Source organism: Comamonas sp. FUJ_7 (assembly GCF_057369555.1).
The window spans coordinates 1-115,343 of sequence record NZ_JBXXZI010000008.1 but is presented as its reverse complement, the minus strand read 5'-3'; the positions used below and the strand labels follow the sequence as shown (position 1 = coordinate 115,343).

The 115,343-nt window shown below is 59.4% G+C and carries 97 protein-coding genes (1 of these 97 running past the window's edge); 40 read left to right on the top strand and 57 right to left on the bottom strand.

Annotated features, from left to right (window positions below; genetic code table 11):
* From AC2I9W_RS13220 to AC2I9W_RS13195, 6 genes are all read right to left on the bottom strand, one after another.
* Nucleotides 1-104, bottom strand: the start of a protein-coding gene (locus AC2I9W_RS13220) for a lysophospholipase (RefSeq protein ID WP_486410513.1). The gene continues 742 nt to the left of window position 1, outside the view; 104 of the gene's 846 nt are visible here — the first part of the coding sequence; it begins with the start codon at nt 102-104; its stop codon lies beyond the left edge, outside the window.
* 229 nt (nt 105-333) lie between these two features.
* On the bottom strand, nt 334-1,839 hold the full coding sequence (locus AC2I9W_RS13215; protein WP_486410409.1) for a M20 family metallopeptidase: 1,506 nt from the start codon (nt 1,837-1,839) through the stop codon (nt 334-336).
* Between the two features lie 110 nt (nt 1,840-1,949).
* Nucleotides 1,950-3,491, bottom strand: a complete 1,542-nt coding sequence (locus tag AC2I9W_RS13210; protein WP_486410408.1) for a methyl-accepting chemotaxis protein — start codon at nt 3,489-3,491, stop codon at nt 1,950-1,952.
* Between the two features lie 243 nt (nt 3,492-3,734).
* Complete coding sequence (gene metW, locus AC2I9W_RS13205) at nt 3,735-4,319, bottom strand: methionine biosynthesis protein MetW (protein WP_158394069.1); 585 nt, start codon at nt 4,317-4,319, stop codon at nt 3,735-3,737.
* Nucleotides 4,316-5,482: a homoserine O-succinyltransferase MetX gene (metX, locus tag AC2I9W_RS13200; RefSeq protein WP_486410407.1), complete on the bottom strand. Its 1,167-nt coding sequence runs from the start codon at nt 5,480-5,482 to the stop codon at nt 4,316-4,318. The genes metW and metX overlap by 4 nt, the downstream gene beginning before the upstream one ends.
* 203 nt (nt 5,483-5,685) lie before the next feature.
* Complete coding sequence (locus AC2I9W_RS13195; RefSeq protein WP_486410406.1) at nt 5,686-6,255, bottom strand: TMEM165/GDT1 family protein; 570 nt, start codon at nt 6,253-6,255, stop codon at nt 5,686-5,688.
* A 495-nt stretch (nt 6,256-6,750) separates the two neighbouring features.
* Between AC2I9W_RS13195 and AC2I9W_RS13190 the strand changes: the two genes are divergently transcribed.
* Entirely contained in the window at nt 6,751-7,137 is a 387-nt protein-coding gene (locus AC2I9W_RS13190; protein ID WP_486410405.1) for an RNA recognition motif domain-containing protein, read from the top strand.
* 239 nt (nt 7,138-7,376) lie between these two features.
* Entirely contained in the window at nt 7,377-7,832 is a 456-nt protein-coding gene (locus AC2I9W_RS13185; protein WP_486410404.1) for an RNA recognition motif domain-containing protein, read from the top strand.
* An 894-nt stretch (nt 7,833-8,726) separates the two neighbouring features.
* Here AC2I9W_RS13185 and lptC read toward each other — a convergent pair.
* The 3 genes from lptC to AC2I9W_RS13170 are packed head-to-tail and all read right to left on the bottom strand — an operon-like array spanning nt 8,727 to nt 10,905.
* Nucleotides 8,727-9,347 (bottom strand): LPS export ABC transporter periplasmic protein LptC, encoded by a 621-nt coding sequence (gene lptC / locus AC2I9W_RS13180; RefSeq protein WP_486410403.1) that lies wholly within the window; start codon nt 9,345-9,347, stop codon nt 8,727-8,729.
* Nucleotides 9,344-9,904 carry a KdsC family phosphatase gene (locus tag AC2I9W_RS13175; protein ID WP_486410402.1) on the bottom strand — a complete coding sequence of 187 codons (561 nt, stop codon included), beginning with the start codon at nt 9,902-9,904 and terminating at the stop codon, nt 9,344-9,346. The genes lptC and AC2I9W_RS13175 overlap by 4 nt, the downstream gene beginning before the upstream one ends.
* Nucleotides 9,904-10,905, bottom strand: a complete 1,002-nt coding sequence (locus AC2I9W_RS13170) for a KpsF/GutQ family sugar-phosphate isomerase (protein ID WP_486410401.1) — start codon at nt 10,903-10,905, stop codon at nt 9,904-9,906. Before AC2I9W_RS13170 ends, AC2I9W_RS13175 begins: the two co-directional genes overlap by 1 nt.
* 112 nt (nt 10,906-11,017) lie before the next feature.
* On the opposite strand from AC2I9W_RS13170, the gene AC2I9W_RS13165 reads away from it, so the two are divergent.
* Entirely contained in the window at nt 11,018-11,575 is a 558-nt protein-coding gene (locus tag AC2I9W_RS13165; protein ID WP_158394078.1) for an adenine phosphoribosyltransferase, read from the top strand.
* 39 nt (nt 11,576-11,614) lie between these two features.
* Here the strand turns inward: AC2I9W_RS13165 and AC2I9W_RS13160 are convergent, their stop codons facing one another.
* The 8 genes from AC2I9W_RS13160 to def all read right to left on the bottom strand — a co-directional run bounded on the left by AC2I9W_RS13160 (nt 11,615) and on the right by def (nt 17,714).
* On the bottom strand, nt 11,615-12,280 hold the full coding sequence (locus AC2I9W_RS13160) for a hypothetical protein (protein ID WP_486410400.1): 666 nt from the start codon (nt 12,278-12,280) through the stop codon (nt 11,615-11,617).
* A gap of 142 nt (nt 12,281-12,422) precedes the next feature.
* Nucleotides 12,423-12,902: a Crp/Fnr family transcriptional regulator gene (locus AC2I9W_RS13155; protein ID WP_486410399.1), complete on the bottom strand. Its 480-nt coding sequence runs from the start codon at nt 12,900-12,902 to the stop codon at nt 12,423-12,425.
* A 267-nt stretch (nt 12,903-13,169) separates the two neighbouring features.
* Nucleotides 13,170-14,363: a phosphoglycerate kinase gene (locus tag AC2I9W_RS13150; RefSeq protein WP_486410398.1), complete on the bottom strand. Its 1,194-nt coding sequence runs from the start codon at nt 14,361-14,363 to the stop codon at nt 13,170-13,172.
* Nucleotides 14,364-14,585: 222 nt separating this feature from the next.
* Nucleotides 14,586-14,918, bottom strand: coding sequence for an AzlD domain-containing protein (locus AC2I9W_RS13145; protein ID WP_486410397.1), 333 nt, complete (start codon nt 14,916-14,918; stop codon nt 14,586-14,588).
* Nucleotides 14,915-15,676: an AzlC family ABC transporter permease gene (locus AC2I9W_RS13140; RefSeq protein ID WP_486410512.1), complete on the bottom strand. Its 762-nt coding sequence runs from the start codon at nt 15,674-15,676 to the stop codon at nt 14,915-14,917. Before AC2I9W_RS13140 ends, AC2I9W_RS13145 begins: the two co-directional genes overlap by 4 nt.
* A 2-nt stretch (nt 15,677-15,678) precedes the next feature.
* Nucleotides 15,679-16,638: a methionyl-tRNA formyltransferase gene (gene fmt / locus AC2I9W_RS13135; protein ID WP_486410396.1), complete on the bottom strand. Its 960-nt coding sequence runs from the start codon at nt 16,636-16,638 to the stop codon at nt 15,679-15,681.
* A gap of 42 nt (nt 16,639-16,680) precedes the next feature.
* Nucleotides 16,681-17,181: an outer membrane protein assembly factor BamE domain-containing protein gene (bamE, locus tag AC2I9W_RS13130; RefSeq protein ID WP_486410395.1), complete on the bottom strand. Its 501-nt coding sequence runs from the start codon at nt 17,179-17,181 to the stop codon at nt 16,681-16,683.
* Nucleotides 17,182-17,201: 20 nt separating this feature from the next.
* On the bottom strand, nt 17,202-17,714 hold the full coding sequence (def, locus tag AC2I9W_RS13125; RefSeq protein ID WP_486410394.1) for a peptide deformylase: 513 nt from the start codon (nt 17,712-17,714) through the stop codon (nt 17,202-17,204).
* 203 nt (nt 17,715-17,917) lie between these two features.
* Between def and AC2I9W_RS13120 the strand changes: the two genes are divergently transcribed.
* Nucleotides 17,918-19,108: a LysM peptidoglycan-binding domain-containing protein gene (locus AC2I9W_RS13120; protein WP_486410393.1), complete on the top strand. Its 1,191-nt coding sequence runs from the start codon at nt 17,918-17,920 to the stop codon at nt 19,106-19,108.
* Between the two features lie 12 nt (nt 19,109-19,120).
* Complete coding sequence (gene dprA, locus AC2I9W_RS13115) at nt 19,121-20,314, top strand: DNA-processing protein DprA (RefSeq protein WP_486410392.1); 1,194 nt, start codon at nt 19,121-19,123, stop codon at nt 20,312-20,314.
* Nucleotides 20,315-20,433: 119 nt separating this feature from the next.
* Here the strand turns inward: dprA and AC2I9W_RS13110 are convergent, their stop codons facing one another.
* The 5 genes from AC2I9W_RS13110 to AC2I9W_RS13090 all read right to left on the bottom strand — a co-directional run bounded on the left by AC2I9W_RS13110 (nt 20,434) and on the right by AC2I9W_RS13090 (nt 30,087).
* Nucleotides 20,434-22,806, bottom strand: a complete 2,373-nt coding sequence (locus tag AC2I9W_RS13110) for a DUF1631 domain-containing protein (RefSeq protein ID WP_486410391.1) — start codon at nt 22,804-22,806, stop codon at nt 20,434-20,436.
* A 57-nt stretch (nt 22,807-22,863) separates the two neighbouring features.
* A complete protein-coding gene (gene secF / locus AC2I9W_RS13105; RefSeq protein WP_486410390.1) occupies nt 22,864-23,820 on the bottom strand; it encodes a protein translocase subunit SecF in 957 nt (318 codons plus the stop codon).
* Between the two features lie 11 nt (nt 23,821-23,831).
* On the bottom strand, nt 23,832-25,733 hold the full coding sequence (secD, locus tag AC2I9W_RS13100; RefSeq protein WP_486410389.1) for a protein translocase subunit SecD: 1,902 nt from the start codon (nt 25,731-25,733) through the stop codon (nt 23,832-23,834).
* An 88-nt stretch (nt 25,734-25,821) separates the two neighbouring features.
* Nucleotides 25,822-26,154, bottom strand: coding sequence for a preprotein translocase subunit YajC (gene yajC / locus AC2I9W_RS13095; protein ID WP_486410388.1), 333 nt, complete (start codon nt 26,152-26,154; stop codon nt 25,822-25,824).
* A gap of 354 nt (nt 26,155-26,508) precedes the next feature.
* Nucleotides 26,509-30,087 (bottom strand): indolepyruvate ferredoxin oxidoreductase family protein, encoded by a 3,579-nt coding sequence (locus AC2I9W_RS13090; protein WP_486410387.1) that lies wholly within the window; start codon nt 30,085-30,087, stop codon nt 26,509-26,511.
* 197 nt (nt 30,088-30,284) lie between these two features.
* Between AC2I9W_RS13090 and AC2I9W_RS13085 the strand changes: the two genes are divergently transcribed.
* The 3 genes from AC2I9W_RS13085 to AC2I9W_RS13075 all read left to right on the top strand — a co-directional run bounded on the left by AC2I9W_RS13085 (nt 30,285) and on the right by AC2I9W_RS13075 (nt 33,099).
* Nucleotides 30,285-30,779 (top strand): Lrp/AsnC family transcriptional regulator, encoded by a 495-nt coding sequence (locus AC2I9W_RS13085; RefSeq protein WP_486410386.1) that lies wholly within the window; start codon nt 30,285-30,287, stop codon nt 30,777-30,779.
* A 35-nt stretch (nt 30,780-30,814) separates the two neighbouring features.
* Complete coding sequence (locus AC2I9W_RS13080) at nt 30,815-31,279, top strand: DUF4124 domain-containing protein (RefSeq protein WP_486410385.1); 465 nt, start codon at nt 30,815-30,817, stop codon at nt 31,277-31,279.
* A 263-nt stretch (nt 31,280-31,542) separates the two neighbouring features.
* Nucleotides 31,543-33,099: an MFS transporter gene (locus tag AC2I9W_RS13075; RefSeq protein WP_486410511.1), complete on the top strand. Its 1,557-nt coding sequence runs from the start codon at nt 31,543-31,545 to the stop codon at nt 33,097-33,099.
* Nucleotides 33,100-33,204: 105 nt separating this feature from the next.
* On the opposite strand, the gene mltA is transcribed toward AC2I9W_RS13075, so the two are convergent.
* Nucleotides 33,205-34,380, bottom strand: coding sequence for a murein transglycosylase A (gene mltA / locus AC2I9W_RS13070; protein ID WP_486410384.1), 1,176 nt, complete (start codon nt 34,378-34,380; stop codon nt 33,205-33,207).
* On the opposite strand from mltA, the gene AC2I9W_RS13065 reads away from it, so the two are divergent.
* Nucleotides 34,379-34,549: a hypothetical protein gene (locus AC2I9W_RS13065; RefSeq protein ID WP_486410383.1), complete on the top strand. Its 171-nt coding sequence runs from the start codon at nt 34,379-34,381 to the stop codon at nt 34,547-34,549. The genes mltA and AC2I9W_RS13065 overlap by 2 nt on opposite strands.
* Before the next feature lie 171 nt (nt 34,550-34,720).
* Entirely contained in the window at nt 34,721-35,380 is a 660-nt protein-coding gene (locus tag AC2I9W_RS13060; protein ID WP_486410382.1) for a YiaD family glycine zipper/OmpA-like lipoprotein, read from the top strand.
* Nucleotides 35,381-35,452: 72 nt separating this feature from the next.
* On the opposite strand, the gene AC2I9W_RS13055 is transcribed toward AC2I9W_RS13060, so the two are convergent.
* From AC2I9W_RS13055 to AC2I9W_RS13040, 4 genes are read right to left on the bottom strand one after another with little or no spacing between them, the layout of a single operon-like run.
* Nucleotides 35,453-36,082: a response regulator transcription factor gene (locus tag AC2I9W_RS13055; RefSeq protein ID WP_486410381.1), complete on the bottom strand. Its 630-nt coding sequence runs from the start codon at nt 36,080-36,082 to the stop codon at nt 35,453-35,455.
* 5 nt (nt 36,083-36,087) lie between these two features.
* Nucleotides 36,088-38,163 (bottom strand): sensor histidine kinase, encoded by a 2,076-nt coding sequence (locus AC2I9W_RS13050; protein ID WP_486410380.1) that lies wholly within the window; start codon nt 38,161-38,163, stop codon nt 36,088-36,090.
* The gene (locus AC2I9W_RS13045; RefSeq protein ID WP_486410379.1) at nt 38,160-38,975 is read right to left on the bottom strand and encodes a carbon-nitrogen hydrolase family protein; all 816 of its coding nucleotides are present in this window, start codon (nt 38,973-38,975) and stop codon (nt 38,160-38,162) included. The genes AC2I9W_RS13050 and AC2I9W_RS13045 overlap by 4 nt, the downstream gene beginning before the upstream one ends.
* A complete protein-coding gene (locus tag AC2I9W_RS13040) occupies nt 38,972-43,102 on the bottom strand; it encodes a YhdP family protein (protein ID WP_486410378.1) in 4,131 nt (1,376 codons plus the stop codon). Before AC2I9W_RS13040 ends, AC2I9W_RS13045 begins: the two co-directional genes overlap by 4 nt.
* Nucleotides 43,103-43,234: 132 nt before the next feature.
* Between AC2I9W_RS13040 and glnE the strand changes: the two genes are divergently transcribed.
* The gene (glnE, locus tag AC2I9W_RS13035; RefSeq protein WP_486410377.1) at nt 43,235-46,018 is read left to right on the top strand and encodes a bifunctional [glutamate--ammonia ligase]-adenylyl-L-tyrosine phosphorylase/[glutamate--ammonia-ligase] adenylyltransferase; all 2,784 of its coding nucleotides are present in this window, start codon (nt 43,235-43,237) and stop codon (nt 46,016-46,018) included.
* A 349-nt stretch (nt 46,019-46,367) separates the two neighbouring features.
* On the opposite strand, the gene AC2I9W_RS13030 is transcribed toward glnE, so the two are convergent.
* Complete coding sequence (locus AC2I9W_RS13030; protein ID WP_486410376.1) at nt 46,368-46,985, bottom strand: glutathione S-transferase family protein; 618 nt, start codon at nt 46,983-46,985, stop codon at nt 46,368-46,370.
* A 170-nt stretch (nt 46,986-47,155) separates the two neighbouring features.
* Here AC2I9W_RS13030 and purB point away from each other — a divergent pair, with 170 nt between their 5' ends.
* The 3 genes from purB to AC2I9W_RS13015 all read left to right on the top strand — a co-directional run bounded on the left by purB (nt 47,156) and on the right by AC2I9W_RS13015 (nt 52,610).
* Complete coding sequence (gene purB, locus AC2I9W_RS13025) at nt 47,156-48,535, top strand: adenylosuccinate lyase (protein WP_486410375.1); 1,380 nt, start codon at nt 47,156-47,158, stop codon at nt 48,533-48,535.
* Between the two features lie 150 nt (nt 48,536-48,685).
* Complete coding sequence (locus AC2I9W_RS13020) at nt 48,686-49,246, top strand: YaeQ family protein (RefSeq protein ID WP_486410374.1); 561 nt, start codon at nt 48,686-48,688, stop codon at nt 49,244-49,246.
* A 97-nt stretch (nt 49,247-49,343) separates the two neighbouring features.
* Nucleotides 49,344-52,610 (top strand): hypothetical protein, encoded by a 3,267-nt coding sequence (locus AC2I9W_RS13015; protein ID WP_486410373.1) that lies wholly within the window; start codon nt 49,344-49,346, stop codon nt 52,608-52,610.
* A 40-nt stretch (nt 52,611-52,650) separates the two neighbouring features.
* Here AC2I9W_RS13015 and AC2I9W_RS13010 read toward each other — a convergent pair whose 3' ends face one another.
* Nucleotides 52,651-53,073: a DUF3717 domain-containing protein gene (locus AC2I9W_RS13010; RefSeq protein WP_486410372.1), complete on the bottom strand. Its 423-nt coding sequence runs from the start codon at nt 53,071-53,073 to the stop codon at nt 52,651-52,653.
* Nucleotides 53,074-53,534: 461 nt separating this feature from the next.
* Between AC2I9W_RS13010 and AC2I9W_RS13005 the strand changes: the two genes are divergently transcribed.
* The 3 genes from AC2I9W_RS13005 to AC2I9W_RS12995 all read left to right on the top strand — a co-directional run bounded on the left by AC2I9W_RS13005 (nt 53,535) and on the right by AC2I9W_RS12995 (nt 55,362).
* Nucleotides 53,535-54,290, top strand: a complete 756-nt coding sequence (locus AC2I9W_RS13005; protein WP_486410371.1) for a TerC family protein — start codon at nt 53,535-53,537, stop codon at nt 54,288-54,290.
* Between the two features lie 136 nt (nt 54,291-54,426).
* Nucleotides 54,427-54,900: a hypothetical protein gene (locus AC2I9W_RS13000; protein WP_486410370.1), complete on the top strand. Its 474-nt coding sequence runs from the start codon at nt 54,427-54,429 to the stop codon at nt 54,898-54,900.
* A gap of 111 nt (nt 54,901-55,011) precedes the next feature.
* The gene (locus AC2I9W_RS12995) at nt 55,012-55,362 is read left to right on the top strand and encodes a phage holin family protein (protein ID WP_486410510.1); all 351 of its coding nucleotides are present in this window, start codon (nt 55,012-55,014) and stop codon (nt 55,360-55,362) included.
* Here the strand turns inward: AC2I9W_RS12995 and AC2I9W_RS12990 are convergent.
* A complete protein-coding gene (locus AC2I9W_RS12990; protein ID WP_486410369.1) occupies nt 55,321-56,952 on the bottom strand; it encodes a M48 family metalloprotease in 1,632 nt (543 codons plus the stop codon). The genes AC2I9W_RS12995 and AC2I9W_RS12990 overlap by 42 nt on opposite strands.
* A gap of 203 nt (nt 56,953-57,155) precedes the next feature.
* Between AC2I9W_RS12990 and moaC the strand changes: the two genes are divergently transcribed.
* From moaC to AC2I9W_RS12960, 6 genes are all read left to right on the top strand, one after another.
* The gene (moaC, locus tag AC2I9W_RS12985) at nt 57,156-57,656 is read left to right on the top strand and encodes a cyclic pyranopterin monophosphate synthase MoaC (protein WP_486410368.1); all 501 of its coding nucleotides are present in this window, start codon (nt 57,156-57,158) and stop codon (nt 57,654-57,656) included.
* Between the two features lie 184 nt (nt 57,657-57,840).
* Nucleotides 57,841-59,115: a nucleotide sugar dehydrogenase gene (locus tag AC2I9W_RS12980; RefSeq protein WP_486410367.1), complete on the top strand. Its 1,275-nt coding sequence runs from the start codon at nt 57,841-57,843 to the stop codon at nt 59,113-59,115.
* 10 nt (nt 59,116-59,125) lie between these two features.
* On the top strand, nt 59,126-60,298 hold the full coding sequence (locus tag AC2I9W_RS12975) for a glycosyltransferase family 4 protein (protein WP_486410366.1): 1,173 nt from the start codon (nt 59,126-59,128) through the stop codon (nt 60,296-60,298).
* Between the two features lie 6 nt (nt 60,299-60,304).
* Nucleotides 60,305-61,045 (top strand): class I SAM-dependent methyltransferase, encoded by a 741-nt coding sequence (locus AC2I9W_RS12970; protein ID WP_486410365.1) that lies wholly within the window; start codon nt 60,305-60,307, stop codon nt 61,043-61,045.
* A 161-nt stretch (nt 61,046-61,206) separates the two neighbouring features.
* A complete protein-coding gene (locus tag AC2I9W_RS12965; protein ID WP_486410364.1) occupies nt 61,207-62,094 on the top strand; it encodes a glycosyltransferase family 4 protein in 888 nt (295 codons plus the stop codon).
* On the top strand, nt 62,091-62,915 hold the full coding sequence (locus AC2I9W_RS12960) for a glycosyltransferase family protein (protein ID WP_486410363.1): 825 nt from the start codon (nt 62,091-62,093) through the stop codon (nt 62,913-62,915). The genes AC2I9W_RS12965 and AC2I9W_RS12960 overlap by 4 nt, the downstream gene beginning before the upstream one ends.
* A 17-nt stretch (nt 62,916-62,932) precedes the next feature.
* On the opposite strand, the gene AC2I9W_RS12955 is transcribed toward AC2I9W_RS12960, so the two are convergent.
* The 11 genes from AC2I9W_RS12955 to AC2I9W_RS12905 form a co-directional block, all read right to left on the bottom strand.
* Entirely contained in the window at nt 62,933-63,934 is a 1,002-nt protein-coding gene (locus AC2I9W_RS12955; protein ID WP_486410362.1) for a glycosyltransferase family 2 protein, read from the bottom strand.
* Nucleotides 63,931-64,812: an FkbM family methyltransferase gene (locus tag AC2I9W_RS12950; RefSeq protein WP_486410361.1), complete on the bottom strand. Its 882-nt coding sequence runs from the start codon at nt 64,810-64,812 to the stop codon at nt 63,931-63,933. Before AC2I9W_RS12950 ends, AC2I9W_RS12955 begins: the two co-directional genes overlap by 4 nt.
* Nucleotides 64,813-64,836: 24 nt before the next feature.
* On the bottom strand, nt 64,837-66,060 hold the full coding sequence (locus AC2I9W_RS12945; protein WP_486410360.1) for a lipopolysaccharide biosynthesis protein: 1,224 nt from the start codon (nt 66,058-66,060) through the stop codon (nt 64,837-64,839).
* Nucleotides 66,061-66,106: 46 nt separating this feature from the next.
* The gene (locus tag AC2I9W_RS12940) at nt 66,107-66,958 is read right to left on the bottom strand and encodes a glycosyltransferase family 2 protein (RefSeq protein ID WP_486410359.1); all 852 of its coding nucleotides are present in this window, start codon (nt 66,956-66,958) and stop codon (nt 66,107-66,109) included.
* 51 nt (nt 66,959-67,009) lie between these two features.
* Nucleotides 67,010-67,648, bottom strand: a complete 639-nt coding sequence (locus tag AC2I9W_RS12935) for a hypothetical protein (protein ID WP_486410358.1) — start codon at nt 67,646-67,648, stop codon at nt 67,010-67,012.
* Between the two features lie 241 nt (nt 67,649-67,889).
* Nucleotides 67,890-69,797 (bottom strand): hypothetical protein, encoded by a 1,908-nt coding sequence (locus AC2I9W_RS12930; protein WP_486410357.1) that lies wholly within the window; start codon nt 69,795-69,797, stop codon nt 67,890-67,892.
* Between the two features lie 81 nt (nt 69,798-69,878).
* Entirely contained in the window at nt 69,879-70,295 is a 417-nt protein-coding gene (locus tag AC2I9W_RS12925) for a pilin (protein WP_486410356.1), read from the bottom strand.
* A gap of 81 nt (nt 70,296-70,376) precedes the next feature.
* Nucleotides 70,377-70,811, bottom strand: coding sequence for a pilin (locus tag AC2I9W_RS12920; protein ID WP_486410355.1), 435 nt, complete (start codon nt 70,809-70,811; stop codon nt 70,377-70,379).
* Between the two features lie 191 nt (nt 70,812-71,002).
* Complete coding sequence (locus tag AC2I9W_RS12915) at nt 71,003-71,725, bottom strand: FHA domain-containing protein (RefSeq protein WP_486410354.1); 723 nt, start codon at nt 71,723-71,725, stop codon at nt 71,003-71,005.
* A gap of 276 nt (nt 71,726-72,001) precedes the next feature.
* On the bottom strand, nt 72,002-72,553 hold the full coding sequence (gene ssb / locus AC2I9W_RS12910; protein ID WP_486410353.1) for a single-stranded DNA-binding protein: 552 nt from the start codon (nt 72,551-72,553) through the stop codon (nt 72,002-72,004).
* Between the two features lie 127 nt (nt 72,554-72,680).
* Complete coding sequence (locus tag AC2I9W_RS12905) at nt 72,681-73,928, bottom strand: MFS transporter (protein WP_486410352.1); 1,248 nt, start codon at nt 73,926-73,928, stop codon at nt 72,681-72,683.
* A gap of 163 nt (nt 73,929-74,091) precedes the next feature.
* Between AC2I9W_RS12905 and uvrA the strand changes: the two genes are divergently transcribed.
* Nucleotides 74,092-77,160, top strand: a complete 3,069-nt coding sequence (gene uvrA / locus AC2I9W_RS12900) for an excinuclease ABC subunit UvrA (RefSeq protein ID WP_486410351.1) — start codon at nt 74,092-74,094, stop codon at nt 77,158-77,160.
* A 53-nt stretch (nt 77,161-77,213) separates the two neighbouring features.
* Complete coding sequence (locus tag AC2I9W_RS12895) at nt 77,214-78,377, top strand: NAD(P)/FAD-dependent oxidoreductase (RefSeq protein WP_486410350.1); 1,164 nt, start codon at nt 77,214-77,216, stop codon at nt 78,375-78,377.
* A gap of 177 nt (nt 78,378-78,554) precedes the next feature.
* Here AC2I9W_RS12895 and AC2I9W_RS12890 read toward each other — a convergent pair whose 3' ends face one another.
* The 3 genes from AC2I9W_RS12890 to pyrF form a co-directional block, all read right to left on the bottom strand.
* Nucleotides 78,555-79,538, bottom strand: coding sequence for a Bug family tripartite tricarboxylate transporter substrate binding protein (locus tag AC2I9W_RS12890; protein ID WP_486410349.1), 984 nt, complete (start codon nt 79,536-79,538; stop codon nt 78,555-78,557).
* A 207-nt stretch (nt 79,539-79,745) separates the two neighbouring features.
* Nucleotides 79,746-80,654 carry a LysR family transcriptional regulator gene (locus AC2I9W_RS12885; RefSeq protein WP_486410348.1) on the bottom strand — a complete coding sequence of 303 codons (909 nt, stop codon included), beginning with the start codon at nt 80,652-80,654 and terminating at the stop codon, nt 79,746-79,748.
* 18 nt (nt 80,655-80,672) lie between these two features.
* The gene (pyrF, locus tag AC2I9W_RS12880; protein WP_486410347.1) at nt 80,673-81,500 is read right to left on the bottom strand and encodes an orotidine-5'-phosphate decarboxylase; all 828 of its coding nucleotides are present in this window, start codon (nt 81,498-81,500) and stop codon (nt 80,673-80,675) included.
* A gap of 211 nt (nt 81,501-81,711) precedes the next feature.
* On the opposite strand from pyrF, the gene AC2I9W_RS12875 reads away from it, so the two are divergent.
* Nucleotides 81,712-82,593: a DMT family transporter gene (locus tag AC2I9W_RS12875; RefSeq protein ID WP_486410346.1), complete on the top strand. Its 882-nt coding sequence runs from the start codon at nt 81,712-81,714 to the stop codon at nt 82,591-82,593.
* A gap of 176 nt (nt 82,594-82,769) precedes the next feature.
* On the opposite strand, the gene AC2I9W_RS12870 is transcribed toward AC2I9W_RS12875, so the two are convergent.
* From AC2I9W_RS12870 to sucC, 3 genes are all read right to left on the bottom strand, one after another.
* Nucleotides 82,770-83,459, bottom strand: coding sequence for a TerC family protein (locus tag AC2I9W_RS12870; protein ID WP_486410345.1), 690 nt, complete (start codon nt 83,457-83,459; stop codon nt 82,770-82,772).
* Nucleotides 83,460-83,585: 126 nt separating this feature from the next.
* Nucleotides 83,586-84,485, bottom strand: a complete 900-nt coding sequence (gene sucD, locus AC2I9W_RS12865; protein ID WP_486410344.1) for a succinate--CoA ligase subunit alpha — start codon at nt 84,483-84,485, stop codon at nt 83,586-83,588.
* A gap of 21 nt (nt 84,486-84,506) precedes the next feature.
* Nucleotides 84,507-85,667: an ADP-forming succinate--CoA ligase subunit beta gene (gene sucC / locus AC2I9W_RS12860; RefSeq protein ID WP_486410343.1), complete on the bottom strand. Its 1,161-nt coding sequence runs from the start codon at nt 85,665-85,667 to the stop codon at nt 84,507-84,509.
* A 505-nt stretch (nt 85,668-86,172) separates the two neighbouring features.
* Between sucC and argC the strand changes: the two genes are divergently transcribed.
* The 3 genes from argC to AC2I9W_RS12845 all read left to right on the top strand — a co-directional run bounded on the left by argC (nt 86,173) and on the right by AC2I9W_RS12845 (nt 89,484).
* Entirely contained in the window at nt 86,173-87,105 is a 933-nt protein-coding gene (gene argC / locus AC2I9W_RS12855; protein WP_486410342.1) for an N-acetyl-gamma-glutamyl-phosphate reductase, read from the top strand.
* Nucleotides 87,106-87,311: 206 nt separating this feature from the next.
* On the top strand, nt 87,312-88,232 hold the full coding sequence (gene yddG, locus AC2I9W_RS12850) for an aromatic amino acid DMT transporter YddG (protein WP_486410341.1): 921 nt from the start codon (nt 87,312-87,314) through the stop codon (nt 88,230-88,232).
* A gap of 22 nt (nt 88,233-88,254) precedes the next feature.
* Nucleotides 88,255-89,484 carry an MgtC/SapB family protein gene (locus AC2I9W_RS12845; protein WP_486410340.1) on the top strand — a complete coding sequence of 410 codons (1,230 nt, stop codon included), beginning with the start codon at nt 88,255-88,257 and terminating at the stop codon, nt 89,482-89,484.
* A 3-nt stretch (nt 89,485-89,487) separates the two neighbouring features.
* Here AC2I9W_RS12845 and recX read toward each other — a convergent pair whose 3' ends face one another.
* Together recX and recA are read right to left on the bottom strand one after the other, a co-directional pair.
* Nucleotides 89,488-89,949, bottom strand: coding sequence for a recombination regulator RecX (recX, locus tag AC2I9W_RS12840; protein WP_486410339.1), 462 nt, complete (start codon nt 89,947-89,949; stop codon nt 89,488-89,490).
* Between the two features lie 219 nt (nt 89,950-90,168).
* Nucleotides 90,169-91,284, bottom strand: coding sequence for a recombinase RecA (recA, locus tag AC2I9W_RS12835; RefSeq protein WP_486410338.1), 1,116 nt, complete (start codon nt 91,282-91,284; stop codon nt 90,169-90,171).
* Nucleotides 91,285-91,421: 137 nt separating this feature from the next.
* Between recA and AC2I9W_RS12830 the strand changes: the two genes are divergently transcribed.
* The 4 genes from AC2I9W_RS12830 to AC2I9W_RS12815 all read left to right on the top strand — a co-directional run bounded on the left by AC2I9W_RS12830 (nt 91,422) and on the right by AC2I9W_RS12815 (nt 95,468).
* On the top strand, nt 91,422-91,913 hold the full coding sequence (locus AC2I9W_RS12830; protein WP_486410337.1) for a MarR family winged helix-turn-helix transcriptional regulator: 492 nt from the start codon (nt 91,422-91,424) through the stop codon (nt 91,911-91,913).
* Between the two features lie 137 nt (nt 91,914-92,050).
* Nucleotides 92,051-92,728 carry a response regulator gene (locus AC2I9W_RS12825; protein ID WP_003064757.1) on the top strand — a complete coding sequence of 226 codons (678 nt, stop codon included), beginning with the start codon at nt 92,051-92,053 and terminating at the stop codon, nt 92,726-92,728.
* Nucleotides 92,729-92,826: 98 nt separating this feature from the next.
* The gene (locus AC2I9W_RS12820; protein ID WP_486410336.1) at nt 92,827-94,278 is read left to right on the top strand and encodes a sensor histidine kinase N-terminal domain-containing protein; all 1,452 of its coding nucleotides are present in this window, start codon (nt 92,827-92,829) and stop codon (nt 94,276-94,278) included.
* A gap of 212 nt (nt 94,279-94,490) precedes the next feature.
* Complete coding sequence (locus AC2I9W_RS12815; RefSeq protein WP_486410335.1) at nt 94,491-95,468, top strand: tripartite tricarboxylate transporter substrate binding protein BugE; 978 nt, start codon at nt 94,491-94,493, stop codon at nt 95,466-95,468.
* 89 nt (nt 95,469-95,557) lie between these two features.
* Here the strand turns inward: AC2I9W_RS12815 and AC2I9W_RS12810 are convergent, their stop codons facing one another.
* The 3 genes from AC2I9W_RS12810 to AC2I9W_RS12800 form a co-directional block, all read right to left on the bottom strand.
* Nucleotides 95,558-96,358, bottom strand: coding sequence for an SPOR domain-containing protein (locus AC2I9W_RS12810; protein ID WP_486410334.1), 801 nt, complete (start codon nt 96,356-96,358; stop codon nt 95,558-95,560).
* A gap of 148 nt (nt 96,359-96,506) precedes the next feature.
* Nucleotides 96,507-97,346 carry a biotin--[acetyl-CoA-carboxylase] ligase gene (locus tag AC2I9W_RS12805; RefSeq protein ID WP_486410333.1) on the bottom strand — a complete coding sequence of 280 codons (840 nt, stop codon included), beginning with the start codon at nt 97,344-97,346 and terminating at the stop codon, nt 96,507-96,509.
* Nucleotides 97,347-97,480: 134 nt separating this feature from the next.
* Entirely contained in the window at nt 97,481-97,987 is a 507-nt protein-coding gene (locus AC2I9W_RS12800) for an SET domain-containing protein (RefSeq protein ID WP_486410332.1), read from the bottom strand.
* Between the two features lie 117 nt (nt 97,988-98,104).
* Between AC2I9W_RS12800 and AC2I9W_RS12795 the strand changes: the two genes are divergently transcribed.
* From AC2I9W_RS12795 to AC2I9W_RS12785, 3 genes are all read left to right on the top strand, one after another.
* Entirely contained in the window at nt 98,105-101,020 is a 2,916-nt protein-coding gene (locus AC2I9W_RS12795) for a DNA topoisomerase III (protein ID WP_486410331.1), read from the top strand.
* Nucleotides 101,021-101,165: 145 nt separating this feature from the next.
* Nucleotides 101,166-101,960 (top strand): tyrosine-protein phosphatase, encoded by a 795-nt coding sequence (locus AC2I9W_RS12790; RefSeq protein ID WP_486410330.1) that lies wholly within the window; start codon nt 101,166-101,168, stop codon nt 101,958-101,960.
* Between the two features lie 139 nt (nt 101,961-102,099).
* A complete protein-coding gene (locus AC2I9W_RS12785) occupies nt 102,100-102,249 on the top strand; it encodes a hypothetical protein (RefSeq protein ID WP_486410329.1) in 150 nt (49 codons plus the stop codon).
* A gap of 75 nt (nt 102,250-102,324) precedes the next feature.
* On the opposite strand, the gene AC2I9W_RS12780 is transcribed toward AC2I9W_RS12785, so the two are convergent.
* Nucleotides 102,325-104,634 carry an NADP-dependent malic enzyme gene (locus AC2I9W_RS12780; RefSeq protein ID WP_486410328.1) on the bottom strand — a complete coding sequence of 770 codons (2,310 nt, stop codon included), beginning with the start codon at nt 104,632-104,634 and terminating at the stop codon, nt 102,325-102,327.
* Between the two features lie 270 nt (nt 104,635-104,904).
* On the opposite strand from AC2I9W_RS12780, the gene mnmE reads away from it, so the two are divergent.
* Nucleotides 104,905-106,314, top strand: coding sequence for a tRNA uridine-5-carboxymethylaminomethyl(34) synthesis GTPase MnmE (gene mnmE / locus AC2I9W_RS12775; RefSeq protein ID WP_486410327.1), 1,410 nt, complete (start codon nt 104,905-104,907; stop codon nt 106,312-106,314).
* 77 nt (nt 106,315-106,391) lie between these two features.
* Here the strand turns inward: mnmE and yidC are convergent, their stop codons facing one another.
* From yidC to rpmH, 4 genes are all read right to left on the bottom strand, one after another.
* Nucleotides 106,392-108,098: a membrane protein insertase YidC gene (gene yidC / locus AC2I9W_RS12770; RefSeq protein ID WP_486410326.1), complete on the bottom strand. Its 1,707-nt coding sequence runs from the start codon at nt 108,096-108,098 to the stop codon at nt 106,392-106,394.
* Nucleotides 108,095-108,394 (bottom strand): membrane protein insertion efficiency factor YidD, encoded by a 300-nt coding sequence (gene yidD / locus AC2I9W_RS12765; protein WP_486410325.1) that lies wholly within the window; start codon nt 108,392-108,394, stop codon nt 108,095-108,097. Before yidD ends, yidC begins: the two co-directional genes overlap by 4 nt.
* Nucleotides 108,391-108,948 (bottom strand): ribonuclease P protein component, encoded by a 558-nt coding sequence (locus AC2I9W_RS12760; protein WP_486410324.1) that lies wholly within the window; start codon nt 108,946-108,948, stop codon nt 108,391-108,393. The genes yidD and AC2I9W_RS12760 overlap by 4 nt, the downstream gene beginning before the upstream one ends.
* A 64-nt stretch (nt 108,949-109,012) precedes the next feature.
* Nucleotides 109,013-109,147 carry a 50S ribosomal protein L34 gene (gene rpmH, locus AC2I9W_RS12755; RefSeq protein ID WP_003060014.1) on the bottom strand — a complete coding sequence of 45 codons (135 nt, stop codon included), beginning with the start codon at nt 109,145-109,147 and terminating at the stop codon, nt 109,013-109,015.
* Nucleotides 109,148-109,641: 494 nt separating this feature from the next.
* Between rpmH and dnaA the strand changes: the two genes are divergently transcribed.
* The 3 genes from dnaA to gyrB all read left to right on the top strand — a co-directional run bounded on the left by dnaA (nt 109,642) and on the right by gyrB (nt 115,018).
* Nucleotides 109,642-111,048: a chromosomal replication initiator protein DnaA gene (gene dnaA / locus AC2I9W_RS12750; RefSeq protein ID WP_486410323.1), complete on the top strand. Its 1,407-nt coding sequence runs from the start codon at nt 109,642-109,644 to the stop codon at nt 111,046-111,048.
* Between the two features lie 131 nt (nt 111,049-111,179).
* Nucleotides 111,180-112,301 (top strand): DNA polymerase III subunit beta, encoded by a 1,122-nt coding sequence (gene dnaN, locus AC2I9W_RS12745; protein WP_486410322.1) that lies wholly within the window; start codon nt 111,180-111,182, stop codon nt 112,299-112,301.
* A 146-nt stretch (nt 112,302-112,447) separates the two neighbouring features.
* Complete coding sequence (gene gyrB / locus AC2I9W_RS12740; RefSeq protein ID WP_486410321.1) at nt 112,448-115,018, top strand: DNA topoisomerase (ATP-hydrolyzing) subunit B; 2,571 nt, start codon at nt 112,448-112,450, stop codon at nt 115,016-115,018.
* Nucleotides 115,019-115,343: the final 325 nt, after the last annotated feature.

Below are 115,343 nucleotides of genomic sequence, written 5' to 3'. Positions count from 1 at the left end.
TGGACGATAAGCACCGTGGCTCGGGCTTTAACGCCACCAGCCAGCGGCCAGTCACGCACTGTCAGCGGCACTCCATCAGGAGCATTGAGATGGCTGATACGCATCTCGGCATGACAAGATTTGTGGTCGTTCATGATTCACGTCCCCCACCCATGCTGCGGGCATGGCCCGGAATCTTGAGAATGGCCGCGCCAGACTGAGACGTCAACCAGGAACTCTGAAGAGGCGTGCGAGCAAGCCTCTTCACACGCTTGATCGTACGATATCAAAAAAATAGCTGCCAGCCCTTTCAGCAATTGGGCTAGCAGCTATTTTTATGAAAATTCAGAGGTTTTAGCCCTGCAGAGTGGCCTCTTGCTCACGTGACATCTCACGCGCCATGGCGGCAATCACCTCGGCCACCGATGCGGTCAGCTTCTTGGCATAAGGCACATGCAGAAACTCATTGGGACCGTGGGCATTGCTTTTGGGACCGAGCACGCCGCAGACCATCATCTGAGCGTTGGGAAAGCCCTGGCTGAGCTGGTTCATCAGCGGAATCGTGCCACCCTGGCCGATATAGCCACAGTCCGCGCCAAAGTGGGCGCGGCTGGCGCTGTTCAGAGCCTTCTCAAACCAGTTGTCCATGCCCGGCGCATTCCAGCCGCTGGAGCTGGACATGCCTTCCCAGGTCACCTTGGCTTCGTAGGGCGCGTTATCTTCCAGCAGCGCCTTCATTTCCTGCACGCAGGCCGCAGCGTCTACCAGCGGCGGCAGGCGCAGGCTGAGTTTGAAGGCCGTGTAGGGGCGCAGCACATTGCCGGCGTTTTGCAGATTGGGAATGCCGTCCACACCGGTCACGCTCAGCGTGGGCTCCCAGGTGCGGCGCACCAGAGCCTCAACAGGATCCGTGGTGGTGGGCAGGGACACACGGGCCGAGCCGCCGCAGTCGTAGTGCGCCCAAGGAAAGCGCGCATAGGCGTCCTCGCCCAGAATTTCCGCCGTGGCACGAATCTGGGCCATGCGGTCCGCAGGCACCTCGCAGTGAAAGCTCTCGGGCAGCACGCGGCCGTTCTTGCTGTCTTCCAGGCGGTCCAGCACCTGACGCATGATGCGAAACGACGAAGGCACGACGCCAGATGCGTCGCCAGAGTGCACGCCTTCGGTCAGAATTTGCACCTTCAGCGTGCCGCTGGCCATGCCGCGCAGGCTGGTGGTAAGCCACAGCTGGTCGTAGTTGCCCGCCCCGCTATCAAGACAGATCACCAGCCCCACATCACCCAGTCGTGGGCGCAGCAGCTCGATATAGGGCAGCAGGTCGGCCGAGCCGCTTTCCTCGCAGGTTTCGATGATGCCCACGATGCGCGGGTGGGGCACGTTCTGGCGCTTGAGTTCCTGAATGGCGGCAATGCTGGCGTAAACCGCATAACCGTCATCGGCGCCGCCGCGGCCATAGAGCTTGCCGTCTTCGTACTTGGGCGTCCAGGGGCCCAGATCGCTGCGCCAGCCATCAAACTCGGGCTGCTTATCCAGGTGGCCGTACATCAGCACCGTGGGGCTGGTCGACGACTTCTCGGCCGTGCCCTCGACTTCGAAAAAGATCAGCGGTGTGCGGCCAGGCTGCTGAATGACTTCCAGCTTCAGGCCTGCTACTTTCTGCGCCTCCACCCAGGCTGCGGCATTGCGCACCACGGTGGAGATAAAGCCCTGCTGCTCCCAGTCGGGTGCAAACATGGGCGACTTGGCCGGAATGGCAATGTAGTTCGTCAGCTCGGGGACGATGCTCTGGTCCCACTGCTGCGTGATGCGCTGCAGCGCTTCCTGGGGCTGCAGCAGATTGGCGGGAGTGCGTGCGTTCATGGTCGGCTCCTTCAATGACGGGGCTGCGGGCCATGACCAGCCCGTGCCATGACCATGATTGTGCGCCAATGCCAGTGGCTATGCCGTGGGCATTGGCATGGCCTGCGGGCTTAGCGCAGGCCCAGCGCTGCGCGCTCCAGCTGAAAGCGCGAAACCGCTGTCAGCAGACTTTCGGCCTGCTGGCGCAAGCCTTCGGCAGCGGCGGCGCTTTCTTCCACCAGTGCGGCGTTCTGCTGCGTGGCCTGGTCCATCTGCGTAATAGCCTCGCCGACCTGGGCCACGCCCGCGCTCTGCTCGTGGCTGGCCGCGCTGATCTCACCCATGATGTCCGTCACGCGGTGAATGGCACTGACGATTTCGCTCATGGTCTGGCCGGCCTGATCGGCCAGGACGCTGCCGCCCTCTACCCGCTGCACGCTGGCCGTGATGAGTTGCTTGATCTCCTTGGCAGCATCAGCGCTGCGCCCTGCCAGGGCTCTCACCTCGCCCGCCACCACCGCAAAGCCACGGCCTTGTTCACCGGCGCGCGCCGCTTCAACCGCAGCGTTCAGCGCCAGGATATTGGTCTGGAAGGCGATGGCGTCGATGACGCCGATGATGTCTGCAATGCGTGCGCTGCTGGTGTTGATGTCCTGCATGGTCTGCACCACCTGGGTCACCACATCGCCCCCCTGGCGCGCCACTTGTGAGGCGTGCTGTGCCAGCTGATTGGCGGTCTGGGCGCTGTCGGCGTTCTGGCGCACGGTGGCATTGAGCTGCTCCATGCTGGCCGCCGTTTCTTCCAGCGCACTGGCCTGGTTTTCGGTACGGGCGCAGAGGTCGGCATTGCCCTGGGCGATTTCGCTGGAGGCATGGTGCATCTGCACCGATGCGCCGTGCACGCGCTGCACCAGATCACGCAGCGATGCACGCATGCTCTGCAAGTCGGCCATCAGCCCCTGCGCCGACGAGCTGTGGCCGGTGTTGCTCAGATCACCATCCGCCACACGGCGCAGCGCCTTGCGGGCTTGCGCGGGGTCGCCGCCCAGCTCGCTGCGCAGCGTGCGCACCATCACCCAGAGCATGACGGCCGCCGTCAGCACAGCCAGCAAGGCCAGCAGACCCGACCACAGCTGCATGCGCTGGGCGTTGGCTCGCGTTGCGGCGTGAGAAGCAGCGGCCTCTGCACGCGCCGTCTTGAGCTCTTGCAGCAACGCGGCGCGCAGCTTGCGCCAGGCCGGTGTTTCTTCGGTCTTGAGAGCCGCCGCTGCCGCGTCATAGTCTTCGGCAGCCAGCATCACAATGCGGTCCTGCACTGCGGACTGCGCTTGCCGAAGCGGCTGCATCTGCTGCACCGCAGTCGCCAGCGTGCGGCCTTCCACACCCTGACTTAATTTTGTGTAGGCCGCATCATAGGCTTCTCGTGCCCGCTGCAAATTCTGCACCGCCTGGTTGTCTGAGGGGTCCATCACGATGTTGCGCAGCGCCTGTCCCGACTGCAGTCCCTGGGCATACAGCTCCTGCAACTGCTCCACCACGACCTGATCGCCCTGCAAGTAATCGTCAAAGTCGCTCTGCGAGCGCGTCAGCCCCCATTGGCTGCTGAGCAAGGCAAAAACAAACAAGGCTGCAGGTGCAGCCGAGCAAAAGATCAGGCGGGAGCTAAAGCGCATGGGAGGGCAGACTCGGCAGCGGCCAAGGGCGGGTTGACCGGGTTCAGGAAAAAGAAAAGCGACTGTCCATGAAACAGTCGCTCACATTTTTTCACATTCCTGCCAACCTCGGCGGGCCTGTGGCTACGGCCTGGCCACTCCTCAATTCAGAGCTGCTTACGCTTGTTCTGCATTGAATTCAGCATCAATTGATGCTGAATTACAGATAGATCAAGCGCTGGCAGCTACTATTTTCAGCAGTTCTCAAGCGTGCTCAAAGTGGAAAACTGCCGTCGTTGCCAGCAGATTCGGCAGGCTGCGCACAACTTCACCACTTTGCAGGCCAAAGGAATCCAGAATGCGCAGGCGGTTCTTGGTGGCCAGCACCTCAAAATCCTTGTACGTGCCCACGCGGATATTGGGCGTGTCGTACCACTGGTAAGGCAAACGGCGCGTCACAGGCATGCGCCCGCGCAGCACGGACAGGCGGTTGTGCCAGTGCGCAAAGTTGGGGAAGGCGACGATGCCCTGCTTGCCGATGCGGGCCGTCTCCTGCAGCATCACCTCGGCATTGCGCAGGTGCTGCAGCGTGTCGATCTGCAGCACCACATCAAAACTGTTGTCGCCAAAGATGGCCAGGCCGTCCTCCAGGTTCAGCTGCAGCACGTTCACGCCGCGCCGCGTACAGGCCAACACATTGGCATCGTTCAGCTCCACGCCATAGCCGCTGCAGCCGCGCTCACGCACCAGATGCTCGAGCAACGCGCCGTCGCCGCAACCCAGGTCCAGCACGCGCGAGCCCTGAGGCACCAGTTGGGCAATGGCTTTCATGGTGGTCAACTCGGTCATGCGGCTTCTCCCTGGAGTTTTTCTGCGCGTTTGGTGATGTTTAGTTCCTTGGCAATGCCTTCAAAATACGAGCGCATCACGCTCATATAGCGCGGGTCGTCGAGCAAAAATGCATCGTGTCCGTGGGGCGCATCGATCTCGGCATAGCTCACATCGCGGTTGTTTTCCAGCAGCGATTTGACGATCTCGCGGCTGCGGTCCGGGGCAAAGCGCCAGTCGGTGGTAAAGCTCACCAGCAGGAATTTGGCCTGGGCAGCCGCCAGCGCCTGCGTCAGGTTGCCGCCGTGATTGCGGGCCGGGTCGAAGTAGTCCAGCGCACGGGTGATCAGCAAATAGGTGTTGGCGTCGAAATACCCGCTGAACTTCTCGCCCTGATAGCGCAGATAGCTCTCGATCTGGAACTCCACATCCTGCGTGCTGTACTTGAGGTCTATGCCGTCGCGCAGCTGTCGTCCGAACTTCTGGTTCATCACGTCATCGCTCAGATACGTGATGTGACCAATCATGCGAGCGATGCGCAGGCCGCGTGCAGGCACCACACCATGCTCATAAAAGTGACCGCCGTTGAAGTCCGGGTCGGTCACGATGGCGCGGCGCGCCACCTCATTGAAGGCGATGTTCTCGGCGTTCAGATTAGGCGCGCTGGCCACCACCACGGCATGGCCCATACGCTCGGGGTAGCGCAGCGACCAGGACAGCGTCTGCATGCCGCCCAGGCTGCCGCCCAGCACGGCGGCCAGCTTCTGAATGCCCAGGCGGTCCAGCAAGCGGGCTTGCGAGTCCACCCAGTCTTCCACCGTCACCACCGGGAAGTCAGCGCCATAAGGCTTGCCTGTGGCGGGATTGGTGTGCATGGGGCCCGTGGAGCCAAAGCAGGAGCCCAGGTTGTTGATGCCAATGACAAAAAACTTGTTGGTATCGACGGCCTTGCCCGGGCCAATCATGTTGTCCCACCAGCCCGTGCTCTTGGGCTGGCCTTCGTAGTAGCCGGCAACGTGGTGAGAAGCGTTCAGCGCATGACAGACCACGATGGCATTGCTCTTGTCGGCGTTGAGCTGGCCATAGGTCTCGAAAGCGAGGTCGTAGTTGGCGATGGAGCCACCGCCCTGCAAGGGCAGCGCTTCATCGAAATGCATGGATTGCGGAGTGGCGATGAAGGACATATGAAAAAACCCGGCATCGCTAAAAACGAGGCCGGGTTCTCTGGTTTCGTCTTTAGCAGGATTTATAGAGCGCCCGCAAGCAGAAGCAAATCGGCGCGTTGAAAGAGCAGTGTACTGCATCCACCGCGGCTGCCTGGGGCCAAGCGTGTTAAAGCACCATAGCCCTTGAGCAGCAAACGCGGAAAGCTACACCTTTTATAGCGTCATACCTTAGTCAAGAGTGCTGCAATACCCAGCACCAGGAAGATCACGGCACAAACACGGTGAATCGTCTTGATAGGCAGCTTCTTGGTGATCTTCTCGCCAAACCACACCACAGGCGCATTGGCCAGCATCATGCCCAGCGTCGTACCCAGCACCACCCAGTAGTAAGACAGCGGATATTTGGCGGCCAGACCCACCGTGGCCAATTGGGTCTTGTCGCCCATCTCCGCCAAGAAAAATAGCACCAGCGTTGTACCGAAAATGCCCCAGCGGCCTACGCCATTGCCGGTGTCGTCATCGTCGAGCTTGTCAGGGATCAGCATCCAGCCCGCCATGAGGATGAAGGAAATGCCCAAGATCCAGCGCAAGGTATCCGGGCCCAGCACCGTGGTGATCCAGTTGCCCAATGCACCCGCCAGCGCATGGTTTACGACCGTGGCCGCAAAAATACCTGCCACGATAGGCCAGGGTTTGCGGAACTTGGCCGCTAACACCAGCGAAAGGAGTTGGGTCTTGTCCCCCATCTCGGCCAAAGCAACGATGGAGGTGGAGATCAGAAAAGCTTCCATGAGGGGATAGATGGCCGGAGTTGCCACAACGCATTGACCACGCACCGACTCCGGCCTATCTCTTCATAGGTTTTTTCGGTACGTAATCAATGGTCTCGACCGGTCACACCACGCATTGCACGCGGTGCCGCATACGCCATAGATCGCTAAGATCCAAGTCTGTTGACGCATGCATCCGACAGATGACTGCCGAACGGCCTACTCCCCAAAGACAGTAGGCCGCCATTCTATCTGTTTGGATTTGTAAGACAACAACGTATGTAGATATTCCATTTTTCGTATTTCAGGGTATCTCCTATCGAAGCTCTGTTGTTACAAGCACGAAATTTGATCTTTTCGCAATACGACGGCTTCTCTTGTGACTCATAATGCTTGAGTCTTTGTCTAGAGAGCAATTTTTGGATGGGGGCAAGTGCGTTAGCGTCTCTAATGTTGTCATCCAAGGCTGACTCCCTAGGGCTCCATCGCGTTTTCAAGTTTTTTCAGGAGTCCAGCATGGGCAACAAGCTTTACGTAGGCAATCTGCCTTATTCCTTCCGCGACCAAGACCTGGAGCAGGCCTTCAGCGAATTCGGCAGTGTGAACAGCGCCAAAGTGATGATGGAACGCGACACAGGTCGTTCCAAGGGCTTTGGCTTTGTGGAAATGGGCAGCGATGCAGAAGCACAAGCCGCTATTCAAGGCCTGCACGGCCAAAACCACGGTGGTCGTGACCTCGTTGTGAACGAAGCACGCCCCATGGAGCCCCGCCCCCCCCGCTCCGGCGGCTTTGGTGGTGGCTTCGGCGGCGGCCGTGAAGGAGGCTTCGGTGGCGGCCGTGGTGACGGCGGCTTCGGCGGTGGCCGTGGCGATGGTGGCTACGGCCGCCGCAATAGCTACTAAGAAGTTATTGCAAATAACAAAAAAAGGATCTTCGGATCCTTTTTTTGTTGCCAAACGTTAAAACTGCGGTTTTCGAGCATATATTTTTTTCATGTTTATCCCCCATAATCCATTTCTCGGGAATTACCCGTTCACCAGCGAATAGTTATTTGGGATTTATTGCATGTTTTCCTGTGGATATACAGCGCATGTCCTGAATGCATCGCACCATTGAAGCATTGAGGAGCTAGGAGTTATTAATGGGCAATAAGCTGTATGTCGGAAACCTTCCATATGGTGTACGCGACAACGATCTGGAGCAAGCATTCAGCCAATTTGGAGCTGTAGAGAGTGCGCGCGTCATGATGGAACGTGACACAGGTCGCTCCAAAGGCTTTGGTTTCGTAGAAATGGCCAGTGAAGCAGAAGCACAAGCCGCCATTCAAGGAATGAATGGCCAGCCATTAGGTGGTCGCAGCCTGGTCGTCAATGAAGCTCGCCCCATGGAGCCACGCCCTCCACGTACAGGCGGCTATGGTGGCGGCTTCCGCAACGAAGGTGGCTATGGCGGTGGCCGCAATGATGGCGGTTACGGCCGCGGCGATGGAGGCTACGGCGGAGGTCGCAGTGATGGCGGCTTCCGTAGTCCTTACGGCTCCGGTCCACGCCATGGCGGTCGTGGAGGCTATGGCAACGGTAATAGCCACAGCGAATAATTTTTAAGCACCATTAAATAAAGGCACTTTAAAGTGCCTTTATTTCATAGATTTAGCAATTCAAATTGGTTTACCGTTCTTGGCAGAGAAAAATATTTTCATATCAATCCCTTTGAAGATGCCTGGGCTTGCGGGTCTTTCCATAAGCGAACTTATCCCACACCAATGCAGGCAAGACTCGCATTAGTCGGGCTACTATCCCCATCTGCCCAGGCATAATCACATATCGTGATTTTTTCTCGATGAATCGATATGCACGCTTCGCAAACACTTCAGAAGAAAGCAAGAAAGACATTGGGTAAGGATTATTTTGCGTCAGAGGAGTATCAACATAGCCCGGTAAGACGCTAATAGCGAGACTATCGTCCTCTGGAGTTCAAACCTCCAGCTTCGCTATATGCAATAGCAGCCGGCCTTGCTGGCTAAAGATGCAGCATGCGCGGCAAGCCTCTTACGCGGGTCACACTAAAAATACTGACCAAGCGACCTGGGCCACGCAGTTTCACAGGCTCTATAAATGGTTGAAACGTAGCAGCCCAGCCTAAAGTGTTGCTGGCAAGCACCTGTTGCCTGACATCAAGATCCTCACGCAAAGAGGTATCTACGCCCCAACTAACCCCTGCATTGGCAATTACGACATCAGGCACTCCCTGACGAGCGATGCACTCCTGACCTGCAGCGCAGATGCTGTCATATTTGTGACATCTGCGCCATAAGCAGTCCAGCGAGACGTATCCAACTGCATGACCTGCGCCACTGCTCAATCACAGCACTAGGCCTTACCACCAGTGCAAGCGACAACCCAAGCTGATAATAGTGCTAAGCCAAAGCCTGCCCTATGCCACTGGAAGCGCCAGTGATGTAGATGAGATTCGGCCGAGCTTTTGCCACGACTTATTGCTTTGCACTGGGCTGGATGATGCCCTTGACTCGCCCCTGCATCTGCAGAATTTGATCCAGGTGGGTGTACTGCATGTGATCACCAGTAAACCGGTCCTGACCACGTGTCATGATGACTGGCTTGTTTGTACTGACACGCTCTTCATTGGGCCATATTTGCAAAAACTCACTCTCCAACTGCATCGTTGGCAATGCCTTCTGAGTTGCCGTTGCAGGCAAAGGTTCTCTGGTGATGACGGCCTGTCCAAACATCTGGATTTCTGAGCCATCCCCATTGCTAAGCGCACGTTTTGAGCTACCCACTGTCCTGCGACCATCTGGCGTAAAGCTCAGCATCCGCGCATCATCGATTTCCAGCGTATCGGTATCGGGAAAGTGCTCTCCGGCAGAACCGTTCAAGCGATTTTTGAGCCTTCCTGAAGCCTCGAAATTTTTGATGACAAAGTCTTTTAAAAAATAATCGGGCTCATGACGCACAACCTTTTCCGCCCCCCTGCTAACAGGCTTGGGTGCATTGCGCACCAGCCACCAAGTTCCAAGCGCTAGCAGCCCCATGATGAGAACAGGCAGATACATTGAGGCTTTATCGCTGATACGGCGCCATTTCGCGATCATGAGCCATACCTCGCCAGCTGGGTCGCATAAGAGCCATTCGCTATCAGCAACAAATCACAAAGCTGACGGACCGCCCCCTCGCCACCACTCTTGCCGCAAACCCAGTCCGCCATATGCATGACCTCTTCGTGTGCATTGGCAGGGGCACATGCGAATTGGCTTCGACGCATCACTGGCAGATCAGGCCAATCATCTCCCATGGCTGCAGCCTGCCCCCATTGCAAGCCCAGCTCAGCCAGAATGGACTCGGCAGCTGGCACTTTGTCCTCTGTGCCAAAACGGGCATGTTCAATACCCAGCTGCTTCAGGCGGAGCCGCAGCGGTGCCGAGTCTCTCCCGGTCACCACAGCCGGAGTAATGCCTGCTTGTTGCAGCAGCTTCAGGCCATGACCATCCAGGGTATGAAAGCGTTTGAGCACTTCACCATCACCCGAAAAGTAGAGCCCTCCATCCGTCAGCACACCATCCACGTCAAAAAAAGCCACGCGGATGTCTTGCGCCTTAAGCAGGAGTTCGGGAGCCCATTGCTGCAGAGGGGCCAGGGCGGGTCTATTCATCAGATCACCTTGGAGCGCATCAGGTCACGAATATGTATCACGCCCTGCAAATGCTGACGCTCATCCGTCACAAGCACTGCAGTGATACCGTGCTCCTCCATCATCCGGGCTGCAGCTACTGCAAGCAACTCAGGCTCAATGGTCAGGGGTTTGGCATGCATGACATCTTGTGCCTTGCAACTACGCAGATCTACGCCCGCCTCTACGCAACGGCGTAAATCGCCATCCGTAAAAATACCCACCAGGTCACCCGTTGCATTGACTACAGCAGAGCAACCCAGCCCTTTGGCACTCATCTCACGCATCAAATCAACGCAGCTGGCATCCTGAACAACTTGAGGCACATCGCTACCACTGCGCATCACATCACGCACATGGGTCAACAGGCGGCGTCCCAGCGCTCCACCGGGATGAGAGCGCGCAAAGTCTTCAGCCCCAAACCCCCGAGCATCCAGCAAGGCCACAGCCAAGGCATCGCCCATCGCCAGTTGGGCTGTAGTGCTGGCAGTCGGAGCCAAGTTCAGTGGGCAGGCCTCTTGGGCCACATGCGTGTCAAGAACCCAATCCGCGTGCTTGGCCAAAGTAGACTCCAGCCCCCCCGTCACAGCAGCCAAAGGCACTCCCATACGCTTGATCGCAGGTAACACGCCCGTCAACTCATCCGTCTCGCCACTATTGGATAAGGCCAGGACCAAATCATCTGCGGTCAGCATGCCGAGGTCACCATGACTTGCTTCGGCGGGATGCACAAAGAATGCAGGGGTGCCGGTCGACGCAAGTGTTGCTGCCACTTTCCTGCCCACATGACCACTCTTGCCCATCCCCATGACAACCACACGGCCAGGCAATTGCAGAATTCGCTGCACAACATCGGTAAATGCGCCATTGAGGCGCTCAGACATAGCGTTCAAGGCACTGGCCTCAATCTCCAGAGCCTCACGGGCTAAGCTCAAAGCACGCGGTGCGTCAATCAAACGCGAATGGGCAGCATCAAAATTCATGCATGGATTTTAGCGATCCCATACTTGATGGTCAGCAGGCAACATCCCTTTTACCTGTATTTCCTGCCCCACCCAATACACTGACGGTCATTCCAAAATCACAGACTGTCCCATGCAAACTTCCACCAGCGTCAACGACTATCTGCGCGACCACATTCGCACCGTTCCAGACTGGCCTGCACCTGGCGTGCAGTTTCGTGACATCACCCCATTACTGCAGGACCCCAAGGTTTTTCGCGTCATGACCGACGCGTTCGTGCACCGCTATATGGAGCCCAAGCTACGCCCCGATGTGGTTGCAGGCCTGGATGCCCGGGGCTTTATTTTGGGCGCCGTGATCGCGCACGAACTGAACGTCGGCTTTGTCCCCATCCGTAAAAAAGGCAAGTTGCCCTTCACCACCGTGGAGGAAACCTACGAACTGGAATATGGCAGCGCCACAGTGGAGCTACACACCGATGCCGTCAAGCCCGGTGACCGCGTTCTGCTGATTGATGATTTGATTGCCACTGGTGGAACCATGATGGCAGGCAAAAAATTACTGGAAAAGCTGGGAGCCACTGTGATCGAAGGGGCCGCAATTGTGGATCTGCCGGAGTTGGGCGGCTCCAAGCACCTCAAGGACAGTGGCCTGCCTCTATTCACGCTGGTCGATTTCGCAGGTCATTGAAGCGAATCTGGCAAGCCCAGGCTTTCTTTAAGTCAGCAGTCAACGCAGCTCTCCATACTGAGTCGCCCCCAGAGACCCCAGGCCCGAGACGGCAAACTCGCCTCCTTCCTCATGCCCAGAACCGGGCCCGAGCAAGGGGGCATGACGAGAATAACGGACACTGGTTGGAGATGCAGCAGCCATAGCCACAGCCTGCTTGAAAGCATCCATTTCATTCGCATCAATGGGTTCGAAAGATCGGCCCGTACGTGCCCCACCATTGGAATAAGGTGCCGGATTTGCAGGATGCAGGAATCCTTCAGGCTCTGGAGCAATAAAGCCGGGAGCTGGGGGCGTCTGAATCTGCCCATTCACACGCCAATACACTGCATGCACTCCCGCATCCATTCGGGATCTGGCCAGTTCTGCGATCAAAGCCTCAATCCGTCGCTGCTGAGAAGCATCGGCAGCATAAGCCGGTGCCAAGTCCACCATAACGACAAAGCGCTGACCACTGCTATCCAATGAAAGCACCTTGAACTTATACCCAGCAGAGAGAATGCCAACCCGCACCATGGCCTCACGCACGATGACGTAAAGCTGCTCACGTCTTGCAGACCGCTCTCTGCGCTGTGACAGGCGCGCGCCCGAATCATCCTCGTGGCGCGGCGCTTGCGAGCCACTTTCCTGGCGTGACCCGCGAGAAAACCATCGAAACAGGGACATGAGCACACTCGACTAGGCAAAAATTTACAACAAGACACATTCTGCCTTCACGACCAAGGCAGCTCGTGACATTTGAAGAAATATTAGCCTCTGTCCGACATGGATCAAGGAGAAAAAACAGACTGGCGATAAATATTGCCCGTTAAGTGCTGGCAATGCGACGACGACTATCGCCTGCACGACGAGCCAGCACCTGACCTGCCATCGTCAGCAATGCCAGAGCCAACGCTGGCTGGCGGTTTGCCATCTCAGAATAGCGCAGCGCTGTCAGGCACCAAAGACGACTGGGTGCTGCGGCCTGAACGGTTGCCTTGCGCGGGCGATGGGCAAAGAAAGCGCCCTCTCCCACAATTGACCCAGCACCGACCAAGGCAAGACGGATTCTTTCCTTGGAATCCTGATAGTGCACGCTCAGCGAACCATATTCAACCATGTACAGGTTGCGATCCAGCGCACCTTCCACAAAGAGCACCTCACTGGCAGCCAGGTTGATAGGCTGCAGATAAGGTGCCAACAACTCCCACTGTCCGGCATTGAGCACGTTCTGAGCAGTATCAGTGGCAACGGACGTCGTCATGGCCTGAATCAGTGCAGACAAGTCCTGAGGTGTTGAAGCAGACATAAGCAGTGATAAGAAAGCAGCGCGTCCGTCTTCCAGATCAGTTAACCGGAATCTGCAACGCAAGCTGCTTATACAAAAGAGGATTCATGACGCCATGACTCTGTGCAGGCGCAAGCTGAATGCTAAGCGACTCCGGCAGTCCCGCCAATCATTTGCTGATCCACGTTACTTTTCCCTACCTTAATTCACCTGTATTCGCTCTTGACAGCCACAAAAAAGGATCGACAAGTCGATCCTTTTTTGATAGCTGACACCTCAGCACCTGAATCAGCCGTTGGCGCGCTTTTCCAGAATCTCGAAAGCGGGCAGCTTCTTGCCTTCCAACACTTCCAGGAAAGCTCCGCCGCCGGTGGAGATATAGCCTACGTCTTTTTCAATGCCGTACTTGGCAATGGCAGCCAGGGTGTCGCCGCCGCCAGCGATGCTGAAGGCGGGGGATTCAGCAATCGCCTGGGCCACCACCTTGGTGCCGTTGGCAAACTGGTCGAACTCAAACACACCCACGGGCCCGTTCCAGACGATGGTGCCGGCTTTTTTGAGCATTTCGGCCAGCTTGGCAGCAGTCTCTGGGCCAATGTCCAGAATCATGTCGTCGTCGGCCACGTCGGTGGCTTTCTTGACGGTAGCCACGGCGTCTGCCGCAAAAGTCTTGGCGCAGACCACATCGGTGGGCACGGGCACGGCGGCGCCACGGACGGCCATGGCGTCGATCACGGCCTTGGCTTCGGCCACCAGATCGGGTTCGGCCAGGCTCTTGCCGATCTTCAGACCGGCAGCCAGCATGAAGGTGTTGGCAATGCCGCCGCCCACGATCAGCTGATCCACTTTGTCGGCCAGGCTCTTCAAGATGGTCAGCTTGGTGGACACCTTGGAGCCGGCCACGATGGCAGCCAGGGGACGTGCGGGTGCGGCCAGCGCCTTGTTCAGCGCATCAATTTCGGCCGACAGCAGCGGGCCGGCGCAGGCGATGGGCGCGTATTCGGCGATGCCGTAGGTCGTGCCTTCGGCGCGGTGGGCGGTGCCAAAGGCGTCGTTCACAAAGATGTCGCACAGCTGGGCCAGCTTTTGGGCCAGCTCAGGCTTGTTCTTCTTCTCGCCCACGTTCACGCGGCAGTTTTCCAGCAGCACGACCTGGCCGGGAGCGACCTGCACGCCGTCCACCCAGTTGGCAACCAGGGGCACATTGCGGCCCAGCAGCTCGCCCAGGCGCTTGGCCACGGGGGCCAGCGAATCGGCAGGCTTGAATTCACCTTCCGTGGGGCGACCCAAGTGGCTGGTGACCATCACGGCCGCGCCGGCCTTCAGAGCCATCTCGATGGCGGGCACCGAGGCGCGCACGCGGGTGTCTTCGGTGATTTCACCAGCGTCGTTCAGCGGCACGTTCAGGTCAGCGCGGATGAAAACACGTTGACCCTGGGCCTTGCCCTGAGCGCACAGATCGGAGAAGCGAATGATGTTCATACAGCAAAAAAGCGACTCCGAAAGTCGCCCATACAGAAGTTGGAAAACAAAAAATCTGTCTGCATTCTAGGGCGTCAATTCTTTTCAAGCACTGCTTTTACATGCTTACTCGACTCAAAAACAGGAGCATAAAGCACGCACCGTAACTAGGTTTCAAGGCTTTTTCATTTCAGAAGATATAAAAACAGGAGCAGTCTGCTCCTGTTTTCTCTAGTCTTGGGGCTACCAGCCCAAGCCTATATGCAATGGCAAATAAATCGCCATACCTAAAGCAATGGTTCCAAGAATGCTTCGCTTGTAAAAAAAGTACAGCACTGCCGCCAGCAATGCCGGCAGGCGCGCATCCGCCAGACTGTCAATCAACTGGCCATCGCTCATCACAATCTCAGGAGCAATCACTGCCGCCAGCGCCGCCAGCGGTGCGTATTTAAGCCCGCGCTTGAGCCAGTTGGGCAGGGGCAGTTCCTGCTCAGGAATCATGAAGAAAGCTCGCGTCACCAAAGTAATCACGGCAAGCCCGATACAGGCAACGATGATCCAAAAACTGCTCATCATGGCCGTTCCTTGTCGCGTTCAATGCGCGGCAGCTTGTCTGCCTGCTTTTGCAACTGCTCAGCCAAAAGACCTGCTGCCACAGCGGCAGCAATGGCCACCAGAATATTGAGCTTCAGCGGCAGTGCAAAAGCTGCCACCGCAGCTGTGCAGGCAACGATGGACGCCACCCAGGTTGCACGGTCCTTGAGCATGGACAGCAAAACGCCCAGCAGAGCCAGCACACCTGCAAAGCCCAGCCCCCAGGACAGAGGAATCTGGTCGGCCAGAAAAATGCCCAACGTGGACGGAATCTGCCAAGCCAGCCAGTTCGTCAGAGCAGCGCCCCAGAAATAAGGCACCTGCTCCACCTGTGGCTTCGCTTCGGGGTAGCGGCGCATGAAGTTCACAAAAATCACGTCGCCACTGAAATAGGCAATCGACAGGCGATGACGCAAACTCAGATGTGCAAAATAACTGCGCCACATGCTCGACAGGATGACAAAGCGCAGGTTCACACAAATGGCGGTGAACCAGATCACCCATAGCGGAGCACCCACAGCCATCAGCGGAAGCACCGCCAACTGGGCACTGCCGGCATAGGCCGTAAAGCCCATAAACAAGGCCAGCGGCACGGACAGACCACTTTTGACCATGGCTACACCGGTCACCAGACCCCAGGCCGCAATACCCAAGGCTGTGCCCCCCATCTCCTTGGAGCCAACCCAGAAGAGCGGGTCGCGTACCATGGCTTTGGCACGCTGCCTCAGCACCAAAGCCATGCTCATGCCTTCGCCGTGCCCAACGCCGCTCCAGCGGGCACCTCAAAGCCCCGCAGAAAATCCCCTGCCGCAAGACGCTTACCACCTGCTCGCTGCAGCAGCGTCATATTGAGTACGCCATTGCCGCAGGCCACACGCACCCCTCTCGCATCCGCTGCAAGCACGGTGCCTGGTGTGCCCACACCCGGTTCTGCCTGTGCTTCCCAGACCTTAATGGCTTCGCTTCCCAGGCTGGTGGCTCCACCAGGGAAAGGGTTGAAGGCACGCAAGCGACGCGCAATGACTTCCGCGCTTTCAGTCCAGTCGATCAGGCTTTCAGCCTTATCAATTTTGTGAGCATAGGTCACACCATCGACGGGCTGTGGCGTGCGATTAAGGCCCCCACAAGCCGCCATTTCCAGCGCCTCGACAATCAAACGGCCGCCCAGCGCGGCCAGCTTGTCGTGCAAGCTGGCCGTGGTGTCGTTGGGCGCAATCGGCAGACGCTCGATCACGCACATATCGCCGGTATCCAAGCCCGCATCCATCTGCATGATGGTGACGCCGGTCTCGGCATCACCCGCTTCAATCGCGCGATGAATGGGTGCAGCACCGCGCCAACGCGGCAGCAAAGATGCGTGGATGTTCAGGCACCCCAGACGCGGCGTATCGAGCACCCACTGCGGCAGGATCAGGCCATAGGCGGCCACCACCATCACTTCGGCCTGCGCCGCATCAATGGCAGCCTTGGCGGCTGCGGCTTCTTCGGGGTATTTGCCATCCAGGCGCAGGCTCATGGGCTGGGCCACGGCAATGCCATGCTCCAGCGCGCACTGCTTGACGGGAGAGGTCTGCAGCTTCATGCCGCGTCCAGCAGGACGGTCGGGCTGGGTCAGCACCAGAGGAACTTCAAAACCTGCGGCCAGCAGACGCTCCAGGGCCACGCGCGCGAATTCGGGTGTGCCGGCAAAAATGACTTTCATGGGACTCACAAAATAAAAAGGCAGCCATCGGCTGCCAGGTGTTCAACGATGCGGCTCTCTGAAATACATGCTCTCGTCGGTGAACATGGTTTTTTGCACCACGCCCTGCGGGTCTATGTGCACATGGGCGCGCCTTGGGTTGCCATTGTCCATAAACCGGTAGGTCCAGATGTCGCCTTTGAAGCTGTAGACCCCCTCGACTTTCGCAGGCGGTCCAAACACACGATAGACATCGTCCCGGGTATCCACACCGTTGCGCAGCGCAAAGAAATGGGCGGTATCCAGCACCTGCTCCACACGAGTCAGCTTGTGCTGGGCATCAAAGTCCATGTGATAGACCTGCTGGCCCGCGGGCTGCTGGCTATAGACGAAACGTGTTCCGCCATCTGGCAAGGGCACCACCACCGTGGGTTTGCCCATACCTTTTTCCACCTCGGCCTGGGGCATGCCCGGCTTTTGCCACTGCGGCACCATGCACGCTGCCAAAGCCAGAGCCATCACGCTGGCTGCGAGGCTGCGACACAGGGTCTGGAATCGCGGCATGGGGGAGCTCCTTGGGGAAATCAGTTCCGAGCGGCCGCTTTCTGGGCCTTGACCAATTTGGTCTTGATGCGGTTGCGCTTGAGCGGCGACAGGTACTCGACAAACACCTTGCCCAGCAGGTGGTCCATCTCATGCTGCATGCAGATGGCCAGCAGACCTTCGGCAGCAATCTCGCGACTGTTACCGTTTTCGTCTAGCGCCTTGACCTTGACCGAAGTGGAGCGCTCCACACCGTCATAGATGCCGGGCACGGACAAGCAGCCTTCTTCGCCCAGCTGCTTTTCCTCGCTGGCCCAGGTGATTTCGGGGTTGATAAGAACCAGCGGCTCGTTGCGCTCTTCAGACACATCGATCACCACCACACGCTCGTGCACGTCGATCTGCGTGGCAGCCAAGCCGATGCCCTGGGCGTCATACATGGTCTCGAGCATGTCTTTCACCAGGGTCTGGATGCGCTCATCCACCTGCGCCACGGGCTGGGCGACCTTGTGAAGACGGGGATCGGGGTAGCAGAGGATGGAAAGAATGGCCATGATATCTCGGTAAAACTGTCGTTATTGTCCCAACATTTGCGCTCAAACGCTTGGCCGCATCCCAATAAACATTGATCTATCCAGGCCTTGCATCGAGAATTTAGACACATTTGTAAGACTTGTGGGGTCGCTTATGCCAAGATCGCCCACAGTGCAGCGACGCGAGGGACGCTGCAGTAAACGAATCCCCCAGAAGGAATTTCATGACCGCATTTGCCACTGCACGTGCCCTGAGTATTGGCGCCACGCTGCTTGCCGCCCTGACCTCGGCTCACGCCCAGAGCTACCCAGTGACTGCCGCTCAGCGCACTACCGCCCAGCAAGTCGCTCAACAAGGAATCCCCGAGCAAGAACTGACTGCCAATGCTCCCGCCCAGTACACCGTCAAGCGGGGCGACACGCTGTGGGCAATTTCAGGCATGTATCTGCGCCAACCCTGGCGGTGGCCCGACCTGTGGGGCATGAACCTCTCCAGTATTGCCAACCCTCACCTGATCTATCCAGGTCAAGTGCTGTATCTGGTCCGTAGCAACGGCTATGCACGCCTGTCGACCACAGCACCCAATGGAGACCCAGGCGTCGTTCGTTTGTCACCCCAGACCCGCGAATCTTCCCTCAAAGACTTGGCTCTGCCCACGCTACCACCCCATCTGATCGAGCCCTTCCTGGCCGAACCACTGGTAGTGGACAGCCAGGCGCTGACGCAGGCTCCGCGCATCATTGCGACACAGGACAAGCGCGTGCTCATGGCCAAGGGTGATAGGGCTTATGTACGCAACTCTGGTGGTCAGCTGATCAGCACTGACAAGCATCAACCCAGCAGCTATCGCATCTTCCGCGACGCAACTGCACTCAAGGACCCGGTCAGCGGGGAAATTCTGGGCTATGAAGCCAAGTATCTGGGGAGTGCGACTGTGGTGCGCGGTGAGAGCGTGCTTGAATCTGCAGACGGCCAGCCCGCTCAGGCTACCCCGGGAACCGTGGACATCACGCGCTCGAAGAACGAGATTCGCGCAGGCGACCGCTTGTTGCCATCGCCCGCACCTCAGTACCTGAGCTATGTGCCCCACGCACCTGTCAAGAACGTTGAAGGTGCAGCCGTCGTCTCCATCTATGGAGACTCTGTGGGCTATAACGCCGCGCAAAATCAGGTGATTGCCATCAACAAGGGCGCGCAAGACGGTATGGACATTGGCACAGTGCTGGAGCTTGTCAGCAAGGGCAATGTCATTGTGGATAAGACCAGCCCTACTCGCGACACCGTCAAGCTGCCCGATGAGGCCAATGGCTATGCCATGGTCTTCAAGGTTTTCGACCGCGTGTCGTACGCGCTTATCACCACCGCCCAGCGCGGCGTGAATGTGGGTGACGGCCTGCACTCACCTCAACGCTAAGAGAGGCCAAGCATGGTGCCCGCTTCTCTACCCGATGCGCACCATGCCTCGCCCGATGCCGAAACGCTGGCCTGGCTGCGCCTGCTGCTGACGCCGGGCTTGGGCCGTGCCACGGCACGCAGGCTTCTGGCCCGTGCAGGCGGAGCCGAGGCCATCTGGCAATTACCGCTGCAAGCCTGGGCGGAGTGCGCGACACAAGCCCAGATCAAGGCACTGAGTGAGCTTCCTGCGGACTGGGACAAGCACTGCAATGTCTTGAGGCAATGGTTGGCGTCACCCGCCCCAGGTACCTTGCATACCGTAATCCAGCTGGGAAGCTCTCAATATCCCGACTGCCTGCTGCATACCGAAGATCCCCCCCTGCTGCTATTTATCCAAGGCCCAGTCTCCCTGCTTTCCTCCGCCAGACCCTGGTTTCCCTACCCTGCCGCCTTGGCGATGGTCGGCAGTCGCAACCCATCGGCTCAAGGCGTCATCAATGCCCGAAACATGGCGCAAGCTCTGACTGAGCAAGGTCTGTGCATCGTCTCGGGGCTTGCCCGTGGCATCGATGCCGCAGCACATGAGGGAGCCCTACACAGCCCGGCAGGCCCAACACCCCGCACGATTGCCGTAGTCGGCACCGGACTGGATCAGGTCTATCCACGCGCCCACATCCAGCTCGCGCAGCAAATTGCGCTCAATGGTCTGCTCATCAGCGAATATCCTCTTGGCAGTCAACCTCTTGCACGCCATTTCCCGCAGCGCAATCGCATCATCTCTGGCCTGTCCCAAGGAACTCTGGTCGTGGAAGCGGCACTGAAGTCCGGCTCCCTCATCACTGCACGCCTGGCCAGTGAACAGGGACGTGAGGTGTTTGCCATTCCCGGCTCCATCCACGCACCACAGGCCAAAGGCTGCCACGCCCTGCTGCGCCAAGGAGCAAAGCTGGTGGAAACCGCAGCCGATGTACTCGAAGAACTTCAAGGATTAAAAGCCGCTCAATCACTCACAGATAAAGCGCAAACAGCTATCAAAGATGAAACCCCTGCAACTGAGCCTCCGCTACTGCAGGCGCTAGGCCACGACCCCATGGCTCTGGAAACTTTGAGCGAGCGCACAGGCTGGGATGCCGCCCACCTGCAGGCTCAGTTGATGGAGTTGGAACTGGACGGCCTGGTCGCCCGCCTGCCCGGGGGCCTATACCAGCGTATCACGCAAAGCTAAGTCCAAAAGCTGGCGCACGCCAAATTAGGGGCAGCAAGCAAGCGCCGCCGCGCAGCAAAGCTGTCGTTCCCCTCCCGCGAAGCGAGAGAGGGGGAAGCGGCAAAGCCGCTCAGGGGGTGTTAGTGCAAACGCTCCGGATTCGCCTGAATCTTCTGCAGCGCATCACGCGTAGCGCGCACCGTCAGAGCCTCGGCGTCATGCACGGCAAGCAGGCCTGCCTGCAGGTACGTGGCCATGCGCTGGGCCTGCAGCAGATAGCAATGACCATCCAAAGAGGCAAACAAGTGCAGATGCTTGCGACGGCTGCGCCACACATATTGCACCTGTACGCGTGCACCATTGTGGTCGAGCGTGAACCAGCGTCCGCTCTCCAAAGACTGTGCCCACTCCAGCATGGCGGGCTCCACAGGCGTGTCCGTATTGGAGATGACATTCAGATCGGCTGTATCCACACCCAGCATCATCTCTATGCTTTCGCTGGACAAAGGCAGATCGTCGAGCTTGCCATCCTCGCTGATGTATTTTTCCAGCTCCGACAGGCGTTTGGCCATGGCCTCAATCCGCTCGGCGGGAATGGCCGCTGTCTTGGACATAAAGGCTTGTGCCAATGTGTCCGTCAACACCTTGACCACTGCTGCCTGCTCGTCGCCAGACACGCTGATCAGCTCCAACCCCTCCCGCAAGGTCTGCAGCAAAACCGGCAGACCCTGAATGACACGCGAACGTTCCTGACGTGATGGCTTGGCACTGGCCGACCAGACCAGCTCGCTGGCAGCCTGCTTGAAGCGCATGGCCCGAGCATCCTTGGCGCCATAGCGCACCGTGGCCATGGCAAGCACATCGGCCCAGGACTTGAACAAGAAATCCCTCACCTCTTCACGCACCGGCATGTCGGTGAGCATATTGCGCAGCTCGATGGTGTACTGAACGGCCAGCGTTTCCTTTTGCTCCACCTGCTGCGCCACACTGGTGATCTTGGCTGTGGACTGATTCTGCGCAAGGTGCTTGGAGAGAAAGTCCTCAAATTCGCGCAGCACCAGAGCAAACACCTTCTGTCCAGTCTCCGGATACTGCTCGATCACCTGCACCACACGGCGGATTTCAGTCTCCAGCGCATTGCCATTGATGCTGCTGGCATCAAAGCCCATGACGCAAGATCCCATGCGGTCAATCAGCTTGCGCGCCGGATGATTGAGGTCGCTGAAAAACTGTGGCTCAGCCAACGCCACACGCAGCACCGGAACCTGAAGACGTGCAAACCAGACGCGGATGGAAGGCGGCAGCCTGTCCTCGGACAGAATGCTCTGGAACATCAGCGCAACCACCTCGATGGTCGCCTTTTCCCCCTTGGTCTCGGCTTTTTCCTTCCAGTCTGCCGAGCGCTCACGCACCAGATTGACCAATTGCCCTATGGCGGCCGGGCTGTAATCCATCGCAGGCATGGCCATGACCGATCCTGCAGCCACGGGAAATTGCGTCTGTATTTGCGTCGCCAGCATTTGCTGCTCCTGCAACGCTTGTGCCAAAGCGGCCGAAGCAGGGGGCATGGGTACCACCGGCACACCGGGCACCAGCCCCTGAATGCCAATCGCAGGCTGGCTCAGCAGCTGGCGTAGCTGATTCATTGTATCCAAGGCGCGGTGACGCGCACGAGCCAACATGCCCAGTCCAGTGCTGGAGCCTGGTGGCAGCGCAAAGCCTTGGCCACCTGCAGAAGCTGACATGTACTGCATGGCGGAAGAAGAAGTCCAGCCAGACTCACCTCCTCCCGCGTAAGCACTTCCACCGCCCAAATGCATGGCACCGGTAGAAGGGCCACCTTCGGTGCGCCGCACACGCAGCGGCGCTTCTTGCGCCTTGCTCACACCCTTGGCATCCAGCAGTTTATGCAAGATGCCGTACTCGGACTCCATCAACGGAGCCAGCGCATTCTGCAAAGGCTCCACAGCCTTAAGCAAATGCTTGCGCTCCAGGCCGCAGGCCAGCCATTGTTCAATCAGGTGCAGGCAAATCGTTTCGGAACGAAACATATCCTGAGAAGGCAGTTCCTGCCCTTCCAGGGCCTGAATGCGCAGCCGCATGGGCTCAAAACCCGGCTGCAGTGCCTCGCCCATGGCCAGAGCCATGCGGGAAGCCAGAATTTTGTTCTCTACAACGTCATCGCTGAGCAACTCGAACGTCAGCGGTGCTGAAGAAGAAGGGCTGCTTTCTCTTGTTCCCGTAGGCGACTTGCGGGCAGCCTGCTGCAAGGCCTTGGCACTGGCCTGCACCCAGGCATTCTGACTGGACTGAAAGCCCGCCCAGACCTCACGCCAGTCCTGCATCTCATGAGTGGCAGATACGGAGCTGCTCTGAGTGGCGAAAAATTCATCGAGCTGCTGCGCGACTTTAGGCAAGCCCTGACAAATTCCATGAACCCAACGCAAGCGCGCCTGCCAGCCCAATTGTTGCTGAGCTGCAGGCGCGTTGAGGGAAGACTGCGAGAGAGCCATTCCAATAGTGTAATGGCGGCCAGACCTCTAAAGCTCTCGCCGCAAGTGTTAAAGGATTTAGACCACAGCCCCTGCGTTGGGGTCGTTGGGGTCTTGTTCAGAGGCCTTGGTGGGCGCCTTGATCAGATCCTCACGTTTGACACCCAGCCACATGGCAATGGCTGCGGCCACGAACACCGAGGAGTAGATGCCGAACAAGATGCCGATGGTCAGTGCCAGCGCAAAGTAATGCAGGCTGGGTCCACCGAAGAAGAACATGGACAGCACCATGGCCTCGGTCGAGGCGTGGGTGATGATGGTGCGGCTCATGGTCGAGGTAATCGCGTGATCAATGACCTCATGCGTGTTGAGCTTGCGGAACTTGCGGAAGGTTTCGCGGATACGGTCAAAGATCACCACAGACTCGTTGACCGAATAACCCAGCACCGCCAGCACACCTGCCAGCACAGAGAGCGAGAACTCCCACTGGAAGAAGGCGAAGAAGCCCAGGATGATGATCACGTCATGCAAGTTGGCAATGATGGCTGCCACACCGAACTTCCACTCGAAGCGAAAAGCCAGGTAAATGATGATGCCCAGCACCACCATGCCCAGGGCCATCAGGCCGTTGTGCATCAGCTCGTCACCCACCTGCGGGCCGACAAACTCGGTACGACGCAGCGTGACTTCTGCATCTTCGGCCTTGAGCGCCGTAAGCACTTGCTCACTTTGCTGAGCAGTCGTCACGCCCTTTTGCACGGGCAGGCGAATCATCACGTCCTTGGACGTGCCGAAATTCTGCACGATCACATCGGGGTAGCCGATCTTGGAGACGGTGTCACGCACCTTCCCAATGTCGGCAGGCTGAGTGTAGGCCACTTCCATGACCGTACCGCCCGTGAATTCCACGGACAGATGCAGACCGCGCGAGAACAGGAAAAAGACCGCCAGCGCAAAAGTGATGAAGGAAACCGCGTTGAGGAACAACGCGTACTTCATGAACGGGATGTCTTTTTTGATACGGAAGAATTCCATGATCTTCCTCCTTAGTTGTTGCTGCCGCGACCGGCCACAGAGCGGTGGCCAGAGCCATCTTCAGGCTTCCAGACCTGACCGATGGACAGAGTCTTGAGCTTTTTCTTGCCGCCATACCAGAGGTTGACCAGACCGCGCGAGAAGAACACGGCCGAGAACATGCTAGTCAGAATGCCGATGCAGTGCACCACGGCAAAGCCTCGCACCACGCCCGAACCAAAGGCCAGCAGCGCCAGACCGGCAATCAGCGTAGTCACGTTGGAGTCCAAAATGGTGTGCCAGGCGCTCTCGTAACCCGCGTGAATCGCCGCCTGCGGCGAAGCTCCGGCACGCAGCTCTTCACGAATACGCTCGTTGATCAGCACGTTCGAGTCAATGGCCACACCCAGCGCCAGCGCCATGGCGGCAATGCCGGGCAGGGTCAGCGTGGCTTGCAGCATGGACAAAATGGCCAGCAGCAGCAGCACGTTCACCGACAGGGCAATCGTGGAGAACACGCCAAACAGCATGTAATACACGCACATAAAGCCCGCAATCGCCACCAGACCCCAGACCACGGAATCCACGCCACGCTTGATGTTGTCCGCACCCAGGCTTGGGCCGATGGTGTATTCCTCGATGATCTCCATGGGAGCTGCCAGCGAGCCTGCGCGCAGCAGCAGCGAGGTGTCGTTGGCTTCCATGGTTGTCATGCGACCGGAAATCTGCACACGACCGCCGCCAATCTCACCGCGGATCACCGGCGCCGTCACCACCTCACCCTTGCCCTTTTCGAACAGGATGATGGCCATGCGCTTGCCCACGTTCTCGCGGGTCACATCCTTGAAGATGCGCGCACCCTTGGCGTCCAGCGTCAGGTTGACGGTGGGCTCCTGGGTCTGGCTGTCAAAGCCGGGCTGGGCATCGGTCAGGTTCTCGCCGGTCAGCGTCACCTGCTTTTGCACAATGATGGCCTGGCCATTACGGTCCAGATATTTTTCGGAGCCAAAAGGCACGGGCCCGGAGCCCAGCTCGGCTGAGCGCGCTTCGGCAGACTCGTCCACCATGCGCACTTCCAGCGTGGCGGTACGGCCCAGAATGTCCTTGGCCTTGGCCGTGTCCTGCACGCCGGGCAGTTGCACCACGATGCGGTCCAGGCCCTGCTGCTGAATCACCGGCTCGGCCACGCCCAGCTCGTTGATACGGTTGTGCAGCGTGACGATGTTCTGCTTGAGCGCCTGCTCCTGCACCTTGCGCAGGGCTTCGGGCTTGATGGTTGCCACCAGCTTGAAGCCCGTGCCATCAGCCACGGAAGTCGCTGTCAGGTCAGGGAACTGATCGGCAATCAGATTGCGCGCTGCAGTCAGCGTGGCTTCATCGCGCACGCGGATGCTGACATTGTTGCCATCACGGCTGACACCGCCGTGGCGGATGTTCTTGTCGCGCATGGTGGTGCGCAGATCGCCGGCAAAGCTCTCGGCCTTCTTGGTCAGGGCCGCTGCCATATCCACCTGCAGCATGAAGTGCACGCCGCCGCGCAGGTCCAGACCCAGGTACATGGGCTTGGCGCCAATGGCAGTCAGCCAGTCGGGCGAGCGCGAGACCAGATTCAGCGCCACGATGTAGGTGGGATCGCTTGGATCGGCGATCAATGCCTTCTGGATCACGTCCTTAGCCTTGAGCTGCTCATCGGGCGTATCAAAGCGGGCACGCACCGAAGTGCCTTCCAGCGACAGCGAATCTGCCTGAACGCCCGCCTCTTTCAACGCAGACTCCACCTTTTGCAGCACGGAGTCATCCACCTTCACAGTGGACTTGGCCGAGGAGACCTGCACCGCAGGCGCTTCACCAAAAAAATTGGGCAGGGTGTAGAGCACCCCCACCAGCAGCGCGATCACGATGATCGCGTACTTCCAGACCGGGTATCGGTTCATGATCGCGCTCTTTGTTTTACAGCAACGCACAACGGGTACGCACACTCTGGCCGAGCGCCGTACCCCTCAAAACTCACAACAGACAGGCTTACTTGGCCGTGCCCTTGGGCAGCACTTGCACCACAGCGGAGCGCTGGATCTGGATTTCCACGCCAGATGCCACTTCGATGTAGAGGAACTGCTCGGCAATGCGTGTCACGGTGCCGATGATGCCGCCGGCGGTCGCCACTTCGTCACCCTTGGCCAGTGCGTCAACCATGGCGCGATGCTCTTTCTGGCGCTTCATCTGGGGGCGGATCATCACGAAGTACAGCACCACGAACATCAGCACCAGAGGCAGCATGCCGGTGAGCGAACCCATGAAGCCGCCTTCAGCAGCGGCGGCAGGAGCGGTCTGAGCGAAAGCAGAAGAAATGAACACGAAAAGGCTCCGAAAGAGTGAATTTGTCAGAAATAGGGTCTGACAGACGCGCGGTTGCAGCGACGGCCAGGTCAGCGGGACATTGTATTCGGCTGGCTTGTTCCCAAGATGGGCAGGGTCAGTCAGATGGCACAGGCATTCCCTGATGTGCTGGCTGTATCGCAGCTCATACGCACAGGACTTGTAAAAAGCATAGCTTCCAGCGCTTAATTCTTAATGATTTCCGACTGTTTTATATTTGAATATCAGGAAATACAAGCGCAACCAGCTATCAAATTCACATATAGAACCAATAGCCCCCTCAATACAAAGGCCGGGTCTCCCCGGCCTTTTTTGTGATGCGAATTCTCGCAATTAGTTCACTGGCATTGCTTGCACAGCGACAGGCGCGGCGGCTGCCGGCGCATTCCAGCGCTGCATCAGGCCCTGCCATTTGGTTCGTGCCGCCGCCAAATTGCGCTCCTTCACATGGCCGTAGCCGCGAATGTCCTCGGGTATGGACGCGATTTCCACGGCCAGCGCCAGCTTGTCGACGCTCAAGTCCTTGAGCAGAGTCTCGATGCACTGGCGGTATTCCACGATCAGCGCACGTTCGGTCTTGCGCTCTTCGGTGCGGCCAAACGGATCCAGCACCGTGCCGCGCAGGCCCTTCATGCCCGCCAGCACGCCCATGGCCTTGCGCATCCAGGGGCCATAGGCCTTTTTCTTCAGCTGACCTTTTTCGTCCTTCTGGGCCGTTGTGGGCGGCGCCAGGTGGTGAACGATCTTGAAGTCGCCCTCGAACATCTCGCTGATCTTGCTGGTGAAGGCCGCATCGGTGTGCAGGCGCGCCACTTCGTACTCGTCCTTGTACGCCATCAGCTTGAACAAATAGCGCGCCACGGCCTGCGACAGGCGTGTGCCCTGGCCCAGCTTTTCCTCTGCGCCGCGCACCTTGGCCACAAAGTCCTGGTACTGCTTGGCGTAGTCGGCGTTCTGGTAGCCAGTCAGAAACTCCACACGCTTGGCCAGCATTTCGTCCAGCGAAGGCTTTTTGACAAACTGGATGACCTGCGAAGCCTGATACAGCGCCCGCACCGCAGCCAGATCATGGGCGCAGCGGCGACCCCACTCGAACGCGGCCTGGTTGTTTTCGATCTGCACGCCGTTGAGCTCCATGGCCCGCATCAACGCGGCATGGCTCAGTGGCACGCGGCCTTTTTGCCAGGCGTAGCCCAGCATCATGGGGTTGGCATAGATGCTGTCGCCCAGCAGCGCCGTGGCGGCTTTTTCGGCATCAAAGCTGCCGATGCCGTCCACACCCACAGCGTCGACCAGAGCCTGCACGCAGCGTGCATCGGGCGACTGCCAGTCGGGGTTACCCACAAACGCCGCCGTGGGCGATGCATGGGTGTTGAGCGCGATGAAGGTGCGGCCCGGCTGCATCACCGACATGGTGGTGGGCGTAGCCGTGACGATGGGGTCGCAGCCAATGACCAGATCGGCCTTGGCCATGTCCACCTTGGTGGTGTAGATGGCGTCCACACGGTTGGCGATCTGGATATGGCTCCAGGTCGAGCCGCCTTTTTGTGCCAGCCCTGCGGCATCCTGCGTAATCACGCCCTTGCCTTCCAGGTGGGCAGCCATGCCCAGCAGCGAGCCAATGGTGATCACGCCTGTGCCGCCCACGCCAGCCACCACAATGCCCCAGGCCTGCTCGGCAACGGGCAGCACAGGGTCGGGAATGCCGGGCATGGAGTCCAGATTGCCCTTTTTCTCTTTCTTGGGCTTTTTGAGCGTGCCACCTTCCACCGTCACAAAACTGGGGCAGAAACCGTTGACGCAGGAGTAATCCTTGTTGCAGCTGTTCTGGTTGATGCGGCGCTTGCGGCCAAACTCGGTCTCGACCGGCTCCACCGAAAGGCAGTTGGACTTGACCGAGCAGTCGCCACAGCCTTCGCAGACCAGCTCGTTGATGATGACGGTCTTGTCCGGCGTGCTCAGGGTGCCGCGTTTGCGGCGGCGGCGCTTTTCGGTGGCGCAGGTCTGGTCGTAGATGATGGCCGTGCAGCCCTTGAGCTCGCGGAACTGGCGCTGAATCGCGTCCAGCTCATCGCGGTGGTGCACGGTCACGCCCTCGCCCAGCTTCACGCCGTCGTATTTCTGCGGCTCGTCGGTCACGATCACCAGCTTTTGCACACCTTCGGACAACAGACTGTTCATGATCTGCAGCACCGAATGGCCCTCGGGGCGCTCGCCCACGCGCTGGCCACCGGTCATGGCCACGGCGTCGTTGTAGAGCACCTTGTAGGTGATATTGGTGCCCGCCGCGATGCTCTGGCGAATCGCCAGCAGGCCGCTGTGAAAGTAGGTGCCGTCGCCCAGATTGGCAAAGACATGCGGCTCTTTGGTGAACGGTGCCTGGCCCACCCAGGTCACGCCCTCACCGCCCATTTGCGTGAAGGTGCTGGTGTTGCGGTCGGGCATCCAGGTCGTCATGTAGTGGCAACCAATACCGGCCACGGCGCGGCTGCCTTCGGGCACGCGGGTGCTGGTGTTGTGCGGGCAGCCGCTGCAGAACCACGGCGTGCGGTCACCGGTCGATGCTTCCTTGGCGGCCTTGAGCGCGGCCTCGCGGGCGTCCAGTACGGCGATGCGCTCCTGCATGCGCGCTTCGATATGCGCGGGCACCCCCAGCTTTTTCAGGCGCTGGGCAATAGCACGGGCAATCAGCGCGGGTGTCAGATCGGCATTGGGGCGCAGCAGCCAGTCGGAGCTGGGGTTGGGCAGCGACCATTCGCCACCATGCTCGTCGCCAAACTTGCCCACCACATTGGGGCGTACATCGTCGCGCCAGTTGTACAGCTCTTCCTTGACCTGATATTCGATGACCTGGCGCTTTTCCTCGACCACCAGAATTTCCTGCAGGCCGCGCGCAAAGTCACGCGTGATGGTGGCCTCCAGCGGCCAGACCACGTTGACCTTGTGCAGGCGAATGCCCAGCTGGCGACAGGTTTCGTCGTCCAGCCCTAGATCGACCAGCGCCTGGCGCGTATCGTTATAGGCCTTGCCGCTGGAGATGATGCCAAAGCGATCGTTCGGCCCTTCAATCACGTTGTGGTTGAGCTTGTTGGCACGCACATAGGCCAGGGCTGCGTACCACTTGTAGTTCATCAGGCGCGCTTCCTGCTCCAGTGGCGGGTCGGGCCAGCGGATATGCAGGCCGCCGGGCGGCATGACAAAGTCTTCAGGAATGATGATGTTGACGCGGTCGGGATCGACCTCGACAGAAGAAGACGACTCCACCACTTCCTGAATCGTCTTCATGCCTGACCACAGGCCCGAGAAACGGCTCATGGCAAAGGCGTGCAAGCCCATGTCCAGGATGTCCTGCACACTGCTGGGAAAGAACACCGGCGTGCCGCAGGCCTTGAAGATGTGGTCACTCTGGTGCGCGGCAGTGCTGGATTTGCTGATGTGGTCATCGCCCGCAATCGCAATCACGCCGCCATGCTTGGCCGTACCCGCCATATTGGCGTGCTTGAACACGTCCGAACAACGGTCCACGCCCGGCCCCTTGCCGTACCAGATGCCGAAGACGCCATCGAATTTCTTGGTATCGGGATAAAGATCAAGCTGTTGCGAGCCCCAGACCGCAGTGGCGCCCAGCTCCTCATTCACGCCGGGCTGAAAGACGATGTGGTTCGCCTCCATGTGCTTCTTGGCTGCCCACAGCGACTGGTCATACGTACCCAGCGGAGAGCCGCGATAGCCGCTGATAAAGCCTGCGGTGCTCAGCCCCGCCTGTGCATCGCGCAAGCGCTGCAGCATGGGCAGTCGGACCAGGGCCTGCACGCCACTCATAAAGGCGCGACCGCGATCCAGGGAATATTTGTCGTCCAGAGTCACGGACTCCAGGGCACGACGGACTTCATCGGGCAAGGGGGCATTCATGGCTTGTTGTCTCCATGGGGGGTGAGCGCCCATCGCAGCTGTTGGCCACCTGGGCAGCTATTTATGCATGACTGCGCCAACGACACAGAACACGAGCTGTTTTCACAAAGTTTACGGAAAAGGCCCAGCATAGAGCTTTCTTTTTATTGCCGGGATTAACCTAGTTTTTGAAAGAATCTTGCTGTAAATTGCGCAACATGAATCAGCTAGACAAGTTTGACTGGGCCATCCTGAATGAGCTGCAAATCAATGCACGCCTGACCAATGCCGAGCTGGCGCAGCGCGTAGGCCTGTCCGCCGCGCCCTGCTGGCGGCGCGTGCGAGCCCTGGAAGAGGCCGGCTACATCACCGGCTATCACGCCACGCTGGACCGTCACAAGCTGGGCCTGGGCGTGTTGGCCTTTGTGCGTGTGGATGCCGCGCAGAACACCGCCGACATCACCGAGCGCATGGAAGAAGCCATTCGCCTGCTGCCCGAAGTCACGACCTGCCACTACATCAGTGGTGCTGGAACCTTCGAACTGCAAGTCGTCGCCAAAGATCTGGAGAACTTTTCCGGCTTTGTGCGCAACGTGCTGCTGCGCCTTCCCAACGTCAAAGACGTTCACACCATTTTTTCGCTGGGGGAGGTGAAGTCCAGCAGCGCTCTGCCGCTACCCTATACACTGACGGCCGCAAAAAACAACCCATAGGCCTTTGCACAGGCCACCTGGAGCAGAGGAGAGCAATGAAATTGATGAAAAAACACCAAAAAACCATACTCAACAAAGGCTGCAAGCTATTGTTTTTGATAAGCTTTATCAGTACGCCCCTGCTGCACAGCGCACAAGCAGCAAGCATCTACCAGTGCAGGCAACCCAACGGGCAAATGGCCTTCCAGCAGACGCCCTGCGCACCCAGCGATGCACAAACCCAGATCCGTCAGACCCCGAACACACTGACAACCGCGCCACAACCGCAGCGGATAGCCCCCACACCGACCAAAACCGAGACTGCAATACCGGGCAGCAGCGACCGCCAAACCTGCAACGATGCTGGCGTCACCGTCCTGGAACGCAAGCTCAACCACCCGCAAGCGGTGTACCAAGCCTGCAAAAAGGAATTGCCCGGTCGCCAGAATGATCAAGCTTGCATGGAGGCCTGCGTCCATACCTGGCTGCGCGGCTACGAGAAAAGCCTGAAGAGCCAGTAGGCTGGCTTCGGACCTGCCTCGCGACATGCGTTTGGGACATCCGTACAGCCGTTTCATTCCGCCAGCGAAACTACGTATTTATCACATCAAGTTCCTCCGTCAGAATGGGCCTCATGGCCCATGAAGACCCTCCTGATCGCGCAGACCCATCTCCTGTTTCTGAGTCAGGTCCCGCTCCCAAGGGCAAGCTCCTGGAAGACTCCTCAGAAGTAAACGCGCACAGCACCGCCCCACCAGCAACAGCTCCCAGCGTCTGAGCACCTCTGAGCGCCCCCACCTTCCGTATGCTGTGGCTGATCTGGATGGCGGCCAATATCTGCATGTGGATGAACGATGTCGCCGCAGCCTGGCTGATGACATCGCTGACAACCTCGCCCGTGCTGGTCGCGCTGGTGCAGTCCGCCTCCACACTGCCGGTGTTCTTTCTGGCCCTGCCCAGCGGCGCGCTGGCCGACATCCTGGATCGGCGCCGTTACTTCATCGTCACCCAGTTCTGGGTGGCCGCCGTGGCGCTGCTGCTGTGTCTGGCCGTGCTGTCCGGCCAGCTCACGCCCTATCTGCTGCTGGCTCTGGTGTTTGCCAACGGCATTGGCCTGGCCATGCGCTGGCCGGTGTTCTCGGCACTGATTCCCGAACTGGTGCCCAAGCACCATCTGCCGTTTGCCATGGCGCTCAACGGCGTGGCCATGAATGCCTCGCGCATCATCGGGCCGCTGGTGGCGGGCGCCATCATTGCCAGCCTGGGCAGCGCCTGGGTGTTTGTGCTCAATGCGGCGCTGTCCATCATTTCGGGCTTTGTGCTGCTGCGCTGGAGACGCCAGCAGCCGGACAACCCGCTGGGCCGCGAGCGCCTGGGCTCGGCCATGCGCGTGGGCCTGCAGTTCATCAAAGAGTCGCCACGCATGCATGCCGTGTTGCTGCGCACCATCTGCTACTTTTTGCAGGCCGCCGCCATCATGGCGCTGCTGCCGCTGACGGCTCAGCGCCTGGACCACGGCAGCGCCGCCAGCGGCAGTGCCGGCACCTTTACCGTCTTGCTGGCCTCCATGGGCGCTGGCGCGATTCTGGGCGCCACGCTGATGCCACGCATACGCCAGATGCTGTCGGGTGAGCGCACGGTGCTGGCCGGTGTGGCCGCGCAAAGCATTGCCACGCTGACCGTGGCCTTCGCACCCCATATTTCCGTCGCTGTGCTGGGCATGATGCTGTCTGGCGTAGCTCTGCTGGCTACCGCCAATACGCTGGGTGTGGCGGCGCAAATGGCCTTGTCCAACTGGGTGCGGGCACGCGGCATGTCGATTTATCAGATGTCCATCATGGGCAGCACGGCCATTGGCGCGGCCATCTGGGGCAAGCTGGCCAGCCTGGCCACGGTGCAGATCAGCATGGCGGTGGCGGCCATCAGCGGGCTGACCGCGCTGCTGATCGTGCAACGCCTGAACCCCGACCGCGACATTGAGGAAGACCTCAGCCCCTCGCGCGCCTTCACGCCGCCCGCGCACAGCGAGCCTGAGCAAGGCCGCGTGGTGGTGACCATCGAATACCAGATCGACCCGGCCAAAGCCGATGCGTTTCGCGAGCTGATGCAGCTCAGCCGCCGCAGCCGCCTGCGCCAGGGCGCACTGTCCTGGCAGTTGCTGCACAGCATGAGCCAGCCCGAGCGCTATGTGGAGCAGATTACCGACGAGTCCTGGACCGAGCATCTGCGCCGCTTTGAGCGCGTCACGGCCGACGACGTCGCCCTGCGTGACCGCAAGCTGGCCTTTCACAAGGGCAAGGAGCCGCCCGTGGTGCAGCGCTTTTTTGCCGATGCCAGCTGAAACAAAAAAAGGAGCTGCCAGCGCTTGCCAATCAACAGTTTCAAGCATGAAAAACCTTGAAACCATTAACCAGAAAGCGCCTTCAGCTCCTGTTTTTAAGATGACTCAGCGCAAATGGGGGGCAGACCTGGCCAGCGCCTTGGGCCAGAAAGCCCAGAGCTTGAGCGGCTGCTTGACGCGGCCCGCCACATCGCCGGCCTCTGGGCCCCAGCCCATGAAGTAGTCGGCGCGCACGGCGCCCAGAATGGCGCTGCCCGTATCCTGCGCAAACACCAGGCGGTTGAGCGAGATCGTGGGACCGGGCGTGGACAGCCAGACCGGCGTGCCATAGGGAATGCTGTTGCGGTCCACGGCAATCGAGCGGCCCGGCGTCAGCGCCACGCCCTGTGCGCCCTTGGGGCCGAACTGGGCATCAAACTCGTTGAGCGCCTCTTCCTTAAAGAACACATAACGCGGATTGCTCCACAGCATCTCGTTCACCCGCGTGGGGTTGGCCGCAATCCAGGCGCTGATGCCAGGCCAGGTCGCGTCGCGCACCAGGTTCTGATCCAGCAGCCAGCGGCCCACGCTCTTGTAAGGCTGGTCGTTCGTGCCCGCGTAAGCGACGCGAATCATGCGCTGCGTGCCATTGGCTTCGGTCAGCATCAAGCGACCCGAACCTTGAATATGCAGCACCAGCATGTCCACCGGATCGCGCATCCAGGCAATGACTCGGCCTGCCAAGGCGGCCTGTGCCTCGGGCAAGGTGTCGATCTGCTGGCGCGTGTACCAGGGCTTGCGCTTTCCAAAGCCCATGGGCGTCTGATAAAGCGGCACGTTAAAGCCATCGCCCTGCACGCGACGCGCCTCGTACACCGGTTCGTAGTACGCGGTCAGCATGCCATCGGGACTGCCCGTGGTCGCCTCGATGCGATAGGGCTGCAGCGTGTTCATCATCCAGCTGCGCTGCTCATCTTCCGAGGCAATACTCAGGCGGCGTACATCGCTGCACAGACCGGCAAACACGGTGCTGGGCCGCTCGCAGTTCTTGATCCAGGCGTTCCAGGCCTCGTTCAAAGAGTCCTGGGCCACACCGGGCAACTCGCCCCAGTCAACGGGCACCCAGCGGCTCTTGGTCGGTACATTGGCGGAAAACGGAGGCTTGGCTGTAGTGGCAGGCCCGCCATGCGGAGCCATTTCGGGCACCGGCGTCGGGTCGTTTTTCTGCTTGGTGGTGGTACAAGCCACCAGGGTTCCTACAATCAGCGCCAGTGAAACTCGGCGCAGGAGATGGAAATTCATGGGTCTGATTTTGCTTGAAGCACTGCTGGCGTTGGCCATTTTGGTCGCTATTGTGTGGTGGACCATGTTCTCTGGTCGAAAAAAGGGTGAGCTTTCCACGTCAAAGGCGGTCTCCTCCAGCGCCATGGACAAAACCAAACCGGCACCAGACAATGAGTCGCAAGAGTAGCGCATGGCAGTAAACACGCCCGGCAAGCCACTGCGCTGCTGACCGACAGTGACAATCTTTTGCATCTGAATCGGGCTGCTGGCGGGCGTCCTACGTTTTTTGCCTCGTGTTCGCAGTACGCTTGCAGCCGTCGAATCACCACTCATCGAAAACCAAGTGAAGGAGTTTTCTATGCGCAAACAAATGGCTGTAACGGCCGCTCTGGCCTCTGCATTGTTCATCACTGGCTGCGCCAGCACTGGCGGCATGTCGGACACCACCCGCCGCACCGCCACCGGCGCAGGCGTTGGCGCACTGGGTGGTGCTGCCATCGGCGCCATTGCCGGCGGCCACGCAGGCTCCGGCGCGCTGATCGGCGCTGGCGTGGGAGCATTGGGTTCCTACATCTGGTCCAAGAACCTGGAAAAACAAAAGGCGGAAATGGAAGCCGCCACCCAGGGCACTGGCGTGGGCGTGACCCAGACCGCAGACAATCAGCTGAAGCTGGATATCCCCAGCGACATCTCGTTCGCTACCGGCAAGGCTGATATCCAGTCCAACTTCGCTCCCATCCTGGACCGTTTCGCGGAGGGCCTGCGCAACAACCCCAATGCGGAAGTACGCATCATCGGCCACACCGACAGCACGGGTTCCGACTCCATCAATGATCCCCTGTCGCTGCGCCGTGCCGAAGCCACCCGCAACTACCTGACATCGCGCGGCGTCAACGGCGCACGCATCCATGTCCAGGGCATGGGCTCGCGTCAGCCCGTGGCTTCCAACGACACCAACGAAGGCCGTTCCCGCAACCGCCGCGTGGAAATCTTCGTGGGCGAGCGTGCTCCTCAATAATCAGGTTGATACCTGCAAAAAGCCCCGCGTTGCGGGGCTTTTTTCATGGCAGCGGCCTGAGCGTGCTCAGGCTCAGGCGTTACGCAGCAAATTCGCCAACTCCACAGCCGACTTGACCTGCATCTTGTCAAAGACGCGGGCCCGGTGCACCTCTACCGTACGCACACTGATATCCAGCTGATCGGCAATCAGCTTGTTGGGCACGCCTTCAACCACCAGCTTCATCACGTCTTTTTCGCGGTCCGTCAGCTCATTGAGGCGACTGCGCACCTCTTCTCGCCCCTGCAAGGTGGCCAGATGCTGGGCAGACAGCTCAAGTGCCTGCTCTACACGATCCACCAGTGCGTTATCAGAGAACGGCTTTTCGCAAAAATCAAAGGCTCCGCGCTTGACCGTATCCACAGCGGTTGGAACGTCCGCATGGCCGGTCAGAAAGATCACGGGCATGGCCTCCACCTGACCGCGCTCGAGCATGCGGTTGAACAGCGACAGGCCGCTCATTCCCGTCATGCGCATATCCAGCAGCAAGCAGCAGGGGCGGCGCGTCACCGGGCTGCTTTGCAGCACGTTCAAGTCAAATTCTTCGGCGTTGCGATAGCACTCGCTCAGCAATCTGCGTGAACGCAGCAGCCATGCCAATGCCTCGCGGACATCCGCATCGTCATCCACAACATACACAACAGCGTCGGTGACTGGTTCCATGAAGCCTAGTTCTCTCTGGGTTCCCCATGAGACGGAAGCGTAAAAATAAATTCCGTGCCCTGCGGGAGATGCGGGCGGTAATCAAGATGACCGCCATGTTGTTCCACCACGGTGCGGCACAGGCTCAGGCCAAGGCCCATGCCTTCGCTGCGCGTGGTGAAGAAGGGGGTGAACAGCTGCGCGGCCACTTCGGCTGAAATGCCTGCTCCGCAGTCCATGACGGAAAATTCTACCCAACCCTCATTATTCCCTTCGTAGTGGCGCCTGACAGCCAGAGTCAGTACCCTTTCCTTGAGGTCGGGAAAATCCATGGCCTGCATGCCATTGCGCGCCAGATTGAGCAGGACTTGCTCCACCATGGTGACGTCGCAAACCACTCTGGGCAGGTCAGGCTCGAGCTCCAGCTGCACCGTCACATGCAGCTTGTGCGCCTGCAGATACACCAGCGGCATCACCGCATCCACCAGCTCCCCCGGCGTTATCACCTCTCTGGATTTGTCACGCCGACGAATGAAGTCGCGCACGCTTTTAATGACCTTGCCCGCACGATCAGCCTGAAAGCTGATGCGCTCCATGGCCATGCGCAAATCCTGGAGGCGCGAATCCTGCTGAGCTTGCGGCTCATGGTCCAGCATATTGAGGGAGCCCGTGGCATAGCTGGAAATGGCCGCCAGTGGCTGCGTCAGCTCATGGCTGAGCATGGAAGCCATCTCACCCACTGTCGCAAGGCGCGCCGTGGCCTGCAGACGCTCCTGCGAGGCCCGCGAGACTTCTTCCATGCGGCGCTGCTCGCTGATGTCGATGAACGCGCTCATCCAGCCCGTGTGCTGACCCTGTGCCGTAATCAGCGGAGCCTCGAAAATCAGCACGGGAAAACGCGAGCCATCCTTGCGCATGAACACACTCTCATGCCCCTGGCGTGGCGTAGACAACAGACCCGCAAGGCGCTGATCACGCCGGTTCACATATTCCTGTGCCAGCTCGGGCGGCCAGTAAGGCGCCACATTGAGGCCCAGCAATTCCTGTGCGCTAAAGCCCACCATGTTGCAAAAGGCAGGATTCACATAGGTGATGCGCCCCTGGAGATCACGAGCCCTCATGCCGGTGACCAGTGAATCCTCCATAGCCTTGCGAAAAGCCAGTGCATCGGCCAGATCACGCTCTGCACGCAGACGCCGCCGGTTGTCACGCACCAGCACCACCAACACGCTGACCAGCGCAATCGACATGCCGGTGACAAGCGCCGTCATCACATTGGGAAAGACGCTGGGAGCGTGGTGCCAGCTGTCCATGCGCAGCACCAGCGTGTTGCCGGGCAGGTCCAGCAACTGCTGAGCCGTGAACATGCGTGAGCCGCGCCAGGCGGCGCCCACCATGGCCAGGCGTGTGCCATCCGGCTCCGTGAATGAGACCTCCTGCGTGCGCGGCAGGGCTTTGCCCACCTCGCTCATCAAAATGCCCTGGAGACTGTAGGTGCCCAACACATAGCCAACCACATGGCCGCTTTCCGTCAGCGGCATGCAGACCTGCATGGTTTCCGTGCCCAGGCCTTCGCCCAGCAACTGAAAACGGCTGGGCGAGTATGAAGGGCCGTTCACGCGCCTGGCCTGCGTACAGGTCAGCGTCTCACCGGCGTGCGAGTCGGGCCGATCGCTTTCATCCTCAATGATCAGCGTCCGGTAAGGTGTCTCCGCATGCTCGATCAAGCGCATGTTTTCGCTGCGCCACTCCACCCGCATCAAGTCTCTGCGCCGCTGCAGCAAATCAGCGGCATGTTCGCGCCAGGCAGCATGGTTGCCGCTGTGCACATTGAGTGCCAGCAAGTCCTGGAGATTGCGACCCAGCGCTGCGCGGATGTCGCCTACGGCATTGGCCGTATCGCGCTCCAGCTTTTCCTGCACCTGCGATGCCTCGTAGCGCCCCGCCAGCCAGACCATGGTGACCAGCATGCTGACCACCAGAGCCACCAGCAAAGTCCAGAGCGACCAACGCTTCCAGGCCATGCGCCAGCGCCGCCACGGCCAATGGTGGGGATGGTCTTCGGGGAATTCGTCAAGAGCAGTATTCAGCGGTTCAGTCACAGCACGCGATGAGTCAAAGCCGGTAATTGTTGCCGCACTTGCTGCAGCCGGCTGCGCTGGAGCTCGCCCAGAACGACTCCAGTGCCGCTGGCCTGCAAGGCTTGCACTTCTCCCCAGGGATCGATCAGCAAGCTATGTCCCCAGGTACGCCGGCCGTTTTCATGCAGACCACCCTGCCCTGGTGCTAGCACATAAGCCAGATTTTCGATGGCTCTTGCGCGCAGCAGTACCTCCCAATGCGCCTGACCCGTGGTGTGAGTAAAGGCACTGGGCACCAGCAGCAAATCAGCCCCTTGCGCACTGAGCGCACGATACAGCTCAGGAAAGCGAAGGTCATAGCAAACACTCAAGCCCAGACGCCAGCTCTCACCGCTTTTGGCTTGAACATCACAAACCACCGGCAGCTTCCCTGCCTGCACGACCGCCGCCTCGGTATAGCTTTCGCGCCCATTGTCAAACTGGAAAAGGTGAATCTTGTCATAGCGGGCCACGCATTCGCCCTGCGGCGAATACACCAGACTGGTGTTGAGCACATGCTGCTCGTCATCAGCCTGCAAAGGCAGCGTACCGGCAACCACCCACAGCTGCAGCTCTTTGGCTGCGCGCGCCATGAAGTCCTGAATAGGGCCGGTGCCAAAAGCTTCGCGATAGGCCAGCTTGTCGGTATCGGTGGCGCCCATGGCACAAAAGTACTCTGGCAACACCACCAGCTCCGCCCCCAGAGATGCCGCCTGCTGCATCAGGCTGCGTGCCTGCGCCAGATTGGTAGTCACATCCTGGGCAGAGACCATTTGTAGCGCTGCAATTTTCATGGATCCTCCTGTGAGCGAGTATCAGCTGCGGGAGCGGCCTGCTGGTTTGCATCTCCGGCCTCGCCCTTGGGCAAGCTGCGCTTGGGCAGCTCGGTCACCTGAGGATCCTCCCAGCTGCCATGGATATGGAACTCCTTGGTCGTGGCGGCAATCAACGGGCCTCGCAAGATCATCTGCGCCAGAAAGCTGCTCAATCCGACAACGGGGTTGATTGCCGTGGCGACCAAAGAGGCAGACAAGGCATTGATTTCTGGCACCACCACCACATGCAGATCCTGGGTTTCCTTGTCGATATCAGCCGAGCCCTCCATCAGCACTGCCGCATTGACACCTTTCATCTGCATGTTATTCGTCTTGGCAATACCGCGCTGAATGGCGACGTCGCCACGCATGAAGTCAAACGAAAAGCCATTGCGGAACACATCCCGGAAATCCAGCGTCAAACGCCTTGGTAAAGATTGCAGGCTGAGCACCCCCAGCAGCTTGGCAAGACCAGGCTCTGCCTTGAGAAACTGGCCTTTTTGCACGTCCAGGTGCACCGCGCCGGACATGGTCTTGAACAGTGGCGTTAACGGAGAGCCTGTCCAGCTGATATCGCCCTGCAAAGCGCCCTGACCATTGGCCACTACACCCGGCATGTCAAAGCGGTTGAGCAGCTTTCCGACATCGCGCAGATTGAGCTGAAACTGCAGCTGGGTCTGGCCTGGGTGTTTTTTGTCACTGGAGTGCAAGCCCCAGGAGCCATGGGCTGCCAGAGATGCCTCAGGGGTCGTGATATTGAAGCGCGACAGCTGCCACTCCCGCATTCCGGGCCCCGCAGAAAGCCAGTGATTGCGAGCCACCACATCCAGCTTGCCCAATGAGCGCTTGCCCAGCTGAAAGTCATCCACACGGACCTGCAGGGCCGGCAACTCACGCAGCTCACTTCCCTGGGAAACCGTGGCTGTCAGTTCCTCATCGGATGCTTCAGGAACTGTCAGGCGCGATAGCTTGGCAATCACCAGCCCCCCAGGCTCTAGGGCTGAAGCCTCACGGTATTCAATATTTCCCGCCAGCTCGCGCGCCTGTATCTGGCTATGCCATATCTGCTCGGTATGGCTGAGCTGCAGCGATACGTCATGCAACGAACGACCATGGAATTGCACCTGCTGCGCCTTCAGTGTCAGCTGTGCGGGCAACCACTGGCGCCACGGCTCCTGTTCAGGTATGGCCGCACCAGCGACCCGATCTGTCTCCTCGGGCAGCAAGGAGCTCCAGGCATCAAGGTCCAGCACAGGGAGTTGCACATTCGCCTGCAGACCTGCCAGAGGCAGGCTTGCCTCGGCTGTGCCGGACTCCACCAGCTCCACACTGCCGCGCATGATTCGCGCCTGCTGCGCACTGATATCTCGCTCCAGCACGGCAGCCGCTTTATTGCCCCATTGCACACTGATCTGGTCCGTCAACGGTTTGGGCACTGGTGGCACCGTGTGTTGAATCTGCAAAGCCAACGCGCTCTCTGCGGGCTTGTTAAAAGGCGCGGGCAATTGCACGGCCATGCCCTGCAAGTCCGTCTGCAAGCTGATCTCAGGCAGGCTGTGCTGAACCTTGACCTGCAAGCCATAGCGTGCCTGGCCCTGGAAGTGCCGGGCCAGCGCTGCCAGCTCACTCATCTCCTGGGCTTCGCGCAAGCCCTGCGCTGTCGCTGTGCCGTCCACACGCACCATCACAGGAGCAGCTGCACCATTTCCTGCAGGCTTCATACCGCCCTCAATGCGCACCTCGCCACCCAATGCTCTGGCCTGCACTCCATCTATCTGAAAGCCAACTTCCGAAAAGTGCACATTGCCCCGAATCTGGCTGAGCACAGGAACCTCGGGCATCAACTGCAGCGTATTACCTGCCAGCGCCACCTCGCCATGCACCTTGCTGCGATCCATATCCATGGTTGGCAAATGCAACTTGAGGCTGAGCCTGGCATTTCCCGACGCCTTGCTACTATCAAAAACATTAGCAGTCAGCCCAGACAGTGCCGAGGTCTGGATCAAATTGAGCATATCGCCCAAAGGACCATGCGCCTTGGCACTGACTTCCACCTCGGTCTGGTTCCAGTCAGCTACCTCGGCTTGCGCTTCATCCACCACGATGTCGGTATGTCCCAGAAAGCCCCTGGCCTTGCGAACCTGCATGGAATTACGGTCAAACACCAGCTCCCCTGAGAGCTTGGTCAACGGCGGCCAAGGCTTTTCACCAGCATTGAGCAGATAAGCGGGCACAAACTGATAGTGCACGTCCTGCACCTGGGCACTGATGTGGAACTCCCCCTGACCCGGCTTCTCGAACGGGACCTGATCAAGCTCGCCTTTGACACGGAAATTCACGGCGCTGGCTTTGCCTGCGGTGATGGAGTCGCGCACATAACGCAACGCATCGCGGCCCAACTCCTGCGGCAAATAACGGTAAATACGCTCGCCCTTGGCACGACTGAGCTGGCCCTGCAAATTCAGCAGTCCCGGCAGACGCGGCTGCTCCTGGGTCCCTGCTCCCGTCTGCCAGACAGCCTGGGCCTGACCCGCGGTATCTTCATTGGCAAACTTCAGCCTGGGCACCTGCACCGTAATGCTCGGAGCCTTGCTAGGCCCCTCTCTGTGCACCTGCCAACGGATCTGGCCATCCAGCTGACTGAACGGTATCTCCGGCTCTTCAAAAATTCCGGGGAAGCTCAGCACCGCCTTCTCGGCATGTAGCGCCTTACTCAGATCCGCTTCCCCCTTGTCCTGATCCAGCGTGAACTTTCCACTCAGCCCCTGCACACCAGGAATGCCTATGCTCAGCGGCCCCTCCTCCGAAGCCTGTGATTGCAGGCCCAACTGCTCAAACCGGCCCGAAGCTTTGTACTGCGTGGGCTGCTGCAAAGGCCCGCGCCATGAAAGTTGCAGATCGCGTAACTGCCCCTGCGGGGCGAGTGCCCTGAGCTGGGATTGCACTCCATCTGGCAAAGGCAGGCGATGCAGTACCTGCGCAGCAACTGCAAAGTCAATACCATCTGCCTGCAGATTGCCATGCTCACCCTGCCTGCCTTGTGCCGCAGCACCTGTAGGCACATAGTTCAGCCGAAAATCTCCGCGTGGCCAGTGCAGGCCGTCATCAGCCGTGAACTGCAGGCTTTGTACAGAGAATTGATAGCCGTTTTGATGGCGCGCGCGGATGCGTCCCTGCAAAGCCTGCAAGGACAGTGGTGCGGGCCTGTCGTTCCATTGCAGCTGCAGCTCCTGCACAGCCACATCTGCGACAACGCCTACGGGCTGGCCATGCTCCACATCCACCCATGCCCTGACCGAGCCATTACCCTGCTCCATCTGCCAGCTCTGGGCGGGCAGGTACGCGCCCAAATGAGACAGGTCGATATGAGCGAAGTCCAGATAGGCCTGTCCACTCCAGCGCTCCAGCCGTCCCTCATGCACCGACAGCAAGGGCTCCTTGAAGCTGCCCATGACCGTAAAGCGCTGTCCCCACTCTTGTGGCGGCGTGGCATCCATGCGCACAGAGTGATGCCAACGCTTGTTGCGCAACACCAGATCCACCTCCTGCAGTTGCAAAGGTGCCGCCTGACGCATTTCGTCAATCCACTGCAGCCTGCCATTGCGAATGGCGATTTCGGGCTGCGAAAAGACCCAGTCGGAATCCGTTCCTTGGGCTGGATCGGTAGATATGGCAATGCCCGCCACAAAAACCTGTCCATCCGCATCGCGGCGCACGGTCAGATCCGGGCTCTCCAGATAGATTTGCTCCACCCCAAGAGTCATCAGTGAGCGGGCAGAGACTGCCACCACCACCTTGGGCAAAAGCAATGCCTCACTTTGATCGGCTGGGTCATGCAGAACGACATCACCCAGCTCGAAAGTCGGCACCAGACCCGAGCGGTGTGCGCTCAATGCGCCTATGGAAACCGGTATACCCAGAGAGCGTGAGGCCAGGGATTCCAGCTCGGGGCGCCACTGCTCGATTCGCGGCACAATCCAGAAGTGGAGCACCCCCCAAACGGTGGCCAGCACGAGCCATAGGCTCAGGACCAGTCCAAGAGACCACCGTGCCAAGCTGGCCAGCCTGTGAATTCGGCGAGTTGGGAGAGGTTTCGGTTCGATCATCGGTGGCCTAGCAATGGCAGGAATTATGACCGGCGCCCCTGAGCGCGTTACGGTAACCACATGTTGCCGAGCTGATTACCTGTATGCCAGACACCATTTTTTACGGTCCGCATGCAGTCCTCAGAGCAAGTCATGGCAGAAAACGCCCTCAATGTTCCTTCCCCGGCCCAGTACTCGCGCTTTGTGCAGCGCCTTCACCGCCGCTATGAGAACTGGTTCGATGCCTTGCCACCCGGCGCCCCCGATCGGGCCTTGATGGAACAAGCTCTGGCCACACTGCAATCGCGCGGCCTGGACCTCTCGGCTTCACTACGCGTACTGCGCCAGCTGGTGATGGAGCGCATCATTACTCTGGACTGCGAGCAAAGCGCTCCTCTTGCCATCGTCACCAAGGCGGTCACCGAGCTGGCAGAGCTGACGCTGGATCGCGCCTGCTCCCAGGTTCGGGCCGAGCTGGATGCTCGCCATGGCGCTCCCCTGGGCCCAGAAGGCCAGCCCGTACAGCTTTGGATCATCGGAATGGGAAAGCTGGGAGCGCGCGAGCTCAATGTCTCCAGCGACATCGACTTGATCTACGTCTACGAGCATGACGGCGACACCCAGGGCCTGGCCGACGGCCGCGGTGTCATCTCCAACCATGAATACTTTGGCCGGGCCGTCAAAGGCATATTCAGCCTGATTGGTGACACCACCGAGCATGGCTTTGTTTTTCGCGTAGATCTCGCTCTGCGCCCGAACGGCAACTCGGGGGCACCTGCAGTCTCCTTGGCCTCCCTGGAGGAGTATCTGCAAGTCCATGGCCGCGAATGGGAGCGCTTCGCCTGGCTCAAGAGCCGCATCGTGGCTCCGCTGGCCGATATTCAAACACCCAATGTCCAGGCTCTGCGCGGCGTGGTTCTGCCCTTTGTGTTCCGCCGCTACCTAGACTATGCGGTGTTTGACTCGCTGCGCAGCCTGCACCGCCAGATACGTGAGCACGCAACCAAACGCAGCGCCGGCCACCCAGAGCGCGCTAACGATGTCAAGCTCTCTCGCGGCGGCATTCGCGAAATTGAATTCATCGTGCAGCTGCTGCAGGTCGTGCGTGGCGGCCAGTTCCCAGAGCTGCGCTGCCGCCCCACGCTGGAAGCCCTGCAACGACTGGTACGCGCCAACCTCATGAGCAAGGAGATTGCCGACGCCCTGGCCAGCGCCTATACCTTCTTGCGCCAGGTAGAGCACCGCATTCAATACCTAGACGATCAGCAGACGCATGTGCTGCCGACTCGGGACGATGATTTGCTGTGGATTGCCCGCACCATGGGCTTTGCCGATGCCTGCACCTTTTTGCACCAGCTCGATGAGCACCGCGAACTGGTCGCCCAGGAATTCGATACCCTGCTCGGCGGCGATAACCAGCAATGCAGCAATGGCAAGTGCCATGCGGCTCAGGCATCCAGCAGTACCGTATCGCCTCAAGAAATCGAAGACATGATCGAGCTGCTGCCTCCGGCATTGGCCGGTCAGGTCGCAGACTGGCGCAGCAGTGCCCGCATTACCGGCCTGCGCGATGAGGCCCGTGCACGCCTGTACCGCCTGGTGGAGCGCACCGCGCAGTGGGTGGAGAGCGGCCAGGCCACAGAGGAAGCCGCCAAGCGTTTTCTGAACTGGCTGGAACCTTTGCTGCGCCGCGAAAGCTACCTCGCTTTGCTGCTGGAGCGCCCGGCTGTCCACGAAAGATTGCTACACCTTTTGGGTGCTGCGCGCTGGCCTGCCCGTTATCTGCAGCAGCACCCCGGCGTAATCGACGAGCTGGCCAGCGATGCCATTTTCAAAGAGCGCTTTGTCGCCGCCGATTTCGAGCGCGAACTGGCACTGCGCCTGGCCGCACTGCAGTCCACGGGCGAGGACGACGACGAGACCCTGCTCAATCTGCTGCGCCGCGCCCACCATGCCGAGGTCTTCCGAACTCTGGCTCGAGACATCGAAGGCAGCATCACCGTCGAGCAAGTGGCCGACGATCTGAGTGCACTGGCCGACAGTGTGTTGCGTGTCACCGCCCAATGGTGCTGGGAACGCCTGAAAAACCGCCACCGCGAAACACCACGCTTTGGCATCGTGGGCTACGGCAAGCTGGGCGGCAAGGAGCTGGGCTACGGCAGCGATCTGGATATCGTCTTTGTCTTTGACGACGACGATGACCGCGCCCCCGAGGTCTATGCCGCCTATGTGCGCAAGCTCATCAACTGGCTCACGGTGAAGACTGGCGAAGGCGATCTGTTCGAGATCGACACCGCCCTGCGCCCCAACGGCAGCTCCGGCTTGCTGGTGACCAGCTTCGAGTCCTATGCCAACTACCAGCAGCAGCGCGGCAGCAATACCGCCTGGACCTGGGAGCACCAGGCCATGACGCGTGCCCGCTTTGTCCTCGGCAGCCGAGACTTTCGTCTACCCTCAGGCGAGCCAGCCATCAACCTCCATCTGCATCAGCGCTTTGATGCCGTGCGTGAGTCCGTCATCACCGCTCCACGCGATGCCATGGCTCTGCGCAGTGAGATTGAGAATATGCGCGAGCGTGTGCGCAGTGCACACCCCGTACGCAGCGGACTGTTTGACGTCAAGCACAGCCCAGGCGGCATGGTGGATGTGGAGTTCGCCGTCCAGTACCTAGTACTGGCTCACTCGGGCGAGCATCGAGAGCTGATTGACAACGTCGGCAATATTGCACTGCTGCAACGGGCTGAGGATGCTGGCCTGCTGCCCCAGGGCGTGGGCTATGCCGCCGCCAAAGCCTACCGCGAGCTGCGCCGCCTGCAACACGTGGCAAGACTCGACGAGCGCTCGGGCCAACTCGAGCCTGAGCAGGCAAGGGCACAGCGTGAATCCGTGCTCAAGCTCTGGAGCGCCGTGTTCACCCCTGCACCTCTCAATCACTGAGCTTCCCACTCGACGGTGCACCCATGACTGAGCCTGTTCCGCACTGCCGGCGGACTGGCAAGACTCATCAAAGGCCGCATACAGCTAGTACGAATTTGTTACACAAATGAAACCCATTGGATCCGGAACTTCTGCAACAGTGTCGCATCAGATGAACATATGCACTGAGTTGAAAGACCTGCACTACCGTATTTACAGTTGCGAAGCCCTTGGGTCTACCCATTGAAAATTCCCCGGAGCGCTTCTCCTCCCTCCCTCTCTTAATTCGTTTCGGGAAGCTTCGCAACTTTTTTATGCCAGCAAAAAGGCCACTGACAAGTGGCCTTTTTCTTTGTATTGGCTGTGAAGATCAATGTGGCATGGTGCTCACAAAGCTAGGGCGTTGCGCCAGTTTTGCGAGCAGAGCCTCTAGGTTGGCGTGATCGGCTCGCCAGTCCAGCTCGGGAAAACGAAAGTCCAGCCAGGCCAGAGCACAGCAAACGCTGATGTCAGCCAGCGTCAAATGCGTGCCACCGCAGCAAAACGGCTTTTCTGCCAGCCCCTGGGACATGACTTGCAGGGCGGCCTTTACTTTGCCCATCTGTCTGTCCATCCAGGCCTGGCTGCGCTGCTCCTGACTGCGCCCGGGCCAAATGGCTTCCATACGGGCCAAAATGGCCGCATCCAGCATTCCGTCGGCCAGTGCCTCCCAGGTCTTGACCTCGGCACGTTCGCGCCCTGTGCCGGGAATCAGCTTACCGACCGGCGAGAGCGTGTCCAGGTATTCGACGATGACGCGCGAGTCAAACATGGCTTCCGTGCCATCCATCTCCAGCCGAGGAACCTTGCCCAGAGGATTACCGGTCCCGGGCGAGAGCGATTCTTCCCAGGGGTTCTCCTCGACAAACTGATAGTCCAGCTTTTTTTCAGCCAGCACGACGCGGACTTTGCGCACAAAGGGGCTGGTGGTGGAGCCTATTAATTTCATAGCAACCGTTCCATGACGCGAGTCGCCGGCGAAGGTCCGGCCTGATGATTCTATGCTCAGGCACTACCGGCGATACCCACAGTCCAGGGGCGCAAGCACACCGTGCATTCCCTCTTGAAGCAACCCAGCACGGCGTGCGACTGATGCAGCGCACCTACAATTGCACCACCATGAACCTGTCCTCCCTCACCGCCATTTCTCCCTTGGACGGCCGCTACGCCGCCAAGCTGTCTGCCCTGCGTCCCATCATGAGCGAATACGGCTATATGCACCGCCGTGTTCAGGTCGAGGTGACCTGGTTCATCGCCCTGTCGGATGCCGGCTTTGCCGAATTCCCCGCGCTGTCGGCTGAATCACGCGACTATCTGCACGCTTTGGTCGCCAACTTCTCCGAAGCTGATGCAGACGCCATCAAGGCCATCGAAAAGACCACCAACCACGACGTGAAGGCCGTGGAGTACTGGATCAAGTCCAAGTTCGACGGCCGCGCCGAGCTGCAGAAGGCCGCCGAGTTCGTGCACTTTGCCTGCACCAGCGAAGACATCAACAACACCAGCCACGCCCTGCAGATCCGCGTCGGCCGCGACACCGTGCTGCTGCCAGCCTTGGAAGGCATCATCGCCAAGCTGCGCGAGATGGCCCACCTCTACGCCGAAGTGCCCATGCTCAGCCGCACGCATGGCCAGACCGCCTCTCCCACCACCGTGGGCAAGGAACTGGCCAACGTGGTCGTGCGCCTGCAAAAGGCTGCCGCCAACATCGCTGGTGTGAAGATTCTGGGCAAGATGAACGGCGCCGTGGGCAACTACAACGCCCACCTGTCGGCCTGGCCCGAGTTCGACTGGGAAGCCTTCAGCAAGAACGTGGTGGAATCCGCCGAGCCCAAGGGCCTGGGCATCAACTTCCAGCCCTATTCCATCCAGATCGAGCCCCATGACTACATGGCCGAGCTGTTCGATGCCATGGCGCGCACCAACACCATCTTGATCGACCTGTCGCGCGACATCTGGGGCTATGTCTCCCTGGGCTTCTTCAAGCAGCGCCTGAAGGCTGGCGAAATTGGTTCGTCCACCATGCCCCACAAGGTCAACCCCATCGACTTCGAGAACTGCGAAGGCAATCTGGGCATGGCCAACGCCATGCTCAAGCATCTGGCCGAGAAGCTGCCCATCTCCCGCTGGCAGCGTGACCTGACCGACTCCACCGTGCTGCGCAACATCGGCGTGGCCTTTGGCTACACGACTCTGGCCTACGCTTCGCTGATGACCGGCCTGAACAAGCTCGAGCTCAACGAAGAGCGCCTGCAGGAAGACCTGAACCACGCCTGGGAAGTGCTGGCCGAGCCCATCCAGACCGTGATGCGCCGCTATGGCGTGCAGGGCGCTTACGAAAAGCTCAAGGAAGTCACGCGCGGCAAGACCGTGCTGGCCGAAGACCTGCACCGCCTGATCAACGGTCTGGAAATCCCCCAGGCCGACAAGGACCGTCTGCTGGCCATGACGCCTGCTTCCTACATCGGCAAGGCTGCGGAGCTGGCCAAGCGCGTCTAAGCCTATAAAACGATAGCTGCTAGCGCTTGATATTCAAGCACTTCAGCATCAAAGAGCTGCCAAAGCCAAGTTTGATTGGCGCTGGCAGCTCTTGTTTTTGATAGTTTTCAAAAGGACTGCCTGCGGGCAGAACCCACCACGGAACCCGCCATGGCCATCAAGTCCACCATCTTCAAAGCCAATCTGTCGATTGCCGATATCGACCACAACTACTACGCCGACCACAACCTGACCCTGGCCCGCCACCCCAGCGAGACGGACGAGCGCATGATGGTGCGCCTGGTGGCCCTGGCGCTGAACGCCTGGAAGCTGCAGGACCTGTGCAACGGCGACGGCACGCTGGGCTTTGGCGTAGGCTTGTCCGACCCGGACGATCCGGACGTGCACATCACCGACTTCACCGGCCAGAAGCGCCTGTGGATCGAAGTCGGCCAGCCCGATGAAAAGCCCATCACCAAAGCCTGCAACAAGTCCGACCATGTGCTGGTCTACCCCTTCAACCACGCCGCCCATGTCTGGTGGAAAGGTCTGGAAGGCAAGGTCAACCGCCAAAGCAAGCTGGAAGTGCTCTACATCGACTCCGAAGTCTCCCAGCAGCTCGTGGCTCTGGCCGAGCGCAGCATGCAGCTGCAGGCCACGATTCAGGAAGGCCAGCTGACGCTGTCCAGCAACCTCGGCACGGTGTTTGTCGAACCCACCCGCTGGAAATAAGCACTCTCTTCACTGAAATTAACTGATTTCAGTGATTCCCCCGTCTCAGGGCTCCCGATACATTTGCCAGCTACAGCAAAAAAAGGAGATGGGAGCGATGGCATTTCGGGTTCAAACTTACTGGCTGACCCCACTTTTAGCGCTACTTTTGCAAGCCTGTGGCGGCGGCGGCGGTGAAAGTGACGATAGCGGAAACTTCACCCCCAGCCGACCTGCTGCAGGAACCGTGGTCTCACAGATTCCTGGCACCTCACAACTGAACCTTCTAAGCGTTCAGGCAGTGGACTTCCCAGACAGAGACCTTCCCGAAACGGCAATCTCTGCAGGAACGGCAACGCCACTGCTCCCAGATGATCTCGCCGACCAGCTCCTGGTGCTTCGCGCAGGCAAGGTCAACGAAGAGGCCAGACTGGCGGCTCAGCAAGAAGGCACCTCCATCGACACACCGCATGGCAGCCCCGCTACTCATTACGGCCACCTGCTGCTGACAGGCAGACAGTTGCAGCAATTTGGCGCCATCCTCAACCCCTTGAGCGACTACATCGGCCGCCGCACTGACGACTATGTAGAGCTGCAAACCAACGAGCGCATTCGCCACTATCAGGATGCCATGGCCATGCAGTTCATTCGCTCGGATCTGACTGGGGATGGGCTCGTCAACTATGACGATGCACTGGCCTTCAACCCCGAGTCAAAACCTCACCTGCAACGTCTGAGCTTCGACTATCTCAGTGCCATGCGCAGCCCCCTGTCAGGGGGCATGACCTTGGAGCAGACCTATATCCAGGCCCCCGAGCAACTCGACGCAGCCCTGCTGGAGGCCTTCGAGCCCTATGAAAGCGTCTCCCCCCCCAGTCGCAGTCGAGCAACACTGGGCAGTCTGCATATCGATGTGGATGCCGGCGGCAGCATCACGATTGCAGAGCTGCCTCAGGTCACTCTCAATGACAGCAACCCCCGCATGATCCACCGATTTGAGCGACATACAGCCGCTCCTGCCACTTTTACGCTAAGCGCAGTAGCAGACGAGGGATGGCAGTTTGTACGCTGGACCGCCTGCCCAGAGCTGCTGAGTGATAACCGCTGCAGGATTGTTGCCAATCAGGAGCTTGAAGTCGGGGCCCAGTTTGGCTTGTTGGAAAACGATCTGGCCGACGGGATTGATGCTGTCATCGAGCTGGACCGTCAACCGGGCAACTACTCCATGGTGCGCAACGGTTCCGAGGTGACGATCAGCAACGTCAGCTCGGCAGCTGTGCGCGCAGCCCTGGATGCGGCCACCCCCCAGACCGTGCTGGCCAGCATGGGAAGTTACCCTCTGCAGCGCATCACAGCCATTCACAGCAGCAGTGCCGGCACTTGGCGCTTTCAGGTCGACGATGTCATGCCTGCCGATGTCTACAGCGCAGTCACTGCCTTTGACTCCGGAGAAATGGCTACTTTTGACGAAATCGAAAGCGTCAGCATCGAAGTTGATGGACAAGCCGACCCCTCACAGCCTGCGCTGCGCACAGCATCAGCCAGGGGCACAAGCTCACACTCCGGCAGGCAAGTGCAGTGGATTCCTGGCATGGGGCGAGCCATTTCAGCCGGGCATGGCTACTATCTGGTCGATGCAGGCACACAAGGCTTTCAGCTAGTGCGCAGCACTGGACAAGTTTCTGTAGCCACTGGCAGAGCAGCTGTGCAAGGACTGGCGCAATCCTGCGCACAAAACCCGTTGGCTCCCGACTGCAAGGCCCTCGCCTCAGCTGCTCGCTCACCCCAAATAGCCAACTGCACGATCTTGTCTGAGCTGATCTCCAACTCCAGCATCGACTGCAATGTCAATTTGCTCAAAATAGAGTTCAAGGACGATTTGCTGATGGGCAGCTTTTCTTTGGAAGGCAGCCTGTCAGTCACCCCTTATGGCAGTACCAGCCTACGCTGGATGCCTCTGCCAGTTTTTCCCTTCGCGGCAGTGGATATCTCCGGCAATGCCCGAGGCGTGGTGGATCTGACCATTGGCGCCAAAGCCTTTGCAGGCCTAGGTGGGGAACAGCAGGCATTCAAATCAGTTGCCACCCCAAAGATCGACGGAACGCTGTTTTGGTCATCACTGATGTGGCTGCCGTCCTCCAGCTACAGCGGCCTAGAACTCGCTTCCATGTCCAAGGGCTATGGCCATGTCCCGCCCATTTCCGGGCTCGACGATGCTGCGGCCCAGATGAAAGACGGCACCTCTTCTGCGCCCGCCGAGCTCAAGCGATTCAGCGCTGTCACCACCGACAAAAAAAGCTTGCTGACCATCACGCTGCTTCTCAACCGCGCCAGCCCCGCTGGTGTGGTGTTTCCGGTCAAGCTCAAAGCCGGCATTGTGGCTACCGCCAAGGGCTCCATCGGCCTAGAGCTACAAGCGGCAGAGCGAGTGCGCTTTTTCTACGACATGGATATCAATCTGGGAGCTCGCTGTAAAAAAGTCTGGAAGGTCACGGCCTGCTATGGCATCAAGATTCCCCAGCGCGCCAGCGGCAAGACCAAGGTCAAGCACTATCAAAAATTCAGTGCATCGGTTCTGGCCAACGGTGAATTTGCACCAGGGATACAACTGGCGGTAACGGCTGGGCCTCGCGGCATTGCAGAGGAGTTGCTCGAGGCCTCTGCGGGCGTTTCCGTGCCTTTTTATGCCGTGGTCAATGAGTTCAAGTTCGAGACCAGCAACTTTCCGGAAGATGAACTGAAGCAGCTCAATCCTGCCTGCAGCAATACTGGTGCAAGCGCAGCATTCGGCGTCAACCTGAAGCTGGAAGCCGGAGCCAAGCTGAAACCTGGAGTTGACCTGCATCTTGCAGGAAAAAAGGTCAAGATTTCCTTCTTGCCAGAGGTCAACATCTTCAGCGCGGACTACACACGCCCACTCATCCCAGCGAGCTTGCGTCGCTTCACCAAGGCCGGTTCTTCGCCGTCTATTGAATGCCTTCCCGTCGATTTGCGGCCAGCCTCCTCACTACCGGCCACATACTCTTGGATACCCGGCGAACTGAACTGGGAGCAACTGACCCAGGTCGTTGTCAAGGATTACAAACTGATTCGCGAAGACAATGGCAACCTCGTTCTTTATTATCTAAAGCGCAATGCCGAAGGGCAATTAACCGCTCAGGAAAAGGTCTGGGATGCAGGAATCAAAGATCATCCAGGCAGCCGGATTTCCTTCGAGAAAACCAAAGGTCAGCTCGTTTTCTATACCTTGCGTGAAGAGGTAAAAGCCCAATGGCCTAGCAATTCAGCACTGAAGAAAACTCAAGGCGCCAAGTTACTCCTGAGCGCCGCAGGCCTGGAAATTTGGAGTGCGGAGAACAAACGCCTCTGGAGGGCAGGGAAATAGGCGGCAAACAAGGCCGCACTACCGCTGAGGAAAGCACTTGCTAAAAGTGCTTTCCTCGATGTTCTACGGCGCGCTCTGCATAGCGATTGAAGCGCCAGGAGTCACCCTCTGCCGTGATACGCCGCCAAACCACGCGCTTCTCGGCGGGCTCCATGGCCGTCCAGTGCTGCACCTCGTCAAAGCTGCGCCCACAGCCTTTGCACTTTTCATCGCCCTGACTGGTGGAGCAAATCGCAATGCAGGGCGTATCGGGTGTGGTATCAAACCATGTCAGCCAGGCTGCCATGGCATAGGAAGGAAAGCCCTCCACGGCCACCTCGGACTCGCACGCATAAATCATCAGCCCATAGACCTGGGCCAGAGCCCGCACCTCGGGGGTCAACAACACGCCATCCGGTGAGGGAGAGCGATCTCGCCAGTAGTTGATGGCAGCTTCGATGTCGGTGATGTGGATGGCAGTCATGGAGCAGGAATCATAAGCCGCCACTGCCAAGGCTGCCTCAACAAGGTTGCTCCACTTTTAGTAGCTAAAAATGCTGCCCGCCAGCGCACTGCAAGACACATGCACGAGAAAAAAACCCAGAAAACAAATGGGTTTTGCACCTTGTCATCGTTGGCCCACTGTGTTGAAATCGCCCCCTTCGAAGGGGAGTAGCTCAACCAGCCTGTGCGCGCACATGTCTGGCAGCGAACTGGTCGTCAATACGAAGCTTTACGCTTCCGGCCATTCGGATTGCAGTCATGCTGCAATCGAGCAAGACCTTTGATGGACCCGTGACGGTCGATCAAAGAACTCCCCGAGGCAGGTTTCCTTGCCCGGATGGGTGCTTAGGCTTACGTCGCAATGGTCAATTAGTATCAGCGGCAAGCGCGGCACATACGTCACACTTGCTGCGACAACATTCGAAAACGAGGAAAAAACACATGGACCTGGACTTTCTCACCCATGCGCCCTTCTGGATCGCGCTGGGCCAGATCATCATCATCGACATTCTGCTGGGCGGCGATAACGCCGTCGTGATTGCGCTTGCCTGCCGCAAGCTGCCACCTGAACAGCGCCGCAAGGGCATCATCTACGGCACGGCCGGTGCCATCATCCTACGTATCATCCTGATCGCCTTCGCCATGGTGCTGCTGCAGCTGCCATTCCTGAAGGTCGTGGGCGCCATCTTGCTGGTCTGGATCGGTATCAAGCTAATTGCTCCCGATGACGACGATCACGACAACATCGAAGGCAGCGACAAGCTGTTTGCCGCCATCAAGACCATCATCGTGGCCGACCTGGTGATGTCCGTGGACAACGTGATCGCCATTGCCGGTGCGGCTCAAAGCTCGGGCGAACACCAGATGCTGCTGATCGTGCTGGGTCTGCTGATTTCGGTGCCTATCATCGTCTGGGGCTCGCAGCTGGTCATCAAGCTGATGGAGCGCTTCCCCCTGATCATCGTGGCTGGCGGCATGCTGCTAGGCTGGATTGCTGGCGGCATGCTGGTGACCGACCCTGTCTTCGTGAACACCGAGAAGTGGCTGTGGATGCCCAAGCTGGGTACAACCGACGCACAAGGTCTGGCTGAAATCTCCAGAGCCCTGTACTGGTCCGCTCACATTGGTGGCGCTCTGCTGGTGCTGGCTCTGGGCAAGTTCATTGCCAGCCGCCGCCCCACCTCTGCGGCCCACTAAATCGCGCAAATCCAAGCATTCGTGATGAAAGACGGGAACTGACCGCCCCATTCACGAATCACAACTGGAAACCAGCCGGCCCCACGCAACTGCCTGGGGCCGCATTCTTCAACCTTCGTTCCAGTAAGGACGCACTTTGAATCCCATCATTGTTTACGTGGATGACGCCACATACGCCCAGCCCATGCTCGAAGCGCTGGCGGGATCGAGCCAGGCGGCTTCCTCCCACTGGTTGCTGGTGGCCTGTGCTCCGCGCATGACCCATCGTGTGAGCAAGTGGGTCAGCCACCGTGCTCGTGAAAACTGGCGTGGCAAATGGGCTGACAAGCTGTTTGCGGCATTGCTGCCCGTCATGGCCAATGCGGGCGGCAAAGTCACCCCTGTTTTGGCCAAGGGCCCGCTGACAGAGCTGGTTGCCGAGTTGCAGCAGCAGCATGGCCCAGCCCAGATCATCGATGCCCGCCGCCCCAAGCAAGAAGCCATGCAAGCAGCCCCCGCCAAGGTAGGCAGCAAAGCAGGTGCCAGCGAGGGCCGTTGGAATCTGCCCGGCACCATGGCTGCCATTGCGGCCATGATGGGGTTTGTGATCGACGACTCGCTCTCGATTTAAGAGCAGCCTCCAAACCTTGAAAGCCTTGTGCGGTAACCACTGCACAAGGCTTTTTTCATGGGCCGGCAGCGCGCCAGCGCGCAGGCAGCACCTACTGCTATGCTGGGCGGCATGAAAATCCTCGTCAAATGGCTTCTTTGCGCGGCGGCTCTGCTCGGGGTCGCCTATGTCTACAGCGGCGTTCAGGTACAAAGCTTTGGCTCGGCCATGATTGCGGCCTTGGTCATCGGCCTGCTCAACACCATCATCCGGCCCATACTCGTGGTGCTGACCCTGCCCGTGACCATCGTCACCGTGGGCCTGTTCCTGTTTGTGATCAATGGCCTGATGTTCTGGATGGCCTCCGGCATGCTGGGAGGCTTTCATGTCACAGGCTTCTGGGCCGCCATGCTGGGCGCACTGATTTACTCGGTGCTGGGCCTACTTATTGATCGACTTGTCGCGCAGCTGTTCTCTGAGTAACTCATCCACGGCACGCAAGCGTGTGTCGATGATGGATGCCTCGAAGTAATCGGCCTTGGCCCCTGCCTTGCGGGCCAGATCCTGCGCCGCCTTGAAGCGGTCCACCGCAGCTGCGTAGTCATAGTGCGCGACCTGGGCTTCAGCCTCGGCACGCAGTGCTCTCATTTCCTGGCCCTGGCTGCGCCATACGCGCGCCAGCGTCTGCCAGGCCAGACCATCCCGAGGGTGGTCTGCCACCCAGGTCTGCAAAGGGCTGGCCATGGGTGCCGCCTGGTTGAGCTTGAGCAGGATATCGGTCTTGAGCAACAACTCGGGCCTGCGCGGTGCAACCCGCTCCACCACATCAATCGTTGCCAGGCTCGGCCCCGCCAGGTTGCCGCTGGCTGTCACCTTGGGTGCCTCCTGAGGGGGCTTGCTGGATTGAGAAGGAAGGGCCGCCAGCGCTGCCTGGGGGTTGTCTGCCTTGTATTCCAGCTCGGCATTCAGCCACTGCGCCTGGATATGGGCCTGCGTATTGCCCGCTGTCGCGGCCAGCAAGCGCTGCCCCATCTCACGGGCCAGAGGCCAGTCCCGCAAATACATGGCGCTGAGCGTGGCGGCATACAGCTGCGCCACCTGCTCCAACGAACTTTGACTGGCAAAGCTGCCCGAACGTGGCAGCGTGGCCCACTGACGCCGCACTTCCACGCCGGAATTGGAGATCACACGGGCGCGGGCCGCCATCATCACGTGCTCCATCGTGGGCACGGGATCGGCCACCCGCTTGCCGGGCGGAATGCGCGAGTCCATGTCGGCGATACGCTGGGTGGTCAGCGGGTGGCTGCGCAGATACGGCCAGCTTCCGTTGTCATTGAGACGGCTGGCCTGCTGCAACTTGCCAAACATGCTCACAAAACCTTGTGGGGCAAAGCCCGCAGGTGCCATCAGGCTGTAGCCCATGCGGTCAGCCTCGCTCTCCATGGCACGCGAGAAATTCAGCTGGTTCTGCATCACCGCCGCTGGCCCGCCCATCATGATGGCCATGGCCGCATCGGGACTGCGTGTCGCGGCCAGGGCGCCCAGCAGCATGGAAGCCAGCATCAGCGGTGTCTGCTTGCCTTGCTGCGCCAGCATGCGGGCGATATGGCGCTGGGTAATGTGACTGGTTTCGTGGGCAATGACCGATGCCAGCTCATCGCCGCTGCTGACCACGCTGATTAACCCCAGATACACGCCCATGTAGCCGCCGGGCAGTGCAAATGCGTTGACCTGCCTGTCCTTGCCCAGTATCAAAGTCCAGGCAAAGCGCTCTTCCAGCTCTGGCGACAGCTCACCACTTTTGCGTGCCGCATCCTGCAAATGCAGCCAGATCCCTTCCACATACTCCTGCAGCACCGGGTCATCCAGATAGTCCGGGTCACGGTACAGCTCCTTGATGATGGAGTCTCCCAGACGCCGCTCTTCGCCAGTCGTCATCGACGAGGCGCCGTCACCCAAGGTCGGCAAACCCGCAGCTTGGGCAGTACTCGCCACAGGAGAGGCGATCTGAATCGCTATCAAAATAGAAGCTGTCAGCGCTTTTAGGGTATGGATTTTAGGCAGTTTTTGCATCAAAAATGGCATGGCAATCAGGGCATTGCCAGCATCAGCCCAGCTGAATGCCGACCGTTCAACACCCTACTATGATGCCTTGATTGATGGGCACCGCGACTTGCCAGGCTGATGTACCCAGGTCAAGCCGCAAGAGCCCCTCCATCCCACCTGTACTTTGAGCCGCAGAGCCACGCGCATCTGGGGCCGGAAAGAATCACGCCATGTCCTCTCTCACTCACTTCGACGCCCAAGGCCAGGCCCATATGGTGGACGTAGGCGCCAAGCCCGCCACCCACCGCATCGCCGTCGCCGAAGGCCGCATCACCATGAAGCCGGAAACCCTGGCCATCGTGGAAGCCGGCAGCGCCAAAAAGGGCGACGTTCTGGGTGTAGCCCGCATCGCCGCCATCATGGCCGCCAAGAAGACCAGCGACCTCATCCCTCTGTGCCACCCGCTGGCACTGACCCGCGTGGCCGTGGAATTTGAGTTACAGCCTGAATCGAGCTCCATCCTCTGCACCGCCACCGTGGAGCTAAAGGGCCAGACCGGCGTGGAAATGGAAGCCCTGACCGCCGTGCAAGTTGGTTTATTGACGATCTACGATATGTGCAAGGCTGTGGACAAGGGGATGGTGATGGAGGGAGTGCGGTTGCTGGAGAAGCGGGGGGGGAAGTCGGGGAGCTGGACAGCCATGTGTCAAGAAATTGGCAAGGAAAGTTGAGACTCGACAAACGGCTCGCAACCTGTTCCAGAACAGGTTTCATGCTCGCCTTAAACATCAACATAATTAGGAACCTAGGCGTTACTGTTTTCTAATTCCAATACAGTCAAAAATGACGACCGAAGCATCTGTGCACACTTCAGCAACTATCAACAAAGCACTCGAAAATCTTCAAGACCGACTAGTGAGCAGACAGATATGTGTCGGCATCTATGGCCTAGGCTATGTCGGATTGCCTCTGGCATTAAGGTTTGCAGAAGTCGGCATCAAAGTTATCGGCTTCGATATTGATGCGACCAAGATTCGACAGCTCAATACAGACCAGAGCTATATCGAGCGAATCACGGCAGCGGCAATTCGACAGGCCCGCGACCATGGGTTCATTGCCACATCGGACTTCAGTCGAACTAGCGAAGTCGATGCGCTCATTATCTGCGTGCCAACGCCTCTGAACTCTCATCGAGAGCCTGACCTGTCATTCATCATCAACACCATCGAAGCCGCGCTGCCCCATATGCGCGAGGGACAATTGCTCAGCTTGGAAAGCACAACTTGGCCAGGCACCACCGACGAAGTGCTTGCGCCTCGGCTTCGCGCACACGGGCTGGAACCCGGTAAGAACTGTGCCCTGGTTTTTTCGCCCGAACGCGAAGACCCCGGCAACCCTCAGTACGGCACCAAAAACATCCCCAAAGTCATCGGCGGCCACACCCCTCGCTGTCTGGAACTGGGCATGGCCCTATACCAGCACGCCATACAGAGCATGGTGCCCGTCAGCAGCACCAAAGCGGCAGAAATGACCAAGCTGCTGGAGAACATCCACCGCAGCGTCAACATCGGCCTGGTCAACGAAATGAAAATCGTGGCCGACAAAATGGGCATCAACATCCATGAAGTCATCGATGCCGCCGCCACCAAGCCCTTTGGTTTTGTGCCCTACAAACCCGGCCCCGGATTGGGCGGGCACTGCATCCCCATTGACCCGTTTTATCTGACCTGGAAAGCCCGTGAATACGGCATCAACACCCGGTTCATTGAGCTGGCTGGCGAAATCAACCACTACATGCCGCGCTGGGTGGTGGGCAAAGTAGGTGATGCGTTGAATGAGCACGGCAAGGCCATTAAAGGCAGCCGCATTTTGGTGCTGGGGCTGGCCTACAAAAAAAACATTGACGACACGCGCGAATCACCCGCCGTGGAAATCATGGATCTGCTGCAAGACAAAGGCGCCGTGATTGCGTACAGCGACCCGCACGTGCCCACTTTCCCCCGCAAGCGCGACTACCACTTTGACCTGCAATCGGTAGCGTTGACGGCGCAGCACATCGTCAGCTATGACTGCATCGTGCTGGCGACGGACCATGATCTGTTTGACTATGTGCTGTTGCAAGCCCATGCACAACTCCTCGTGGATACACGCGGGCGGCTGGCGTGTGCTGGCAATGTGGTTGCGGCATGAGGCAGTGCCAATGACCCAGCAGCGCATCTTGCATATCACCCGCAACCTGCCCCCCTTGATTGGCGGCATGGAGCGCCTGAACTGGCACATTGCGGATGAACTTTCAAAATATGCATCGGTACAACTCATCGGCCCTAAAGGCGCTGCTGCCATCGCACCTCCTGCCGTGCCCGTCCAAGAAGTGGCACTGCGCCCATTGCCTCGATTTTTGCTGACCTCCGCATGGCAAGCTGTGGCCAAAGCCCGTAGCTTTCAGCCTCATATCGTGCTGGCAGGCAGCGGTTTGACAGCACCTGCTGCTTGGTTGGCTGCACGGGCCAGCGGTGGCAAAGCATTTGTGTATTTGCACGGACTAGATGCGGCCGTGCGCCATCCGCTTTACCGCGCCATCTGGTACCCTGCGATCCGTCACATGGATGGCGTGATTGTGAATAGCCAGCCCACAGCACAGTTGGCCCTGCAGTTGGGTGTGGCCCCAAAAAAAATCACCACCATTCACCCCGGTGTGCATATCCCTGTAGAGCGCCAAACACCGCAGGCGCTGCAAGCATTCCGCCAGCATCACGACTTGGGTAATGCGCGGGTTTTGCTCTCTGTGGGGCGCCTGACCGAGCGCAAAGGCCTGCGCGAATTTGTGCAATATGCCTTGCCTGCCATCGTGCAGTCTGCACCAGACACGGTGTTGGCTGTAGTCGGCGATGCGCCGAGCGATTCGCTGCTGGCAGGGGTGCAAACGCGCGCCAGTATTCAAGTGGTTGCCGATGCGGCGGGGATTGGTCAGCACCTACGCTTTCTGGGTGTGATCACCGACCCGCAAGAACTGGCCTGCGCCTACGAAAGCGCTTCGCTCCACACCTTCCCTGTGCGCGAACTGCCTAGCGACCCGGAAGGTTTTGGCATGGTGGCGATTGAAGCAGCAGCGCATGGCCTACCCACAGTGGCGTTTGCGACAGGGGGGATTGTGGATGCCGTGGCCGAAGGAGAGTCTGGCCATCTGGTTGCACCCGGAGATTACGCTGCTTTGGCACAGGCTGCAGAGCAAGTGTTGACTGCGTCCAGCAACGCTGCTTGGCGAGCCAGTAGTCGCAACTTTGCGACGCAGTTTGCTTGGCCGGTAATGGGTCAGAAGTTGAGGGACGTGCTGCAAGTGAATGCAGCATACAGGCCAAGGATTGCGAATTGAACTGCCATGCACTCTACAGATAGGTTGGAACGTCAGCCACATGCCGTTATTGATCTGGCATCACGGCGACTCAAAGCGCTCAAAATCGAACGATTGCTGGGGTTGCAGCAATTTCCTCAGCCGATACGGGTGCTAGAAATAGGCTGTGGTTCTGGGGGTATCGCGCATTACTTTGCAAAGCACCCAAGCTTGCAGTGTTCTGTGACAGCGGTCGATGTGCACGATAACCGCCAAATACAGGAGGGTTACGTCTATCATAATGTGCAAGGCGTGCAATTGCCTTTTGCTGACCAGCAATTTGACGCAGTCATCAGTAATCATGTCATTGAGCATGTGGGTGATACGGCAGCACAGCTAGAACATTTGCGTGAAATACGCCGCGTACTGACATGCACTGGCAAAGCCTATTTGGCGGTACCCAACCGTTGGATGGTGACCGAACCCCACTACCGTCTGAAATTCTTGAGTTGGCTGCCTCATGCATGGCGTAGCACCTATCTGCGGTGGATGGAAAAAGGGAGCGTGTACGACTGCGAGCCACTGCAAATGCGTGAACTGGAGCGCATGCTGGAAGCAGCGGACTTGCAGTATTGCAACCAATGCGTGGAAGGTTGGCGTGTGACCTTTGAAATTGAGCGTCCTACGCATTGGAGTAATCGTGTGTTGACCCACTGCCCAGATGCTCTACTTCAGCCGCTTAGTCCGATCATCCCAACGTTGATTTACCAGTTGAGAAGGTCCTGCTAATGGATACGGCTATTCCTGCCATCTGGTTTCCTACAGTGCGTACGGGCACAGGCACTGATGTATTCACAGAGCGCTTGGTAGCGGGCTTGCAAAAACGTGGGGTGCGGGCAGAAATTACCTGGCTTCCCTTACGAGCTGAATACGCCCCTTGGACGGTGAGTGTGCCTCGGCCACCATCGTGGGTCACGGTGGTGCATGTCAACACTTGGCTGCATATGCGCTTTATTCCACGCAATCTGCCGGTTGTAGCAACTATTCACCACGCTGTACACCACCCGGATGCCAGTGCTTACAAAGGCCCTCTGCGTGCAGCCTATCACCGCTGGTGGATAGCCCCTAATGAACGCCGTGTGTTACGCCACGCTCAATGTGTGGTGGCGGTCAGCCAGTTTGTAGCCCACAGCACTCAGCACAGTCTGTTAGATGTTCCCATGCAGGTTATCTACAACGGTGTGGATACTGAATGCTTTTGCCCTAGTGCGCGCCAGCGGCAGCCAGGTGAACCGTTCAAATTACTGTTTGTGGGCAGTTGGATGGCGCGCAAAGGGGTGGATTTGTTAGCGCCAGTCATGCGCCAGTTGGGTGAGAAGTTTGTATTGCACTACACCGGAGGCCCGACCGCAGAAAAAGACAAGGCCCACATGCCGCCCAATATGATCGACATTGGCCGCTTGCAAGGTGATGCTGCTGTGATAGCTGCCATGCAGAATGCAGACGCGCTGCTGTTTCCATCGCGCAGCGAAGGCCACCCCCTAGTGGCGATAGAAGCCATGGCCTGTGGCTTGCCCATTATTGGAATGCACGGGTCGTCCGTCTCTGAAGCGGTTGCTGACGGTCAAACCGGCCTGCTGTGCCCACCCAATGATGTTGCGGCGTTGGTGACTGCCACGCGCAGCCTAGCCGCTGACCACGTCCGGTACGCCAGACTGGCGCAAGCCGCGCGGCTGCAGGCAGTAGAGCGTTTTTCAGAAACCGCCATGACCAACGCATACCTGCACCTGTACCAGTGTGCCACCGCAGATGCCCAAGATGCCAAAGGTGCCCTGTGACTGCCGCCATCACCATCCATTTCAAAAAACCCAAGCTCACCAGTGCGTGTATTGACAGCTTGTTGGCCGATGGCTGGGCACCCATTCTGGTTTGGGACAACTCGGAAGATGCAGGGGCCAGCTTGCAACACCTGCAAACCCGGTATGCGGCAGAGCCCCGCGTAGTGCTGGTTGCCAACCCCCGCAACCTGGGTTTTGGCAAAGGCATGAACGCCGCGCTGGCAGCCCTGGGGCGCTATGGCTACACCGGGCCGGTGCTGCTGGTCAACAACGATGCCCAGGTGCAACCGGGGATGCGCTTCGCGTTAGAAGCGCGACTGACGCACTCCAATACCCCCATGCTGATTGCACCGCGCCTGATGCAGGATGGCCAAGAACAAGGCTGGCTGTACTACCAGCCATGGCTGGCATTAGTCACCAAGCGCCCCGTTTGGGGCAGCTTTGCGTACCTGAGTGGCTGTTGCCTGCTGGTGCAGCGGCCCGACAACACCCAGCCTCTGTTCGACGATACCTTCTTCATGTACGGCGAAGACGTGGAACTATCGTGGCGCATTCGCCGCCAAGGCGGGCAATTGGTGCTGCTGGATCGCAGTTATCTGCAGCACGACGGATTGGGCAGCAGCGGCCATGCCAGTGCGGCCTATGAGCGGTATTTGGTGCAGTCCCACTGGCTGCTGGCGGAAAAACTGGCGCCCAATGCATTTTCTGCAACGTTGATGCGTGTGTTGCGGATTCCCCCCCTGCTAGCGCGTGCTTGCCTGCGGTCGTGGAGGTATCGGTCATGGGTGCCACTGCGGGCATTCATTGATTTGCTTCGTTAATGCCTAAGTTGGACAACTCAAGGAGTGGACTGTGTTTGAGCAAACAGGCCCTTCACAAACCAGGATGCCCGGCGATAGCCGCGCGTGAAATATCGGGGTGCCATCATCATCCATTCGGATACGAGCATGTTATGTCCTAGCCAAGGATAGGAGCGGAAAATTGCTTGCATAGGGAGTGCACTTGGATCAATGTCATGCGCATGCTTGATGGCTTTGCTTAAAAAAAATGGATTAGATGGAAAAGCGGAGTGCGCATGAGTCAAGAGCGCTGTTGCAGCCGCATGCTTTCTTTCTGGGGTGGCTCGACCAGTTGCTGCCAACCGATGATGCAAATGCAAAATTGCCGCCACCAATGGCTGCGAGTTTTTTCCTGAACGTCTAATACGAGAAAGTCGAGCGTTGTCATGCTGGACATAGGCGCCTACTGGAATAGCTGTTTGGTGCCAGTCCAGCTCCCCTATTTCGGCTAAGTCAAGCATCCAGAGATAGTCGTCATATAAAACAACATCTTCGCGCCATTGCATATGTTGGATAGCGGCTCTTTTAAATATGGATCCCTGTCCGAACCCGCTAATGCCAATGGAAAGAAAAGCGACCGTCGGGTAGTCGCCAGAAGAAGGAATTTCAAAAAATCCTTTTCCCAATCCATCTTTGGAAATTATTTCGAGTGGCGCCGAATAAATATCCGCATGACGAGATTCAATAAAGATCAGCTGCTCGGCGGCAGATGGATATAAATAGTCATCATCATCCAGAAACCTAATATATTTTCCGCGCGCTTTATTGAGGCCGTAATTTCTGGCCGCACAAGCATTTCCAAGTGCCATTTCGTTAAAATGAACTCGGGCATCACTTTTAAAATTCTTTGCAACCGATTTCCATGAATCATCGGGGCCGTTAGGTATTACTAAGACCTCGACTTCATCGCTGGGTGCGGCAGCCAAAGCACTTGAAATAGCACGATTAAGAAAGATCGGACGCTTGAATGTTGGGATAACGACGGAAAGAAGTGGCGTCATTTTGGCGAATCCGTATGTGTCGAAATTGACAATATATCTGTGAATTCACGACTAGTTGGATATCGAATCGCAAGCTCGTCCAAGCTAACTTCTCTCGCCTTCACTCCATGCTTCAAATCAAAAATCCGCCGCCCCGCCAGTGCCTCCCGAAACCAATTCATTCCACCCGAATTTTCAAGGTATCCAGTGTTGTACTCGCAGACAACGGGGATGCCTGCAGCCAACAGGTTTGGCGCACCGCGCAGTGCATGGCCTTCATAACCCTCGATATCCATCCATAGCAGCGCACCATCGTGCGGGCAATCCACATCGTCGAGACGCGTGGAAGCGACAGGCAGGCCCGTGCGCCCAATCGAATGGTTGCCACTGTTGGTTGAGGACTCCGTGAGAAATAACGAAGCATGGGACTCTGTTCCTACCGCCTGTGCCAGCACGCGCACACGCTCCGACAAGCCGTTCAGTGCCAGGTTGGCGCGCAACAGTCGAAGATTGGTCGGGTGCGGCTCGATGGCAGTGGCCGATTGCATTAGTCCGCGTGCCATTGCCGGAATAACGATGGTGCCGATATTGGCGCCGACATCGATCAAGTGCTGGGGACGGGGCAGGCCCTCTCGCTCAATGATCGCCAAGGCCGTTTGCAGTTTGGCAAAGTCAAACTCGCCATGCAGGAATAATTCGCGGCCAATCACTTTGTCCGCAGTCGCAACTACGAAATGTTCAGGACGCCCGGTCACTAAATACGGTACCGGCATGGCGTCGTAGACAGCGCGACGCAGCAGCGCAGGCCCGGACTTCAACAGCAAAAATAAAGCCCGGCTAGCGGCCAGCAAGGGGCGACGCAGCACCTGGGAGTTGCGTATGGGGTTAGGCAAAGACATGCGTAGCTTTCATCAAACGGGTTATCAGCGGATGCGTAGCGCGCCCTGAAGCAAAAAAACAATCATCACGGTCTCTGCTACGTAGCCAGCCCACACCGCCCCAGTCAGCCCATAAGCAGGAGCGAATACTGCCACGCTCACCACGCTCACCACCCCGCCGATGGCGTAGGCCCAACCAATCTGCTGTGTTCGGCCATGATGGATGGCGTGGTAATTGAGCAGCGCCCGCAATACCTGCAGCATGGGCAACCAGGCCAGCAGGCGCAAAACCGCCACCGCATCTGCAAAATAGGCACCAAAAACTACGGGCAGCAGCGGGGCCACTAGCCACAGGACACCACCCACGACCAACGCCAGAAGCATCAGCGCGGCACCGGAGCGGCGCAGCTGCCGTGCCGGGTTAGCGTGGGCATACAGGCGCGGCCATAACGCTTCTTGCAAAGCCAGCACAGGGAGGCTGGCCATGTCCACCACCCTCTGGGCCACGTTGTAGGTGCCTGCCAGGCCAAACCCCGATTGTGCCAGCATGGGCTTGTTGAACTCGCCTTGCAATTTGGTGGCAAAAACGGCCAAGCTGAATGGCAGCCCGCTGCGCGCCGTCATGGGCTCCGGCAGCACCGCATCAGGCGCTTTGGCCGCCGCGCGCAAAGGCAGCCATAACAGCGCGGCATAGATCAGCCCGCTGGCCGCGTAAGTCCACAGCACGGCGGTGACACCTGGATCCCCCATGCCTGCCCACAGCAGGCCCAATGCCATCAGCCGCGCGCCCGGCAAGCCCGCGTTGACGGCGCCAAAGGCATGGGTGCGCTGCTGCGCCTGCAGGTGGCGGGCGCACAGCTCGGTCAACGAGGTTGCGGATAGTTCGGCTGCAGCCACCACCACCAGAGCAAGCAGCGCTATACGCTCAGGCAGCAACCACAGGGCCACCACCACCGACGCAGCCACGCACGGCAGGAGCGTGCGGAGCCACCAATGCAGCGCACGTGCCAGATAGTTGCCAGCGTGCGCTGGGTCGCGTGCCGCATTGCGCAGCAGCATGTGGGATAAGCCCAAGCCGACAAAAGGGGTGAAAAACGAGGAGACAGCCACCACTGCCACAAACTGCCCATAAGGTTGTGCGCCCAGCTGCCGCGCCAGCCACACCACCGTGGCGGCTTGCGCGGCAGCCCGCAGCAGCATCCAGCCCAGCAAAACCAGGCCGCTACGGGCCAGACCACCGGGGCGCCAGCGGATGGAAAGCCTGCTCATGCCCAGCGCGGGTCAAACCAAGCAGTGAAAAGCGATGGCTGCGGCATTACTCGGTGCCACGGTACATCAACGCCGTAATTTGCTCAGATATCAGCCCCATCATGAAGGTAATGACGCTGCCCGTATAAAGCAAGGTACTCATATTGGTGAATTTATGCATAGTGATAAATGTCCAACCGTACCAGCCGCTGGCCAGAAAAAACATCAATAATGCTACCGGTGCAAAGATTTTCATTGGCGAAAACAGCGTGCCAATCTTGAAGATGATGAGCAAAAATCGCGTGCCATCGCGCAGCAGGCGGATGTGGCTTTTGCCGATGCGCTTGGCCGCGTGGATGGGGATGTACGCCACCGAGTACCCAGCGCGAAAAAACGCCATGGTGCTGGTGGTGGGGTAAGAAAAGCCATTGGGCAGCAGATAGAGAAACTCGCGGAACTTGTCCGCCCGCACGGCGCGAAAGCCGCTGGTCAGGTCTTCCACCTTGTGCCCGGTCATCCAGCTGGCTAACCGGTTATACAGCCCGTTGGCAAAGCCGCGCCCGATGCTGGCTTGCGAGCCTTTCTGACGTGCGCCTACGACCATGTCGTGACCTTGCCCCAGCGTGTCCAGCAAGCGTGAAATATCAGAGGGATCATGCTGTCCATCAGCGTCCATAAATACGAGAACGTCTCCGGTGGCCGTGCGTGCACCAGTCTTGATCGCTGCCCCATTGCCTTTGCTGTAAGGGTGGTGGACTACTCTTGCGCCGGCTTGTTCAGCAATGACAGCGGTGTCGTCAGTAGAGCCATCGTTGACGACCAACACCTCCGCATGCGGGTATTGGGCGCGGATGTTTTTCACCGTGGCACCGATGGCGGCGGATTCATTTTTGGCGGGAAGAACGATCGAAAGTTTCATGGCAGCGTAGACGGTATCAAAAAGTATTGCAGCGAGTATGCCTGTGCAAAATCAAAACCCATCCACCGGCACAAAGCCGACGATGCGCTGCCGCGCATCCAGCAGTGCTACCCACTCCTGAGTTGTACTACTCGTCAGTGGTAGGTAATACAGCTCTTGTTCTGTTAATCTTGTTTTTGCAACGGCCGATTGCAGCGTAGCCGCGCTGTAGGGGCGCCGTTGCAGCAAGGTCGCCAAGGGTTTTGCGCGCGCGGCAATGGCGGCTTGCGCCGTGCTCCACGGCAGCCAGCAGCTAGGGCGCATCGTCGGGGATATGCCAGCGAGCCCCAGTTCCACGCTTTGCAGGATTTCAGCTCCATCTTTGGGTACGCGGGTATTCATGGATAACATCCCCCACCAAGGAAGCTGCCGCATACCTGCGGGAGCCTCAGGCAACTCCTGGATTTGCACCTCGTTGGCAGTGGCTAGCACCAGCCGGTCTACTTCAAAAGCTATACCCACAGGACGGACCTCCCACACACTGTGCAGTCCATACAGCAGCGCCAGCACTTGCAACGTGCCAATAAGGCCAAAGTCCACCCACTGCGCCCTCCGTGACTTGGCCGGGCTAGCTAGCAGCAAAGTCAACACCGGGCTGCAGACCACATCGACAGCCAGCAGGCAGAAAAACACCTTGCCCACACCCAACATAGTCTGAAACGGCGGCGGGTACAACCGCCAAACACATAGGCCGCAGAAACCAGGCCAACACAGGCCGACAACAGCAAATGCCTAAGCGCGTAGCGGCTGGCAAACTTCAAGCGCGTGGGGTGGGCGCTGCTATTCACAAGGGGCTCCTGGGGGTATGCTTGATATTACTTTGATAGCTGATGACGTAGTTACAGAAATGGTTTTAGGCTGTTTTTTCCAAAATTTTGATGACCAGCCGTAATTACTTCGCTGCCTTTACCTGCGCTTGCAGCTCTTGCCATTCCTTTTGCATGCGCTGGCGCAGCCACGGGTTACGCGGCCAATGGGGCTTGTGCTCCTCCAGGATTTCTGCCATTTCCTCGCCAATGCCAGCACTTTTCAGCACTACAGCCGTTAGTTGCAAATTTTGCAGGCTGGGGACCGCTTGCACCGCCGCCAGCAAATGCTCCATTGTCGGGCCTAGCTGTTTGGCATCAATGAACAAGCTAGCCATGAACACATGCAGGTTGGAGCGCTCCTGTGCCACCCCGGCAATTCGAGGGTTTTGCAGCGCCGCCTGGGCAATGGCCAACAAGTCGTCTTGCTGGATAAAGCCGCTGCAGCTTTTTTGCGAATGCAGGGTTTTGAGCTTGTCCAAGGTGCTGACGATAGAAAAACGCTGCGGTGCAAGCGGCAGTTCGCGCAGCACCTGATCGCGCCGCGCTTGCAACTCCGCCTCGGGCTTATCCAGCACGCACGCCAGTTGCAGCCCTTGCAGACTCAGGGTGCCTGCATTGGGGCGCAGTTGCGCTGTGGCATCAAGCACCTGCAGCGCGCTTTCGACCTTATTCATTTGTGACCAATGCTGCCCCAAATACTGCGCAGCCCGAATCGAACCAGGGTGCTGCCCGTACCACATTTGCGCAGCGATGAGGGGCTGACCAAACAGCGTGGTGGTTTGAAACAGCACCCCCGCCAGCAGCAGCCCATAAGCCCCCACGCCCAGTGCCAGCAGCCGCTCTGTGTGCCGCTTTTCAGCCCATTGCCATACCGCCACCAGCAGCGTAAACAGAGGCAAAGCCAAGGCCAGATAGTTGCGGTGCTCAAAATACAGCTCCAGCGGCACTACGCTGGACTCCACCACATGCGCCACCGCAAACCACATCAGTGCCAGCAAAGGCAGGCGCGTGCTACGGCGTACCGCAAAAGCCAACACCCAAATACCCAGCCAAGCCCCTGCCGCCACCAGTGCGGACAGGTTCTCAGCGGAGTAGATGGGGTAATCATCATGAAACGGGCCAAACGCCACGGCACGGGGCACAAAGGCCAGCCACAGGTAGTCCCACAAAATCACGGCTTCCGTCCACAACCGCCCGCCCAGGGTAAATTCGCGCACGGCGTAAGCTGAATCGGCTCCCCAGACGATGTTCAACAAATAAGCCCCAATTGCCGTGGCCGGAAGGTAAAAAAATAGCACTTTGAAGCCCAGCCACCCCCGCCGTTGCGCGGTATCGCTCAGCCGGGGCGGCATCAGCCAGCAGCCTTCCAGAACCCACGCCAGCAGGGGCAAAATCGCCGCCTGCTCCTTGGACAACACACCCAACAGCGTGCCCACCCCCAAACCACCTGCCATCCACAGCCAGCCACGCAGGCCCGGCTGTCCCAGATAGGCTCGACCCAGCAAATACAGCCACAGGCCCAGCAACATAAAGCTGCTCGACAGCACCGCCATGCGCTGCACCGCCATCAACACGCCCGAGGCCGACAGCGGCAGCAGCAACCACACGCCCGCGCCCAGTGCCGCCAGCCAGGCCGCCTTGGCCTGGGGCCAGCCTCGCAGGCACCCCAGGTTAAATAACACCGCCCACAGCAGCAGCCCGTTGATGGCGTGCAGCAAGGTGTTGGTGCGCAATATTTCTGGGGGGGAGGCAGGCCAGCCGCTACCGTCGATCAAAAAGCTGGCCAGGGCTATCGGGCGGCCCAGCGGCCCGGCGTCTCCTGCAAAGACAAACTCCAGCGCAGCCTCTGCATCTATCTGGCCTTGGGCAAATACGTAGGCCAGACCACCCAAATTAGGCGGGTCATCAAAATGCCAGCCACCGTTCCAGCCAAAACTATAGAGAAAAAGGGTCAGCCCGAGCAGGGTCAGAAAAAAAACCAAAGCCGCCATGCGCGACTGAAAAACATGGGGTATAGACAAATCAGATACCACGCAAAAAATCAGCACCACCAATGGTGCTGCGATAGGAAATTATCGGCAACTCGATGGCCGGTAACGTGTCTCCAGCGTGCCGCCAGTGCAGCTCCAACGCGAGATTTCATCCGATCCACCGCCTTGCACAACAACCGTAGCACCAGCCACCACCTTGGTGTTAAAGGTCACAATTACTTGGCTGGCATTAACCTGTATGGAGCGCACGGCATTGCCCTTAACGCTGGCCACAGACACCAAACCGGCCTGCGCATTGTTGGTGGGCCAATCGCCCTTGGTCACGTAATGCTCGGCGATGGCTGACTTGGCTGAGCTTGCCAAGCCTATCCCCTCAGCCACATGGGCACGCTTGGTGTAGTCTTGGTAGGCTGGCAAGGCCACGGCGGCCAAGATGCCAATAATGGCCACCACAATCATCAGCTCGATCAAGGTAAAGCCTGCTTGAACGCGTGACATGATGCCCTCCGTGTTAAAAATAAAAAAGGGTGACTAGCACCCTTTTTGATTTGGCTTGGCGTTTAGCCAGTTACCAGCGAGTTAACGGCAGGAAACTGGCAGGTACTTGGCGTTAATGTCTGTACCAGCAGCAGCATTGCATGTCCACTCCACGGAGCCGGCATTAGCTGCAGCAGCACCCTTGAAGACCAGCTTTTTACCGGCGTCCACTTTGGTGTTGAATACCACTGTAATTGTGCTGGTGGCAACGGTCACGCTACGCACTGCGTTGCCTTTGATGGATGCAGCAGAAGCAATACCGGCTGCGGTGTTGTCGGCAGGCCACTCCCCCTTGGAGGAGTAGTACTCGGTCAACGCAGTCTTGGCACCACTAGCCAAGCTCATGCCTTCAGACACGTGCGAGCGCTTTGTGTAATCCTGATAAGCAGGCAGAGCCACAGCAGCCAAAATACCGATGATCGCCACAACGATCATCAGTTCGATCAGGGTAAAACCCTTTTGAATGGAACGCTTCATTGAAAAACTCCCTAGGTTGATGAAGTAGCCATCTACTATGCAAGCTACGTGCCAGCTATTTTTTCTCGGTGTTTTCACTGAAAAATGACACGTTTGGCAAAAATTGTTCGCTTGCTAGAAACATTTTTGGCAACCCGTGCGGGCGTCATGACAAATTTGTCAGTCAGCTTGACGACCATCAAGCTCAATGGCTACTCCACGACAAAACGCATGGAGCTTCCCGCCAGCTCCACCGTATCGCCATTGAGCAAGGGGACCGACAGGGGACCGACTACCTGACCGTTGAGCTTGAGGTCTTCGCTCTTGCCTTCAAGCTGGGTCAGCACAAAGCCATGGGGTTTTTGTGTAATGGATGCAATGGCAACGCCAGGCTTTCCCAGGGTGGTGACAACCTTGAACAGCGGCACCTCCTTGCCCGCCAGGCTCCCTGTGAGCATGCGAATGACGGCATGACGCTCAGGCAAGGCCGATAAAGCGCCTTGAATGGTTGAAGCAAAGCTGGAGATTTCGCCAAAACCGGAGGGGCTGGACAGCTTGGCATAGTCACTGTCTGCCTCTTCAGAAATATGGGCCAATGACTTTTTGAGATTCTGGTTTGGAGATGCTGATGCATGCATATCGACAGCCGCAGTGTCCAAAAAGCGAATCTTGTAGCGTCCAATATCCAGCAAGTCGCCATTGAGCAAGTCCTGCTTCTGAACTGCCCGGCCATTGACATAGGTGCCGTTGGTGCTGCGGAGGTCTTCGATACTGACTTTGCCATCCGTGATGGTGAGCACTGCATGCTCGCCGCTGACCGCCAGATTCTCGATCACGATGTCGTTGTAAGGGCGACGACCCAAGGTCGTGCGCTCCTTGGTGAGCTGTACTTCCTTGATGACAGCACCGTCGATTGAGATGACCAAAGTCGGCATGCTCGAAGCTCCTGAGGAAACGCCAAGTCTTGCTTGGCTGCACTGGCTGGACTCTTCACACTGTACGTGTGATCCCGTGCAAAGTCACCAATCGTAACTGGATGAAACGCACTCACATGCTCGCATCTTATTTCAGTAAATCGATCAGTGTTGGTATGTCTATTGAATTTCTCAACTTGCCCGGTAGAAGCAAGTCTGATGCCTGCACATAAACAACAAGGCCCACCTCTCTTTCGAGAGTGGGCCTCGCATCAACAAAACCTATCTAAGGAATTTTTAGAACGGGATGTCGTCATCCATGTCATCAAATCCTGAAGCTGCTCGTTGGGGAGGAGGTGCCATGGGCGCAGGGGCAGGACGTTGCTGCTGCATGGGAGCTGGGGCGGAGCGTTGTTGCATGGGTGCAGGCGCCTGGCGACGAGGGGCTTCGTAGCTGCTTTCGCCATAACCATCATCACTGCCATAGCCGCCTTGCTGCTGACCACCGCCCTGGCGGCTGCCCAGCATCTGCATGGTGTCGGCGCGGATTTCGGTAGCGTAGCGCTCCTGGCCGGTGGCCTGGTCGGTCCATTTGCGGGTACGCAGGCTGCCTTCCACATAGACCTGGCTGCCCTTGCGCAGGTACTGACCTGCGATTTCCGCCAAACGCCCATTGAACGTCACGCGATGCCACTCAGTGGCCTCGCGGTTTTCACCGGTGTTCTTGTCGCGCCAGCGGTCTGTGGTGGCGATGGTCACATTGGCCACCTGGTCGCCGCTGGGAAAGGTGCGCATTTCAGGGTCACGGCCCAGATTGCCGACGATGATGACTTTGTTGACGGATGCCATAGAGATACCTTTTCAGTTGAAGTGGCCTGGGTTTTAAGGATGAGTCCCAGACCAATGAAGTGCGCATTTTGCCCCAAGCTGACCATGGCGAGCGCGGGATTTCCCTATACCCGTCATACCTGATTGATCAGCCGTTACGGCCTACCGGGCGCAGCGGCAAGGTCACCAACAACCACAGTGCAGTCAACACCGCCGTCATGATGAACAGGCCGGGCATGCCCGCAAATTTAGCGACCGCACCGCCCACTGCACCACCCGCAAACAGGCCCAGCGACTGCAGGGTGTTGTAGGCACCCAAGGCGGCCCCACGCAATGGCGCAGGAGCCATACGCGAAACAAGACTAGGTTGGGTTGCTTCCAGCGCGTTAAAACCGCAGAAAAACAGAAACATCAGCAGCGCCATGCACCAGATGGTGGGGATGGTGCCGCTGGCGGCCAGCATGCCCAAGCCGATCTGAACCACCAGCACCAGGGCTATGGCGCCCAGCAAGGCCGTACGCAGCTTGCCCTTGCGCTCCATGGAGAACAGCATGCCCATGGCCAGAAATGACAGCAGCACGGCCGGTAGATAAATGTGCCAATGCTGCTCTTTGGCCAGACCCGCCTGCACCAGCATGGCGGGCACAGCCACCCACATGGACATCTGCACCGTGTGCAGGATGAAGACGCCAAAGTTCAGGCGCAGCAGGTCTTTCTGGCCCAGCAGATCGCTGAACTTGCCTTTGGGGGCATTCGCATGCTGCTTGGGCTCTGGTGGCACCACCCACAGCACCACGGCAATGCCGGCCATGGCCAGCGCACAGGTCAGGCCAAAGATGCCGGACAGGCCAATCCATGCATTAAGCAGCGGAGCCAGCACCAGCGCCAGCGCAAACATCAGACCGATGCTGCCGCCCACCATGGCCATGGCCTTGGTTCGCACGCCATCACGCGTCAGATCGGCCAGCAAGGCAGTGACAGCGGCAGACACGGCACCCGCGCCCTGAATGGCGCGGCCCACCATCAGGCCGGTGAGCGAATCGGCCATGGCTGCGATCAAGCTGCCAGCCGCAAACACCAGCAGGCCCGCAACGATGACGCGCTTGCGGCCCATACGGTCTGACGCCAAACCAATAGGCAGCTGAAAAACAGCTTGCGTCAGGCCATACAGGCCCATGGCCAGACCGATCATGGCGGGGTCATCGCCGCCGGGGTATTTGCGCGCCTCCAGCATGAAGACCGGCAGGACCAGAAACAGGCCCAGCATGCGCAGCGCAAAGATCAGCGCCAGAGCACCGCTTGAGCGGCGCTCCTCAGAGGTCATGGTGGTGGAAGATTTGTCCGTGCCCTGCACGCTCACACTGGGCGTGCTTGGGAATGTGTTGATTTTTTTCACGCTCAAATTTTGCCAAGAGTCAAAGTCTTATGCCCACGTTAACTAAATCACCGCTGGACAAAAGAGAGGAAATAAAACCGTAGATTGTCCGTGAACCTGAATCCTCTAGTCATGAGCAAGCCCGTCTGACTATCATGGAGAGTTTCCCCCGCCTGGAGTGCCCGTGTCCCTGAAGCCTGATTCGCCCTCTGAAATCCACGATGACAGCCTGTATCTGGGCCGTTCTCTGGCCCAGACCCGCATCGCCATTCGCGGCGCACGCACGCACAATCTCAAGAACATTGATCTGGACATCCCCCGCAACCAGTTGGTGGTGATTACGGGTCTGTCGGGCTCGGGCAAGTCCAGTCTGGCCTTTGACACCTTGTACGCAGAAGGCCAGCGCCGCTATGTAGAAAGCCTCTCTGCCTATGCACGCCAGTTTCTGGGGCGTCTGGACAAGCCCGATGTCGATCTGATCGAGGGCCTTTCGCCCGCCATCTCCATCGAGCAAAAGGCTACCAGCCACAACCCGCGCTCCACCGTGGGCACGGTGACCGAAATCAACGACTACCTGCGCCTGCTGTACGCCCGCGCGGGCACGCCGTTCTGCCCCGACCACAATCTGCCGCTGCAGGCCCAGACCATCAGTCAGATGGTGGACAGCGTGCTGCAACTGCCCGAAGACACCAAGCTGATGATCCTTGGCCCGCTGGCCCGTGAGAAAAAGGGCGAGTTTGCCGAGCTGTTTGTGCAGCTGCAGGCCCAGGGCTATGTGCGCTTTCGCATCGACGGCCAGATTTACGACGCCCAGTCCCTGCCCAAGCTGGAGAAGAACGAGCGCCACAACATCGACGTCGTGATCGACCGTGTCAAGGTTCGCGAAGACATCCAGCAGCGCCTGGCCGAAAGTTTTGAAGCGGCACTGCGCGCCGGTGGTGCTGATGCCGGTGGCCGCGTCATTGCGCTGGAGATGGACAGCAGCAAAGAGCATTTGTTCAGCGCCAAGTTCGCCTGCCCCCTGTGCGACTACTCCCTGCCCGAGCTGGAGCCGCGCATCTTCTCCTTCAACTCGCCCATGGGCGCCTGTCAGGCCTGCGATGGTCTGGGCAACAGCGAAGACTTCGACCCCGACCGCGTCGTGCCCTTCCCCTCGCTGAGTCTGGCCAGCGGTGCCATCAAGGGCTGGGACAAGCGCAACAACTACTACTTTTCCATGCTGGAGAGCGTGGCCAAACACTATGGCGTGAGCACCGAGACGCCGTTTGAAGAGCTGCCAGAGAAGGTGCGCGACGTCGTTCTGCACGGCTCGGGCGATGAGGCCATCTCTTTTAACTATGTTTTTGAGAGCGGGGAGCGCAAGGGTGAAGCCTTCGTCAAGTCACACCCCTTCGAAGGCATCATCCCTAACATTAAGCGCCGTTATCGCGAAACCGAATCCACGGTAGTGCGCGACGATCTGGCCAAGATGCGCAGCATCCGCAAATGCCCGGAATGCGAAGGCACACGCCTGCGCCGCGAGGCACGCTTTGTGCGCGTGGGTGAAGGTGAGCAGGCGCGCTCCATCTATGAAGTCAGCCACGCCACGCTCAGCGATGCGCTGCACTGGTTCAAGCACCTGAAAATGAGCGGTGCCAAGGCCGATATCGCCAGCAAGGTGGTGCGCGAGATTGCGTCCCGCCTGCTTTTCCTCAACGACGTGGGGCTTTCCTATCTGAGTCTGGACCGCAGCGCGGACACACTCTCGGGCGGCGAAGCCCAGCGCATTCGGCTGGCCTCGCAGATCGGCTCAGGCCTGACCGGTGTGATGTACGTGCTCGATGAACCTTCGATTGGCCTGCACCAGCGCGATAACGACAAACTGATTGCCACGCTGGAGCATCTGCGCGACATCGGCAACAGCGTGATCGTGGTCGAGCACGACGAGGACATGATGCGCGCTGCCGATCAAGTCATCGACATGGGCCCCGGTGCCGGTGTGCACGGCGGCCGAGTCATGGCCCAAGGCACCTATGACGAAGTCAAGGCCAACCCCGATTCGCCCACGGGCCGCTACCTCAGCGGTATGCAAAGCATTCCCGTGCCCAAACGCCGCACCCCCTGGCTGCCAGTCGTCCACAAAGCACAAGAAGAGGTTTCCGAGAAGAAGTCAAACTTTCCCGTCACCGCTGCACAAAAGCGAGCGGCCCTTGATCAGGCTCATTCCGACCTGCAGGCTCTGCGCATAGAAGGCGCACGCGGTCACAATCTCAAGAATGTGACGGTGGACTTCCCCGTGGGCCTGCTGACTTGCGTGACCGGCGTTTCAGGCTCGGGCAAGTCCACTTTGGTCAACGACACGCTGTACGCCGAAGCCGCACGCCAAGTGCACCGTGCAGGCACCGAGCCGGCACCGCATGACGACATCGTGGGCATCAGCTACTTCGACAAGGTCATCAACGTGGACCAGTCGCCCATAGGCCGCACGCCGCGCAGCAACCCAGCCACCTATACCGGCTTGTTCACGCCCATCCGCGATCTGATGGCCGAGACCAACACCGCCAAGGAGCGAGGCTACGGGCCAGGCCGCTTCAGCTTCAACGTCTCCGGTGGCCGCTGCGAGGCCTGCCAGGGCGACGGCGTGGTGAAGGTGGAAATGCACTTTCTGCCCGATGTGTACGTGCCTTGCGATATCTGCCACGGTCTGCGCTACAACCGCGAAACGCTGGAAGTACTGTGGAAAGGCAAGAACATCTCGCAGATTCTGGAGATGACCGTCGAAGACGCCCATGCCTTCTTCAAGGATGTGCCCAGCATTGCGCGCAAACTGCAGACGCTGCTGGATGTGGGCCTGTCGTATATCCGCCTGGGCCAGAGCGCCACCACGCTGTCGGGAGGTGAGGCCCAGCGCGTCAAGCTCGCGCAAGAGCTGAGCAAGCGCGACACGGGCCGCACGCTCTATATCCTGGACGAGCCCACTACCGGCCTGCACTTTGCAGACATTGCCCTGCTTTTGAAGGTGCTGCACCAGCTGCGCGATGCGGGCAACACCATCGTCGTGATCGAGCACAACCTCGACGTCATCAAGACCGCTGACTGGCTGATCGACATGGGCCCAGAAGGTGGCTCCGGCGGCGGCCAGGTGGTCGCCGTAGGCACGCCCGAAGAAGTGGCTGCCAACCCCGCCAGCGTGACGGGCCGCTACCTCAAGCCCTATCTGGACAAGGCCACTCAAGGCAAAAAAGCAGCAAAATCGGCCACAAGCCGAGACTGATAAAGCGCAGGCAGCTATGCAAACCATAGCTAACTGCAGCATGGAGAAACGCAATGCAAAAAGAAGTGTGGGATTTCGTCATCGTGGGCGCGGGCATGGCCGGTGCCTCCACCGCATGGCAGCTGGCACAGTCCGGCGGTGACACGCCCCCGTCCGTGCTGGTGCTGGAGCGCGAATCCCAGCCCGGCTATCACACCACCGGCCGCTCGGCCGCTCTGTTTGAAGAGCATTACGGCCCCGCCCAAGTTCAGGCTCTGACCCGAGCCAGCCGCGCCTTCTACGACGCGCCGCCCGCAGGCTTTGCCGAAGCCCCCATCCTTTCGCCACGCGGTGTGCTCTATGTGGGCACCGCCGCGCAAAAAGAGCTGGTCGATGCCGCCTATGCCGAGGCCGTCATTCACTCCCCCGATGCCCAACGCCTGAGTGCCGAGCAGCTCAAGACCCTGGTGCCCATTCTCAACACCGATGTACTGGTAGACGGTTTTCTGGATAGCGGTGCGCGCGATATCGACGTGCACGGCCTGCACCAGGGCTATATCCGCGGCCTGCGCCAGCGCGGCGGCGACCTGTGGTGCAACGCGGCCGTGGAAGGCATTACCCGCGTCAACGACTTCTGGCACCTCTCCCTGCCCAAGGGCCTGAGCGTTCGCGCCAAAGTCATCATCAACGCCGCAGGCGCCTGGGTGGACCAGGTTGCAGCCATGGCCGGCGCCACTCCCATAGGGATCACACCCAAGCGCCGCAGCGCCTTCACCTTCCCGGCCCCCGATGGCATGGACGCCACGCACTGGCCCGCCATCATCAGCGCAGACGAAAACTGGTACATCAAGCCCGATGCCGGACAGTTGCTGGGCTCTCCCGCCAATGCCGACCCGGTTGCCCCGCACGACGTGGTGCCCGAGGAGCTGGACATTGCCACCGGCATCTGGCATATCGAAGAGGCCACCACGCTGCAAATCCGCCGCCCGTCTCATACCTGGGCCGGCCTGCGCAGCTTTGTGGCCGATGGTGAGCTAGTCATCGGCTGGGACGCATCGCCCACGCCCGTGGCAGGCTTCTTCTGGGTCGCTGCGCAAGGCGGCTACGGCATCCAGAGCGCCGCCGGCTACAGCCTGCTGGCACGCAATCTGCTGCTCGGGGAGATGCTGGATGCGTCGCTGGCGCAGCAGAAGGTGAATGTGGGCGCGGTGTCGCCTTCGCGGTGTCAGCTGGGGTGATTGGCTGCTTGTTCGCCATCAGCGACGAGGCGTGTTGCCCAAACAGAAGCAAGAGCCAAATAAGCCTCTCGCCCAATAACAGAAAGCGCAAGCAGCTATCAAAAAACGGCCTGCCCACAAAGGAACAGACCGTTTTGGAGTCCATGGCAGCCTCAAGCTGCCAGAACCCATCCTCTATCAGTTCTCAATCTTGGCAAACTGCACAATCTTGGTGTACTTGGCGATCTCCGCGTTGATGTACTTGCCAGCATCCACCTTGGGATCGGCCACCACATTGCCGGTTTCTTCCATCTTCTTGCGGAACTCGGGCGAAGCCATCACCTCATCCAGTGCATGCTTGAGCTTGGCTGCGATAGGTGCAGGCAGGCCCTTGGGGCCCATCATGGCAAACCAGCTGTTGATGTCCACATGCTTGAACTGGGGCAGCTCGGACAGGGCTGGAATATCGGGCGTAATGGCCGAGCGCTTGGCTTCGGTCGTACCCAGAGCGACGACCTTGCCCGCCTTGATCTGGGGCAGGCCGGACGACAGCACAAACATGCCGAATTCGATGTTGCTGCCCACCAGATCGGTGGTCAGCGGCGCCACGCCCTTGTAGGGCACATGCATCATGTGCAGCTTGCCCTGCTCCTTGACCAGCTCACCCGCCAGATGCAGGGCTGTGCCTACGCCGGAGCTGCCATAGCTGAACTTGTCGGGGTTCTTGGAAACCAGGCTCACAAACTCGACCGCGTTCTTCACGCCTGCCTTGTGCGAAGCCACCAGCACCATGGGCTGCGAACCCACCAGGCCGATGGGAGTGAAATCGCCGATGTTGTACTTCACCGCCTTGTTGATGAGCTTGGCAATGGCCAGCTCGTTGTTGGCGCCCACCAGAATGGTGTAGCCGTCGGGCTGGGCCTTGGCCACTTTTTGCGCGCCGATCACGCCACCGGCACCGCCCAGGTTTTCCACCACCACGGGCTGGCCCAGCTTCTTGGCCAGTCCATCCGCCACCAGGCGACCTACAAGGTCGGTGCTGCCGCCTGCGGGGTAGCCCACGACCATGGTGATGGCCTTGCTGGGGTAGTTGTCAGAGGCGAAAGCGGGAGCCGCAACGGCAGCGGCCATCAGCAGACCTGCGGCGATGGTGGTGCGGCGGAGCATGTTTGTTTTTTGCATGAGATTATTCCGAATCTGTATGAGCGCAATTGTGCGAAGACAGAGAAAGACTTTTTGTGCTGATACAGCACATCTCCGTGCCATTTCAGCACATTCACGTGCTTTTACGTAGGCCTTGAGTCACCTTTGTCACACTGCCGTCGCGAGCAACTGGCTGTTTTCTCCACCCCAGGCTATACCTGCATCATGCCCAGAGTGACTGCTTATTTACTGACCGGTGATATCGATCCAGAACTGCTCGGCAGCCGCGCTTAGGCGGCGCTTGGGCCGGTACAGACGTACATCGAAATGCACATCCAGATGGCTGTCGCCCGCCAGCGCCAGCAGGCCGGCCTGACAGTCGCGCTGCACCATGGACCAAGGCATCCAGGCCACTCCCAAGCCTCTGAGTACGTACTCATAGTTGGCGTCTGCCGAATCGCAATCAATGCAGCGACGCAGCCTGGGCAGCAGCGGATGATTGGCAAGATGGTCTTCCACCAGCCGCCCCAGCGCCATGCTGTGGGAGAAGGCCAGATAGGGCACAGGGCTGGCTCCTGGCAACAATGCCCGGGCCAATGCAAACAGAGGCTTGCCTTCGGCATCCGCCCTGGCTACCGGTACCAGCTTGTCGCTCATCACATTCAGATGACTGAACTGGCGGCCATCAAGCCGCACGGCAATCGCCGCATGGTGATAGAGCAAAGAGAAGCTGACCTCACCGCGCTGCAGCATGTGCACGGTTTCATCCAGAGTACGAGTCACCACACGCATCTCTGCCTGCTGCAGCACGCTGCTGTGGTGCGCCAGCCAGTCTGCAACGATGGTGCGGGCCAACGTGCGGCCCGTGGCCAGCGTGATCACATGGGCCTGTCGTCCGGCCACGGCCTGCAGCTCGTCGTGCGACTGGGCCAGCGTGCGCACCATCTGCTCGGCGGTATCGCGAAAGACCTCTCCGGCCGGGGTCAAACGCACCGGCCCACCACCCGACTCAATCAGCGGCGTGCCAGCCCACTCCTCCAGGGCCCGGATACGGCGGCCAAAGGCGGGATGAGTGACATGGCGCAGCTCTGCCGCACGGGTAAAGCTGCGCTCCTGGGCCAGGAGCAGAAAGTCTTCCAGCCATTTGCTTTGCATGGCCAGAGACCTTGCCTATCAGGAGTTGGCTGCGGCCTGCAGCGTGGCGCGTGTGGCCATGGCTGCGTCACGCGCGGCCTTGGCAAAGTCATCGCCCTGGCCCGCATACAGAATGGCGCGCGAGGAGTTGATGATGATGGGGCCACCACCGATCTTGGCCGCTTTGACAGTCGCCACAGCATCGCCACCCTGGGCGCCCACGCCGGGGATCAGCAGGGGCAGCGTGGGAGCCACGGCGCGCACACGCTCGATCTCGTGCGGGCGGGTAGCCCCCACCACCAGACCCAGCTGGCCATTGGTGTTCCAGGGGCCTTGGGCCAGTTTGGCCACATGTTCAAACATATGGGGGTTGCCGGGCACGTCGGCCAGGGTCTGGGCCTGCAGATCATCACCGCCGGGGTTGGAGGTACGGCACAGCAGGAAAGCACCCTTGCCCTCGTACTTGAGGTAGGGGGTGATGGAGTCAAAGCCCATGAAGGGCGACAGCGTCACGGCGTCCGCGCCATAGCGCTCGAAAGCTTCCTTGGCGTACTGCTCGGCAGTCGAGCCGATATCGCCGCGCTTGGCATCCAGAATCACGGGCACATGGGGTGCCACGCGGCGCATGTGTTCCATCAGCTTTTCCAGCTGATCTTCGGCGCGATGGGCGGCAAAGTAGGCGATCTGGGGCTTGAAGCTGTTGACCAGATCATGGGTGGCATCGACGATGGCTGCACAGAAGTCGTAGATCTTGGAAGAATCGCCCTTCATGGCGCCGGGAAAGCGGCTGGGTTCAGGGTCCAGACCCACGCACAGCATGGAGTCATTGCGCGTGGACGCGTCGCGCAGCATGTCGATAAAAGTCATAAAGGGCGATTTTAATTGCTCGACCCTTCCAAGCCCGGCCACAGGTTTTGCTCAAACAGCACACAGCAAGACCAACACACTCCAAAACTGGCACACCGCAACAAAGAGACAGCGAGCAAGGGCCGCCCCGCAGCGAGGCTGTCGTCCCCCTTGGGGGAAAGCGCGAAGCGCCTCAGGGGGAGACGATCATTCCAGGGGAGATAATCAGCCCATGCCTTCGTTCACGCCCAGACAGCTCGTTCTTCTCGTTCTTCTCACCATCGTCTGGGGCCTGAACTGGCCCGTGATGAAGCTGGGCGTGCAGCACTTTCCGCCTCTGTCTTTCCGCATGGTCAGCATGTGGATCGGCCTGCCCATCCTGGCCGTCTTTGTCGCCATCAAAGGCTTGCCGCTGACCATTCCGCGCAGCTACTGGGGCCAGCTGGCCAAGCTCACGCTGTTCAACATGGTGATCTGGCACTGCCTGATCATCATCGCCATTCCCACACTCTCCAGCGGGCGGGCGGCGATTCTGGGCTACACCATGCCTATTTTTTCAGCCATTTTCGGCAGCCTGTTCTTCAACGACAAGTTGGGTGCCCGAGCCTGGGCCGGCGTGGGTGCAGCCTTTGCGGGCGTGCTGCTGTTGCTGTGGCATGAGGTCGGGGCACTGGGCAGCAAACCTATGGGCGTGATGCTGATGTTGATTGCCGCCGCCGGCTGGGCCTGGGGCACGCAGTTGCTGCGCCGCGCCGAAGCGCCCGTGCCGCTGATGACACTGTCGCTTTGGATGGTGGCGCTGACCACGGTGGTACTGACGGTGCTGGCTTTTGTTTTTGAACGAAAACAATGGCACGCGCCCGACCAGAGTGCGATTGCTGCTATCGCTTTTAATGGCGTGCTGGTGCTGGGCTTTGCCCAGGCCGTGTGGTTCTACCTGGCCCGTAGCCTGCCACCCGTGGCATCGACCCTGAGCGTGATGATGATCCCGGTGCTGGGTGTTTTCTCCGGTGCCTGGTGGCTGAATGAGGTGCTGCACTGGCAGGACTGGACGGCGGTGTGTCTGATGGTGGTGGCGATTGCGTCGGTGCTGTGGCCTAGCAAGAAGGCTTGAGGCTTTTTTAATGCTGCTTTTTGCTGGAAGACAGAGCCCCCCTGAGCGTCAATCAGGCCAACTGAAAAAATGAATCAAATCAGCATCTAGCCCAATCACAGCAAGCACCAGCAGCTACAAAAACAAAAGCGCACTATGCTCCCACAGTGCGCTTTTTTATTCAGAGAAAGAAGGCTTTAAGCTGCAACTTCCTGCTTGGCCCCACGTGCCTGCATGAGCTTGCCCAGCCCCACCACCAGCACCGCGCCAGCGGCAGCTGCCACGTAGTGCAGCCAGGGATGAGCCACGATGACGCCGTGCAGCAGGTTGTCGTTCATGATGGTTTCACCGCCCACCCAGCCGATCAACGCTGCGCCCAGCGTGATGATGACGGGGAAGCGCTCCATCAGCTTGATCATCAGCGTAGATCCAAAGATCACCAGGGGAATGGAGATGGCCAGCCCCAGGATCAGCAGCACCATATTGCCCTGGGCCGTTGCCGCCACGGCGATCACGTTGTCCAGGCTCATCACCAGATCGGCAATCAGAATGGTGCGAATGGCGGCCAGCATGGAGCCATTGCCCTTGGATTCGCCTTCTTCGTCATCGCCACCGGTCAGCAGCTGATAGCCAATCCACAGCAGCAGGCAGCCGCCCACCACTTGCAGGAAGGACAACTCCAGCAACTTGGCGGCCACCACGGTCAGCACAATGCGCAGCACCACGGCGGCTCCAGAGCCAAACATGATGGCTTTTTTCTGCTGTTGAGAGGGGAGAGAACGCGCTGCAAGCGCGATGACGACGGCGTTGTCGCCTGAGAGGATGATGTTGATCCAGACGATCTTCACCAGGCCGATCCAGAAGTCGGCGCTATTCAAAAATTCCATACAAAAGCGCCGCATTTCGCGGCGCTTTCTTTTAAGAGTGGAGGCAGTTTAGGGGCCGTCAGACCCCTGGACCGTTCGTAATACTGCGTAAATTTTTACGCTGCATCACGAACCTCTGCAAAGGGCTTACTTCTTCAGCAGACCTTGCAGCAGGCGACCCATTTCGGATGGGTTGCGAGTGATGGTGAAACCGCACTCTTCCATGATGGCCAGCTTGGCATCAGCCGTGTCAGCACCACCGGAGATCAGGGCACCTGCGTGGCCCATGCGCTTGCCGGGAGGCGCAGTCACGCCAGCAATGAAGCCCACGATAGGCTTCTTCATGTTGGCCTTGCACCACTGGGCAGCTTCGGCTTCATCGGGTCCGCCGATTTCACCGATCATGATCACGGCATCGGTGTCGGGATCGTCGTTGAAAGCGCGCATCACGTCGATGTGCTTGAGGCCGTTGATGGGGTCGCCACCGATACCGACAGCGGAGGACTGGCCAATGCCCAGTTCGGTCAGCTGAGCCACGGCTTCGTAGGTCAGCGTGCCGGAACGGGACACCACGCCCACGCGGCCCTTCTTGTGGATGTGACCGGGCATGATGCCGATCTTGATTTCGTCAGGCGTGATAAGGCCGGGGCAGTTGGGGCCCAGCAGCAGCGTCTTCTTGCCGCCAGCGGCTTCCTTGGCACGCATCTTGTTGCGCACTTCCAGCATGTCGCGCACGGGAATGCCTTCGGTAATGCAGATGGCCAGATCCAGATCAGCTTCCACAGCTTCCCAGATGGCGGCAGCAGCGCCTGCGGGAGGCACGTAGATCACGGACACGGTAGCGCCGGTTTCCTTGGCAGCGTCCTTGACGGAACCAAAGATTGGGATGTCGAAAATCTTTTCGCCAGCCTTCTTGGGGTTCACGCCTGCCACGAAGCAGTTCTTGCCGTTCGCGTATTCCTGGCACTTTTCAGTGTGGAATTGGCCAGTCTTGCCAGTAATGCCCTGGGTGATGACCTTGGTGTCTTTGTTGATAAAGATCGACATGTTTCTATCTCCGGGGGCGTATTACTTAACGGCGGCAACGATCTTGGTCGCTGCTTCGGCCATGGTGTCGGCAGCGATGATGGGCAGACCGGAATCCTTGAGGATTTGCTTGCCCAGTTCTTCGTTGGTGCCCTTCATGCGCACGACCAGAGGCACGCTCAGGTTCACGGCCTTGCAAGCGGTCACAACGCCGGTGGCGATGGTGTCGCACTTCATGATGCCGCCGAAGATGTTGACCAAGATGCCCTTGACTTCGGGGTTCTTGAGCATGATCTTGAAGGCTTCGGTGACCTTCTCGGCAGTAGCGCCGCCGCCCACGTCCAGGAAGTTGGCAGGCTCGCCGCCGAACAGCTTGATGGTGTCCATGGTGGCCATGGCCAGACCGGCGCCGTTGACCAGGCAGCCGATATTGCCGTCCAGGGAGATGTAGGCCAGGTCGAACTTGGAAGCTTCGATTTCGGCAGCGTCTTCTTCGTCCAGATCGCGGTAAGCCACGATGTCGGGATGACGGAACAGCGCGTTGGGGTCGAAGTTGAACTTGGCGTCCAGGGCCATCAGGTCGCCCTTGGAGTCGCAGTTCAGGGGGTTGATTTCCACCAGCGACGCATCGGTTTCCATGTAGCACTTGTAGATCTTGGCGAAGAGGTCTACGGCTTGGTCGATGGACTTGCCTTCCAGACCGATGGCAGCTGCCACCTTGCGCGATTGCGCTTCGGTGATACCGGTCAGGGGATCGATCATCTCGGTGATGATCTTCTCGGGCGTGGCTTCAGCCACGGCCTCGATGTCCATGCCGCCTTCGCTCGAAGCGATCAGGGCAACCTTTTGCGTGGCGCGGTCCGTCACCAGCGACACATACAGCTCGTTCTTGATGTCGGCGCCGTCTTCGATGTACAGGCGGCGAACCTTCTGGCCTTCGGGGCCGGTCTGGTGCGTGACCAGCTGCATGCCCAGAATCTGCTCGGACAGTGACTTCACATCATCGATGTTCTTGGCCACCTTCACGCCGCCGCCCTTGCCGCGACCACCAGCGTGAATCTGAGCCTTCACCACCCACACGGGTCCACCCAGCTTTTGGGCTGCTTCAACAGCCTCTTGCACGGTAAATGCAGGAATGCCACGGGGAACGGGCACACCAAATTGGCGCAAGATTTCCTTGCCTTGGTATTCATGAATCTTCATGACTTTGTCTCTCTGAACTGAGGGGAAATACCCGCTTGGCACACACTTCAAAGAAGTCTGACCATCGGGTTCTTATGACATGGCGAGCAGCAATGTACCATGTTGCACCGCGCAAAACGACACCCGAATATGCGCAGAATCCACAATTCAGGCCAACTTTGTCGCGTTCGTGAAACAGCTGCAATGCATTGAATTATTTAAGAAAATTATTCCTACACGATATTTTTTCTTCCTGCAACTTTCCAATGTCTTATATAAAAGCTCAGCCCTCGGTGCCATCGGCTGGCAAAGCGCTGACAAGCCTGAGTAACTGCGATGTTAACTAGGCCATTTGCATGAGATTGGCATGACTCCTGGCGCAGGACAGGCTGACGATCTCAAAGACAGCCAATGCGCATCGCTTACAAGATTCAAGGACAATCGGCGTTCGGAAAGCGGCAATGGTGCCGCAGGCAGCGGCATATAAACCTCAGAAATGCCCGCGCCGGTGCAGGAGAGAAATGCAATGGCAAAAGTCTTTATTGACGGAGAAGCAGGAACCACAGGTCTGCAGATCCGTGATCGTCTGGTCGATTTTGCAGGTGTGGAGCTGGTCAGTATCGACCCCGCACTGCGCAAGGACCCCGCTGCCAAGCGCGCCCTGATCGCCGGTGTGGATCTGGTCATCCTGTGCCTGCACGACGATGCCGCCCGTGAAACCGCCGCCATGGTGGACTCCATCACCGCAGAGACTGGCCGCGCCATCAAGATCATCGATGCATCGACCGCGCACCGCACGGCCCCCGGCTGGGTCTATGGCTTCCCCGAACTGCGCGCCGGCCAGCTTGACGCCATCAAGACCGCCACCCGCGTAAGCAACCCCGGCTGCTACGCCACAGGCGCCATTGCCCTGCTGGCACCGCTGGTGGCTGCGGGCCTGATTCCTGCCGACTACCCCGTGGCTCTGCCCTCCGTGTCCGGCTATACCGGCGGCGGACGCACCATGATCGAAGCCTATGAAGGCGGCAACGCTGCGCCTTATGAGGCCTATGCACTGGGCCTGTCGCACAAGCACATTCCCGAAATCCTGCACTACACCGGCATGACACGCCGCCCCGTGTTCATCCCCGCCGTCAGCAACTTTGCCCAGGGCATGCTGGTGCAGCTGCCTCTGCATCTGGACCTGCTGCCCGGCGCCCCCAAGGCGGCCGATCTGCACGACGCGCTGGCCAGCCACTACGCAGCCACCAACACGCCCGCCAACTGGGTCAGCGTGCTGCCGCCTACCGAAGACAACAAGCTGGCTGCCGACACCCTGGCCAACACCAACCAGCTGGAGCTGCGCGTGTTTGCCAATGAAGAGCATCGCCAGGCCGTGCTGATTGCGCGTCTGGACAATCTGGGCAAGGGTGCCAGCGGCGCAGCCGTGCAAAACCTGCAGATCATGCTGGGCCTGTAAAGCGGCGCACCATCCTTGCGACAACGGCCCTTAGGGGCCGTTTTTCATGGCTGCAGACCGCACATCGTCATGACTTGAACAAGCGCTAAAAATCCCATCAAACTCATAGCTTGCAGCGCTTTTAAAGCAATGCTTTCAAGTCGATTTCCATCTGAACTCAAGGTGAACCTTGCGCATGCAGCTCCTGTTTTTGAAAGTCTCGCACCATGAGCCCTCATGAAGCCTCCGTACAGCGCGCCACCTTCATAGGCCTGCTGGCCGTGCTGTGCTGGAGCTGCACCGTGGGCCTGATACGCGCCGTGGCCGAGCCGCTGGGCGCGGTGGGCGGAGCGGCCTGCCTCTACACCACCGCCGCTGTCTGCATCGCCCTGGCACGCGGGCGCAAAGGCTGGCGTGAAGTAGCCCGCTGGCGCGAGATGCAGCCGGTCTATCTATGGGGCTGCGGTGCGCTGTTTGTGATCTATGAAATCTGCCTGTCCGTGGCCATTGGCCTGGCCCAGGATCGCGCGCAGGCCATGGAGATCGGCCTCATCAACTACCTCTGGCCCAGCCTCACCATCGTGCTGGCCGTGCTCTGCGGTCAGCAGACTGCGCGCTGGTGGCTATGGCCGGGCGTGCTTCTTTGCCTGTGGGGGCTGGCCCACGTGCTGGGCGGCGAGAGCTTCAGCCCGTCTCTCATGCTCGCCCATATGCAGCACAACCCTCTGGCCTATGCCATGGGCTTTGCCGCAGCACTGATCTGGCCCGCCTACTCGCTGCTGGCCCGCCGCTACGGCGCAGGCTTCAATGCCGTGGGCCTGTTTGTCACCGGCACGGCTCTGGCTCTCTGGCTTCAATGGTGGCTGCTGACGGACGCTGTGCCCATGCAGTGGTCAGCCATGACTGCGCTGCAGGTCTTGCTGGTTGGTGCGCTCACGGCGCTGGGCTATAGCTGCTGGGAGCATGGCATTCAGCACGGCAAGCTGGCGGTGCTGGCCGCAGCCTCTTACTTCACCCCCGTGCTGTCTGCGCTGATGGCAAGTGTGTTGCTTCAAGTCCTGCCGGGCTGGAGCTTCTGGCAAGGCGTGGCCATGGTCACAATGGGTTCTCTGATCTGCTGGTGGGCAACGCGCAGCGCCCGCCATTGAAAGCAAAAAAGGATAAGTGGCGATGGAGTTCAACGACACCTTGGGCGACCTGATGACCGCCGTGGGCACAGGCTTGATGCTGGGCGTGGTGCGCGAGCGCATGCATGCTGGCCAGCAGATACAAGCGGCTGGCACACGTACCCATACCTTGGTCAGCCTGCTGGGCTGCCTGAGCTGGATGCTGGGCCTGCCGGTCTTTATCGCCTTTGCCATGCTGGTGGGCGGCCTCACCATCACCGCCTATTGGCGCACCGCACATGAAGACCCGGGGCTGACGGGCGAGGTTGCACTGCTGCTCAGTGTGCTGCTAGGCGGCCTGGCCGCTGAAAACCGCGCCTTGGCAGCCGCTCTTGCCGTGCTGGTCGCAATTTTGCTGATGGCCAAGGCCCCATTGCAAAAACTCAGCCGCGAACTCATCAGCGAGCGAGAACTGCAAGACGGCCTGATGCTGGCCGCAGCTGCCCTGGTAGTGCTGCCGCTGCTGCCCGCACAAGCGATGGACCCCTGGGGAGCCGTCAGTCCGTCCACCGTCTGGCGCATCGTCGTGCTGGTCATGGCAGTCGGCATGTTCGGCCATATCGCGCAGCGACTCTTCGGCGCCCGCTGGGGCCTGTCGATTGCCGGCTTTTTCTCGGGTTTTGTCTCTTCATCAGCCACCGTCACGGGCATGGGCCAAAGAGCCCGCGAAAACGCCACCCAGAGCATGGCTTGCGCTGCCGCCGCACTGCTGGCCAATCTTGCATCGCTGCTGCTCTTCATGGCCGTTGTGGGCTCAGCCTCACCAGCCTTGCTGCGCGCTACCTGGCCGGCTCTGTCCGCTGCGGCTCTGGCTCTGCTCGTCGTCACCGGATTCTGGCTCTGGCGCGCCCGGCAAACCGATATGCAAATGCCGCAAAGCTCAGACCGCGCCTTCAAGCTCAGTCAGGCGCTTTTGATTGCCGCACTGATTACCGGAGTTTCCTTGCTGGCCGCCCTGCTGGGTGAGCGCTTTGGCAGTGCCGGTGTGCTCATCACGGCCATGCTGGTCGCACTGGCCGAAGTACATGCGGCGGCGGCCGGGGTCGCCCAGTTGCAGACCTCTGGACTGGTGCCGCTGGAGGTTGCCCGCTGGGGCGTTCTGGGCGTGCTGGGCACCAGCAGTCTGGCCAAGACCTTGCTGGCTTTTGCCAGCGGTGGCGGCCAATACGGCAGCCAGGTGGCCTTGGGCCTGATTGGCATGGTCACGGCAGCCGGCCTTGGCATGCTGCTATAAAAATCAGAAGTCCTCTTCGGGTGGCTGCTGCTTGTCCACCACCTTGCGCACCACGTCACCGCCAAAGCCACGACTGGCCAGAAAGCGCATTTGCTTCATGCGCTCTTGCGGTGTCTGGGCCGGACTGCCAAACCTCTGCTTCCAGACCGCCCAGGCCCTCGCATGCTCGCTCCCCCGCAACTGCTCACTGGCTTGCCGCACGGTCTCATCATCCAGTCCCTTGCTGCGCAAGTCATGCAGCACGCGTGCCGTACCAAAGCGGCCTGCCTTGCTGCGAATGACTGACTCCACCACCCGCTCCACACTGATAAAACCACGCTTTTCCAGCTCGTCCAGAATGGCCGGCAAGTCGTCACCGTCTTGCACATGTGGACTCAGCTTGCGCAGCAACTCCAGCCGCGAATGCTCACGCTGCGCCAGCAGCTTCAGAGCACGCCCTTTGAGAGAGAGCTTGGCAAAGCTCATGCAACAAATCTCCAGAAATCAGAACAAACGTAAAAACAAAAAAGCGCAGGGGATACCTGCGCAAAGATGGCAACTTTTTTGCAAGGCCCGAGGCCTCAAAAACAGGCATGTACCAAACCAGTGACAGCGAGCAAGGGCCGCCCCGCAGCGAGGCTGTCGTCCCCCTCCCCTAGCGCGCTAGAGAAAGGGGGAAGCGGCAAAGCCGCTCAGGGGGAGTGATTACCCAATCACGCCGTCTTCATCGACACCGTTTTTATCGGCCTTCTTGCCCTTTTTGCCCTTGGCAGCCTCTTCCTCTGCCGCCACGGGAAGCAAGGAGATGCCCAGGCTTTCGCGCACCTTGTTTTCGATTTCGATGGCAAGAGCTGGGTTCTCGCGCAGGAATTCACGGGAGTTATCACGCCCTTGACCGATCTTCTCGCCGTTGTAGGCGTACCAGGCACCGCTCTTGTCCAGAATCTTGGCGTTCACGCCCATGTCCAGAATCTCGCCTTCGCGGCTGATGCCTTCGCCAAACAGAATGTCGAACTCAGCCACCTTGAAAGGAGGCGATACCTTGTTCTTCACGACCTTCACCTTGGTTTCGTTGCCGATGACTTCGTCACCCTTTTTGATGCTGCCGGTGCGGCGAATGTCCAGACGCACGGAGGCGTAGAACTTCAGCGCATTACCGCCGGTTGTGGTTTCGGGCGAACCAAACATCACGCCGATCTTCATGCGAATCTGGTTAATGAAGATGACCATGCAGTTGGTCTTCTTGATCGTCGCGGTGAGCTTGCGCAGCGCCTGGCTCATCAGTCGGGCTTGCAGGCCGGGCAGGGAGTCGCCCATCTCGCCTTCGATTTCGGCCTTGGGTGTCAGTGCGGCCACCGAGTCCACAACGATCAGATCCACCGCGCCCGAGCGCACCAGGCTGTCGCAAATTTCCAGCGCCTGCTCGCCGGTGTCGGGCTGGCTGATCAGTACTTCATTGAGGTTCACGCCCAGCTTCTGGGCATAGCTGGTGTCCAGCGCGTGCTCCGCGTCGATAAAAGCGCAGGTGCCGCCCTGCTTTTGCATCTCGGCGATGACCTGCAGCGTCAGCGTGGTCTTGCCCGAGGATTCAGGGCCGTAGATTTCGATCACGCGGCCACGGGGCAAGCCACCTACGCCCAGGGCAATGTCCAGACCCAGAGAGCCGGTGGAAACCACCTGAATATCTTGGATCGCCTCGCCCTCACCGAGCTTCATGATGGTGCCCTTGCCGAACTGCTTTTCGATCTGGGCCAGGGCGGCTGCCAGGGCTTTGGCTTTTTCGCCGTTGTCGGCAGCGGGGTTCTTGGCAATGGCGTTCATATCAGGCTCCAGGATAGGTGAATGACTGTCTGTGGCCAGCCCTGTCTTTGCATTCAGGCTGGATGCTTGAACAGTAGTTTATGAGTTTGTTCAGCACTTGTGTTGTAGTATTTAGTCAGTTTGCCTTACTATTTTCCATGAGCGAAATTGCCCCCGTCACCCCGCCCTCCGATGCCTGGCGTCAAACCCATCTGGGGCGTCAGCTCGGTCATGCCATGCGCCGCTTCGATGCGCGTGTGCTGCAGCTCATGGCCCGCGATATCGAGGTTCCGCTGGCCCTGTCCAACCTCGCGGCGCGCGACAAAGTGGGGGCGGCGCACATTCACATCACCCGCCACCTATCACTGGCGGGCGACCGTCTGACCGACCTGGCTGACAAGGCCGGCATGAGCAAGCAGGCCATGGCCGACCTGGTGACGCAATGCGAGGCTTGGGGCTTGGTGACGCGAGAGGCCGACCCGCATGACGCACGTGCCAAGCGAGTGCGCTTTACAGAGACAGGGCTGGCCTGGCTGCAGGCTTTTCACGACGCAGTAACGCAGGCCGAAGCCGAGTTCCGCGAAGCCGTGGGTGACGATGTGGCCACCGTAGTGGCGCTGGGTCTGGAGGCCTACGCCGACGGTTATTAGAGCGCTGCCATCACCCTGTATTGACGACTTGTTGACGCCAGCCATCTGCCATCAAGAATTGCGCCGAACCGTGCTGGGCCATCCCTACAATGGCAGCAAAAGTGCACTCAAGCACACATAACAAGCAGGAGACACTCATGCGCATACTGATTGCCGAAGACGACCAGGTGCTGGCGGATGGATTGCTGCGCACGCTGCGCAGCTCGGGTGCCGTGGTCAGCCACGTGGCCAACGGCAGCGAAGCCGATACCGCCTTGCTGACCAGCAGCGAATTCGATTTGCTGATTCTTGACCTGGGCCTGCCCAAGGTCCATGGCCTGGAAGTACTCAAGCGCCTGCGCGGGCGTGGCGATGCGCTGCCGGTGCTGATTCTCACGGCGGCCGATTCCATCGAAGAACGGGTGCAAGGCCTGGACTACGGCGCCGACGATTACATGGCTAAGCCCTTTGCGCTGTCCGAGCTGGAAGCACGCGTGCGTGCTCTGACCCGGCGCGGCATGGGCGGCGCCAGTTCCACCATCAAGCATGGCCCGCTGGTCTACGACCAGACCGGGCGCGTGGCCACCATCGACGGCAAGATGGTCGAGCTGTCGGCGCGCGAGCTGGGCCTGCTGGAGGTGCTGCTGCAGCGCGCGGGCCGTCTGGTCAGCAAGGACCAGCTGGTAGAGCGGCTGTGTGAATGGGGCGAAGAGGTCAGCAACAACGCCATTGAGGTCTATATCCACCGCCTGCGCAAGAAGATCGAGAAAGGGCCGATTCGCATCGCCACCGTGCGCGGTCTTGGTTACTGCCTGGAAAAGATAGCCCCCCCCTGAGCGGCTGCGCCGCTTCCCCCGAGGGGACGATGGCCTTTGCTGCTGGTGGGCGGCCCTTGCTGGCCATCCCTGAGTTGGAACACGCCAGTTTTACAAGCATGAAAATTTTTCAGCGTGAGCAGCGGTCCCTCTTTGGCGAGATCCTTGACTGGATGCTCACGCCCCTGCTGCTGCTGTGGCCCGTCAGTCTGGCGCTGACCTGGCTGGTGGCCCAGGGCCTGGCCAACAAGCCGTTTGACCGTGCGCTGGAGTACAACGCACAGGCGCTGGCGCAGCTGGTCATCGTGCAACGGGGCAAGGTGCAGTTCAATCTGCCGCAGTCGGCCAGCGAAATTCTGCGTGCCGATGAGTCGGACACGGTGTTCTTCCAGGTCAGCGGCACCAAGGGCGAATACCTGGCGGGTGAGCGCGACCTGCCGCGCCCGCCGGCCAGTGATGAAGCGCCACCCACAGGTACCGTGCTGCTGCGCGACGAAGAGTACAAGGGGATTGACCTGCGCGTGGCCTACATCTGGGTGCGCATGCCGCTGCCGGGCGAGCCCAATGCACTGGTACAAGTGGCCGAAACCCGCGAAAAGCGCAGCGTGCTGGCTACCGAAATCATCAAGGGCGTGATGCTGCCCCAGTTCGTCATCCTGCCGCTGGCAGCCTTGCTGGTGTGGCTGGCGCTGGCACGCGGCATCAAGCCGCTGCACCGGCTGGAAGAGCGCATTCGCGCGCGCAAGCCCGAAGACCTCTCTCCCATACACCACCGGGATGTGCCCCTGGAGGTCGTGCCTCTGGTCGATTCGGTCAACGATCTGCTGCAGCGGCTGGACGACTCCATCGCCACACAAAAGCGCTTTCTGGCCGATGCCGCTCACCAGCTCAAGACCCCGCTGGCCGGGCTGCGCATGCAGGCCGATCTGGCCCAGCGCGAGGGCTCGAACACCGAGGAGCTCAAGCGTTCTCTGGCGCAGATTGGGCGCTCCTCCATGCGCGCCACGCACACCGTCAACCAGCTGCTGGCACTGGCTCGGGCCGAAAGCGCCGTACCCGCCATGCAGGGCTGCAATCTGGTGCGCATCGTCACCGATGTGTTCCAGGACTGCCTGCCGCGCGCCATGGACAAGCACATCGACCTGGGCTACGAGGGTGCCAGCGCCAGCACGCCGGGCGTCTGGCTCAATGGCAATGCCACGCTGCTGGCGGAGCTGGTGCGCAACCTGGTGGACAACGCCATCAACTACACGCCATCGACCAACGAGCAGCCCGGCATGATCACCGTGCGCGTGCAAGCCGACCCCTTTGGCCAAACGCTGTTGCTGCAAGTGGAGGACAGCGGCCCCGGCGTCCCCCAGGCCGAGCGCGAGCTGATCTTTCAGCCTTTTTATCGTGCGCTGGGCAATGAAGCCGATGGCTCGGGCCTGGGTCTGCCCATCGTCATGGAAATCGCGCGCCAGCATGGTGCACAGGTGCTGCTGCAGGATGCCGCTGCCGGTCAGACGCCCCCTGGAGCCCGGTTCACCGTACGCTTCAAAGCCCTGCCGGCTCCGTCTTCAGACCGCTGAAATCTGCACCAAATTGGTGCCCCATCGAAGAGCCAAAGCCGCGCCAGCTATGGCTTTGCGCCCATTTTGGTGCCCGCCAAATAGCGGAAACTGCGTATTTTGCAAATCAATGCTTACCCTAGAATGATTTCCACTATAGGTTGCACCGAGAGTCAGCACTTGCGCTCTACAGATGCAATCAATCGGACCTACTGGATTCTGGGAGCTATTTGATGCAACGTCGTCACTTTATCTACACCGCCGCTGCTGCTGCAGTCGCTTCTTCCTTGCCCGGCCTGGCTGCGGCACAGGAGACATCACGCCCGCTGCGCATCGTCGTGCCCTTCCCCGCTGGCGGCTCTACCGACATGGTGCCCCGCAATATGCAGGACGTGCTGCCCAAGCTGCTGGGCGGCCAGGCTGTCGTGATTGAAAACAAGGCCGGCGCTGGCGGCTCCATCGGCATGGCCGAAGTGGCCCGCGCCACCGACGGCGTGACCTTTGGTATCGCCACCCTGTCCACCCACGGCGTGAACCCTGCCGTGTTCAAGAAGCTGCCCTACAACGCCACCAATGATTTCGTGGGCGTGACCGAGGTCGTCAAGGCCCCCGGCGTGCTGGTGATCAACCCCAAGCTGATCCCTGTGAAGACCTTTGCCGAATTTGTGGACTACCTCAAGGCCAACCCCGGCAAGATCTCTTATGCCACACCCGGCAACGGCACCATCGGCCACATGTGGGGCGCCCAGTTCCTCAAGAGCACGGGCACGGACATGCACCACATCCCCTACCGCGGTGCGGGCCCGGCCATCAACGATGTGCTGGGCGGCCAGGTGCCGGTGTACTTCGACCAGGTGGCGTCTTCGCTGCCCCACATCAAGGCCGGCAAGGTGCGTGCGCTGGCCGTGTCCTGGCACGAGCGCCTGGATGTGCTGCCCGATGTGCAGACCTATGCCCAGGCCGGTCACCCCGACCTGAACGATCCTTCCTGGTTCGGCCTGGTCGCCCCCAAGAACACGCCTGCCGCGCAAGTGGAGCGCGTGCAAAAAGCCATTGTTGCGGCTCTCCAGGATCCTGCCGTGCAAAAGCGCATGGCCGCTCAGGGCCTGTACCCCTCTGGCACCACCAGCGCTGACTTCACCAAGCAGATCTCCAGCGAAGTGGCCAAGATGAAGAAGGTGGCCGCTGCCGCCAATATTCATCTGGATTAAAAACAGGAGCTGATTGCGCTTGTCGCAATTGGGTTTCCAATACAAAAGGCCTGCAAATGCAGGCCTTTTGTGCGCTAGCAGCTATTAAATTACTTTCTGCAGGTCTGCAAAGCCTTGGGCATCAGGTTCTTGCCCGCCAACGCAACCACCTCGCTGCGGAAGGTCGGCGTGGCCTTGGGCAGACGCAGGGCATACGTGGTCACATCGGGACGCTCTTGCACCACGCGGGCCGAACGAACGCCCTGACGTGCGTAGATCGCCAGCTGTCGCTGCGCGGCCTCTTCCGTCGAAAAACGTCCCAGCGACAAGCCCGGCTCAAAACTGCCGCCGGCACGGTCAAAGTCGATATTCATCAGGCGCAGCTCACCGCGCTTGCGATCCAGAAACTCGGCGTCGGGGAACTTGCCCATGTAAACCATCCAGCGCCCGTTCTGGTGGCTGGGCACCAGCTCCCAGTCGCTCTTGGGCTTGCCTGCCAGCGCACGGCGAATGCTGTCGGCCTGCGCCTCATCAATGCCGCTGGCCTGATAGCAGGCCTCAGCCTCCTTCTTGGCTTCCTTCACAGGCTCCTTGGGCGCTTTATCTTCCTTGGGCTCCTGGGCTTTGGCCGCTTCCGGCTTGGCTTCTTCCTGCGGCTGCACTTCCTGAGGCACAGGCGCACTGTCCTCAACCTGCGGCGCTAAGGGCTCGGGCTCCGTGCTGCTGGACTGCTGCACCGGCTGTACCGGCTGCGGCAAGAACTCCAGCGCATCGGGCCTGATCTGCTCTTGCAGGCGCTGCGGCTCGGATTGCACCTCGGGCGCCAGCCCCATGCTGGCCAGATAGCCGTGGCTCCACATGTAATAGCCCGCATTAGCGAGGAGCAGCAGCACAAAGACGATTCTCAGCATGGCGTTCTCATATCAAGGTTTGCGTTAGGTTACAGCCTCTGCATAGCTTGTGAAATCGGCGCCCCGCCGCAACGGCGGCGTTCCCTCCCATAGCGCAAAGCGCGTAGAGAGAGGAGGAAGACGCGAAGCGGCTCAGGAGGTGGCCCATTCAATTCTGTATTGGAGTGCTGGCCGGGCGCACGCTGATTTCCGAACTGGTCACTGCCTGCACACCGGCCGCCGTGCGCACCAGAAAGCCGCCATCCGCAGCCACACCCTCGGCCATGCCTGTCGTGCCATCGCTCAGGTTCACCTCGCGGCCCGCCAGCAGGTCACGCTGGGCAAAGCGCTGCATCAGCGGGGCAAAACCATGCTGGGCAAAGCTCTGCACCTCGGCCACCAGATTGGGCAATATGCAGGCCAGAGCCGTGGGGGCGTCCAGCGCAGCATCGAGCTCCTGGAGGCAGGCCGGAGCCGTGCGCATGCCGTCACCGGGGCGCGGCCGCACATTGATGCCAATGCCGATCACCACATAGCGCGGTGCGCTGAAGTCATGCTGGTGCGTGCCCACAAAGCTGGCGGTCTCGATCAGAATACCGGCCAGCTTGCGGTCGCCCTCCAGCCACAGATCATTGGGCCATTTGATGCCGATCTTGGGCGCTGCACCCAGAGCACTTGCAACAGGCAGACGAGGCTGCAGGCTCTCGGCCACGCTCACGCCCACGGCCAGCGATAGCCCCGACCAATCCTTGGGTGCCAGCGGCAAGCCCAGCGAGAACATCAGCGAATCACCGACACCACTAACCCAGTTGCGGCCCAGCCGGCCACGCCCTTGCGTCTGCTGCTCTGCAATCAGCAGCACCGGCTCCGTCAACCCCTCACGCGCACGACGCATGAGCTCGGTGTTGCTGGAGTCGATGCTGGGCAGCACCTCAACCGTAAAGCCCGGCAGCTGCGGTGCAATGGCTTCCCACAAGGCTTCGGCATTCCAGTGAATCGGCTGGGTCATTTCTCTTTATCCAAATCTAAAACTGGCGCATCTCTCAAATCAGGGATGCCGAGCAAGAGCCGCCTCGCGGCGAAGGCATCGTCCCCCTCCCATAGCGCGAAGCGCGTAGAGAGAAGGGGAAGGCGCGCAGCGCCTCAGGGGTTGCTTGCAGGCATCGGCGGTTTCCAGCCCCTTTTCGGCGCCAGCATCGTCCCCCGGCAGTTCGCCGCACCGCAGTAGCAAGCGTATTCGGCCTTGAGCTTCTTGGTGTAGCGCTCTTCCACCATCAGGCCGTAGTCGTAGTTCAGCTCTTCACCGGCTGCAATATTGCGCAGCGCAATGATGTAGATGCGGCCATCGACCTCGTCGGTGTAGCAGTTGGGATCGCAGCTGTGATTGATCCAGCGCGCAGAGTTGCCCTTGTGCGTGGCATCGATCACACGCTCGTCATCGACCTGGAAGTAGAAGGTGTGATTGGGCTGGCTGGGGTCGTGTGGATGGCGATCCTGAGCTTGCTGCCAGTCAATCACTTCACCCACATACTCAATAATGGTTTCGCCTTCCGCAATATCCTGCGCGGCGAAAACGCCTTTGCCATGCACGCCGGAGCGCCGAGTCTGGATGCGACGGCCTTTTGATGAGGCCAGGGATGTGCGGGGCATGTTTTCTCTGATACTTTGAATATGCACACATGTGCGCATGCGCGCGCGTGAGAAGCGGATTGTATGAGCCTGAGCACTATGAGTGGCTCGGGTGGTTAATGACGACGAGAACACACAATGACTAAAACCCTGGTGATTGCAGAGAAGCCTTCTGTCGCACAGGACATCGTCCGTGCACTGACCCCGGTGGCAGGCAAGTTCGAAAAACACGATGACTATTTCGAATCCGACAGCTATGTGGTGACCAGTGCGGTCGGCCACCTGGTGGAGATTCAGGCGCCCGAGGAATTCGACGTCAAGCGCGGCAAGTGGAGCTTTGCCAATCTGCCAGTCATCCCCCCGCGCTTTGACCTCAAGCCCGTGGACAAGACCAAGACGCGTCTGAACGCTGTGGTCAAACAGGCCAAGCGCAAGGATGTGACCGAACTCATCAACGCCTGTGACGCGGGACGCGAAGGTGAGCTGATCTTCCGCCTGATCGAGCAATACGCAGGCGGCGCCAAGGGCGGACTGGGCAAGCCCGTCAAGCGCCTGTGGCTGCAGTCCATGACGCCGCAAGCGATCCGTGACGGCTTCAACAATCTGCGCAGCGATGCCCAGATGCAGGGCCTGGCCAGCGCCGCGCGCAGCCGCTCCGAAGCCGACTGGCTGGTGGGCATCAACGGCACGCGTGCCATGACGGCCTTCAACTCGCGCGACGGCGGCTTCTTCCTCACCACCGTGGGCCGCGTGCAGACGCCTACGCTGTCGCTGGTAGTGGAGCGCGAAGAAAAAATCCGCAAGTTCGTCAGCCGCGATTACTGGGAAGTGCATGGCACGTTCGACGCGCAAGCTGGCCAGTACCTGGGCAAGTGGTTCAACCCGCAGTGGAAGAAGTCCGACGATGCCGAAGCCAAGGCCGACCGCCTGTGGAACAAGGCCGAGGCCGATGCCATTGCCGCCGCTGTGCGCGGCAAGCCTGCCACCGTTACCGAAGAGAGCAAGCCCACCACGCAGGCCTCGCCCCTGCTGTTCGACCTGACCAGCCTGCAGCGCGAAGCCAACGGCAAGTACGGCTTCTCGGCCAAGACGACTCTCGCGCTGGCGCAAAGCCTGTACGAGCGCCACAAGGCCCTGACCTACCCACGTACCGACGCGCGTGCCCTGCCCGAGGACTATCTGCCCGTGGCACGCCAGACTTTCGACATGCTGGCCACCAGCGGCATGCGCCATCTGGCACCGTTTGCGCAGCAGGCGATCAATGACAACTACATCCGCCCGACCAAGCGCATCTTCGACAACAGCAAGATCTCGGATCACTTTGCCATCATCCCCACCACACAGGCCCCCACAGGCCTGAGCGAGGCTGAGCAGAAGCTCTACGACCTAGTCGTGCGCCGCTTTATGGCAGTGTTCTTCCCCAGCGCCGAATACCAGGTGACCACCCGCATCAGCAAGGTGGAGCAGCACAGCTTCAAGACCGAGGGCAAGGTGCTGGTCAAGCCGGGCTGGCTGGCCATCTACGGCAAGGAAGCTGCCAACGAAGTGGAAGACGCCAAGGAAGGCGACAAGGGTCAGCCCCTGGTGGCCGTGCAGCCTGGCGAGCAGCCACGCACCGACCATGCCGATGTCAAGGGCCTGAAAACCAAGCCGCCTGCACGCTACAGCGAAGCCACGCTGCTGGGCGCCATGGAAAGCGCCGGCAAGCAGATTGACGACGAAGAGCTGCGCAGCGCCATGCAGGAAAAGGGCCTGGGCACGCCAGCCACGCGCGCGGCCATCATCGAAGGCTTGATTACTGAAAAGTACATGCTGCGCGAAGGCCGCGAGCTGATCCCCACGGCCAAGGCCTTCCAGCTGATGACACTGCTGCGTGGACTGGGTGTGGAAGAGCTCTCGCGCGCCGACCTGACCGGCGAGTGGGAGTACAAGCTGTCGCAGATGGAAAAGGGCCAGCTCTCGCGCGAAGCCTTTATGCAGCAGATTCAGGCCATGACCGAGAAGCTGGTCAAAAAGGCCAAGGAATACGACCGCGACACCATCCCCGGCGACTACGCCACGCTGGCCACGCCCTGCCCCAACTGCGGCGGCGTGGTCAAGGAAAACTACCGCCGCTACGCCTGTACGGGCGCAGACGGCCACAGCGCAGGCTGCGGCTTCTCGTTCACCAAGTCACCCGCAGGCCGCACCTTTGAGACGTCCGAAGCCGAGCAATTGCTGCGCGACCGCCGCATTGGCCCGCTGGAAGGTTTCCGCTCCAAGGCGGGCTGGCCTTTTGTGGCCGAAGTGGCCATCGTGCATGACGAAGAAGCCAAGAACTACAAGCTGGAATTCGACTTCGGCGACGACAAGGATTCCGAGGACACCGGCGAGATCGTGGACTTTGCCAGCCAGCAGCCTCTGGGCCCCTGCCCCAAGTGCGGCTCGCCCGTCTTCGAGCATGGTGCCAACTATGTCTGCTCCAAGGCCGTTCCCACGCTGGCGCAGACCACGCCCAGCTGCGACTTCAAGAGCGGCCAGATCATCCTGCAGCAGCCCATCGAGCGCGAGCAGATGACCAAGCTGCTGCAGACCGGCAAGACTGATCTGCTGGAGAAGTTCGTCTCCAACCGCACACGCCGCAACTTCAAGGCCTTCCTGGCCTGGGATGGTGCAGCAGGCAAGGTGAACTTCGAGTTCGAGCAGCGCGAGGGCAAGTACCCGGCACGCAAAACTGCTGGCGCAGCGACCAAGACCACAGCCGCTGCAAAGAAGACAACGGCTGCTGCCAAAAAAGCCGCCACAAAAACCACCAAGGCTGCTGCTGTCAAAAAGCCGCGCACCGTCAATGCCACGCTGTCACCCAGCGCCGATCTGGCAGCAGTGATCGGTGATGCTCAGACCTCGCGCCCCGAGGTCATCAAGAAGCTGTGGGACTACATCAAGGCCAACGGTCTGCAGGATGCCAAGGACAAGCGCGTGATCAACGCCGATGCCAAGCTCAAGCCCGTTTTCGGCAAGGACCAGGTCAATATGTTCGAGCTGGCTGGCATCGTGGGCAAGCATGTGAGCTAAACACGCTCAGAAGCGGTCTGCAAGACGCTCAACGTAAACGCTGCACGGGAAACCTTGCAGCGTTTTTTCATGCCCCACATCGTCGGCAACGCGTAGGTACACCCACGACATGCCTTTATGTTCTCTATCCGCTATAAGCATTGATATGAATGCAAACGATGACCTGATGACGATGACGGCCACCGGCCTTCCCTCCCTGCAACCTGCTCGCCCCATTGCACTGGAGGGTGCATCCAACTTCCGAGATCTCGGCGGCTACAAGGGCCGCGACGGACGCAGCCTGCAGTGGCGCAAGCTTTACCGCTCGGCCCACCTGGCGCACCTGACCCCGCAAGACCTGTCCCAGCTGCAAACGCTGGGCATCACCCGCAGCGCCGACTTTCGCGGTGTGGACGAGAGCACCCATTTCGCCTATCAATGGCCTCAGCTTGACCGCCATGCGCTGGTGGTGGAGCCCACGGTGGTGCAGCGTGCACAGTCCATGATGGAGCAGGGCCTCAAGCTCACCGCCGAAGTCACCGAAGAGTTCATGCATGAAACCTACCGCAGCTTTGTGAATGACTACAGCCAGCGCTTTGCCCAGTTCTTTCACCTGCTGCAGGACAGCGATGCCCCGCTGGTCTTTCACTGCACGGCCGGCAAGGACCGCACAGGCTGGGCTGCCGCCTTGCTGCTGACATCGCTGGGTGTGGATGAGGATCAGATCATGGAGGACTATCTGCTCACCAACCAGTACTTTGCGCGCCCTTCTTCATCCGTTCTGGGCACCATGCCAGCCGATGCGCTGGATGCACTCTGGCGCGTACAGCCGTCCTACCTGATGGCTTCGGTAGAGCTTGTGCGAGCGCAGTACGGAAGCGTTAATCGCTATCTCAGCGAAGCGCTGGGTGTGGATGAAACAGCCCGCGAGCGGCTGGCCGATTTGTATCTGGAAAACTAATCAACTTTGATAGCTTTGAGCGCATACCAGTATTGGGTTAAAAGGGTTTTTTACTGATAACAGCCAGTTACAGCAGGGTATCTGGAGGCCGCTACCATGGGCCTCATCACCCGCAATGGATGCGGACAAGGAAATACCCATGCGCAAATGGCTCACTCTGGCCGCAGCAGCCGTCACGCTGGCGCTGACGGCCTGCTCCGGCACCATGCCAAGCTCTTCCAGCCCCAACAGCTCCACAGGCGTGGAAGTCTTTGGTACCGTGGATACCGGCATCAGCCGCACCTGGTAAGCCTTTTCCAGACTGCAGGCTCAAAAAAGCCCACCGCGCTTGATGCACGGCGGGCTTTTTTCTTTGAAGCTGTGATTAGCGGCTGACGTTGGCGTCGGCCACGGTCAACGCGGTCATGTTCACGATACGTCGTACCGTGGTGCTGGGTGTCAGCACATGCACGGGCTTGGCCGCGCCCAGCAGCACCGGGCCAATCGCAATACCGCCACCGGCCGCCTGCTTGAGCAGGTTGTAGCTGATGTTGGCTGCGTCGATATTGGGCAGCACCAGCAAGTTCGCATCGCCCAGCAAGGTGCTGTTGGGCATGAGCTTGCCACGGGCAACGCTGTCAATGGCCACGTCGCCGTGCATCTCACCATCGACTTCCAGCCAAGGCGCCTGCTGGCGCAGCAGCTCCAGAGTCTGACGCATCTTCACAGCGCTGGGCTGGTTGCTGGAGCCAAAGTTGGAGTGGCTCAGCAAGGCCGCCTTGGGCTTGATGCCAAAGCGCATCATTTCCTCGGCCGCCATGATGGTGATCTCTGCCAGCTGTTCGGCCGAGGGGTCATAGTTCACATGGGTGTCCACCAGGAAGACCTGACGCTCGGGCAGCAACAGACCGTTCATGCAGGCATAGGTTTCAATCCCCGTGCGCTTGCCAATGACCTGGTCAATGTAGTTCAGGTGCAGGTGCGTGTTGTGCCAGGTGCCGCAGATCAGGCCATCGACCTCACCCTTGTGCAGCAGCATGGAGCCGATCAGCGTCAGGCGGCGGCGCATTTCGATCTTGGCAATGGGCTCGGTAATGCCCTTTCGCTCCGTCATGCGGTGGTAGCTCTTCCAGAAGTCGCGATAGCGGGGGTCGTCTTCGACGTTCACCACGTCGTAATCACGACCCTGCTCCAGGCGCAGGCCGAACTTTTCAATGCGCTGGGCAATGATGGCGGGGCGTCCGATCAGCGTGGGGCGCGCAATGCGCTCGTCCACCACGATCTGGGCCGCACGCAGCACACGCTCTTCCTCACCCTCGGCATAGGCCACGCGCTTCTTCGCGGACTTCTTGGCGGCCATCACGATGGGCTTCATCATGGTGCCCGACGCGTAGACAAAAGTCTTCAGATGTTCGCGGTAGGCATCCATGTCCTGAATGGGGCGCTTGGCCACGCCAGCGTCTGCAGCAGCCTGGGCCACGGCGGGCGCCACGATCAGCATCAGGCGCGGATCAAAAGGCTTGGGAATCAGGTACTCGGGGCCAAAGCTCAGCACCTCGCCCACATAGGCTTGCGCGACTTCTTCGGACTGCTCGGCCTGTGCCAGCTCGGCAATCGCATAGACGGCAGCGATCTCCATCGAGGTGGTGATGGTGGTCGCACCGCAGTCCAGCGCACCGCGGAAGATGTAGGGGAAGCACAGGACGTTGTTGACCTGGTTGGGATAGTCCGTGCGTCCCGTGGCGATGATGGCGTCGTCGCGCACCGCCTTCACATCTTCGGGAATGATTTCAGGATTGGGGTTGGCCAGCGCGAAGATGATGGGCTTGGCCGCCATCTTCTTGACCATGTCCTGCTTGAGCACATTGCCGGCAGACAGGCCCAGGAAGGCATCGGCGCCCTCGATCACCTCGCCCAGCGTTCGCATCTCGGTCTTCTGGGCAAACAGCGCCTTGTCCGGATCCATCAGCTCGGTGCGGCCTTCGTAGACCACGCCCGCGATGTCGGTCACAAACACGTTCTCGCGCTTCAGACCTACTTCCAGCAACAGGTTCAGGCAGGCCAGGGCCGCAGCACCGGCGCCCGATGCCACCAGCTTGATGTCTTCAATCTTCTTGCCCGCAACCTTCAAGGCGTTGACCATGGCCGCCGCCACGGTGATGGCCGTGCCGTGCTGGTCGTCGTGGAACACGGGAATGTTCATACGCTTGCGCAGCTCGCGCTCGACATAGAAGCACTCAGGCGCCTTGATGTCTTCGAGGTTGATGGCGCCAAAGGTAGGCTCCAGCGCGGCGATCACTTCCACCAGCTTTTGCGGATCCTTTTCGTCGATTTCGATGTCGAACACATCTACGCCGGCGAACTTCTTGAACAGCACGCCCTTGCCTTCCATCACAGGCTTGGAAGCCAGTGCACCGATATCGCCCAGACCCAGCACGGCCGTGCCGTTGGAGATCACGCCCACCAGATTGCCGCGACTGGTGTACTTGAAGGCCGCAGCGGGGTCCTTGACGATTTCCTCGCAGGGCGCAGCCACGCCGGGCGAGTACGCCAGAGCCAGATCATGCTGGTTGGCCATGGGCTTGGTCGCCATGATGGCCACCTTGCCGGGCTTGGGGAACTCGTGATACTCCAGAGCAGACTGGCGCAGCAAAGCGCGTTTATCAATCGAGGTAATGGGCTTGGTGTCGGACATCAACAGTCTCCAGCTCGCAATTTGAGGCATCCGCAGTAACGACTCTCTCCGGGTTCATGGCCCAGCCCTCCTACCACTGCAGATAAAGGAATCGGGCTTTGGATTGTAGGCCGTGCGCTATCAAAAAAAGAGAGGTAGCAGTACAGCACTTCAGGTCAAACTGCTGTGACTGTTGAGCATCAATCAAGAGGTGATCATGGCCCCATGCCTGCCCTGCATACAGGGCAAAGCTATGATTTCGCGTCTCCCCCTGTCTTTGAAAGTCTGCCCATGCTTCCCCGCCACAACGATCCTATTGCTGCCATTGCCACCGCTCCGGGGCGTGGTGCCGTGGGCATTGTCCGGGTCTCCGGCAAAGGCATTGCCGCACTGGTACGCACTCTGTGCGGCAAGGATCTGAAACCGCGCGAAGCGACTTATCTACCCTTCAGAGATGCAGCGGGCTCACCCATTGACCATGGCTTGGCCATCTATTTCCCTGGCCCAAACAGCTACACCGGCGAGGATGTTCTTGAGCTTCAAGCTCACGGCGGCCCTGTGGTGCTGCAACTGCTGCTGGCGCGCTGCCTGGAAGCAGCTCAGACCGCTGATGCCGACGGCAAGCCCGTGCTGGCAGGATTGCGCCTGGCCCAGCCCGGCGAATTTACTGAACGAGCCTTTCTTAACGACAAGATCGACCTGGCACAGGCCGAGGCGATTGCCGACCTGATCGACGCCAGCACCGAGGCTGCTGCACGCAGCGCCAGTCGTTCTCTGTCGGGCGCTTTCTCCCAGGAAATCCAAGTGCTTCGCGAAGCCCTGGTGCATTTGCGCATGCTGGTCGAAGCCACACTGGACTTCCCCGAGGAGGAAATTGATTTTCTGAAAAAGGCTGATGCCTTTGGTCAGCTCCAGCGCCTGCAAGCCCAAGTGGCTACCGTTTTAGGCAAGGCTCACCAAGGCGCGCTGCTGCGTGAAGGCATCAAGGTGGTGATTGCAGGCCAGCCCAATGCCGGCAAAAGCTCGCTACTCAACGCACTGGCCGGGGCCGAGTTAGCCATTGTCACGCCCATCGCCGGCACCACACGCGACAAGGTTCAGCAGACGATCCAGATCGAGGGCGTGCCTCTACATGTCATCGATACCGCAGGTCTGCGTGACAGCGACGACGAGGTGGAGCGCATTGGCATTGCCCGTGCCTGGGACGAGATTGCAGCGGCCGATGCCGTTCTGTTTCTGCATGACCTGACCCGCGTGCAGCAGACCGACTACGCAGCTGCCGATGCTGACATTGCCGCCACCTTGCAACAGCGCCTGCCTGCGCAAGTGCCTGTGATCCATGTGCTGAACAAGACCGATATGGCAGTGCAAGCCCATCAGGTCTGCACAGATCAGATTGCACTTTCGGCCCGTACCGGCGATGGTCTGGACACCTTGCGCAAGCGCCTGCTGGAAGTCGCTGGCTGGCAGTCGGCTCCCGAGGGCCTGTACCTGGCCCGTGCCCGCCACGTCGAAGCCTTGCAGGCTGTCCAGGCTCACCTGGAAATGGCCGACGATCAACTGCAAGCCCAAGTCTCCCATCTGGACCTGCTGGCCGAAGAGCTGCGCCTGGCCCAGGTTTCGCTGAACTCCATCACTGGCGAATTCAGCTCAGACGACCTGCTGGGCGTGATCTTCTCCAGCTTCTGCATCGGCAAGTAAGCGCTACACATTTTTCTTGCAGGCATAAAAAAACGCCACCTTTTCAGGTGGCGTTTTCGTTACTGTGAGCGTCTCGCTTACTTGCCTGCAGCAGCCTTGCCAAACTTGGGCAAGTTGAACTGAGGCGGCACGCCCATGCGCTTGTTAATGATCCACTGCTGAGCGATCGACAGAATGTTATTCGTCAGCCAGTAAAGCACCAGACCCGATGGGAAGAAGAAGAACATCACGCTGAACATCAGCGGCATGATCCACATCATCTTGGCCTGCATGGGGTCAGGAGGAGCGGGGTTCAGAGCCGTCTGTAGCAGCGAAGACAGAGTCATCAGCAGGGGCAGGATGAAGAAGGGATCCGGCACCGACAGGTCATGAATCCAGCCAATCCAGGGCGCATTGCGAATTTCCACGCTGGACTGCAGCACCCAGTACAAAGCCATGAAGACAGGGATCTGAATCAGGATGGGGAAGCAGCCGCCCATAGGGTTGACCTTTTCCTCTCGGTAGATGCGCATCATCTCCTGCTGCATCTGCTGAGGTTTGTCCTTCAGACGCTCGCGCATTTCCATGATGCGAGGGTTGATAGCCTTCATCTTGGCCATCGAGGAGTAAGCCTTGGCGTTCAGCCAGTAGAAAGCGATCTTCAGCAGCACCACCAGTGCCACGATGGACCAGCCCCAGTTGCCGATGAACTTGTGCAGCTCGGACAGCAGCCAGTACAGCGGCTTGGCCAGAATGGTCAGCCAGCCGTAGTCCTTGACCAGCTCCAGACCCGGAGACAGCGACTCCAGCATGGGTTCAACCTGAGGGCCGGAGAACAGGCGCGCATTCACGCTCTTGGTCTGACCCGGCTCCACGGTACCCACGGGCGTGATCATGCCGACGGCGTAGAGGTTGTCACCCACCTTGCGCACGAAGTTGTCGCGCTGGATACCGTCAGCCAGCAACCATGCGCTGGCGAAGTAGTGCTGCACCATGGCCACATAGCCATTGGTGGCGGACTTGTCGATTTCAGCCTTGTTGTTCTCGATGTCCTTGAACTCGACCTTGTGATACTTCTTGGCTTCGGTATAGAGAGCCGGGCCTGTGAAGGTGGAGTAGAAGGTGGACTCATGCTCAGGCTTGTTGCCGTCGCGCACCAGCTGCATGTACAGCTGAGGGTTCACGGCAGTAGTGCCTGTGTTGACCACATCGTGCTGCACATCAATGGCGTAGGAGCCGCGCTTGAGCGTGAAAGTCTTGACCAGCTTCACGCCGCCCATATCGGCGGACTCAAAGCGCACTTGCACGCTGTCCTGGCCGTCCTTGAGCTCGCGCTCGCCTGGCACCACCGTCATAGGTGTCTTGTGCGTGGGGAAGTTGCCACCAATCAGGCCTGTCTGACCCAGATACACACGCTTGGCGTTTTCTTCAAACACCTGCATGCGCTTTTTCTCATCGACCGTGTCGGTGTACTTGATCAGCTCGGAATGCTTGAGCGTTGCACCTTCGCTGTCGAAGGTCAGGCGCATCACATCGCTGCCCACCGTCACGTTCTGACGAGGAATGGCAGCAGCAGGCTGGCCGGCAGCGGCCGCGCCGGGCACATCACCGGCATTGGCCTGCGCGACCGCTTGAGGCACGCTGGCATCAGCCGGCTTGGCATCCGCTGCGGCGGGTGCAGAGGCCGTCTGAGGCGTGGGGAAGAAGGTGGGCTGTTTGCCGTTATGGATTTGCCACTTATCCCAGAGCAAAACCATGGAAAAGCCAAATATCACCCACAGTATGGTGCGGCGAATATCGTTCATGAAGACTTCTTAGGTGAGGAAGGTTGGGTGGTCGCGGAAGAGTCCTGACTGCGCTCCAGAAAGGAAAACAGCCTGGGCTTTTGCTGTGGCACGGGATCATGCCCTCCGTCACACCAGGGATGACAACGTGCCAATCGGCACACCGTCAGATAGGAGCCTACCGCAGCGCCGTGTTGCTCCAGCGCCTGAAGGGAATAGGCCGAGCAGGTCGGCTCAAACCGGCAAGCCGAGCCCAGCCAGGGGCTGAGCAGCAATCTGTAGCCACGCACCAAGGCCATAAGCAGCCGCTGCATCACAACGGGCTCTCCACCTGATTCACTATCGAATCAGAAGCATCTTGCGCTTTACCAGTAAGGGTTTGAGGCGATTTTTCTTTCAAATCCGCCTTCCCTTCGGCGGCCTTGCCAAGCTGCAACAAGCGGCGCTCAGCCGTGGCAAAAAGCTGCTGCAACTCCTTGCGGACCGCTTCCTTGAGCTGATCCGAGGTCGCGCTGACAAACTGCTTGCGATCAAACCCAGAGCGCAGACGCACCACATAGGAAGCGCAGCGCAAAGCGTCCTCGTAATCCGTGGAAACCGCATAAATCTGGCGCTTGATGGTGTGGCGTGTCACCGAGCGGCGTGCCCAACGCTTGGGCACCATGGCACCCAGCCAGGCCTGAGTTCGAACCGAACCAATGCCAAACAGGGCCTGCGGATCATTTGATCCGGGCCCTGTCTTGGGGTTGGCCGCCATATCAGCCACCTCTGCCACCAGCTCCATACGGTGCAGGGCAAAGTGTGGTGTGCGAGCAATCGTGCCCGCAGACATAGTGGCTTGGAATTGCGGACGCGTTTTCAGCCTTTGCATAAGACAGCCTCCAATCAGAGGCCTTCAGCACAGCGAAGGAGCAGACCGCTAGCCAACGCTGGCCTTAGACGGCCAGACGCTTGCGGCCCTTGGCGCGGCGTGCGTTGATCACGGCACGGCCACCCTTGGTCTTCATGCGAACCAGGAAACCGTGGGTACGGGCGCGGCGAATCTTGGAAGGTTGGTAAGTACGTTTCATGTTGGTTCCTTGAGAAGGTTCAGTATTTGCGTCAGCAGAGCGCCCTGTTTGCGCCCGACCATTCCGGTTTTGCGCCGCACACTGTCACCGCCAGAGCCGATATTTTTCACATGCCATGCATGCCATCGGATCCAAAGACAACAAACGGAACAGAACACACGCCGCAGCGCCTAGCGCCTCGGCGCGCGCGCACAAATTAAAGGCGCCCGGCTCATATCACCCTGAACACATTCAGGGAAACCGGGGATTATCACAGCGTTGGGACTTTGATGCAATGACCCTTGAATTTGCTATGGACTAGCAAGGGATCAGGATTGGCCACTGACCTGCTCCAGAGATTCTTTACAAACCGTTGCCTCCCAATCTATTAGTATGTGCAGCCTATTACGCACTGGAGCCGGGGACAGCCTTCTGATAGTTTGTGGATAACTTCCGCAAAAGCTACAATACCAACCCCGCAACTGTTCCTCCTATCCACAATTAGACTTTTGACAATGACAGAGGAACCAACCAATGATGCAGGCCAGGCCCTGTGGCAGGTCTGCGTTGAGCAACTGGGTCAGGAGCTGCCCGAGCAGCAATTCAACACCTGGATCAAGCCGCTGACGGCACTCGTTGCAGAAGACTTTTCCAAGGTCACCGTCTATGTGGCCAACCGCTTCAAGCTAGACTGGATTCGCGCCCAGTATGCAGGCCGTATCTCGGCCATGCTGGAGTCGCTTTATGGCCAGCCCGTCACTCTAGAGTTAGCACTCGCTCAGCGCGAAAGCGTTGTGCGTACTTATGTGCGCCCACCATCAGCCACACAGCAGTCCGCACCGCAGACGCTCAATGTGGCTGTGCCCACGGTTACCAACGAAGAGGCCAGCCCTCCGGTATTCCGCACCCGCCTGAACCCGGCGCTCACCTTCGAGACACTGGTCGAAGGTACGGCCAACCGCATGGCGCGCTCTGCCGCCATGCACGTGGCAGGCTCGCCCGGTCACCTCTACAACCCGCTGTTCATCTACGGCGGTGTCGGCCTGGGTAAGACCCACCTGGTGCACGCTGTGGGTAACCAGCTGCTGCAGGACAAGCCGGACGCCAAGATTCTCTACATCCACGCCGAGCAATTCGTCTCCGATGTGGTCAAGGCCTACCAGCGCCGTACCTTTGACGAGTTTAAGGAACGCTATCACTCGCTCGATCTGCTGCTGATCGACGACGTGCAGTTCTTTGCCAACAAAGACCGTACGCAGGAAGAGTTCTTCAACGCCTTTGAAGCCCTGCTGGCCAAGAAGAGCCACATCGTGATGACGTCCGACACCTACCCCAAGGGTCTGGCCAATATTCACGAGCGTCTGGTTTCGCGTTTCGACTCCGGCCTGACGGTGGCGATTGAGCCGCCTGAGCTGGAAATGCGCGTGGCGATTCTGATCAACAAGGCCAAGGCCGAGAACGCCGACATGCCCGAAGAAGTTGCCTTCTTCGTGGCCAAGAACGTGCGCTCCAACGTGCGTGAGCTCGAAGGCGCGCTGCGCAAGATTCTGGCTTACTCGCGCTTCAACCAGAAGGAAGTTTCGATCCAGCTGGCCCGCGAGGCGCTGCGCGATCTGCTCAGTATCCAGAACCGCCAGATTTCTGTGGAAAACATCCAGAAGACGGTGGCGGACTACTACAAGATCAAGGTTGCCGACATGTACAGCAAGAAGCGTCCGGCCAGCATTGCCCGCCCGCGCCAGATTGCCATGTACCTGGCCAAGGAGCTGACGCAAAAAAGCCTGCCCGAGATCGGCGAGCTGTTCGGCGGTCGCGACCACACCACGGTGCTGCACGCTGTTCGCAAGATCTCGGGCGAGCGTCAGACCAATACAGAGCTGAACCAGCAACTGCATGTGCTGGAGCAAACGCTCAAGGGTTGATGAAAACGCCCCCATGAATGTCACTGTCAAACGGCAAAATGGGGGGCTTACGCGGCATGAGGGAGCGACCGCCCTACCCTGCGGACGCCGCCGCTATCAAACAAATGCGCACTTAAATCACTGAGGTTGACATGATCGTCCTGAAAGCCACACAAGACAAAGTTCTAGCGGTTCTGCAACAGGTGGCCGGCATTGTCGAGCGCCGCCACACGCTGCCCATCCTGGCCAATGTGCTGATCAAGAAGACCGGCAATGCGCTGCAGCTGACCACCAGCGATCTGGAAATCCAGATTCGAACCACCGCCGAGCTGGGCGGCGATGCCGGTGACTTCACCACCACCATCGGTGCCCGCAAGCTGATCGATATCCTCAAGACCATGCCAGGCGATCAGACCGTGAGCCTGGAGACGCAGCAGACCAAGATGATCCTGAAGGGCGGCAAGAGCCGCTTTACGCTGCAGACCCTGCCTGCCGAAGACTTCCCGCTAGTGCAGGAATCGGCCGCTTTCGGCCCCGCGTTCAGCGTGCCGCAAAAGGTGCTCAAGGATTTGCTGGGCCAGGTCTCCTTTGCCATGGCGGTGCAGGACATCCGTTATTACCTGAACGGCATTCTGTTCGTGGCCGAGGGCAACACCCTGAGCCTGGTTGCTACCGACGGTCACCGTCTGGCCTGGGCCAGCGCCACGCTGGATGTGGAAGTGCCTACCAAGCAGGAAGTGATTCTGCCGCGCAAGACCGTGCTGGAGCTGCAGCGCCTGCTGAGCGACGCCAGCGGCGAGAACCAGCCGGTCATCGAGATGCAGTTCGCCAACAACCAGGCCAAGTTCACTTTTGGCGGCATGGAGTTCGTCACAAAATTAGTCGAGGGCAAGTTCCCGGACTACAACCGTGTGATTCCCAAGAACCACACCAACAGCGTCACCCTGGGCCGCGCACCCCTGCTGGCATCGCTGCAGCGCACGGCCATCATGACCAGCGACAAGTTCAAGGGTGTGCGCCTGTCGGTTGAGCCAGGAACTCTGCGCGTCGCGTCCAACAACGCCGAGCAGGAAGAAGCCATGGACGAGCTCGATATCGACTATGGTGGCGACAGCATCGAGATCGGCTTCAACGTGACCTATCTGATCGACGTGCTCACCAATATGAGCCAGGACATGGTCAAGATCGATCTGCAGGACGGCAACAGCTCCGCGCTGATCACCATTCCTGAGAACGAGAGCTTCAAGTACGTCGTGATGCCCATGCGCATCTAAGCCGACCGAAAGACACCAGCCCTTCCATTGCCTGAAAGCAGGAGCAGCTTCCGCTGAAGCATCAATGATTTCAGGCAAGTATTCATTTGAAAGTTATGCCAGTCAGGCGCTAACAGCTTCTGACTTTGTAGCAGCAAGGTAATTTCATGACCGAAGACAACAAGCCAGACACGCAAACCGCAGCAGCAGATGCAGGCGGCTATGGCGAAGGCGCAATCCAGATCCTGGAAGGCCTGGAAGCCGTGCGCAAGCGCCCCGGCATGTACATCGGCGACACCTCCGACGGCACCGGCCTGCACCACCTGGTCTTCGAGGTCGTGGACAACTCCATCGACGAAGCCCTGGCCGGCCACTGCGACGATATTTTGGTCACCATCCACGCCGACGGCTCGCTGTCCGTGATCGACAACGGCCGTGGCATTCCCACGCGCGTGAAGATGGACGACAAGCACGAGCCCAAGCGCTCGGCCGCTGAAATCGCACTGACCGAGCTGCACGCCGGCGGCAAGTTCAACCAGAACAGCTACAAGGTCTCGGGCGGTCTGCACGGCGTGGGCGTGTCCTGCGTGAACGCGCTGTCCATCTGGCTCAAGCTCACCGTCAGCCGCGAAGGCCAGCGCTACGAAATCGACTTCTCGCGCGGCCATGTGCAAAACCGCCTGATCGAGGTCGTGGACGGCTTTGAAGTCTCGCCCATGCGCGTGCTCGGCCCCAGCGACAAGCAAGGCACCAAGGTGCACTTCTTGCCCGACCAGGAAATCTTCAAGGAAAACTTCGAGTTCCGCTACGAGATCCTGGCCAAGCGCCTGCGTGAACTCTCCTTCCTGAACAACGGCGTGCGCATCCGCTTGAAGGACGAGCGCGACGGCAAGGAAGACGACTTCTCCGGCGCCGGCGGCGTCAAGGGCTTTGTGCAGTTCATCAACGGCAGCAAAAAGGTGTTGCACCCCACCACCTTCAACGCCACCGGCTCGCGCCCTGCCGAGACCTATGGCGGCATTCCCGGCACCGAGATCGGTGTGGAAGTCTCCATGCTGTGGAACGACAGCTATGCCGAGCAAGTCCTCTGTTTCACCAACAACATCCCCCAGCGTGACGGCGGCACCCACCTGACCGGCCTGCGCGCGGCCATGACCCGCGTCATCGGCAAGTACATTGCCGACAACGAACTGGCCAAGAAGGCCAAGGTCGAAGTCTCGGGCGACGACATGCGCGAAGGCCTGTGCGCCGTCCTCTCCGTGAAGGTGCCCGAGCCCAAGTTCTCCAGCCAGACCAAGGACAAGCTGGTCAGCTCCGAAGTGCGTGCGCCCGTGGAAGACATCGTGGCCAAGAGCCTGAATGACTTCCTCGAAGAGAACCCCAATGACGCCAAGATTCTGTGCGGCAAGATCATCGAAGCGGCCCGCGCCCGTGAAGCGGCCCGCAAGGCCCGTGAAATGACACGCCGCAAGGGTGTGCTGGACGGCATGGGCCTGCCCGGCAAGCTGGCGGACTGCCAGGAAAAAGACCCGGCCCTGTGCGAAATCTACATTGTCGAGGGTGACTCCGCCGGTGGCTCCGCCAAGCAGGGCCGCGACCGCAAGTTCCAGGCCATCCTGCCCCTGCGCGGCAAGATCCTGAACGTGGAAAAAGCCCGCTACGAAAAGCTGCTGTCCAGCCAGGAAATCATCACTCTGATCACGGCTCTGGGCACCGGCATCGGCAAGGTCAGCGAAGATTCGGGCAAGAGCAGCAGCGACGACTACAACCCCGACAAGCTGCGCTACCACCGCATCATCATCATGACCGACGCCGACGTTGACGGCGCCCACATCCGTACCCTGCTGCTGACCTTCTTCTACCGCCAGATGCCCGACCTGGTCGAGCGCGGCCACATCTACATCGCCCAGCCGCCGCTGTACAAGGTCAAGAACGGCAAGGAAGAGCTGTACCTCAAGGACGGCCCGGCCCTCAACAAATACCTGCTCAAGATCGCGCTGAACCACGCCAGCGTCAGCACCGGCGGTGCCAATCCTCGCCTGGTGGAAGGCGAAGAGCTGTCCAAGCTGGCAGACATGCACTTGGCCGCTGAAATGGTGATCGAGCGCCTGTCCAACTTCATGGATGCCGAGGCTCTGCGCGCCATTGCCGACGGCGTGCAGATCAAGCTCGACACCATCGAAGAAGCCCAGGCCTGCGCCCCCATTCTTGAAGCCAAGCTGCGTGAGCTGACCACCACCGGCGTACCCGCCGATGTGGCCGCCGAGATCGATCCGCACAGCGAAAAGCCCGTGCTGCGCATCAGCCGCCACCACCACGGCAATATCAAGAGCTCCATCCTCACGCAGGAGTTTGTGCGCAGCCATGACTACGCCGCACTATCCGAAGAAGCACAAAACTTCGTCGGCCTGCTCAGCGAAGGCGCCAAGGTCACCCGTGGCGAAGGCGAAAAAGCCAAGACCGAAAAGGTCAGCGACTTCCGCCAGGCCATGCAATGGCTGATCAGCGAAGCCGAGCGCACCACGGGCCGCCAGCGCTATAAGGGTCTGGGTGAGATGAACCCTGAGCAGCTGTGGGAAACCACCATGGACCCCAACGTCCGCAGCCTGCTGCAAGTCAAGATTGGTGACGCCATCGAAGCCGACCGCGTGTTCACCATGCTGATGGGTGACGAAGTGGAACCACGCCGCAACTTCATTGAAGACAACGCCCTGCGCGCTGGCAATATCGACGTGTGATTTGTTGTAGGTGGATGCAATAAGTGGGATTTTGGTAAGTAAAAAGTGAGATTTCATAAGATGGAATTCCGACAATCTCCCACGACACCTAACTGTCTAGTGAAAAATAAAAAAAGCCGCTTCATGCGGCTTTTTTTATTGCTACTCACATTTATTGTCTAAGGGGAAATCAACTCGAACTTTCAGTTGTTTTCGTTCATAGGCATAGAGCACCCGAGCAAAAGCAACTGCGAACGTTGCTCCAAACTCACAACCTTGAGATGGGTAATCCCCCCCTTAAACCATGGCTCTGAGAAGTAGAGCTATGCGGCCATGGCAAGCCGCT

Bases quoted from the DNA above. Each gene is read 5' to 3' on its own strand.
- AC2I9W_RS13215 (WP_486410409.1), bottom strand. From the start codon at position 1,839: ATGAACGCACGCACTCCCGCCAATCTGCTGCAGCCCCAGGAAGCGCTG.
- AC2I9W_RS13210 (WP_486410408.1), bottom strand. From the start codon at position 3,491: ATGCGCTTTAGCTCCCGCCTGATCTTTTGCTCGGCTGCACCTGCAGCC.
- metW (WP_158394069.1), bottom strand. From the start codon at position 4,319: ATGACCGAGTTGACCACCATGAAAGCCATTGCCCAACTGGTGCCTCAG.
- metX (WP_486410407.1), bottom strand. From the start codon at position 5,482: ATGTCCTTCATCGCCACTCCGCAATCCATGCATTTCGATGAAGCGCTG.
- AC2I9W_RS13195 (WP_486410406.1), bottom strand. From the start codon at position 6,255: ATGGAAGCTTTTCTGATCTCCACCTCCATCGTTGCTTTGGCCGAGATG.
- AC2I9W_RS13190 (WP_486410405.1), top strand. From the start codon at position 6,751: ATGGGCAACAAGCTTTACGTAGGCAATCTGCCTTATTCCTTCCGCGAC.
- AC2I9W_RS13185 (WP_486410404.1), top strand. From the start codon at position 7,377: ATGGGCAATAAGCTGTATGTCGGAAACCTTCCATATGGTGTACGCGAC.
- lptC (WP_486410403.1), bottom strand. From the start codon at position 9,347: ATGATCGCGAAATGGCGCCGTATCAGCGATAAAGCCTCAATGTATCTG.
- AC2I9W_RS13175 (WP_486410402.1), bottom strand. From the start codon at position 9,904: ATGAATAGACCCGCCCTGGCCCCTCTGCAGCAATGGGCTCCCGAACTC.
- AC2I9W_RS13170 (WP_486410401.1), bottom strand. From the start codon at position 10,905: ATGAATTTTGATGCTGCCCATTCGCGTTTGATTGACGCACCGCGTGCT.
- AC2I9W_RS13165 (WP_158394078.1), top strand. From the start codon at position 11,018: ATGCAAACTTCCACCAGCGTCAACGACTATCTGCGCGACCACATTCGC.
- AC2I9W_RS13160 (WP_486410400.1), bottom strand. From the start codon at position 12,280: ATGTCCCTGTTTCGATGGTTTTCTCGCGGGTCACGCCAGGAAAGTGGC.
- AC2I9W_RS13155 (WP_486410399.1), bottom strand. From the start codon at position 12,902: ATGTCTGCTTCAACACCTCAGGACTTGTCTGCACTGATTCAGGCCATG.
- AC2I9W_RS13150 (WP_486410398.1), bottom strand. From the start codon at position 14,363: ATGAACATCATTCGCTTCTCCGATCTGTGCGCTCAGGGCAAGGCCCAG.
- AC2I9W_RS13145 (WP_486410397.1), bottom strand. From the start codon at position 14,918: ATGATGAGCAGTTTTTGGATCATCGTTGCCTGTATCGGGCTTGCCGTG.
- AC2I9W_RS13140 (WP_486410512.1), bottom strand. From the start codon at position 15,676: ATGGCTTTGGTGCTGAGGCAGCGTGCCAAAGCCATGGTACGCGACCCG.
- fmt (WP_486410396.1), bottom strand. From the start codon at position 16,638: ATGAAAGTCATTTTTGCCGGCACACCCGAATTCGCGCGCGTGGCCCTG.
- bamE (WP_486410395.1), bottom strand. From the start codon at position 17,181: ATGCCGCGATTCCAGACCCTGTGTCGCAGCCTCGCAGCCAGCGTGATG.
- def (WP_486410394.1), bottom strand. From the start codon at position 17,714: ATGGCCATTCTTTCCATCCTCTGCTACCCCGATCCCCGTCTTCACAAG.
- AC2I9W_RS13120 (WP_486410393.1), top strand. From the start codon at position 17,918: ATGACCGCATTTGCCACTGCACGTGCCCTGAGTATTGGCGCCACGCTG.
- dprA (WP_486410392.1), top strand. From the start codon at position 19,121: ATGGTGCCCGCTTCTCTACCCGATGCGCACCATGCCTCGCCCGATGCC.
- AC2I9W_RS13110 (WP_486410391.1), bottom strand. From the start codon at position 22,806: ATGGCTCTCTCGCAGTCTTCCCTCAACGCGCCTGCAGCTCAGCAACAA.
- secF (WP_486410390.1), bottom strand. From the start codon at position 23,820: ATGGAATTCTTCCGTATCAAAAAAGACATCCCGTTCATGAAGTACGCG.
- secD (WP_486410389.1), bottom strand. From the start codon at position 25,733: ATGAACCGATACCCGGTCTGGAAGTACGCGATCATCGTGATCGCGCTG.
- AC2I9W_RS13090 (WP_486410387.1), bottom strand. From the start codon at position 30,087: ATGAATGCCCCCTTGCCCGATGAAGTCCGTCGTGCCCTGGAGTCCGTG.
- AC2I9W_RS13085 (WP_486410386.1), top strand. From the start codon at position 30,285: ATGAATCAGCTAGACAAGTTTGACTGGGCCATCCTGAATGAGCTGCAA.
- AC2I9W_RS13080 (WP_486410385.1), top strand. From the start codon at position 30,815: ATGAAATTGATGAAAAAACACCAAAAAACCATACTCAACAAAGGCTGC.
- AC2I9W_RS13065 (WP_486410383.1), top strand. From the start codon at position 34,379: ATGGGTCTGATTTTGCTTGAAGCACTGCTGGCGTTGGCCATTTTGGTC.
- mltA (WP_486410384.1), bottom strand. From the start codon at position 34,380: ATGAATTTCCATCTCCTGCGCCGAGTTTCACTGGCGCTGATTGTAGGA.
- AC2I9W_RS13060 (WP_486410382.1), top strand. From the start codon at position 34,721: ATGCGCAAACAAATGGCTGTAACGGCCGCTCTGGCCTCTGCATTGTTC.
- AC2I9W_RS13055 (WP_486410381.1), bottom strand. From the start codon at position 36,082: ATGGAACCAGTCACCGACGCTGTTGTGTATGTTGTGGATGACGATGCG.
- AC2I9W_RS13045 (WP_486410379.1), bottom strand. From the start codon at position 38,975: ATGAAAATTGCAGCGCTACAAATGGTCTCTGCCCAGGATGTGACTACC.
- AC2I9W_RS13040 (WP_486410378.1), bottom strand. From the start codon at position 43,102: ATGATCGAACCGAAACCTCTCCCAACTCGCCGAATTCACAGGCTGGCC.
- glnE (WP_486410377.1), top strand. From the start codon at position 43,235: ATGGCAGAAAACGCCCTCAATGTTCCTTCCCCGGCCCAGTACTCGCGC.
- AC2I9W_RS13030 (WP_486410376.1), bottom strand. From the start codon at position 46,985: ATGAAATTAATAGGCTCCACCACCAGCCCCTTTGTGCGCAAAGTCCGC.
- purB (WP_486410375.1), top strand. From the start codon at position 47,156: ATGAACCTGTCCTCCCTCACCGCCATTTCTCCCTTGGACGGCCGCTAC.
- AC2I9W_RS13020 (WP_486410374.1), top strand. From the start codon at position 48,686: ATGGCCATCAAGTCCACCATCTTCAAAGCCAATCTGTCGATTGCCGAT.
- AC2I9W_RS13015 (WP_486410373.1), top strand. From the start codon at position 49,344: ATGGCATTTCGGGTTCAAACTTACTGGCTGACCCCACTTTTAGCGCTA.
- AC2I9W_RS13010 (WP_486410372.1), bottom strand. From the start codon at position 53,073: ATGACTGCCATCCACATCACCGACATCGAAGCTGCCATCAACTACTGG.
- AC2I9W_RS13005 (WP_486410371.1), top strand. From the start codon at position 53,535: ATGGACCTGGACTTTCTCACCCATGCGCCCTTCTGGATCGCGCTGGGC.
- AC2I9W_RS12995 (WP_486410510.1), top strand. From the start codon at position 55,012: ATGAAAATCCTCGTCAAATGGCTTCTTTGCGCGGCGGCTCTGCTCGGG.
- AC2I9W_RS12990 (WP_486410369.1), bottom strand. From the start codon at position 56,952: ATGCAAAAACTGCCTAAAATCCATACCCTAAAAGCGCTGACAGCTTCT.
- moaC (WP_486410368.1), top strand. From the start codon at position 57,156: ATGTCCTCTCTCACTCACTTCGACGCCCAAGGCCAGGCCCATATGGTG.
- AC2I9W_RS12975 (WP_486410366.1), top strand. From the start codon at position 59,126: ATGACCCAGCAGCGCATCTTGCATATCACCCGCAACCTGCCCCCCTTG.
- AC2I9W_RS12970 (WP_486410365.1), top strand. From the start codon at position 60,305: ATGCACTCTACAGATAGGTTGGAACGTCAGCCACATGCCGTTATTGAT.
- AC2I9W_RS12955 (WP_486410362.1), bottom strand. From the start codon at position 63,934: ATGACGCCACTTCTTTCCGTCGTTATCCCAACATTCAAGCGTCCGATC.
- AC2I9W_RS12950 (WP_486410361.1), bottom strand. From the start codon at position 64,812: ATGTCTTTGCCTAACCCCATACGCAACTCCCAGGTGCTGCGTCGCCCC.
- AC2I9W_RS12945 (WP_486410360.1), bottom strand. From the start codon at position 66,060: ATGAGCAGGCTTTCCATCCGCTGGCGCCCCGGTGGTCTGGCCCGTAGC.
- AC2I9W_RS12940 (WP_486410359.1), bottom strand. From the start codon at position 66,958: ATGAAACTTTCGATCGTTCTTCCCGCCAAAAATGAATCCGCCGCCATC.
- AC2I9W_RS12935 (WP_486410358.1), bottom strand. From the start codon at position 67,648: ATGTTGGGTGTGGGCAAGGTGTTTTTCTGCCTGCTGGCTGTCGATGTG.
- AC2I9W_RS12930 (WP_486410357.1), bottom strand. From the start codon at position 69,797: ATGGCGGCTTTGGTTTTTTTTCTGACCCTGCTCGGGCTGACCCTTTTT.
- AC2I9W_RS12925 (WP_486410356.1), bottom strand. From the start codon at position 70,295: ATGTCACGCGTTCAAGCAGGCTTTACCTTGATCGAGCTGATGATTGTG.
- AC2I9W_RS12920 (WP_486410355.1), bottom strand. From the start codon at position 70,811: ATGAAGCGTTCCATTCAAAAGGGTTTTACCCTGATCGAACTGATGATC.
- AC2I9W_RS12915 (WP_486410354.1), bottom strand. From the start codon at position 71,725: ATGCCGACTTTGGTCATCTCAATCGACGGTGCTGTCATCAAGGAAGTA.
- ssb (WP_486410353.1), bottom strand. From the start codon at position 72,553: ATGGCATCCGTCAACAAAGTCATCATCGTCGGCAATCTGGGCCGTGAC.
- AC2I9W_RS12895 (WP_486410350.1), top strand. From the start codon at position 77,214: ATGCAAAAAGAAGTGTGGGATTTCGTCATCGTGGGCGCGGGCATGGCC.
- AC2I9W_RS12890 (WP_486410349.1), bottom strand. From the start codon at position 79,538: ATGCAAAAAACAAACATGCTCCGCCGCACCACCATCGCCGCAGGTCTG.
- AC2I9W_RS12885 (WP_486410348.1), bottom strand. From the start codon at position 80,654: ATGCAAAGCAAATGGCTGGAAGACTTTCTGCTCCTGGCCCAGGAGCGC.
- pyrF (WP_486410347.1), bottom strand. From the start codon at position 81,500: ATGACTTTTATCGACATGCTGCGCGACGCGTCCACGCGCAATGACTCC.
- AC2I9W_RS12875 (WP_486410346.1), top strand. From the start codon at position 81,712: ATGCCTTCGTTCACGCCCAGACAGCTCGTTCTTCTCGTTCTTCTCACC.
- AC2I9W_RS12870 (WP_486410345.1), bottom strand. From the start codon at position 83,459: ATGGAATTTTTGAATAGCGCCGACTTCTGGATCGGCCTGGTGAAGATC.
- sucD (WP_486410344.1), bottom strand. From the start codon at position 84,485: ATGTCGATCTTTATCAACAAAGACACCAAGGTCATCACCCAGGGCATT.
- sucC (WP_486410343.1), bottom strand. From the start codon at position 85,667: ATGAAGATTCATGAATACCAAGGCAAGGAAATCTTGCGCCAATTTGGT.
- argC (WP_486410342.1), top strand. From the start codon at position 86,173: ATGGCAAAAGTCTTTATTGACGGAGAAGCAGGAACCACAGGTCTGCAG.
- yddG (WP_486410341.1), top strand. From the start codon at position 87,312: ATGAGCCCTCATGAAGCCTCCGTACAGCGCGCCACCTTCATAGGCCTG.
- AC2I9W_RS12845 (WP_486410340.1), top strand. From the start codon at position 88,255: ATGGAGTTCAACGACACCTTGGGCGACCTGATGACCGCCGTGGGCACA.
- recX (WP_486410339.1), bottom strand. From the start codon at position 89,949: ATGAGCTTTGCCAAGCTCTCTCTCAAAGGGCGTGCTCTGAAGCTGCTG.
- recA (WP_486410338.1), bottom strand. From the start codon at position 91,284: ATGAACGCCATTGCCAAGAACCCCGCTGCCGACAACGGCGAAAAAGCC.
- AC2I9W_RS12830 (WP_486410337.1), top strand. From the start codon at position 91,422: ATGAGCGAAATTGCCCCCGTCACCCCGCCCTCCGATGCCTGGCGTCAA.
- AC2I9W_RS12825 (WP_003064757.1), top strand. From the start codon at position 92,051: ATGCGCATACTGATTGCCGAAGACGACCAGGTGCTGGCGGATGGATTG.
- AC2I9W_RS12820 (WP_486410336.1), top strand. From the start codon at position 92,827: ATGAAAATTTTTCAGCGTGAGCAGCGGTCCCTCTTTGGCGAGATCCTT.
- AC2I9W_RS12815 (WP_486410335.1), top strand. From the start codon at position 94,491: ATGCAACGTCGTCACTTTATCTACACCGCCGCTGCTGCTGCAGTCGCT.
- AC2I9W_RS12810 (WP_486410334.1), bottom strand. From the start codon at position 96,358: ATGCTGAGAATCGTCTTTGTGCTGCTGCTCCTCGCTAATGCGGGCTAT.
- AC2I9W_RS12805 (WP_486410333.1), bottom strand. From the start codon at position 97,346: ATGACCCAGCCGATTCACTGGAATGCCGAAGCCTTGTGGGAAGCCATT.
- AC2I9W_RS12800 (WP_486410332.1), bottom strand. From the start codon at position 97,987: ATGCCCCGCACATCCCTGGCCTCATCAAAAGGCCGTCGCATCCAGACT.
- AC2I9W_RS12795 (WP_486410331.1), top strand. From the start codon at position 98,105: ATGACTAAAACCCTGGTGATTGCAGAGAAGCCTTCTGTCGCACAGGAC.
- AC2I9W_RS12790 (WP_486410330.1), top strand. From the start codon at position 101,166: ATGAATGCAAACGATGACCTGATGACGATGACGGCCACCGGCCTTCCC.
- AC2I9W_RS12785 (WP_486410329.1), top strand. From the start codon at position 102,100: ATGCGCAAATGGCTCACTCTGGCCGCAGCAGCCGTCACGCTGGCGCTG.
- AC2I9W_RS12780 (WP_486410328.1), bottom strand. From the start codon at position 104,634: ATGTCCGACACCAAGCCCATTACCTCGATTGATAAACGCGCTTTGCTG.
- mnmE (WP_486410327.1), top strand. From the start codon at position 104,905: ATGCTTCCCCGCCACAACGATCCTATTGCTGCCATTGCCACCGCTCCG.
- yidC (WP_486410326.1), bottom strand. From the start codon at position 108,098: ATGAACGATATTCGCCGCACCATACTGTGGGTGATATTTGGCTTTTCC.
- AC2I9W_RS12760 (WP_486410324.1), bottom strand. From the start codon at position 108,948: ATGCAAAGGCTGAAAACGCGTCCGCAATTCCAAGCCACTATGTCTGCG.
- rpmH (WP_003060014.1), bottom strand. From the start codon at position 109,147: ATGAAACGTACTTACCAACCTTCCAAGATTCGCCGCGCCCGTACCCAC.
- dnaA (WP_486410323.1), top strand. From the start codon at position 109,642: ATGACAGAGGAACCAACCAATGATGCAGGCCAGGCCCTGTGGCAGGTC.
- dnaN (WP_486410322.1), top strand. From the start codon at position 111,180: ATGATCGTCCTGAAAGCCACACAAGACAAAGTTCTAGCGGTTCTGCAA.
- gyrB (WP_486410321.1), top strand. From the start codon at position 112,448: ATGACCGAAGACAACAAGCCAGACACGCAAACCGCAGCAGCAGATGCA.